The organism is Enterobacter sp. PL_is514 (assembly GCF_055816715.1).
This window is the reverse complement of record NZ_JBVPGN010000030.1, coordinates 1-115,110: the sequence shown is the minus strand read 5'-3', so window position 1 is coordinate 115,110 and position 115,110 is coordinate 1. Positions and strand designations below refer to the sequence as shown.

Sequence of the window (115,110 nt, the reverse complement as noted above, 5' to 3'; positions counted from 1 at the left end):
TTCTGAGCATGGTGTGCCGTGGTACGAAAAGGCCGGGCTGAGCCAGAATAACGCCCTGCTGGCCGCACTCTGGCCACGCTATCAGGACAGCGCGTTGCCGCTGTTGCGGGATGCGGCCGCAGACCATCTGCAGAAGCAGGTCAGTGCCTTTAACGCGCTGCCTCCGGATAGCCCGCTGCGCGAGCAGAGGGCAAAAGCAACCTATGACCAGCTGAAACTTTACCTGATGCTGGCGCGTCCTGAGCATATGGATGGTGACTGGTTTAGCACGGTGCTGCTTCAGGACTGGCCGAAGCGTGACGGTGTGAAGGACGGTATCTGGCTAGGCGTGGCCCCGTCTCTGCTGTCGTTTTATGGTGAACAACTGGTCACACATCCTGAGTGGAAACTGCGAGCTGATGAAAACATGGTCAGCCAGGCGCGTTCCCTGCTGGTTCGCCTGATGGGGGTGCGTAATAGCGAATCGACTCTGTACCAGAAAATGCTTTCACAGGTGGCACATCTGTATGTGGATATGCGTCTTGAAGATATGACAGGTGATACCGATGCTGCCCGCCTGTTCAGCACCACCGAAATTGTACCTGGCATGTTTACCCGTCAGGCCTGGGAGCAGGCCGTTCAGCCCGCCATCGAGAAGGTGGTGAAAGCGCGCCGGGACGAGCTCGACTGGGTGTTGACGGACAGCAAACGTCCGGTCAATAAGCAGGATGAAATCTCCCCGGAGGCACTTAAAAATCGCCTGACGGAGCGTTATTTTGCCGATTTTGGCGGCGCCTGGCTGGAATTCCTCAACAGCCTGCGCTGGAACCAGGCCACCACGCTGTCGGACTCCATTGACCAGTTGACCCTGATGGCCGATGTGCGTCAGTCGCCTCTGGTGGCGCTGATGAACACTCTGAATGTTCAGGGGCGTACCGGACAGACAGGCGAAGCGATATCAGATTCACTGGTGAAATCAGCCAAAAATCTGCTGGGCGGTGACAATAAGGATGCCATTGACCAGAGTACCGGCGTTCACGGTCCACTGGATGCAACCTTTGGTCCGGTACTGGCGCTGATGGACAAACATCGCACGGGAGCACAGGAGCAGAGTCTGCAGTCGTTTCTGACCCGCGTGACGCAGGTACGTCTGCGCCTGCAGCAGGTGACTAACGCCGCCGACCCGCAGGCTATGACCCAGACCATTGCCCAGACCGTATTTCAGGGTAACGCCGTGGACCTCACCGAAACCCGCGACTACGGCAGCCTGGTTGCCGCCGGCCTGGGGCAGGAGTGGAGCGGCTTTGGCCGAACGGTGTTTGTGAATCCAATGGAGCAGGCCTGGCAGCAGGTGCTGACCCCTGCGGCCGACAGCCTCAATGCCCAGTGGCAGCAGGCGGTAGTGGCTGAGTGGAACAGTGCCTTTGGTAGCCGCTATCCGTTTAACAACTCAAGTAGTGATGTCTCGTTGCCGCTACTGGCCAAATACCTCAACGCGGATTCCGGGCGTATCGCTCAGTTCCTGCAGACCCGTCTCAAAGGCGTGCTGCACAAAGAAGGAAACCACTGGGTGCCGGACAGCATCAACTCGCAGGGGCTGGCCTTTAACCCAGAGTTCCTCAATGCCATTAACACCCTGAGTCATATCTCGGATGTGGTCTTCACCGAAGGCAATGCCGGGATGAACTTCGAACTACGTCCAGGTACTGCCGATGGCGTGATGCAGACCACCATGATTATCGACAGCCAGAAGCTGATATACGTTAACCAGATGCCAGCCTGGAAGCGCTTCACCTGGCCTGCGGATACTGAGGCCCCTGGTGCGAACCTGAGCTGGATAAGCACCCAGGCAGGCACCCGTCAGTATGCGGATATTCCCGGCGCCTGGGGCTGGATCCGACTGCTCGACAAAGCTGCCGTCAGTGCTTATCCGGGCGTGGGTAGTAGCTACAGCCTGAGCTGGATGGCACAGGACGGTCGCAAACTCAATTACACCCTGCGTACCGAAGCGGGAGAGGGCCCGCTGGCGCTGCTGAAGCTGCGTAATTTCCGCCTGCCAGAGACCATCTTCAGCACGACAGGCGTGGCAGCATCAGACCAGGTCGCCAGCGCAAGCAATGATACAGAGGACGTATATTGATGAGCACGCTCAACTCTTTACTCCGCGCCTGCCAGACTGAGCAGGAACCACTCCTTGCGGCCACCCGTGAGCGGGTTAGGCTCTGGGATAGCTGGCTGCAGCAGCTGTCCGGTCCATCTCCTCAGGGTGACGACCCGGGTTATGACGATGACTTTCAGCAGATGCGCGAGGAGGTCAACAAACTCTCAGGTGCAGATACCGAACTTATCTGCCAGCTTGCAGAGAAGCTTCTGACCACGACCGCCAAAGATATCCGTGTGGCCACCTACTACTGCTGGGCAAAGCTGCACCGCGAAGGTGAGCAGGGGCTCGCTGAAGGTCTTGAACTGCTGTGCGGCCTGCTGGAGCGCTTTGGTACACAACTGCATCCACAGCGTGAGCGCAGCCGTAAGGCGGCACTGGAATGGCTGGCGGGATCGCGAATGACTGACTCTCTTTCCCTGTACCCCGAAGTGGTCAGGAACGATGCGATACGTACCACCGGGGCACTGCTGTTGATAGAGCAACTGACGGAAAATGAGCCGGATGAAATCCGACCGGAACTCAATACGCTGTATGGTGCACTTGAAAGCCGCTTGCAGAAAGCGGGTGGTGTGGATGCGGTTGTGCCGCAGAACGCCAGTGCCTGCGAAACCCCTGCGACTGCTAGCCACTACGATGCCCCGGTCATCGGACGTATCACCTCCGGTCAGGATTTGCTGACACAGGCCCGCACGCTCGCCGAATATCTGCGCGAACAGCCGGACGGCTGGCTGTCCGCACACCATCTGATGAAGAGCCTGCGTCACGATACTCTGCGGGCAATTCCGGCCCCGGATGCGCAGGGCCGTACCCGCATCGAACCGCCAAGAGCAGACCAGCGCGCGTTACTTAAGCGTCTCTATCTGCAGCAGAACTGGGTAGAGATGCTTGAAACGGCAGATAGCGCCTTTTCCCGCGGTGCTAATCATCTTTGGCTGGATTTGCAGTGGTACATCCACCAGGCCCTGACGAAATCAGGTCAGGACACTCTGGCTGGCATTATTGCCGCTGACCTGAAAGGGCTGCTGACCCGCCTGTCCGGTCTGGAAACGCTCGCGTTCAGTGACGGAACGCCATTTGCGGATGAAGTCACGCTGAACTGGATCCAGCAAAGCGTGATGGACACAACTGGCGGGTGGGGCAATGACACCCCATCCACACCGATGTCTGCTGGCAATGATGACATTCTGGCGCTGGAGCCAGAAGCCGTGGTGCTGGCGGACAGTGAAGGCCCGGATGCCGCGCTGGCCTGGCTACAGAAGCGCCCAAGTGTGACTAGCGATCGTCAAAAGTGGCTATTGCGTCTGCTAATGGGCCGCATTGCTGAGCAGTACGGTAAAAATGAGCTGGCGATGCATCTGTTTGCTGAACTGGGGGATCGCGCCAGAGACGTGACTCTCAGCAACTGGGAGCCTGAGCTGCTGTTCGAGGTACAGGCCCGTCATCTGAAACTTCTGCGCCTGAAAGCCGGTCGCAGTGAGGCGGATAAGGCCCGCCTGACACCGTTAATGGACCAGTTACTTGCCGGGCTAATTGCTATTGATCCTGCCCGCGCGGCAGTCCTGTGTGGTTAATGAAAAGAAATATGTGCCGGAAATGATGTCGGTGATATTAATGATTTTAGGAATATAAACTTTCATGAAAATAACTAAATCTGCAGCATGTACTCTCATGGTGCTATTACTCTCAGGGTGTACTGCAATTTTGTGGGGCGGAAATAAAATCTCAGGTAGTCATAAGGTGAATGTTATAAAGATGCAGGATAATGTCACCGCTATTTTTCAGTATGAAAATATTTCCGCTTCTGTTGTTCAGGATAAGACTAATATACCTTTGACCGTTCCTTCGAAAGGTATTGCATTTTTAGGTGAAAAAAATGTCTATATTCTGACGAGGGGGGCTGACGAGTTACTATCTTTAAACAAATTAACAGACAAAATCCCACTGATTACAGGTAACGAAGAAAATACGCTCAAACTTCAATTGGTTCGTCCAGTAAAAGGAGATGCTGTCGTTCGCTTTGAGGATTCGTTACGTATCTGGGTTAATAAAAGTGCAGATGAGCTTTCAGAAAATGATATAGGTGTCATTAAGCACTCAGGCTTCCAGCGTGGGAAAGAGGGATACTGTAAAGACGTCACTATTGAGGGCAAGGTTCTTCCAAGGAAAAGTCTCAATTATACATTTACCAATACAGAGTCACTGGGGCGAAAGTATAGCGTTGAATTTTACGCGACTGACAATGAAATCGATTTTTATCCGAAGAATCTTGCTACTAACATTGTGCTCACACCTGTGGTATTGGCTGCAGATATCGTATTTTTCCCTGTCTCCCTCACGTTTCTACGCTTAATCATCGGGCAGCAACACTAGAGCTAACTCCTGCTGGAACGCATATGAAAGATCAGACCTTGCGCTATTTCGATGCAGAAATGCGCTACCTCCGTGAAGCGGCTAAAGAATTTGCCCAGACCCATCCGGACCGGGCAGCCATGCTGGACCTGGATAAAGCCGGCACACCCGATCCGTATGTAGAGCGCCTGTTTGAAGGCTTTGCTTTCTCTATGGGGCGGCTTCGCGAAAAGATTGACGACGATCTGCCGGAGCTGACTGAAGGACTGGTCAGTATGCTCTGGCCACATTACCTGCGGACCATTCCGTCACTCTCGGTGGTCGCGTTCACGCCTGCGCTTCAGACCGTTAAGATGGCAGAGGTGATGCCCGCGGGGCTGGAAGTGTACTCCCGCCCGGTGGGGCCGAAAAACACGGTCTGCCGTTACCGCACAACCCGCGATGTGATGCTCAACCCGCTGAATCTCTCTCGGGTGACTATGACCACTGAGCCGGACGGGCGCTCGTTACTGCGAATGCGCTTTGCCTGCAGCACACAGGCGGACTGGTCCCATGCGGACCTCAGTGACCTGAGCCTCTATCTTGGGGCGGATGCACCGGTCAGCAGCCAGCTACACCTTATGCTGACCAAACGGCAGGCCGCACTCTATATGCGCCTGCCTGGTCAAACTGACCGTATCCGGCTTGACGGATATTTCTCACCGGGCGGCTTTCGTGACGAAGACTGCCTGTGGCCGAAAGGCGATACCGCGTTCAGCGGCTACCAGCTTCTGCTGGAGTATTTCACCTTCCGCGACAAGTTTATGTTTGTCCACCTTAACGGCCTTGAGGGCATCACGCCGCCAGCGGGGGCCGAGTATTTTGATGTTGAAGTGGTGTTCAGTACGCCATGGTCATCTGACCTACCGGTCACTGATGATGCGGTTCGCCTCCACTGCGTGCCGGTGATTAACCTGTTTACGCTGGAGGCTGACCCGCTCACCATCACCGGGCTTGAAAACGAATACCTGCTGCGTCCAAAACGTCTGCAGGACGGACATACCGAGATTTATTCGGTGGATTCAGTCACTGGCTCAAACCGCACCAATGACGCGGAGTATGTTCCGTTTAGCAGCTTCAGGCACAAGGGCGGGATGATGCGCCGTTATGCTCCCCCCCGTTATTACCACACCCGCGTTAAGCGCAGCGTGACCGGGCTCTATGACACCTGGCTTATCCTTGGCGGGCACCAGTGGGAAGATGACCGCCTGTTTGAGCGTGAGGCCGTGTCGCTGCAAATCACCGGCACTAACGGTCAGTTACCACGCCGGGCATTACAGAGCACACTGCTTGACCGCTGTGAGCAGGTGGTGAGTACGCAACTTTCAGTACGTAACCTCTGCAAACCAACGCTGCCAGTCTATCCGCCTTCTGAAGACCGCTTCCACTGGCGGGTTCTGAGCCACCTGGGATCCGGTTTCCTGAACATGATGAGTACCGCCGAAGTGCTGCGCGGCACGCTTGCCCTGTATAACTGGCAGGAAGATGAACTGAACACCCGGCGTCTGGAGGCGATTCAGCATGTAAAGCATCATCGCCTTCAACGCTTTGAACAGGGCTACCTGCTGCGGGGGCTGGATATCGAAGTAACCCTCGACAGCAACGGCTTCACCGGTGAGGGTGATATTCACCTGTTCGGTGAAATGCTCAACCGATTCTTTGCGCTGTATGCCGATATGAACCAGTTCAACCAGCTTACCCTCATTGTTCAGCCAGAAGGAAAATGTATCCGGTGGAAAGAGAATCACAGTCCGCGTCTGCCAGGCTGATAGCGCAACTGGGCGACCGGCTGCCGTACATGAATTTTTACCGTTTCTGTCAGCTACTGGAGCAGAGCCAGCCGGATAAACCGGTCACCGGCAGCACCTGGCAGGTGCGACATGAGCCGGTTCGCTTCCGCCCCCATTCGGGGATGGGGTTCCCAGCCTCTGAAATCAAAGGAGCAGAGCTACCGGAACATCCGCACCTTCCACCCACAATCCGTACCACCTTTATGGGGCTCTACGGCGTGGAGTCTCCGCTGCCGACGCACTATATCGATGACATCGCTCAGCGACGGGAAGGGTACGAAGCTAACGCGGACTTCCTCGATATCTTCAACCACCGGCTGATTGCTCAGTACTACCGTATCTGGCGTAAATATTCGTATCCGGCAACGTTTGAAGAAGGCGGTAAGGACAAAACTTCACAGTATCTGCTGGGTTTGGCTGGGCTTGGGATTGACGGCTGCACAGAAAGTATAGCGGCGCCTGCCTCACGCTTTCTGGCGCTGCTGCCGGTGATGTTGTTGCCAGGACGTACTGCGGAAGGCATGGCTTCACTGGTACGTCTTCTGGCGCCTAATACGCAGGCGAAAATCTGGCACCACGACAGGCGTCGGGTACCGCTGAAGAAACCTTTGAGAATGAGCATTAGCCAGCCTGTCACACTGACGCATCGCCCGGTGATGGGCAGTTATGCCACCGATGTGAACAGCCAGGTACTGATGCGTCTGACCACCACAGACCCTGTGGAAGTACCGGGTTGGTTGCCCGGCGGGGTACTTTACACGGATCTGATGGCGCTATTGCACGTCTATCTTGGTTCTCGCCTGGATGTCCGCCTGCAGCTGTGTGTCGACCGTAGCCTGCTGCCGGACGCGACAATGAGCACTCAACCCAAAGCGGGTGCAGTGCAACTGGGCCGCACTGCCGTGATGCGACCGCTGAATGCGGCTAAGACAACATCACACCCAAAAACAATAACCATCAATCTTGGCCGCTACGAGCGCGTACAGGAAAACATTCACCGCAGGGAGACTGATGAAGATGGCGATTACCGCTGGTAAATTTCCTCTGGTTACGCTGGCTGTAGGCATTACGCTGATGCTGGCTGGCTGTGGACTTACTCAGAGTGTTACGGACGGCACTGTCGCCGTGACTAAATCGATTTTTTATAAGCAGGTGAAGATCCTGCATCTCGATATTCGTGCCCGTGAAGCCGTGAACAGCAATGCTGGAGGTGTCGCTCTGTCGACGGTGGTGCGTATTTATCAGCTTAAAGACCGCAAAACCTTTGACAGCACGGACTACCCGTCATTGTTTAAAGACGACAGCCAGGCCGTCAAGGCAGACCTCGTGGCGGAGAAAGATATAAGGCTGCAGCCGGGGGGGGCGGTAACGGTTGATATGCCAATGGAAAAAGATGCGCAGTACGTGGCAGTGGCCGGGATGTTTATGTCACCTGACCAGGAGAACAACACCTGGCGTGTAGTATTGAGCCGCGATGAGCTTGATCCGGAGAAGGCCCGGGTGATTGACGCGGGCAGCAATCGACTGACTCTGCAGGCGCTGAAAGATGAGTGAGTCATTCCGTCCTTCACTGTATGAAACACTTTATGGCAATTTTACCGGCGGTCTCGACCTGCATCAGGTCAGCGAGCAGAACCAGGTCATTTTGTCCGTACTCGATAACATGCAGCGTATCCTCAACTGTCGTGCAGGCACGCTGGCGCATCTGCCTGACTACGGCCTGCCGGATATGACCAAAATCCTGCAGGGCATGCCGGGAACGGCTCATGAGCTGATGGGCACATTGTCTGCCGTCCTGCTCAAATACGAACCACGCCTGAAAAAAATAACCGTTGTCCTGCTGGAACAGAACGTCCCCGGTGAACTGCGCTATGCCATTGATGCTGAACTTAAAGGGATTGGCCTGGTGCGCTACGGGACTGAATTTATGCCCGAAGGACGGGTCCTGTTAAGGCATCTCAGGCAACAACAATATCTCGACACCACTCTCCGTATATAAGGTCCGATAACATCATGTCCGTAAAATCACAGTTCCTGGAGAAGTTGCAGGCACGCCAACCTGCACCTGTTCCTGCCATCAGCAAGAGTCAGGCTGATATTGCAGAGTTTCGCCAGCGAATGGCCCAGCTTCAGGATCAAATGGACGCGTGGCTGACGGATACGGGACTGAAAGTGGAGCCACTGACCGTATCCGTTCCGGATCTGCTGGTGGAGGGCGGGGTTTTTGAGATTTCCGGTATCGTTTTGCGCTATGACAGCCGGGCGGTCAAATTTATGCCGATCTTTCTGTATGGACAGGGCGTCGCCGGTTGTGTCGAGGTGACTTTCTATTCCGGGGACAAGGTGATTTCTCAAGGACGTCTGTTCATGAGGGTGGGGAAAGCAAATGGCTGGATCTTTACTCCCCCTGATACCTCATCCCGGTCCGGACAACTATTTGATGAAGGTGTATTTTTCGGTCTGATTTTAGCGCTGCTGCCATAGCGATATTTCTGAGTCATTGCACTTTTAAACGCAAAATAGCCCTTCACATCAACTGACGAAATTAACCACACGGATATGCAGGCCCTCCAGGATGACCACAAATATAACGTTAAAAACCGGCGGCGACCCGCGTACGCTGCCAGATTACGCCGCCCTCCGCGATGAGCTCAGCAAGCTGACGCATCCTGCTCGCCCGGATGTGAACTGGCAATATGTCGAAAAACGCTGTCTCTCTCTGTTTGAACAAAACGGTGTGGAGTTGCAGACTGCGGCCTGGTACACCCTTGCCCGGACTCACCTGTCTGGATTGGCTGGCCTGAACGAAGGGCTGGCGATTCTGGAGGCCCTGATTAGCCATCAGTGGGACGTTTTCTGGCCGAAGACGCTACATACTCGTCTGGAAATTCTTAGCGGCCTGAGCCAGCGCCTGCAGCAGCGCATGCGTATGCTTCCACTCAACAATAGCCATCTTAGTGAGCTTTATCGTGCTGAAGCGTTGCTTACCCGCCTGAGTTCGGTGCTCCAGCGCCTTGAACTGAAACACCTAAGCCAGTTCGATACGTTACGAACAATGTTACGTTCGAATGCCGAACGGCTGGAAAGCAGTAATGACGCATCCGATTTGAATGCGAGCATAATGCCCGGTCGCGAATTACCTCTGGAGAGGGCAGAACCGAGTGACGAAGTGAAATGGGTTTATGTTGTGCAGCCGGAAAATCAGCCGAATGCAGAGGATCTTGCGACAGCGCATGGGGCTGTCAGACCATGGAAACCCTTTGTCGCCGGGATGTGTTCTATGCTGGTGGTCTGCGTCGCCGTAGCGTGGGGAAGGGGCTTTCTGTCCAGACCCGATCCCTTAACGACGCAGGCTATTGCCTCGCTGGCATCGTTACCAGAAGTGCTTACCCCTGTTCAGCAAGAGGCGTTAGCACAGCGAGGCACTTTACCGCCCACGTTTATTACAGAAACGCAGCAGCAGCTTGCCCGACTGGAGAAGCTGCCTCCTGACTGGAATATTTCCTACAGCCTTCAGCTGTTAGCACAACTCCAGACATTGCAGCCGGAGGAAGCGAAGCCGCTCGCCGTGCAGTGGCAGCTAAAATTTAGCGCGGCAGCGTTGCCTGTTGATGCCATGAACAGCTGGTATCAGGGAATGATGAAGCTTCAGCAACTGAGCCATCGGCTGAGTAGTCTGGATGAGCAAAAGGGAAAATATATCACTGTGAGTGAGCTTAAATCGGTGGTTTTTTCGACTATACAGTCATTTAACCAAACAATACCGGCTGAAGAACAACTCAGACGCCTGTCACAGCATCCAACAGGAGGTGTGCTTCCTGAAGCCGAAAAGACCCAGCTGGAGTTGCGTCTTAAACAGCTGGCAACGCGTTACGCTCAAATAAAACGGGATTCTTCTTCGCAGTGAATTCTGGCGGTGGACAGGTGAATGTGCTTGAAAAAGCGTGGAGGTCAAAGTGTCCCCTGCAGGAATCGAACCTGCAACTAGCCCTTAGGAGGGGCTCGTTATATCCATTTAACTAAGGGGACGAGGCGGCACGAGTATAGCCTTATTTACACTGTGCGTTAAGCGCATCGCCGCCTGACTGCTCAAAGAGTCACCATTCAGGTCGGTTTTTTTGTCGATTTATCATCATTTTCCCGTGCCTTAAGCTCGGCTTTGCGTTTGTTCGACATGTCGTTACGGATTTGAGCATGGCTTAACAGCGCGAAGATAAACGTTCCGCCGCAGATGTTACCCGCCAGCGTCGGAAGGGCGAACGGCCAGAAAAAATCGCTCCAGTGAAGCGTACCGTTGAAGACCAGATACAGTATTTCAACGGTACCGACCACAATATGTGTGGTATCAGCCAGTGCAATCAGCCAGGTCATCAATATAATCACCACAATTTTGGCGCTTCCTGCTGAAGGAAACATCCAGACCATTGTGGCAATGATCCAGCCGGAGATGATGGCATTCGAGAACATCTCCACCGGCGTGTTTTTCATCACATCCATGCCGATTTTCACAAACGCGTCCCGGGTGGGTTCATCAAAGATCGGCATATATTCGAACGCCCAGGCCGCGATGCCCGTGCCGATGATATTACCCAGCAGGACGACGCTCCACAGACGCATCAATAAACCGAAGTTGCCGAGGGTGGGGTTTTGCATCACCGGCAGAACGGCGGTTACCGTGTTCTCGGTAAACAACTGCTGTCGGGCCATGATGACAATAATAAAGCCGAAGGTATAGCCGAGGTTCTCCAGTAAAAATCCGCCTGGTACACCCTCCAGCTGCACATGAAATATCCCTTTCGCAAGCAGAGATGCGCCCATTGAGAGTCCGGCAGCGATGGCTGACCAGAAGAGGGCCATCGCGTCGCGCTCCATCTCCTTTTCACCGTCCTGGCGGATATGTTCGTGGATGGCCATCGCGCGGGAGGGGAGGCGATCTTCATCAATTTCTATCTTCTCGCCCCGCGCTTTCTCCTCGCTTTCAATTTCAAGTTCCTCACTGTTCTCGCCAATTTTTTCTTCGCCCACGTCTTTCATATTTGCTCCCGGAGGTTGATCTTTTTGTTAAGCGTAGCGGCTTTTATCGGAATGCCTGTGGGGATGCTCTTAAATTAGCGGCAATGGCAACAAAGGTGATACATCTCTTTCAAAAGACATTATAAAATTGCCAGCGAAACGAATTCCAAAAGCCAGGCTATGCTGAGATCAGAGTCACGGTGGTTACTGCCCGTAATTGTGCTCATAGACATCGGTAAACGTGCTGTTACAATCGCTTGCACGTTTACAGACGGAGCGTCAACGGCTCCGTTACGGATGGCAATCAACGATAGCCATACTGAACAGGGAGATATTTATGAAACTTCGGCTGTCGGCGCTTGCGCTGGGCGCGACGATGCTTGTGGGCTGCGCCAGCTCCGGTGAGCAAACGGGACGCTCCGATCCTCTCGAAGGATTTAACCGCTCAATGTATAGCTTCAACTACAACGTGCTGGACCCGTATGTGGTTCGCCCGGTGGCAGTAGCATGGCGCGATTATGTTCCACAGCCCGCGCGTAACGGATTAAGTAACTTTACCAGCAACCTCGAAGAGCCTGCGGTAATGGTGAACTATTTCCTGCAGGGCGATCCGTATCAGGGGATGGTGCACTTTACTCGCTTCTTCCTGAACTCCATTCTGGGGATGGGCGGCTTTATTGATGTCGCAGGTATGGCGAACCCGAAACTGCAGCGTGAACAGCCGCACCGTTTTGGTAGTACGCTGGGGCATTATGGCGTCGGTTACGGCCCTTACGTTCATCTGCCGTTCTATGGCAGCTTCACCGTGCGTGATGACGGCGGCGATATGGTCGATACGCTATATCCGGTTCTGTCGTGGCTGACCTGGCCGCTTTCTGTGGGTAAATGGACGGTGGAAGGGATTGAAACCCGCGCGCAACTGCTCGACTCTGATGGTCTGCTGCGCCAGTCTTCTGACCCGTACATTATGGTGCGTGAAGCGTACTTCCAGAATCATGACTTTATCGCCAACGGCGGTAAGCTGAAGCCGGAAGAGAATCCAAACGCGAAGGCTATCGAAAACGAACTAAAAGATATCGATTCACAGTAAATAAAAAAGGTGAGCAATGCTCACCTTTTTTGATTCCAGTACGATTAGAACGCGTAGTTGAAGTTCGTACCGAACAGCCAGGCTTTACCTTCAGAGGTAAACTCGTAAGGGCCTTCCTGGAACGTCACTTTCTGACCGTGCATATAAGAAACGCCCGCATCGATGGATGCATTCTCGTTGAACGCATATGTCGCGCCTGCACTTAACCAGAAGCGGTCCTGATCCGGAATCGAAATGGAACGCTTGTCTGCCGGAACCGGGCTGTCGTCAAATGCGATACCGGAGCGGAAAGTCCAGTTTTTATCGTAGTAGTAGGTGGTACCCAGCGCAATACGATAGGCGTCGTGGAAGCTTTCGTCCTTATAGAACAGCGTTTGACCATTGGTTCCGGTCGCTTTCAGCTCCTGGAACTGGCTCCAGCTGGTATAGGCCAGGCTATAGTGAATAGCCCATTGTGGTGCAACGCGGTTGTAACCGGACACTTCCCACATTTCTGGCAAATGCAGCGACAGTGAACCTGGAACGGTCTGGTTTGACGTTCCCCAAGGAATGGTGGTACCTGCACCGGGAACCAGGTTGTTCACAGGCTTCAGGATGCCGCTCTTGTAATCGCCGTCGAAGTCAATTTTCACTTCGGAACGATAGGTCAGACCCCAGCGGTTGTTTTTATCCAGTTCGTACAGGATACCGGCGTTCCAGCCATAGCCCCACTCATCACCTTCAAGGCTGGCAATTTTATTGCTGTTTTTTGGCAGGCGAGCAGTCTGTTCCCCGGAATAACGTTCGATTTTGGCATCGGCGTAGACGGCATCAAAGCCCAGGCCAAAACTCCAGTTATCGTTCAGGCGATACGCACCGCTCAGGTTGAGGTTCATCGTGGTAAGGTCTGTTTTACCGCCGTATTCACCTGCCGGGTAGTTGTTATTGAACTCGGTAGCAAGGCCGTAATTAGACGTTACGGATGCACCCCAGCCAAACTGTTCATTGATAGGCGCAACGAAGTGCAGGTTAGGGATCCATGCCGTTGGGGCAATATTGTCCGCCTTAAGACTCGCACCCGTATAAGGCGACTTACCGGAAATGTTTACATCAGGATCGATATAAACCGCACCGGCTGAGAAGGTCGGACGATCAAACATCATGATCAATGCAGGGTTACGACTCGCGTTACCTGCATCATCAGCAATAGCGCCTTCCCCAGAATATGCGCGGCCAAGGCCAGAGGAAGAAAATTCGTTTAACTGAAAGCCCGCTGACCATGCGGAAGTGGAGACGAGTGCCACTGCGACTGCCAGCGCAGTCTTGTTGAACAGGGTTTTCTGGCTCATGACCATAACCTCATTGAGTTATTTTTATTCAATAATTGTTACATACCGTAACAGGAGCGCGAAGTGTAGGGTCTGAGGTATGACAGACAAATCAGACCAGTGGCCAGAGTATAGGTCTGACCAGCCGGAATGTTGCAAGTTTGTTTATTAATATTTTCAAACATGTTTCGTGAAACGAGATCTGGTTGGCAAAATTGTGACCATCGAGACTCACCCAAAAGGGTGGTTTTTGTTTTAGATCATTTTTTAGTGTGATATTGGTCACTTATCCGATTTTGCGCCATTAACGGCTGGAGAGAGCCCGCGCCGGGGCGTAAAATAGCAGCATCGTGTTTATCTCGCGCGCTGCGCGAATACAGAGGAAATTGAGCTATGAGTAAATGCAGTGCTGATGAAACCCCGGTTTGCTGCTGTATGGATGTTGGGACCATCATGGACAACACCGATTGCACCGCCTCTTACAGCCGCGTATTCACCAACCGTGCCGAAGCGGAAGAGACCCTGACTGCGCTGAGCAAGCGTGCGCGTGACGTTGAATCCGATCCTTGTGAAATCAAGTCTACCTTTACCGAAGTGGAAGGCGGCGTGAAGCTGGACATCGACTTTGTTTTCGCCTGTGAAGCTGAAACCCTGATTTTCCAGTTAGGCCTGCGTTAATTTCTGCGGACTGATGCCCTCACCCCGACCCTCTCCCACGGGAGAGGGCGCAAACATTAAAAACGGTAACCTACGGGTTACCGTTTTGCTTTTACCTTGCGCACCCGGCAACATACCGCACAAATGCCCCTGCCATGCAGGGGCATTTTCTTTTTCTTCTCTGTGTTTTAGCTCGCACTTTTTCGTTTCCCCGATTGGCTGAATGTAAAAAAATGGTTAAGACTATTATCAGGTCAGACCACTTTGAGTTTGCAAAAATTTTTTACAGGGGAGTGTTATGAGTCAGGCATTACCGCTTATTACCCGTCAGGGCGATCGCATTGCCATAGTCAGTGGATTGCGCACGCCATTTGCGCGTCAGGCAACGGCGTTTCATGGCATACCGGCCGTCGACCTGGGGAAAATGGTAGTGGGGGAGATGCTGGCTCGCAGCGAAATTCCGCCTGAGGTCATCGAACAGCTGGTTTTCGGCCAGGTTGTGCAGATGCCTGAAGCCCCCAACATTGCGCGGGAAATCGTCCTCGGTACCGGGATGAACGTGCATACCGATGCCTATAGCGTCAGCCGCGCCTGCGCAACCAGTTTCCAGGCCGTGGCGAACGTCGCCGAAAGCCTGATGGCGGGGACTATCCGCGCCGGGATTGCGGGCGGGGCGGACTCCTCTTCGGTACTGCCGATTGGGGTCAGTAAAAAGCTGGCGCGTATCCTGGTCGATGCTAACAAAGCCCGTACGACGGGTCAGAAACTCAAACTCTTCTCGCGTTTACGTCTGCGCGATCTGATGCCCGTGCCACCTGCCGTAGCGGAATATTCCACCGGTCTGCGCATGGGCGATACCGCCGAGCAGATGGCGAAAACCTACGGCATTACCCGTGAACAGCAGGATGCGCTGGCGCATCGCTCGCATCAGCTTGCGGCAAAAGCCTGGTCGGAAGGCAAGCTGACCGACGAGGTCATGACCGCCTACATTCCACCCTATCGCGAACCGCTTGCGGAAGATAACAATATTCGCGGCACCTCGACGCTGGCAGATTACGCCAAACTGCGCCCGGCGTTTGACCGCAAGCACGGCACGGTGACGGCGGCGAACAGTACGCCGCTGACGGACGGGGCTGCCGCCGTGATCCTGATGACCGAATCCCGTGCGAAGGAGCTGGGCATTACTCCCCTCGGCTATTTACGCAGCTATGCCTTCACCGCCATTGACGTCTGGCAGGACATGCTATTAGGTCCGGCATGGTCCACGCCGCTGGCGCTGGAGCGTGCGGGGCTAACGCTGGCTGATTTAACCCTGATTGATATGCACGAAGCATTTGCCGCGCAAACCCTGGCCAATGTCCAATTGCTGGCAAGCGAGCGTTTCGCCCGCGATGTGCTGGGCCGCGCCCATGCCACGGGTGAAGTGGATCAGAGCAAATTCAACGTGCTGGGCGGCTCTATCGCTTATGGTCATCCGTTTGCTGCCACCGGCGCGCGAATGATCACGCAAACATTACATGAACTTCGTCGCCGTGGCGGCGGGTTTGGCCTTGTTACCGCCTGTGCGGCGGGCGGCCTTGGTGCAGCAATGGTTCTGGAGGCTGAATAATGGATATGCCATCTGCATTTAATCTGACGGTTCGCCTCGATAACGTGGCCGTTATCACTATTGATGTGCCTGATGAAAAGATGAATACCCTGAAGGCCGAATTTGGTGTTCAGGTGCGCGCGATGCTAAAGCAGATCCGCGAGAACAAAGCCATTCGCGGCCTGGTGTTTATCTCTGCCAAACCCGACAACTTTATAGCCGGGGCGGATATCAACATGATCGCCCGGGCGCAAAGCGCGCTGGAAGCCGAAGAGCTGGCGCGTCAGGGCCAGCAGGTCATGGCGGAGATAAACGGCCTGCCGATCCCGGTTATCGCCGCGATCCACGGGGCGTGTCTGGGCGGCGGGCTGGAGCTTGCGCTGGCGTGCCACAGCCGTATATGTACCGACGATCCGAAAACCATTCTGGGTCTGCCTGAAGTGCAGCTGGGCTTGCTGCCAGGCTCCGGCGGAACGCAACGACTGCCGCGCCTGGTGGGCGTCAGCACGGCGCTGGAGATGATCTTAACCGGTAAACAGCTGCGCGCCCGTCAGGCGCTGAAGGCTGGTCTGGTCGATGACATCGTGCCTCACTCCATTTTGCTGGAGGCCGCGGTTGAGCTTGCGCTGAAAGGGCGTCAGGCAAGACGGCCTCTGCCGGTACGCGAGCGCGTGCTGGCAGGGCCACTGGGCAGAACGCTCCTGTTCAACATGGTGGGCAAAAAGACCGAACAAAAGACCAAAGGCAATTATCCGGCGGCAAAGCGGATCCTGGACGTGATCGAAACCGGGCTGTCGCAGGGCAGCAGTAGCGGCTATGCCGCGGAGGCCAAAGCCTTTGGCGAACTGGCGATGACGCCGCAGTCCCAGGCGCTGCGCAGCATCTTCTTCGCCAGCACGGACGTGAAAAAAGATCCCGGTAGCGAGGCGCAGCCCGCGCCGCTGCGTGCCATTGGCGTACTGGGTGGAGGACTCATGGGCGGCGGTATCGCTTTTGTTACCGCCAGCAAAGGCAAATTGCCTATACGCATTAAAGACATTAATCCTAAGGGGATCAACCACGCGCTGCAGTACAGCTGGCAGAACCTTGATCAAAAGGTCAAGCGCCGCCATATCAAGGCAAGCGAGCGCGATAAAACCCTTGCGATGATCTCCGGCACAACGGATTACAGCGGTTTTGCGCACCGCGATCTGGTGATTGAAGCCGTGTTTGAGGATCTGGCGCTTAAGCAGCAGATGGTGGCAGACGTTGAACAGCATTGCGCCGCGCATACCATTTTTGCCTCCAATACGTCGTCATTACCGATTGGCGATATCGCGGCGAAAGCCACGCGTCCGGAGCAGGTTATTGGGCTGCACTTCTTTAGTCCGGTGGAAAAAATGCCGCTGGTGGAAGTTATTCCACACGCAACCACCAGTCCGCAAACCATCGCCACGGTAGTCAAGCTTGCGAAGAAGCAGGGTAAAACGCCGATCGTGGTCGCAGACAAAGCCGGCTTCTACGTCAACCGCATTCTGGCGCCCTACATTAATGAAGCCATGCGGCTGCTGACGGAAGGCGAGAAGATCGAGCACGTTGACGAGGCGCTGGTAAAGTTTGGTTTCCCCGTTGGCCCAATCCAACTTTTGGATGAGGTGGGAATAGACACCGGCACTAAAATTATACCTGTACTGGAGGCGGCTTATGGCGATCGTTTTAGCCCGCCTGCAAACATTGTTTCTGCAATTTTGAAGGACGATCGCAAAGGCAGAAAAAATGAACGCGGTTTCTATCTTTACGGCGCGAAAGGGCGTAAAAGCAAGAAACAGGTCGACCCTTCGGTTTATGGGCTTATTTCGACCACCGGTCAGGGAAAACTGTCCGCCGTTCAGTGCGCTGAACGCTGCGTGATGATGATGCTCAATGAAGCGGCGCGCTGCTTTGGTGAACAGGTGATCAAGAGCGCGCGCGATGGCGACATCGGCGCGGTATTTGGCATTGGTTTCCCGCCGTTCCTTGGCGGCCCGTTCCGTTACATGGATACGCTCGGCGCGGGTGAAGTGGTTGCTATCCTGCAACGTCTGGCTTCGCAATATGGTCCACGGTTTACACCGTGTGACGAATTATTGCAGATGGCGGAACGGGGCCAGACATTTTGGCCTGCAAGGGAAACTGTCCTCGTAAGCTGAGGTCAAAGAAGGGTAAATCCTGAAGTGAATGAACCTGTTCTGGCGATTTTGTAAACAGAGATTGACTATACTTACGCCATTGAGGTAAAAAACAGCGTTTCATTCACCGAATGGATCAGGCACAATGCCCGACCATCGGGTTTTCTACCTCGCAGCATTTATCGCGGGTAGTTAACGCCGGTGATTCTGGTTAACAAAAGCGGTGCAATATGCAAGTTTTTATCATGCGTCACGGCGACGCGGCACTCGATGCCGCCAGTGACTCAGTACGTCCTTTGACCGTCTGTGGCTGCGACGAATCTCGTCTGATGGCGAACTGGCTTAACGGTCAAAAAGTGGACATCGAACGCGTTCTGGTGAGTCCGTTCCTGCGTGCAGAACAGACGCTGGACGTGGTAGGGGAGTGTATGAACCTGCCATCCAGTGTGGATGTTCTCCCTGAACTCACCCCGTGTGGTGATGTCGGCCTTGTCAGCGCCTATCTTCAGGCGCTGTGCAATGAAGGTGTCGCTTCCGCGCTGGTCATTTCCCACCTGCCACTGGTTGGCTATCTGGTATCTGAGCTGTGCCCTGGCGAGACCCCGCCGATGTTCACGACATCCGCCATTGCTAATGTTTCTCTCGACGAAACGGGCAAAGGTGTCTTCAACTGGCAAATGAGTCCGTGCAACCTGAAGATGGCAAAAGCCATCTGACGTGACGTGCGATATGGCGGGGGCAATATGTTTCCCGCCATTCTGTCAGGGTAATTCTGGCGGCTGCCACTCTTCCACTTCAATCAACACCAGCAATGCGGCATCTCCGCCGTACTCTTTGGGTGCCTGATGAAACGCCATCACGTGTGGATGCTGAGCCAGCCACAGCGGCGTCTGTTGCTTGAGGATATGTTTACCGTGGCCATGCATCACGCAGGCGCAGAAAACATGTTCACGACTACAGGCTGCAATCAATGCCCCCAACTCCTGTTTCGCCTGCATCTGCGTTAAACCATGCAGATCGAGAAACAGCTCCGGCGAATAATCTCCGCGACGTAACTTTTTCAGCTCAAAATGGCTGACGTCTTCGCGTACGTATTTCACCGCACCCTGAGTATTGAGCAGCGGCTGAAATTCATCTGAAAAATAGTGGCTGTTATCCGCCTGCTCCTGCAGCAGACGTTTGACCGGTACTTCGCTGATTTTTTTACGCTGCGGGCGATGGACAATGGTGTCCTGCGCGATTTTACGCGTCCCGGTCATTAGCTGCCGGAAGAGCGCCTGATCCTCCTCGCTGAGCGATGTTTTCTTTTTCATTCGTCATTCTCATCTCGTATTTCCGACAGTGTACCCGACTAAACGCATTTTTTAACCTCAAGCGAGACGCGTCATTGCTGATTTATCGCCGTCTTCATGGCAAACTAGCCGCCGAAAATTATGCGAGCATGCCCTGGAGGAAAGAGTGGATAAAATTTTTGTCGATGAAGCAGTAAACGAGCTGCATACCATACAGGACATGTTGCGCTGGTCGGTTAGCCGCTTCAGCGCCGCCAATATCTGGTACGGTCACGGTACCGATAACCCGTGGGATGAGGCCGTCCAGCTGGTGCTGCCGTCCCTCTACCTGCCGCTGGATATCCCGGAAGACATGCGCACCGCGCGCCTGACATCCAGCGAAAAACACCGCATCGTTGAGCGCGTGATCCGCCGCGTGAACGAACGTATTCCGGTCGCCTATCTGACCAACAAAGCCTGGTTCTGCGGCCACGAGTTCTATGTCGATGAACGCGTGCTGGTGCCGCGCTCGCCGATTGGTGAGCTGATCAACAACCACTTTGAAGGCCTGATCGGCCATCAGCCGCAGCACATTCTGGATATGTGTACCGGCAGCGGCTGCATCGCCATCGCCTGCGCGTACGCCTTCCCGGAGGCGGAAGTAGACGCCGTTGATATCTCCACCGACGCGCTGGCCGTGACCGAGCACAACATCGAAGAGCATGGGCTGATCCATCACGTTACGCCAATTCGCTCTGACCTGTTCCGCGATCTCCCAACGCTGCAATACGATCTGATCGTCACCAACCCGCCGTACGTTGATGCGGAAGACATGTCCGATCTGCCGAACGAATACCGTCACGAGCCGGAGCTGGGTCTGGCGTCAGGATCTGACGGCCTGAAGCTGACCCGCCGCATTCTGGCCTGCGCGCCGGATTATCTGACCGACGACGGCGTTCTGATTTGTGAAGTGGGCAACAGCATGGTACATCTGATAGAGCAGTACCCGGATGTGCCGTTCACCTGGCTTGAGTTCGACAACGGCGGTGACGGCGTCTTTATGCTGACGAAAGCGCAGCTGCTCGACGCGCGCGAACACTTCAGCATCTATAAAGATTAATCCAGCGGGCTTCGGCCCGTTTCACAACGCTCAAACACAAACAACAACATCGGAGCCGTGATGGCAGGAAACAGTATTGGACAGTTATTCCGCGTGACCACCTTTGGCGAGTCGCACGGGCTGGCGCTGGGCTGTATCGTTGATGGCGTACCGCCAGGCATCGAACTGACCGAAGCCGATTTGCAGCACGACCTCGACCGTCGTCGTCCGGGCACCTCTCGCTACACCACGCAGCGTCGCGAGCCGGACCAGGTCAAAATTCTCTCTGGCGTCTTTGAAGGACGCACTACAGGCACCAGCATTGGTCTGCTGATTGAAAACACCGATCAGCGCTCCCAGGACTACGGCGCCATCAAAGACGTGTTCCGTCCGGGCCACGCCGACTACACCTACGAACAAAAGTACGGCTTCCGCGACTATCGCGGCGGCGGGCGTTCTTCCGCGCGTGAAACCGCGATGCGCGTGGCGGCTGGCGCCATTGCCAAAAAATACCTGCAGCAGAAATTTGGTATCGTTATCCGCGGCTGTCTGACCCAGATGGGCGACATTCCGCTGGCGATCAAAGACTGGGATCTGGTCGAGCAAAACCCGTTCTTCTGTGCCGATGCCGACAAGCTGGACGCGCTGGACGAACTGATGCGCGGCCTGAAAAAAGAGGGCGACTCCATTGGGGCGAAAGTGACCGTCGTGGCCGACGGCGTCCCACCAGGCTGGGGCGAGCCGGTATTTGACCGTCTCGACGCCGACATCGCCCACGCGCTGATGAGTATCAACGCGGTGAAGGGCGTTGAGATTGGCGACGGTTTTGACGTGGTATCCCTGCGCGGCAGCCAGAACCGTGACGAGATCACGAAGGCGGGCTTCCAGAGCAACCACGCGGGCGGCATTCTGGGCGGTATCAGCAGCGGGCAGCAGATTATTGCCAACATCGCGCTGAAGCCAACCTCCAGCATTACCGTGCCGGGCCACACGATTAACCGCGATGGCGAAGAAGTTGAGATGATCACCAAAGGACGTCACGATCCGTGCGTGGGGATCCGCGCGGTGCCGATCGCAGAAGCGATGCTGGCGATCGTGCTGATGGATCACTTCCTGCGCCAGCGCGCGCAGAATGCGGACGTGACGACCACCATTCCACGCTGGTAAACATGAAAAAAACCGCAATTGCTCTGCTGGCGCTGCTGGCCAGTGGAGCCAGTCTGGCCGCAACGCCATGGCAAAAAATCACCCACCCGGTGGCGGGGAGCGCGCAGTCCATTGGCGCCTTTTCCAACGGCTGTATCGTCGGTGCCCAGGAGCTTCCTCTCCAGTCTGATACCTATCAGGTGATGCGCACCGATCAGCGGCGTTATTTCGGCCACCCGGATCTGGTGCTGTTCATCCAGCGTCTGGGAAATCAGGTGCATAACCTGGGGCTGGGCACGATGCTGATTGGCGATATGGGGATGCCTGCCGGGGGTCGCTTTAACGGTGGACACGCCAGTCACCAGACCGGACTGGATGTCGATATCTTCCTGCAGCTGCCGAAAACCCGTTGGACCTCCGCCCAACTGCTGAAACCGCAGGCGCTGGATCTGGTGGCGAGCGACGGCAAGCGCGTTGTGCCGTCCCTGTGGACGCGAGACGTATCCAGCATGATCAAGCTGGCCGCGGAAGATAACGACGTCACGCGGATTTTCGTCAATCCGGCCATCAAGCAGCAGCTCTGCCTGGATGCCGGAACCGATCGCGACTGGCTGCGCAAAGTGCGTCCGTGGTTCCAGCATCGTGCGCACATGCACGTTCGTCTGCGCTGCCCGGCGAATAGCCTGGAATGTGAAGATCAGCCGCTACCGCCGCCAGGCGATGGCTGCGGTGCGGAACTGCAAAGCTGGTTTGAACCGGCAAAACCTGGAACCTCAAAGCCTGAGAAGAAGACACCGCCTCCGTTGCCGCCTTCCTGCCAGGCGCTACTGGATGAGCATGTACTTTAATGGATAATTTCGTCGATCTGTTTATGGTGTCACCGCTGCTGCTGGTGGTGCTGTTCTTCGTGGCCATGCTGGCCGGTTTTATTGATGCCCTTGCGGGCGGTGGCGGGTTATTAACCGTACCCGCGCTGCTGGCGGCGGGCATGAGCCCGGCGCAGGCGCTTGCCACGAACAAGCTGCAGGCCTGCGGCGGCTCGCTCTCGGCGTCGATCTATTTTATCCGCCGCAAGGTGGTGAGCCTGGCCGACCAGAAGCTCAATATCCTGATGACCTTTATCGGCTCCACGTCGGGCGCGCTGCTGGTTCAGCACGTGCAGTCGGATATTTTGCGCCAGATCCTGCCGGTTCTGGTCATCTGCATCGGTCTCTACTTCCTGCTGATGCCAAAGCTCGGCGAGGAAGACCGCCAGCGTCGTCTGCACGGCCTGCCGTTTGCCCTGATTGCCGGGGGCTGCGTCGGCTTTTACGACGGATTCTTCGGCCCGGGGGCAGGCTCGTTTTACGCGCTGGCGTTCGTGACGCTGGCCGGGTTTAACCTCGCAAAATCGACCGCTCATGCCAAAGTGCTCAACGCGACCTCGAACCTCGGCGGCCTGCTGCTGTTTATCATCGGCGGCAAGGTCATCTGGGCAACCGGATTCGTCATGATGGCAGGGCAGTTCCTGGGCGCACGCGCGGGTTCGCGTCTGGTGTTAAGCAAAGGACAAAAACTTATTCGCCCGATGATTGTCATCGTCTCGGCCGTAATGAGCGCCAAACTTCTTTATGACAGCCATGGACAGGAGATCCTCACCTGGTTGGGGATGAATTAATGAACAGTACGCATCACTACGAACAGCTGATTGAGATTTTCGACGGCTGTTTTGCTGACGATTTTAATACCCGTCTGATTAAAGGCGACGACGAACCGATCTATCTTCCTGCTGATGCAGAGGTTCCGTATAACCGCATCGTGTTTGCGCACGGCTTTTACGCCAGCGGTCTTCACGAGATTTCACACTGGTGCATTGCGGGGAAAGCGCGGCGCGAGCAGGTGGACTTCGGCTACTGGTACTGCCCCGACGGACGTGATGCTGCCACCCAGGGGCAGTTTGAGGATGTGGAAGTGAAGCCGCAGGCGCTGGAATGGCTATTCTGCGTCGCGGCGGGTTTCCCGTTCAACGTGAGCTGTGACAACCTTGAAGGCGACTTCGAGCCAGACCGTATCGTCTTCCAGCGCCGCGTTCATGCGCAGGTGATGGAATATCTTGAGAAAGGCATCCCGGAACGTCCGGCGCGCCTAATCGAGGCCTTACAGAATTATTACCACACGCCGGCGATAGCGGCGGAATGCTTCCCTTGGCCGGAAGATCTTTAACAGAGGAAAGAAGATGATCGCAGAATTTGAATCACGCATTCTGGCGTTAATTGATGACATGGTGGAACACGCCAGTGATGATGAGCTGTTCGCCAGCGGTTATCTGCGTGGTCACCTGACGCTCGCGGTAGCCGAGCTGGAAGCGGGTGACGATCACTCTGCCGACGCCGTTCACGCTGAAGTCACCCGCAGCCTGGAAAAAGCCATTCTGGCCGGGGAGCTCTCTCCGCGCGACCAGTCACTGGTGCTGGGTATGTGGGACAATTTGTTCCAGCAGGCGAAAGCGAAGTAAGTGTTTCACCACCCTCTCCCTGTGGGAGAGGGACGGGTGAGGGCACCAGGCCGCCCCCTACTTAACCTTCTTCCCCTTCAGCAGTTTCCGTACCCACAAGCGATTCGGATTCAGCCCCGCAAGCGTAACACTGTCCAGCGGAACCGGCTCGTCGCTCATTTGCGCGGCCAACACTTCTGCCAGCAGTGGGGCAGAGCACAACCCGCGAGACCCTAATCCACCCAGCATATACAGCTCCGGATAAACCGGCGCGCTTACCGCGTTATCCCGGTTATCAGCAAGGTCCTGATAGGCCTCAAGCGTTGCCTCATAGTCCGGCACATTTCCCGCCATCGGCAGATGATCGCGGGTGGCACAGCGAACGCCGCAGCGCGCTTCCCCCTCGCTGACGTCAACCTCTTGCGCCCATGCCGCATCCGGGAAACAGTCAATCAGGCGCTGTCGGTTCTGCGCCTGATCCGCGTCGCTGTAGCGCATATCCGTTTCGCCACGATGATAGCTGGCCCCGATGCAGTGATGGCCGTTAGACGGATTTTGCGGCGTCAGATAGCCGTCATAGCAAAGCACCTGTCGCAGTTTGCCGAGCTCAGGCGCGGAAGGAATATGGCTCACCTGGCCGCCGACCGGATAAACCGGCAACGTTTCTGTCTGGATAAACTGATTGATGTTATGCCCGTTTGCCAGCACAACGCTGGCATGGCTTACCGCTTTGCCATCCGCAAAACGCAGATTCCAGCGCTCGCTTCGGCTCAGCGATTCAACGGTGTGAGCATAATGCGCCGTCAGCCCGCGCGACTGCGCCAGGGAAATGACCGCCGCGGTCAGTTCAGCCGGGCACAGCCAGCCGCCGAGCGGATACTGAATGCCCCCACAGCCGGTTTCCACGCCAGCGGTGGCTGCCACCTCCTGCGCGCTTACCGCGCGAGCAATCTCGTCAGGCAGGCCCAGCGACAGCATCTGCGTGATTTTTTGCTGGCTCTTTTCATCCCAGCCGAGCTGCGTCACGCCGCACCAGTCATGATCGAACGCCACAGGCAGGGCGTCGTAGAGGCGACGAGCAAAGGTAAACGCCGCCGGGAAAAACCGGAACAGGGCCGGGTCGTGCGCGCTTAAAAGCGGATAGAGCGCCCCCTGGCGGTTGCCGGACGCGCCGCTGGCGGGCACATCGTCAGCACAGTAGAGCGTGACCTGCCAGCCACGGTGGAGAAGCGCGAGAGACAGCAGGGCGCTGGCGATCCCCCCGCCTACTATCGCCACCTCACGTGATGCACTGGCGCGGCGTGCAAACCAGGGCGCCTGAGCGGGAACGTCCAGCGTCTGATCCATCCTGCCGACCAGCATGTCGCGCTTGCGGCCAAAGCCTTTGGTCTTCTGCATGATAAAGCCCGCCTCCTGCAGCCCGCGGCGGACAAAGCCCGCCGAGGTGAAGGTGGCAAGCGTTGCGCCAGGGCGCGCCAGCCGCGCCATCGCGCTAAACAGGTGCTGGCTCCACATGTCCGGGTTTTTGGCGGGGGCAAAGCCGTCCAGGAACCACGCGTCCACCGTCTGATTCATCGAATCATCGAGCGTATCGGTCAGGTCATTGATGTCGCCAAGCCATAAATCCAGCGTCACGCGTCCGCCGTCCAGAATCAGACGGTGGCAGCCGCCGATGTGAGGCGGCCACTGTGCCTGAAGCTGTTCCGCCCAGGTGGCAAGCTCTGGCCAGCGCTGATGAGCAAGCCGCAGATCGTGCGCGGTGAGCGGGAATTTTTCGAAACTGATGAAATGTAATCTTTGTAGCGTAGCCTCAGGGTGTGCAGCGTGAAACTGGTTAAACGCCTGCCAGAGGGTTAAAAAATTCAGCCCGGTACCGAACCCACTTTCCGCGACCACAAACAGGCTCCGCGGATGCGCCGGGAAGCGGGTGCTGAGCTGGTTTCCGTCGAGGAAAACATAGCGAGTTTCTTCGAGCCCGTTATCATTAGAAAAATAGACGTCATCAAAATCTCGGGAAACAGGTGTACCCTCAGCGTTGAATTCGAGGTTGGCGGGTTGTATAGCGTTTTGTTTCACGTAAGTTACTCGTCTGACAGGCAGTGGCACGATCTTAACGATGTGAGTCCATCGGTGCAAATTTCCGCAGAAAATGTCTGATCGGACTTGTTCGGCGTACAAGTGTACGCTATTGTGCGACTCGAAACTTACTATAGTGCGACTTACAGAGGTATTGAATGAAACGTGCAGTGATTACTGGCCTGGGCATTGTTTCCAGCATCGGTAATAACCAGCAGGAAGTCCTGGCATCTCTGCGTGAAGGACGCTCCGGGATCACTTTCTCTGAAGAGTTTAAAGATTCAGGTATGCGTAGCCACGTATGGGGTAACGTCAAACTGGACACCACCGGTTTGATTGACCGCAAAGTGGTTCGTTTCATGAACGATGCCTCTATTTATGCTTATCTCTCCATGCAGGAAGCGATCAAAGATTCTGGCCTGAGCGAAGAGGTTTATCAGAACAACCCGCGCGTGGGTCTGATCGCCGGTTCCGGCGGTTCATCTAAAGCGCAGGTATTCGGTGCTGACGCAATGCGTAGCCCGCGTGGTCTGAAAGCGGTAGGTCCGTACGTGGTCACCAAAGCTATGGGCTCTGCGGTTTCCGCGTGCCTGGCGACCCCATTCAAAATCCACGGTGTGAACTACTCCATCAGCTCCGCGTGTGCGACTTCCGCGCACTGCATCGGTAACGCTGTTGAGCAGATCCAGCTGGGTAAACAGGACATCGTATTTGCTGGCGGCGGCGAAGAGCTGGGCTGGGAAATGGCCTGTGAATTCGACGCGATGGGCGCATTGTCTACCAAGTACAATGAGACCCCGGACAAAGCCTCCCGTACCTATGATGCGCACCGTGACGGTTTCGTTATCGCGGGCGGCGGCGGTATGGTTGTGGTTGAAGAGCTGGAGCATGCCCTGGCGCGTGGCGCGCACATCTACGCTGAAATCGTGGGCTACGGTGCAACGTCTGACGGCGCCGACATGGTTGCGCCATCCGGCGAAGGCGCGGTGCGCTGCATGAAGATGGCGATGCACGGCGTTGACACCCCAATCGACTACCTGAACTCTCACGGTACCTCTACGCCGGTAGGCGACGTAAAAGAGCTGGGTGCGATCCGTGAAGTCTTCGGCGACAACAGCCCGGCGATCTCCGCGACCAAAGCCATGACCGGTCACTCTCTGGGTGCGGCTGGCGTGCAGGAAGCGATCTACTCGCTGCTGATGCTGGAAAACGGCTTTATCGCTCCAAGCATCAACATTGATGAGATGGACGAGCAGGCTGCTGGCCTGAACATCGTGACCAAACCAACAGAAGCGACGCTGACCACCGTCATGTCCAACAGCTTCGGCTTCGGCGGCACCAACGCCACGCTGGTCATGCGTAAGCTGAAAGCATAAGTTTTATATTTGATTCAGAAGGGGAGCCATAAGGCTCCCTTTTTTATGCATTGACAAGCAGCTGATCTCACAGGCAAACTTCACCCCTCAACATTATCCTCACGATAATGCGTAAGCGTTTAACGTCAACCAACGCACCTTAATCCTGATAATCAGGTAGAGGGGGCGTGGCATTTCCTCGCCTTACTCTTCATTTCGGAGTAAAGCATGACTGCAGTAACTCAAACAGAAACAACCCCTTCAGCGAACGTCTCGCTGTTCCGTATCGCCTTTGCGGTATTCCTGACCTATATGACCGTTGGCCTGCCGCTGCCGGTGATCCCGCTGTTCGTTCATCAGGAACTGGGCTATGGCAACACCATGGTCGGCATTGCCGTGGGCATTCAGTTTTTAGCCACGGTATTAACCCGCGGTTACGCCGGACGGCTGGCGGATCAGCACGGTGCTAAACGCTCGGCGCTGCAGGGGATGTTTGCCTGCGGGCTGGCGGGCGGCGCCTGGCTGCTGGCGGCTCTCCTGCCGGTAGACGCCGCGTATAAATTTGCGCTGCTGGTGCTGGGCCGTTTAATTCTTGGCTTCGGTGAAAGCCAGCTGCTGACCGGCACCCTGACCTGGGGAATGGGGCTGGTGGGGCCAGCACGTTCCGGCAAGGTGATGTCCTGGAACGGCATGGCCATCTACGGCGCGCTGGCCGCCGGTGCACCGCTTGGCCTGCTGATCAACAGCCAGTTCGGGTTTGCGGCGCTGGCTGCAACGACCATGGCGCTGCCGCTGGTGGCATGGGCGTTTAACGGCTCGGTGCGTAAGGTACCTGCGCACAAAGGCGAGCGTCCTTCCCTGTGGAGCGTGGTCGGCCAAATCTGGCAGCCGGGCCTGGGCCTGGCGCTGCAGGGCGTGGGTTTTGCGGTAATAGGGACGTTTGTATCGCTCTATTTTATGAGCCGCGGCTGGGCGATGGCCGGTTTTACGCTTACTGCCTTTGGCGGCGCGTTTGTGCTGATGCGAGTGCTTTTTGGCTGGATGCCGGATCGCTTTGGCGGCGTGAAGGTGGCGGTGGCATCGCTGGTCATTGAAGCTATCGGTCTTCTGCTGTTGTGGAATGCTCCCGTGGCATCCGTGGCCCTGCTGGGTGCTGCGCTGACCGGCTGCGGCTGTTCTCTGATCTTCCCGGCGCTGGGCGTTGAAGTGGTGAAGCGCGTGGCCCCGCAGGTGCGCGGGACGGCGCTCGGCGGCTATGCGGCGTTTCAGGATATCTCATACGGCGTTACCGGACCGCTGGCCGGGGTGTTAGCGACCTCGTTTGGCTATCCGTCCGTCTTTCTGGCCGGTGCGGTTTCTGCGGTGGTGGGGGTCGTGGTGACGCTGGTGGCGTTTCGCAGGCGTTGAGCCGTTGTTGCCGGGTGACGGCTGTGCCTTACCCGGCCTACGATTCGAGCCGTTGTAGGCCCGGTAAGCGCAGCGCCACCGGGAAAAACCTCAGGCAACTAGCCAGAAAATCGCCAGGGCAATCAGCAGTGCAATAAACATCAGCCCCGGACGCGCAGAGAGCGTTCTGAAGGTCTCGACGACAGGCGCAAACAGCGGGCTGTAGATCGGCTGAACGTTTCTCACCTCCGGCACGCCGCCTTCACGTTCGGCGCGACGAACGAAGATTTGATTGAGCAGATCCTGCACCTGCGCGGTGGTCAGCACCGTCTGCGGCGTGGCCTGCCAGTTTTGCTGGGCGTAATCCCGAATCACGTCGAACTCATGCGGCTCAAGCGGCTGCTTCAGCGCGGCCTGGACGGTATGCAGGGTAGGGGCATTCTGGGTGCTGAGCGTCTGGCGCGCCTGGAGCCATGTCACCAGATGGGTAAACTGTTTGGCCGGGATCAGTTCACCCGCCTTCACGCCAGACAGCTCCAGCATGGATTGCCAGATAAGCTTCGTCGGTTCGCCGGTGGCCGCAGCCAGCTTTGTCACCATCTGCTTGAGCGTGTTGTGCTCGGCGGGCAGCAGCGGACGCTCGGTCGACGGGCGCACCTGAGGCTGCGGAATTGACAGCTCGTTGTTCTGCAGCAGCGTCAGCACGGTTTTAAGCTGGTCGGGCGTCAGCTGGCCCAGCGCGGTCTGACCATACTGCTGGCGAATAAAATCACTCACCGCCTGGCGGTTATTTCCCTGACCCAGCAGCTCCGTCAGCTGAGAAACAATCTGGCGCGTGGTGTGGTTCTGCTGCGCGGTCGTAATACGCTGGTTCAGATTTTGCTCGGCAGCGGGGAAATGACGCGACTGCAGCGGTGCGTCGTTCCTCACGCCTAAATCATGCTTTACCCCGGCCCAGACTTCCGCGTTTTGCTGTGAAGTCAGCGCAATCAGGCGCGTGATCAGTCGCTCCAGCACGGTGCGCTGTTGCGTGGATAGCGGTTGTTCACCGGCAACGTTTGGCGTGACGGGGCCTTCACCCGGAGGGCGTGGCGGCGTACCTGAAATGGGCTGCATCGTCAAAAATCCTTAAAGTCAAAACTCAGCGTAAACCAGGTATACGTATATGCCTGGCGGCCAGATTATGGCACACTTGGCAGGTTTTCTTCCTCTCAAACAGGTACTCAGACGTGAAAATCCTCGTTGATGAAAATATGCCTTATGCCCGTGAGCTGTTTAGCCGCCTGGGTAACGTTAAGGCTGTCCCTGGTCGCCCGATCCCGGTCAACGAACTGGATGACGCAGACGCGCTGATGGTGCGCTCGGTGACCAAAGTAAATGAGGCGTTGCTCGCCGGTAAAGCGATTAAATTTGTCGGAACCGCAACGGCAGGGACCGATCATGTGGATGATAAGTGGCTGAAGCAGGCTGGAATCGGTTTTTCCGCCGCGCCGGGCTGTAACGCCATTGCCGTTGTGGAATACGTTTTCTCCTCGCTGCTGATGCTGGCCGAGCGCGACGGGTTTGCGCTGAAGGACCGCACCGTGGGGATTGTTGGCGTGGGTAACGTCGGCGGACGCCTGCAAAAGCGTCTTGAAGCGTTAGGGATCCGCACGCTGCTGTGCGATCCGCCGCGCAAAGACAACGGTGATGACGGGGATTTCCGCTCGCTGGACGAGCTGGTCGAACTATGCGACGTGCTGACTTTCCACACGCCGCTGTTTAAAGAGGGGCCGTATAAGTCGCTGCATCTTGCTGACGAGGCGCTGATCCGTCGTCTGAAGTCTGGCACTATTCTGATAAATGCCTGCCGTGGCCCTGTGGTCGATAACGCTGCGCTGCTGACATGTCTGAATGAAGGACAAGACCTCAGCGTGGTGCTGGACGTCTGGGAGCCGGAGCCGGATCTCAACGTTGAGTTGCTTAACAAGGTGGACGTGGGCACAGCGCATATCGCCGGTTATACCCTCGAGGGGAAAGCGCGCGGCACGACGCAGGTCTTCGAGGCCTACAGCGCTTTTATCGGCCATCCGCAGCAGGTGGCGCTGGATACCTTACTCCCCGCGCCTGAATTTGGCCGCATTACCCTGCATGGTCCGCTCGATCAGGCAACGCTGAAAAGGCTGGTGCATTTGGTGTATGATGTGCGCCGCGATGATGCGCTGCTGCGTAAAGTGGCGGGGATCCCGGGTGAGTTTGATAAGCTGCGCAAGAACTATGTTGAGCGCCGCGAGTGGTCTTCCCTGTATGTAATGTGCGACGACGCCTCGGCGGCGACGCTGCTGCATAAGCTGGGGTTTAACGCCGTTCATCATCCGGCACGTTAATGTCTTCTTAATGCTCCCTGTCGGATACTCCGACAGGGACGCTTTTTTATTTCTGGAGTAAACCACCATGTCTGAAGGCTGGAACATTGCCATTTTAGGTGCCACGGGTGCCGTGGGCGAAGCCCTGCTCGAAACCCTTGCTGAGCGTCAGTTCCCGGTGGGCGATATCTATGCGCTGGCGCGTACCGACAGTGCAGGTGAGCATCTGCGTTTTAACAGTAAATCCGTGATGGTCCAGGACGCGGCAGCATTCGACTGGACCCAGGCGCAGCTGGCGTTTTTCGCTGCGGGCGCTGAAGCCACTGCTGCGTACATTGAAGAGGCGACCAATGCAGGCTGTCTGGTGATCGACCTGAGCGGCCTGTTCTCGATGGAGCCGGATGTGCCGCTGGTGGTGCCGGACGTGAACCCGTTTGTGCTGGCTGACTACCGCAACCGTAACGTCATTGCGGTGCCGAACAGCCTGACCAGCCAGCTGCTGACTGCCCTGAAACCGCTGATCGACGACGGCGGCCTGTCGCGCATTACCGTCACCAGCCTGCTGTCCGCGTCCGCGAACGGTAAAAAGGCCGTTGACGCGCTGGCCGGGCAGAGCGCGAAGCTGCTGAACGGTATCCCGATTGATGAAGATGATTTCTTTGGCCGCCAGCTGGCGTTCAACATGCTGCCGCTGCTGCCGGACCGCGAGGGTTCCGTGCGCGAAGAGCGTCGTATCGTCGATGAAGTGCGTAAGATTTTGCAGGACGATGGCCTGATGATCTCTGCGAACGTCGTGCAGTCCCCGGTCTTTTACGGCCACGCGCAGATGGTCGGCTTTGAAGCGCTGCGTCCGCTGGCGGCAGAAGAGGCGCGCGATGCGTTTGGCCGCGGTGAAGACATCGTGCTTTCTGAAGAGAGCGAGTTCCCGACCCAGGTGGGCGATGCCACCGGCAGCGCGCATCTTTCCGTTGGCTGCGTGCGTAACGATTACGGCATGCCGGAACAGGTTCAGTTCTGGTCCGTTGCCGACAACGTTCGCTTTGGCGGCGCGCTGATGGCGGTCAAAATCGCTGAAAAACTGGTGCAGGAGTACCTGTACTGATGTCAGACGTGGAACAAAAGCCGGTCCATAGAATTGCCCTCGGCATTGAGTACGACGGCAGTAAGTATTATGGCTGGCAGCGTCAGAACGAGGTGCGCAGCGTCCAGGAGAAGCTGGAAAAAGCGCTCTCTCAGGTGGCAAACGAGCCGATTAACGTCCTGTGCGCAGGACGTACGGACGCGGGTGTTCACGGTACGGGGCAGGTCGTGCACTTTGAAACCACCGCCGTGCGTAAGGATGCCGCCTGGACCCTGGGTGTAAATGCGAATTTGCCTGGTGACATTGCGGTGCGTTGGGTAAAAGCTGTGCCGGATGATTTTCACGCGCGTTTCAGCGCCACGGCGCGTCGCTATCGTTATGTCATCTACAACCAGCGCCTGCGTCCGGCGGTGTTAAGCCAGGGCGTGACGCATTTTTATGAACCGCTTGATGCTGAACGTATGCATCGCGCGGCGCAGTGTCTGATTGGTGAAAATGACTTTACGTCGTTTCGTGCGGTGCAGTGTCAGTCCCGCACGCCGTGGCGAAACGTCATGCACATAAACGTCAGCCGTTTTGGCGCGTATGTGGTGGTGGATATCAAAGCCAATGCCTTTGTACATCATATGGTTCGGAATATTGTGGGCAGCCTGATGGAAGTGGGCGCCGGACACCAGCCGGAGAGCTGGATTGCAGACCTGCTGGCAGCGAAGGACAGAACGCTTGCGGCAGCTACGGCGAAAGCGGAAGGGTTGTATCTGGTCTCGGTAGACTATCCGGATCGGTTTGACCTGCCGAAACCGCCAATGGGCCCGCTTTTTTTAGCGGACTAAACAAAGGTGCAATTAGGGCTTAGACAATATGGACGTAATTCGTTTTTTGATTGATTTCATCCTGCATATTGATGTTCACCTGGCGGAGCTGGTCGCGCAGTATGGCGTCTGGGTTTACGCCATTCTGTTCCTCATTCTGTTTTGTGAAACCGGTCTGGTCGTTACCCCATTCCTGCCAGGGGATTCCCTGCTGTTCGTTGCCGGCGCGCTATCGGCGTTACCCACTAACGATTTGAACGTGCATCTTATGGTGGTGCTGATGGTGATTGCCGCCATCGTCGGTGATGCGGTCAACTACACGATTGGACGCGTATTCGGTGAGCGGCTGTTCAGCAATCCGGATTCGAAAATTTTCCGTCGCAGCTATTTAGACAAAACCCATGCGTTTTATGAACGCCATGGCGGAAAAACCATTATCCTTGCGCGCTTTGTGCCTATTGTGCGCACATTTGCACCGTTTGTGGCGGGAATGGGGCATATGTCCTATCGTCATTTTGCCATGTATAACGTCGTGGGGGCGCTGTTGTGGGTGCTGTTGTTTACCTATGCAGGCTACCTGTTTGGCGATCTCCCGGTGGTTCAGGAAAATCTTAAGTTACTGATTGTAGCGATTATTGTGCTTTCCGTACTGCCGGGCGTTATCGAAATTATTCGTCATAAACGTGCGGCGGCAAAACAAGCGAAGTAAATGCACGCTGGCGGTTCGACCACTTTTTTATCCAAAGTTTCGGGCTGTTATGTTTTAATGTGCAACATTCATGGTCTGTTGGAGGCAAAAATGGCATTATTCGCCTCTTATAGCAAAACTGGCAAACGACCAGGTTCAGGCAGAAAGGTTATCAATGAGCTGGATTGAACGAATTAAAAGCAACATTACCCCAACGCGTAAAGCGAGCATTCCTGAAGGGGTATGGACGAAGTGTGATAGCTGCGGTCAGGTTCTGTATCGCGCAGAGCTGGAGCGCAACCTTGAGGTGTGTCCGAAGTGTGACCACCATATGCGTATGTCGGCGCGCAACCGCCTGCATAGCCTGCTGGACGAAGGCTCTCTGGTAGAGCTGGGTAGCGAACTTGAGCCAAAAGACGTGCTGAAGTTCCGCGATTCCAAAAAATACAAAGATCGTCTGGCCTCTGCACAGAAAGAGACTGGCGAGAAAGACGCGCTGATCGTCATGAAAGGCACCCTGCATGAGATGCCGGTTGTTGCCGCTGCGTTTGAGTTCTCCTTTATGGGCGGCTCAATGGGCTCTGTGGTTGGTGCGCGCTTCGTGCGTGCCGTTGAGCAGGCGCTGGAAGACAACTGTCCGCTGATCTGCTTCTCTGCCTCCGGCGGTGCGCGTATGCAGGAAGCGCTGATGTCGCTGATGCAGATGGCGAAAACCTCTGCTGCGCTGGCGAAAATGCAGGAGCGCGGTCTGCCGTACATCTCCGTGCTGACCGACCCAACCATGGGCGGCGTCTCCGCGAGCTTCGCGATGCTGGGCGACCTGAACATCGCTGAGCCTAAGGCCCTGATCGGCTTTGCCGGTCCTCGCGTTATCGAGCAGACCGTTCGCGAGAAACTGCCGCCGGGCTTCCAGCGCAGTGAGTTCCTCATCGAGAAAGGCGCCATCGACATGATCGTCCGCCGTCCGGAAATGCGCCTGAAGCTGGCGAGCATCCTGGCGAAGCTGATGAATCTGCCAGCGCCGAACCCGGATGAGCCGCGCGAAGGCGTGGTGGTACCGGATCAGGAACCCGAGGCCTGATAACTGAAAAGGGCAGGGCCGGTTGGCGCTGCCCTTTTGCTTTCTAATCTGTTAATGACAACCGGGCATTATGGAAAATAAAAGCATTCCCCAAGCCACGTCGCCCCTGGCCGCGTGGCTTTCTTATCTGGAAAACCTGCACAGTAAAACCATCGATATGGGGCTTGAGCGCGTAAGCCAGGTCGCCGCGCGTCTTGATGTGCTCAAACCGGCACCTTTCGTGTTCACCGTCGCGGGGACCAACGGTAAAGGCACGACCTGCCGCACGCTGGAATCTGTCCTGATGGCCGCGGGTTACAAAGTTGGCGTGTACAGCTCGCCACACCTGGTCCGCTATACCGAGCGCGTTCGTGTGCAGAACCGCGAACTGCCGGAATCGGCGCATACGGCGTCGTTCGCGGAAATTGAAGCCGCACGCGGTGAGATCTCATTAACCTATTTTGAATACGGCACCCTGTCGGCGCTGTGGCTGTTCAAACAGGCGCAGTTGGATGTGGTGATTCTTGAGGTTGGCCTCGGCGGACGTCTTGATGCGACCAATATGGTGGATGCGGACGTGGCGGTAGTCACCAGCATCGCGCTGGACCATATCGACTGGCTGGGACCGGATCGTGAAAGCATTGGCCGCGAGAAGGCCGGTATTTTCCGCGCAAACAAACCCGCCGTTGTCGGCGAGCCGGATATGCCGCATACCATTGCTGACGTGGCGAACGAGAAGGGCGCGCGTCTGCTGCGCCGCGACGTTGACTGGCAGTACGAGGTCCAGGATAACGGCTGGCGCTTTAGCGACGCGCAGGGCGCGCTCGACAACCTGCCGCTGCCGCAGGTACCGCAGCCGAACGCAGCAACCGCGCTGGCGGCACTGCGCGCCAGTGGCCTCACGGTCAGCGAGCAGGCGATCCGCGACGGCATTAAGAATGCGCTGTTGCCCGGGCGTTTCCAGATAGTTAGCGAGTCACCGCGCCTGATTCTGGACGTAGCGCATAACCCCCATGCGGCGGCGTATCTCGCGGGACGTCTCAATTCGTTACCAAAAACCGGGCGCGTGCTGGCGGTTATCGGTATGCTTCATGATAAAGATATCGGCGGGACGCTGGCCTGCATGGAGAGTGTGGTCGATAGCTGGTATTGTGCTCCTCTGGAGGGGCCGCGCGGCGCGACGGCTGAGCAACTGATGGAACATCTCGGCAAAGGCGCAATCTACAGTAGCGTGGCTCAGGCCTGGCATGCCGCGATGGCGGATGCTAAACCAGAAGATACCGTGCTGGTGTGTGGGTCATTCCACACGGTGGCACATGTCATGGAAGTGATGGACGCGGGGAGAACCGGTGGCGAGTAAGTTTCAGAACCGTTTAACAGGAACCATTGTGCTGGTCGCGCTCGGGGTGATTATTCTCCCGGGTCTGCTCGACGGGCAGAAAAAGCATTATCAGGATGAGTTTGCCGCTATTCCGCTGGTGCCAAAACCGGGTGACCGCGATGAGCCGGATATGCTGCCCGCGGCGACGCAGGCGCTGCCTGCTCAGCCGCCGGAAGGGGCGGCGGAAGAGGTGCGTGCAGGCGATGCCGCCGCACCATCGCTCGATCCGTCTCGCCTGGCGGCAGCGAGCAACAGCGATATCGATCCGGTGCCGGTCGAGCAGCCTAAACCGGTTGAAAAACCGAAGCCAGTTGAGAAGCCGCAGCCGAAACCGCAGCGGGATAAAGCCGCAGAACAGCTAGCCGCGGCGTCAGAGACACCTCCGCCAGCAAAACCGGCGCAGCAGGATGCCGCTGCCCCAACGGGTAAAGCCTACGTGGTGCAGCTTGGTGCGCTGAAAAACGCCGATAAGGTCAACGAGGTCGTGAGCAAACTGCGCAGTGCGGGATATCGTGTTTACACTTCACCTTCCACGCCGGTGCAGGGTAAAATTACCCGTATCCTCGTGGGGCCAGAAGCGTCCAAAGATAAGCTTAAAGGTTCGCTCGGTGAGCTGAAGCAGATCTCCGGCCTGAGCGGTGTGGTGATGGGCTACAGCGCGAACTGATAAGATCTTACCCATTCCCGGAATGGTTTGCTCCCTCTCCCTTGAGGGAGAGGGTTGGGGTGAGGGGGGAGCAGACGTCCACAGAGACGTCAAATGGACCGTGGCGTTGAACATTTTTTCAGCGCCTTTTTTATTTACGCGCGGGAAGGAAATCCCTACGCAAACGTTTTCTTTTTCTGTTAGAATTCGCCCCGAACTGGATGACAGGGCGTTAAATCGTGGGACACATATGGTCTGGATTGATTACGCCATCATTGCGGTGATTGGTTTTTCCTGTCTGGTTAGCCTGATCCGTGGCTTTGTTCGTGAAGCGTTATCGCTGGTGACATGGGGTTGTGCTTTCTTTGTTGCCAGTCATTACTACACTTACCTGTCTGTCTGGTTCACGGGCTTTGAAGATGAACTGGTCCGAAATGGAATCGCTATCGCGGTGCTGTTTATCGCAACGCTGATTGTCGGCGCTATCGTGAATTACGTGATAGGTCAGCTGGTCGAGAAAACCGGTCTGTCAGGAACGGACAGGGTGCTCGGGATCTGTTTCGGGGCATTACGAGGCGTGCTGATTGTGGCCGCGATCCTGTTCTTCCTGGATACCTTCACCGGGTTCTCCAAAAGCGAAGACTGGCAAAAATCGCAGCTCATTCCAGAGTTCAGCTTCATCATCAGATGGTTCTTTGACTATCTGCAAAGCTCGTCAAGTTTTTTGCCCAGGGCATAAACCCTGAGATGTGGCTTAACGAGGAAAAGACGAATGTGCGGTATTGTCGGTATCGCCGGTTTCATGCCGGTAAACCAGTCGATTTATGACGCGTTAACGGTGCTTCAGCACCGTGGGCAGGATGCTGCGGGTATCATCACCATTGATGCAAACAACTGCTTCCGTTTACGTAAGGCGAATGGCCTGGTAAACGATGTGTTTGAAGCCCGCCATATGCAGCGTCTGCAAGGTAATATGGGGATCGGTCACGTTCGTTATCCTACTGCTGGCAGTTCCAGCGCCTCTGAGGCACAGCCTTTCTACGTCAACTCACCGTATGGCATTACCCTTGCTCATAACGGCAACCTGACCAACGCGCATGAGCTGCGTAAAAAGCTGTTCGAAGAGAAACGTCGCCACATTAACACCACCTCTGATTCTGAAATCCTGCTCAATGTGTTCGCCAGCGAGCTGGATAACTTCCGTCACTATCCGCTGGAAGCAGACAACATTTTTGCCGCGATTGCCGCGACAAACCGTCAGATCCGCGGCGCGTACGCCTGCGTTGCGATGATCATCGGTCACGGTATGGTCGCCTTCCGCGATCCTAACGGCATTCGTCCGCTGGTGCTCGGTAAGCGCGACCTCGGCGATGGCCGTACTGAATATATGGTTGCCTCTGAGAGCGTGGCGCTGGATACCCTGGGCTTCGAATTCCTGCGCGACGTTGCGCCGGGCGAAGCGGTCTACATCACCGAGAAGGGCCAGCTGTTTACCCGCCAGTGTGCCGACAACCCGGTCAGCAACCCGTGCCTGTTTGAATACGTTTACTTTGCCCGTCCGGATTCCTTCATCGACAAGATTTCCGTCTACAGCGCGCGCGTCAACATGGGCACCAAGCTGGGCGAGAAGATTGCTCGCGAGTGGGACGATCTCGACATCGACGTGGTGATTCCTATCCCGGAAACCTCCTGCGATATCGCGCTGGAGATCGCCCGCATTCTGGACAAGCCATACCGTCAGGGCTTCGTGAAGAACCGCTACGTTGGCCGCACCTTTATCATGCCGGGGCAGCACCTGCGTCGTAAGTCCGTGCGCCGCAAGCTGAACGCCAACCGCGCGGAATTCCGCGACAAGAACGTTCTGCTGGTGGATGACTCCATCGTTCGCGGCACCACCTCTGAGCAGATTATCGAGATGGCGCGCGAAGCGGGTGCGAAGAAAGTCTACCTGGCCTCTGCTGCGCCGGAGATTCGCTTCCCGAACGTGTACGGCATCGATATGCCAACCGCCAACGAGCTGATCGCTCACGGCCGTGAAGTAGATGAAATTCGCCAAATCATCGGTGCCGACGGCCTGATTTTCCAGGATCTGAACGATCTCATCGACGCGGTGCGTGCCGAGAACCCGGAAATTCAGCAGTTTGAATGCTCCGTGTTCAACGGTATTTACGTGACCAAAGACGTTGACCAGCAGTACCTCGACTATCTTGATTCGCTGCGTAACGACGATGCGAAAGCCGTCCAGATGCAGAACGATCTCGAAAGTTTAGAGATGCACAACGAAGGTTGATGCTCCGGCAGGTGAGGGCGAATGCCCTCACTTGCAACTCCCCGCAAAATCCTGCACAGTCTGCCCTGAAATCAGTAAGGGCGAAAATCATGAAACGACTCATTGTTGGGCTCAGCGGCGCCAGCGGCGCGATTTACGGCGTACGTCTGTTACAGGTTCTGCGTAACGTGGCGGAAGTCGAGACCCATCTGGTGATGAGCCAGGCGGCGCGTCAGACCCTCTCTCTGGAAACCGATCTCTCCCTGCGCGATGTTCAGGCAATGGCGGACGTGGTTCACGATGCCCGTGATATCGCCGCCAGCATCTCCTCAGGCTCGTTTAAAACGGCTGGCATGGTTATCCTGCCCTGTTCAATTAAAACGCTCTCCGGCATTGTGAACAGCTATACCGACACCCTGGTCACGCGCGCGGCGGATGTGGTGCTGAAGGAGCGTCGTCCTCTGGTGCTCTGCGTGCGGGAAACGCCGCTGCACCTTGGCCACCTGCGTTTGATGACCCAGGCCGCGGAGCTGGGAGCCATCATCATGCCGCCGGTACCGGCATTTTATCATCGCCCGACCTCGCTGGATGACGTGATTAATCAGACCGTTAACCGCGTGCTGGATCAGTTTGACATCGACCTGCCTGAAGATCTCTTCACCCGCTGGCAGGGTGCCTGAATCTGTGCACAAACCAGGTGCATGAAAAGACAAGTTGCCCTGTTTCAGGGCAATTATGCAACGGCGATCATATCCTCGACATTTAATTCGTTTTTTCCCTTTTTCTCTCTCCGGTTCGTTCGGCAGACCTGCTATCTTTCACCATTAAGGCAGTATCGCAACGTTTTATTAACATATTTAACGTCGAAGTTTTGACCAGACGGCAATGTGGCATAAGACCTGCAAGATGAAGCCTGCAACACAACACACAACACAATACATAATAAAATCACGGTACTTGAGGGTAAATGTATGAAGAAGACGGTTCTGGCTCTGTCTTTGCTCGTGGGGTTAAGTGCGGCAGCAGGTAGCTACGCAGCGCTTCCACAGACGGTTCGTATCGGTACAGACGCAACCTACGCGCCATTCTCTTCCAAGGATGCGAAAGGCGATTTCGTTGGGTTTGATATCGATCTGGGAAATGAAATGTGCAAACGCATTGCGGTGAAATGCACATGGGTGGGCAGCGACTTTGACGCGTTAATCCCGTCGCTGAAAGCCAAGAAAATCGACGCCATTATCTCTTCTCTCTCCATCACCGAAAAACGCCAGCAGGAGATTGCCTTCTCTGACAAGCTCTACGCCGCGGATTCTCGCCTGATTGCGCCAAAAGGCTCCCCGATTAAGCCCACCATCGACTCGCTGAAAGGCAAGCATGTTGGCGTGCTTCAGGGATCGACCCAGGAAGGTTATGCCAATGCCACCTGGCGTGAGAAGGGTGTCGACGTGGTGGCTTACCAGAACCAGGATCTGATCTACTCTGACCTGGCGGCAGGCCGTCTGGATGCGGCATTCCAGGATGAAGTCGCCGCGAGTGAAGGCTTCCTGAAACAGCCTGCGGGGAAAGACTACGCGTTTGCGGGCCCGTCGGTGAAAGACAAAAAATACTTTGGTGACGGCACCGGTATTGGCCTGCGTAAGGATGATACCGAGCTGAAAGCCGCCTTCGACAAAGCCTTTGCAGAGCTGCGTAAAGACGGTACTTACGACAAACTGGCGAAGAAATACTTCGACTTCAACGTATACGGTGAATAATACCTGGCGATAACGCACCGGAAAGGTGCGTTACGGGAACGGTTGACCCAATACGGTGCGCTCGTTGCACCGTATTGGATCGCTTTGTGCATACTTACGCATTTATAATGCAAAAATTCCCGCCTGAAGGGCATTAGTCTTTGCCTGTCAGAGGGAATTAATGGCACATTAGCACCACCCCGTCGTCGTAAAAATCCCGTATGAAGACAGTTTGTTGAGGACAAATATGAAAAAACTCGTGTTGTCACTATCTCTGGTGCTGGCCTTTTCCAGCGCTACCGCGGCATTCGCAGCCATTCCGCAGAAAATTCGGATCGGTACCGATCCCACCTATGCGCCGTTCGAATCGAAGAATTCAAAGGGTGAACTGGTTGGTTTTGACATCGATCTGGCCAATGAGCTGTGCAAACGCATCAAAGCACAGTGTACCTACGTTGAGAACCCGCTGGATGCGCTGATCCCGTCCCTGAAAGCGAAAAAAATCGACGTGATCATGTCCTCCCTCTCCATCACCGAAAAACGCCAGCAGGAGATTGCCTTCACAGACAAACTCTACGCGGCCGATTCTCGTCTGGTGGTGGCTAAATCGTCTGACGTTCAGCCAACGCTGGAGTCCCTGAAAGGTAAACGTGTCGGCGTGCTGCAGGGCACTACCCAGGAAACCTACGGTAACGAACACTGGGCGCCGAAGGGGATTGAAATCGTCTCCTATCAGGGCCAGGAAAATATCTACGCTGACCTGACGGCAGGCCGAATTGATGCGGCATTCCAGGATGAAGTCGCGGCAAGCGAAGGCTTCCTGAAAACGCCTGTCGGTAAAGATTACAAGTTTGGCGGCCCGTCCATTAAGGACGTGAAGCTGTTTGGTGTGGGTACCGGTATGGGCCTGCGCAAAGAAGACAACGAGCTGCGTGAGGCGCTGAACAAAGCGTTTGCTGAAATGCGCGCTGACGGCACCTACGACAAGCTGGCGAAAAAGTACTTTGATTTTAATGTTTACGGCGGCTAATCGCCCCGTCAAATAACGTGCGGCCCCTCCCTACGCGGGAGGGGGAAAGACACGGTTCCACCACTCACGATACGACAGGGCTCGCGGTATGCTGTACGGATTTTCTGGCGTTATTTTACATGGCGCGCTTGTCACCCTTGAGCTGGCTATCAGCTCCGTGGTGCTGGCGGTGCTGATAGGTCTGGCAGGCGCAGGGGCGAAGCTTTCGGCTAACAAACCGCTGGCGCTAATTTTTGAAGGCTACACCACGCTTATTCGCGGCGTTCCCGATCTTGTGCTGATGCTGCTTATCTTTTACGGTCTGCAGATTGCGCTGAACAGCGTGACGGACGCGATGGGCATGGGACAAATTGATATCGACCCGATGGTGGCCGGTATTATTACCCTCGGTTTTATCTACGGTGCCTACTTCACCGAAACCTTCCGCGGTGCTTACATGGCCGTGCCGAAGGGGCACATTGAGGCGGCAACCGCATTTGGTTTTACCTCTTCACAAACGTTTCGTCGGATTATGTTCCCGGCCATGATGCGTTACGCGCTGCCGGGCATCGGCAACAACTGGCAGGTTATCCTCAAAGCGACAGCGCTGGTCTCGCTGCTCGGTCTGGAAGACGTCGTGAAAGCGACTCAGCTGGCGGGCAAGAGCACCTGGGAGCCGTTTTACTTTGCGGTGGTCTGCGGCGTGATTTATCTGGTCTTTACGACCGTCTCCAATGGTGTGCTGCTTCTGCTCGAGCGTCGCTACTCCGTGGGTGTGAAGAGGGCTGACCTGTGATTGAGATTATTCAGGAATACTGGAAATCGCTGCTGTGGACAGATGGCTACCGCTTTACCGGCGTGGCGATTACGCTCTGGCTGCTGATCTCCTCCGTGGTGATGGGTGGCATTCTGGCGGTGTTTCTTGCCATTGGCCGCGTGTCGAACAATAAATTTATCCAGTTCCCGATCTGGCTGTTTACCTACGTGTTTCGCGGTACGCCGCTGTACGTACAGCTGCTGGTGTTCTATTCGGGGATGTATACGCTTGAGATCGTAAAAGGCACTGAGATGCTGAATGCGTTCTTCCGCAGCGGTCTGAACTGTACGGTGCTGGCGTTGACGCTCAACACCTGCGCCTATACCACCGAGATTTTCGCGGGAGCCATTCGTTCGGTTCCGTACGGTGAAATTGAGGCGGCGCGCGCGTACGGCTTTTCCTCAGTGAAACTTTATCGCTGCATTATTCTGCCGTCGGCATTGCGTATCGCGTTACCGGCGTACAGTAACGAAGTGATTTTGATGCTGCACTCCACCGCGCTTGCCTTTACCGCGACGGTGCCGGATCTGCTCAAAATCGCGCGCGATATTAACTCCGCGACCTATCAGCCGTTTACCGCGTTTGGCATTGCGGCGGTGCTCTATTTAATTATCTCTTATGTTTTGATTAGCCTGTTCCGTAAGGCTGAAAAACGCTGGTTGCAGCATATAAAACCTTCTTCGACGCACTGAGAAAGATGATGGCTGAGAACAAATTAAACGTTATTGATTTGCACAAACGCTACGGCGAACATGAAGTGCTGAAAGGGGTGTCGCTGCAGGCTAACGCAGGCGATGTAATCAGTATCATCGGTTCATCCGGCTCGGGTAAAAGTACTTTCCTGCGCTGCATTAACTTCCTCGAAAAGCCGAGCGAAGGCTCGATCGTGGTGAGCGGGCAGAACATCAACCTGGTGCGTGACAAAGACGGCCAGCTGAAGGTGGCGGATAAACACCAGCTGCGCCTGCTGCGTACGCGCCTGACGATGGTGTTCCAGCATTTTAACCTCTGGAGCCACATGACGGTGCTGGAGAACGTGATGGAAGCGCCGGTTCAGGTACTGGGGCTGAGCAAGCAGGAAGCCCGCGAGCGTGCGGTGAAATACCTTGCGAAAGTGGGTATCGACGAGCGCCAGCAGATGAAATACCCGGTGCATCTCTCCGGCGGTCAGCAGCAGCGTGTCTCCATCGCGCGCGCGCTGGCGATGGAACCCGAGGTGCTGCTGTTCGACGAACCGACCTCCGCGCTCGACCCGGAACTCGTTGGCGAAGTGCTGCGCATCATGCAGAAGCTGGCTGAAGAGGGCAAAACGATGGTGGTGGTGACGCACGAGATGGGCTTCGCCCGTAACGTCTCGAACCACGTGATTTTCCTGCACCAGGGGAAAATTGAAGAGCAGGGGCATCCGGACGAGGTGCTGGCGAACCCGCAAAGCCCACGTTTGCAGCAGTTCCTGAAGGGGTCGTTGAAGTAGGTTTGCCTTTCTCCCTCTCCCTGTGGGAGAGGGGCGGGGTGAGGGCATCAGGCCGCAGTACAGCCCAATCGCCCGGTGGCGCTTCGCTTACCGGGCCTACTAATTCTGTTGCTGGCCGGCATACTCCAGCCGATAGACCCAATCGTCATAGCGCACGCCGTCAATTTCATACGCCTTTTCCAGCTCCTGCGTACGCACAAACCCGGCTTTCTCCAGCACGCGCACCGATCCGCCGTTGTCCGCCAGCACGTACGCGTTAATCGCCTTCACGCTGGTCTGGTTGAACGCATAATCACACACCGCGCGCAGCGCCTCGCTGGCGATACCTTTCCCTTGCGCGGCAGGTACAACCGTATAGCCGATATCGGCCTCCTCACGATTCTCAGGGCTGATTTGCAGGCCAATATCGCCAAGCGGCGTATCATCATCCCGGGCGCGAATGACAAACACATGAGCAGCAGCGAGTCGCGCGGCAAACACGCGTCGGGTCTCTTTTTCTGGCGCGATGGCGGCCATGTAGCGCATGATACGGCGATCTTCACGCAGCGAGCGGAAGAAGGCCCAGTCAGTGGGTTCGAAAGGGGTGAGGTAAAGCCGGGGAGTGGTGATCGTTGCCATTGTGACGCCATATTTTCGGAACATGGCCTGTCACTGTAACATATTCACCGCACCACATCCCCCAGCGCCTCTTCTAATTCATACCAGCGGAACGCAAAGCCGGCCGCTTCCAGCCGTTTTGGCAGCGCCCGCTGCCCGCCTAATACCAGTACAGACGCTTCTCCCATCAGCAGACGAATGACCGTGGCAGGCACGCGCAGTATCGCCGGACGGTGCAGGGCATGCCCCAGCGCGTGGGCAAACTGTTCATTACGCACTGGATACGGCGCAACCATGTTAAACGGTCCGCGCAGATCGTTATCCAGCAGCCAGAGAATACCGTTGACCATATCGTCGATATGGATCCACGCCATATATTGACGGCCATTACCGATGGGACCGCCGAGTCCGAGCCTGAAAGGGGGAAGCATCTTCGCCAGGATGCCGCCTTTCGGCGCGAGGACGACCCCGGTCCGCAGCAGGCAGACGCGGGTACGATCGCTTTGCGCCGCACAGGCGATACGCTCCCACTGGGCGCAAAGTTTATGGGTAAACTCGTTATGGGGTGGTTCTTCCTCGGTCACCACCACCTCGCCGAGATCGCCGTAATAGCCCACCGCTGAACCCGAAATCAGCACTGAAGGTGGGGTGTGGCTATTACGGATCAGCTCGACGAGCTTTTCGGTAATGTTCCACCGGCTGCTGCATAACAGCTGTTTTTGCTCTTCCGTCCAGCGCTTATCGGCGATGGGTTCACCCGCGAGGTTAATGACGGCGTCGAAACCGTCCAGATTTTGCTGCTCAGCCAGATTTTTCCAGATATCGACACCCGCCCCCAGCACCTGACGCGCTTTCTCCGGGCTGCGCGTGACTACGGTGATGTCGTGATGCAAGGCCTGCAGACGCGCAATGAGGTGACGACCAATCAGGCCTGTCCCGCCGGTCAGCAAAATCTTCATACAACCTCCAGGTTTACGCCTGGCGCCGCCAGCTTAACGTCATGGAGACGGAATCGGCGTAGCGCAGGGCGTGAAGTTTATCGATCTCAACTTCAGCATAAGTGACCCAGTGATGTTCGCGTGCGATATCGAGCACATCCTGAGTTAATTTTTCCAGCAGGGAGAAGCGGTTATTCTCCACGTACTGAATGATGTTTTTGGTTATTGTGCGGTAGTTAAGCGCGTCGTTGATGTCTTCGCTGGCCCGCGCTTTATCTGCGGGGTAGTGAATCACCACGTTAATGACAATATCCTGACGGTTGGCGATCTCTTCCTCTTTGATACCGATGAAGGTACGCAAGCGTAAATTTTTTATACGAATAATGGCGTCTGGCTGTGACATTGCAGGTCTTCTCCGTGTCAGTATTTCCTGCTCATAATACATGAGAGGCTCGCAGGCACCCAGCCTCATAGAGGGTTAAATCTGCTGGATTTTTTGCATCGCCCGCTCGGTCGCCGGGCGGGTCCGGATGCGCTCAAACCAGTTGTTCACCGCCGGGTAAGAGGCCAGGTCAATTCGGTGTTTTTCATGCGTATTCACCCAAGGCCAGCAGGCGATATCGGCAATGCTGTAATGATCCCCCCCGAGCCACGGCGTTTTCTTCAGCCGACGGTTCAGAACGTCATAGAGCCGCTGCGTCTCGACCTGATAGCGTTCTATCGCATAGGGAATGGGCTGCGGGGCGTAAGCGGTAAAGTGATGGTTTTGACCCAGCATGGGCCCCAGCCCGCTCGCCTGCCAGAAGAGCCACTGCAGGGTATGGTGACGCTCACGCAGCTCGCCGCTCAGCAACTTGCCGGTTTTCTCTGCCAGATAGAGCAAAATTTCACCGGATTCAAACAGGCTCAACGGTCTGCCCCCGTCCGCCGGATGGTTATCAATAATGGCCGGGATTTTATTATTCGGCGAGATAGCCAGAAAGAGAGGGCTGAACTGTTCGCCCTTGCTGATATCCACGCGAATGATCCTGTAATCCAGCTCGGCTTCTTCAAGAAAGAGGGTGATCTTATGGCCGTTTGGGGTAGGGGCGTAATAAAGGTCGATCATTCTCAACTCCTGTCCATGCGAAGAGTGGTGCCATGACAAATGAGTATAGGTGGTTGTTGTAAATCGTGAGTTTTCATCAAGTGACAGCGAGGCAAAGAGATTATATGTTGAGTAAAAACCGATCAGCCTATGAGGATGTTATGAACCAGCCCGTCATCACGTTGTGGTCCGATGCGAATTTCTTTTCTCCCTATGTTATGAGCGTATACGTTGCGCTGGCCGAAAAAGGGCTCACGTTTACGCTGAAGACCGTTGATCTCGACGGCGGTGAACATCTTAAACCGCAGTGGCAGGGTTACGATCTGACCCGACGCGTGCCGGTGCTGGAGATTGACGGTTTTGCCCTGAGCGAATCCTCGGCGATTGATGAATATCTGGAAGATCGGTTCGCGCCGCCGGAGTGGGAGCGCATCTATCCTCACGATCTGCAAAAGCGCGCCCGGGCGCGACAGATCCAGGCGTGGTTGCGAAGCGATCTGGTACCGATTCGCGTCGAACGCTCGACGGACGTCGTGTTTGCCGGGGTGAAAAAACCAGCTCTCAGCGCAGAAGGTGCAGAAAGCGCGCAAAAACTCATTGAAACAGCCACCTCGCTCCTCGCACACGGCAACCCGAACCTGTTCGGCGAGTGGTGCATTGCTGATGCCGATCTGGCGTTGATGCTAAACCGCCTGATCCTCAATGGCGATGAGGTGCCGCAGCTGCTGGTGGATTATGCCGCGTTTCAGTGGCAGCGCGCCTCCGTGCAGCGCTATGTGGCACTCTCGGCTAAGCGTGCGGGCTGATAAGCCCTGACGCTTCAGGTATGATGGGGGCAGTCTGTTTTCCCGAGGAGTGACTGATGAAACTGATGTTTGCGTCGGATATCCATGGATCGCTGCCCGCTACCGAGCGTGTCCTCTCCCTGTTTGCACAAAGCGGCGCGCAGTGGCTGATTATTCTGGGTGACGTGCTCAATCACGGCCCGCGCAACGCGCTGCCGGAAGGCTACGCCCCTGCGCAGGTCGCGGAAAAGCTCAACCCGTATGCCTCGCGCATCATCGCCGTTCGCGGCAACTGCGACAGCGAAGTGGACCAGATGCTGCTGCATTTTCCCCTTACTGCGCCGTGGCAGCAGGTGCTGCTGGAACAAAGCCGACTGTTTCTGACTCATGGGCATCTTTTTAGCCCGGATAATCTTCCGGCGCTCGCGGCTGGCGATGTCCTGGTTTACGGTCATACTCATATTCCGGTTGCTGAAAAGCGCGGTGAGATTTATCACTTCAACCCGGGTTCGGTCAGTATCCCGAAAGGTGGGTATTCTGCGAGCTATGGCATGCTGGATGGAAATACCCTGAGTGTTATCGCACTTAATGATCAGCAAGTTATTGCGCAAGTAGCGATTAATCCGTAAGTTACACCTCAACTGCAAACGCGCCGAAAGAGCGCTTAGAAGAGAAGGTTTCCCGATGGTGGAGCAGAGTCATTTGGCAAGTAAAGAGTGGGTTGACATTGTCAGCGAAGAGAATGAAGTGATCGCGCAGGCCAGCCGCGAACAAATGCGTGCGGAGCGTCTGCGCCACCGCGCAACGTACATCGTTGTGCATGACGGGATGGGCAAAATTCTGGTCCAGCGCCGTACGGATACCAAAGATTTTCTCCCGGGTATGCTGGATGCCACTGCAGGCGGTGTTGTCCAGGCAGATGAAGTGCTGCTGGATTCCGCACGTCGTGAAGCAGAAGAAGAGTTAGGCATTGCCGGTGTGCCGTTTGCCGAGCACGGTCAGTTCTATTTTGAAGACGAAAACTGCCGCGTCTGGGGCGGGCTGTTTAGCTGCGTTTCTCACGGCCCGTTTGCCCTTCAGGAAGAAGAGGTGAGTGAGGTCAGCTGGATGACGCCGGAAGAGATCACCGCGCGCTGCGACGAGTTCACGCCGGATTCGTTAAAAGCGCTGGCGCTCTGGATGAGCCGCAACGCCAATAACGAATCGACAAAATCAGAGAAAGAGGAAGAGGCTGAGTAAGCTTCAGCAACTCTCTCTCAGACACAGACTGGACGCGATGGGCTTTTGATCGCGCCAGTCTCCGCCATTCAGGCGCTCCAGTAACGCTTTCCCGGCTTCAATTCCAATCTTACGATGCGGCACCGCCATGGTCGTCAGCGGCGGCTGACAGACGCGGCTCACGTCGCTATCGCCAAAGCCTACTACCGCCAGATCGTCCGGTACTTTGATTCGCCTGCGCTGGCACTCATACAGCGCGCCGCACGCCAGCTCGTCAGAGACGCACACCAGCGCATCCAGCTCCGGCCAGGCCAGCAGGAACTCGGGCAGCTGTGCTGCACCGGTCGAGAAGCTCGGCGGCATCGCAGCGTTAATGACCCGGTTCGGCGACATATGGTGGCGAAGCATGGCTTTGTACCAGCCCTGCAGATGCTGCTGGAAAATCCACTGTTCCTGGTTGGCGCACAGCAGGCCTATGTTTTGGTAGCCGCGCTTAATCACCATTTCCGTGAGTTCATACATGGCCGCCACGTTATCAATCCCGATATTCATATCAATCGGATCGGCGCGCATGGCACCCATCTCCATCACCGGGATAGAGGCATTTTTCAGCCAGTGGCGAACGGTGTCGGTATGTTCAACGCTGAGCAGGATAGCGGCGGCAATATTCGACGCCAGAAGCGTCTCCAGCAACTTCTCCTCCTGCTCAAGACGATGCTGGGATTCTGCCAGCATGATCTGATATCCGGCAGGCTGTAGCACCTGCTGTAGCCCGGCGAACATCTCCGAGCAGCCGGCTTCGGAGAGGTTGGGCACTACCATGGCTATCGTCCATGACGACGCCGAGGCCAGCGCGCTGGCGGCAAGATTAGGCATATAACCCAGCTCCTGCACGGCAGCTTCAATTTTTTCACGTAGTTTATCGGAAACCTGTTCGGGCGTGCGGAGTGCACGGGACACGGTCATCGTGCCCACACCGGCAAGCTGTGCGACATCGGCGAGTGTCACTTTACCAGTACTGCGCCGTTTTCGGGTTAGAGACATACACCTTCCTGCTGACCAGACGCGTTCTTCTTTTCCTTCGTTTCACGTGACAGGCAGTATACGCCTTAAATCCCTTTTTTTGCTGTGATTTAGCAACGTGATTGCAATTTGATAGCGCTATCACATTTCTGCATGATAACGATTGGTAGCGCTATCTTTGTGATAGCGATCACAGTCAATCACTGATGCGTTGAATAAAGTTTGCTCATCTTAAGCGTGTCGCGGGAGTGAAAAGTGCTCAAAAAATGGATATATGATACAACCATCACGCTGCAGGAGAGCGTGGAAGGCTGGCCGCAGGCGCTGGAGCTGTGCGCGAAGCCGCTGCTGGATTTGCAGGTGATTGAGCCTGAATACGTCACCGCCATCATCCAGCAGCACCACACGTTAGGACCCTATTATGTGCTGGCACCAGGGCTGGCGATGCCGCATGCGCGGCCGGAGGAAGGCGCCAAAGGACTGGGGTTGTCGTTATTAAAACTAAAACAGGGCGTCTCGTTTGGTGCCGGTGAGTTTGACCCTGTCGACGTCATTATTATGCTCGCGGCACCCGACAAAAATAGCCATATCGAGATGATCTCGTCGCTGGCAGAGTTATTTTCCAGCGATACCGATATGGACGAACTGCATCAGGTGAATACCCTGGAGGAAATTAAAACGATTATTAACCGCTTCTGATTTAATTCTTTAATCCGGTTTTTCACAACATTACGCGTCAGCGTGATGGGGCGTACTCTACTCAAAATAAGGGGACAACAATGAAAATCATGGCTATTTGTGGTTCTGGCCTGGGCAGTAGTTTTATGGTCGAAATGAATATTAAAAAGGTGCTCAAAAAGCTGGAGATTGAAGCTGAGGTTGAACACTCCGATCTCTCCTCGGCCACGCCGGGCGCGGCCGATCTGTTCGTGATGGCAAAAGACATTGCCGCCAGCGCCAGCGTGCCGGAAAGCCAGCTGGTGGTGATCAACAACATCATCGACATTAACGAACTTGAAGCGCAGCTGCGCGGCTGGTTCGAAAGACAATAACCCTGATAAGGCGAGGTGGATATGTTTATCCTTGAAACGCTGAATTTCGTTGTTGATATTTTAAAAGTCCCTTCGGTGCTGGTCGGTTTAATCGCGTTAATCGGTCTGGTTGCGCAGAAAAAAGCGTTTTCCGACGTGGTGAAAGGGACCATTAAAACCATCCTGGGCTTTATTGTGCTGGGCGGCGGCGCTACGGTGCTGGTCGGGTCATTAAATCCCTTAGGCGGTATGTTTGAACATGCCTTTACTATCCAGGGCATCATTCCAAACAATGAAGCGATAGTGTCCATTGCGCTGGAAAAATACGGTGCAGCGACCGCGCTGATTATGGCCTTCGGGATGGTGGCGAATATTATCGTCGCCCGCTTTACCCGCCTGAAGTATATCTTCCTGACCGGACACCACACGTTTTATATGGCGTGCATGATTGGCGTGATCCTGACGGTGGCGGGCTTTGAGGGCGTGGGGCTGGTCTTTACCGGCTCGCTGATCCTCGGCCTGATCATGGCCTTCTTCCCGGCGATTGCCCAGCGCTACATGAAGCGCATTACCGGCAATGATGAGATTGCCTTCGGCCACTTTGGCACGCTGGGCTACGTGCTGTCCGGCTGGATTGGCAGCAAGGTCGGTAAAGGCTCCCGCTCAACTGAGGAGATGAACCTGCCGAAGAACCTGAGCTTCCTGCGCGACAGCTCGATCTCCATCTCCCTGACCATGATGATCATCTACCTGATCATGGCGGTGAGCGCCGGGCGCGAGTACGTGGAGGCCACCTTCAGCGGCGGTCAGAACTACCTGGTCTACGCCATCATCATGGCGATTACCTTTGCGGCGGGCGTGTTCATCATCCTGCAGGGCGTACGCCTGATTCTGGCGGAAATCGTTCCGGCCTTTACCGGCTTCTCGGAAAAACTGGTGCCGAACGCGCGTCCTGCGCTGGACTGCCCGGTGGTCTATCCCTATGCGCCTAACGCGGTGCTGATTGGCTTCCTGTTCAGCTTCCTCGGCGGGATTGTGGGGTTGTTCATCTGCGGTCAGTTTAGCTGGGTGCTAATCCTCCCGGGCGTGGTGCCGCACTTCTTCACCGGCGCAACGGCGGGCGTGTTTGGTAACGCCACCGGCGGACGTCGCGGGGCGATGATTGGCGCTTTTGCTAACGGCCTGCTGATTACCTTCCTGCCGGTCCTGCTGCTGCCGGTACTCGGCGCCATTGGCTTTGCCAACACCACCTTCTCTGACGCCGACTTCGGCGCGGTCGGGATTGTGCTCGGCAACCTTGCACGCTTCCTGTCGCCGCTTGCTATCACCGGGCTGGTCGTGGCGCTGTTCGCGCTGCTGGTGGCGTACAACGTCTTCGCGAAAAACAAACCTGCGGGCGGTAACGCGCAGGAAAACACCGGAGCCAAATCATGAATGAGAAAGAGATAACCGAACTCGCGCGTCAGATTCGTCTTGAGACGCTGAAATCCCTGACGCAGCTGGGCTTTGGCCACTACGGGGGCAGCATGTCGGTGGTCGAAACCCTGGCCGTGCTGTACGGCGCGGTGATGAAAATCGACCCGGCGGATCCGGACTGGCCGGAGCGAGACTACTTTGTCCTGTCGAAAGGCCATGCGGGCCCGGCGCTCTACAGTACCCTGGCGATCAAGGGCTACTTCCCGACAGAAGAGCTGAGCACGCTAAACCAGAACGGCACGCGGCTGCCCAGCCACCCGGACCGCCTGAAAACGCGCGGCGTGGACGCCACCACCGGTTCGCTGGGGCAGGGGATTTCCATCGCGGGCGGCATGGCGCTGTCGCACAGGCTGGCCGGGCGACCGAATCGGGTCTTCTGCATCGTCGGCGACGGCGAGCTGAACGAAGGGCAGTGCTGGGAGGCGTTCCAGTTTATTGCCCACCATCGCCTGAATAACCTGACGGTATTTGTAGACTGGAACAAACAGCAGCTCGACGGCGAGCTGGACGAGATCATCAGCGCGTTTGACCTGGAGGGCAAATTCCGCGCCTTTGGCTTTGATGTGGTGACGGTGAAGGGGGACGACATTCCTGTGCTGCTGGAGGTGACGTCGCGGGTTCCGGCTGCTGATGCGCGTCCGTTAGTCGTCATCCTCGACAGTATCAAAGGGCAGGGTGTGCCGTATCTGGAGCAGCTCAGCAACTCGCACCACCTGCGATTGACCGCAGAGAGCAAAGCGGCCCTCAACGAGACGATTCGCCAACTGGAGGCTTCACATGATTAAGGTTGCACCGGCAGGACAGAAAGACGCCGTTGAGATGCGTAAAGTTTACGCTGGCTTCGTGGCAAAACAGATTGAGGCCGGAAGTGACATCATTGCGCTCGAAGCAGACCTGATGAGCTCGATGGCGATGGACGGCGTGGCGCGCGATTATCCGCAGCACGTGATTAACTGCGGCATTATGGAGGCCAACGTCATTGGCACCGCGGCGGGGCTGTCGCTAACCGGACGCAAGCCGTTCGTTCATACCTTTACCGCGTTTGCCAGCCGCCGCTGTTTTGATCAGCTGTTTATGTCCCTGGACTATCAGCGCAACAACGTGAAGGTGATTGCCTCGGATGCGGGCGTGACGGCCTGCCACAACGGCGGAACGCATATGTCGTTTGAGGATATGGGCATCGTACGCGGTCTGGCCCACTCGGTGGTGCTGGAGGTGACCGACGCGGTGATGTTTGAGGACGTGCTGCGCCAGCTTATCGACCTCGAAGGCTTCTACTGGGTGCGGACCATCCGTAAGCAGGCGCCGAGCGTGTATGCACCGGGTTCCACCTTCACCATCGGCAAAGGCAACGTGCTGCGTGAAGGAACTGATATTACCCTGATTGCCAACGGCATCATGGTGGCGGAAGCGCTGGAGGCGGCGCGCCAGCTGGAGCAGGAGGGCGTCAGCGCGGCGGTCATCGACATGTTTACCCTGAAGCCCATCGACCGGATGCTGGTGAAAAACTACGCCGAGAAAACCGGACGCATCGTCACCTGTGAAAACCACAGCATTCACAACGGCCTGGGGTCGGCGGTGGCGGAAGTGCTGGTGGAAACCTGCCCGGTGCCGATGCGGCGGGTGGGCGTCAAGGAGCGCTACGGTCAGGTAGGGACGCAGGATTTCCTGCAGAAGGAGTATGGCCTGACGGCACATGACATTGTGTCGGCGGCGCGCGAGCTGCTGTAAATAAAAAAGGCGACCGGTTAAGTGGTCGCCTTTCTTGCCGGATGGCGCTTCGCTTATCCGGCCTACAAAACCGTAGGCCCGGTAAGCGCTAGCGCCACCGGGCTTTTTAACATTACTGCTGCTGCGAAGACTGAATCGCGGTCAGAGCGATGGTATAGACGATATCGTCAACCAGCGCGCCACGGGACAGGTCGTTCACAGGTTTGCGCATCCCTTGCAGCATCGGCCCGATGGAGATCAGGTCTGCAGAACGCTGTACCGCTTTGTAGGTGGTGTTACCGGTGTTCAGATCCGGGAAGATGAACACGGTAGCGCGACCTGCAACCGGCGAGTTCGGCGCTTTGGATTTCGCAACGTCAGCCATAACCGCGGCGTCATACTGCAGCGGGCCGTCGATCATCAGATCAGGACGTTTTTCCTGAGCAATACGGGTCGCTTCACGCACTTTCTCTACGTCGCTACCTGCACCAGAAGTACCGGTGGAGTAGGAGAGCATCGCTACGCGCGGTTCGATACCGAAGGCAATCGCAGAGTCCGCGGACTGGATAGCGATTTCTGCCAGCTGTTCTGCGGTTGGATCCGGGTTGATCGCGCAGTCACCGTAAACGTAAACCTGTTCAGGCAGCAGCATGAAGAACACGGAAGAAACCAGAGAACTGCCCGGTGCGGTTTTGATCAGCTGCAGCGGTGGACGGATGGTGTTCGCCGTGGTGTGAACCGCACCGGAAACCAGACCGTCAACTTCGTCCTGCTCCAGCATCAGCGTGCCCAGCACCACGTTGTCTTCCAGCTGTTCGCGCGCAACGGCTTCGGTCATGCCCTTGCTCTTACGCAGCTCAACCAGACGGGCAACGTAGCTTTCACGAACCACTTCCGGGTCAACGATTTCGATGCCAGCGCCCAGCTCAACGCCCTGAGACGCCGCTACGCGGGTGATCTCATCCGGGTTACCCAGCAGAACACAGGTCGCGATGCCGCGCTCTGCACAGATAGCAGCCGCTTTAACGGTACGTGGTTCGTCGCCTTCTGGCAGAACAACGCGTTTGCCTGCTTTACGCGCCAGCTCGGTCAGCTGGTAACGGAATGCTGGAGGAGACAGACGACGGCTGCGCTCGGAGGTCGCCGTCAGGGATTCGACCCAATCTGCGTTGATGTAGCCTGCAACGTATTCCTGAACTTTCTCAATACGCTCGTGGTCATCAACCGGCACTTCCAGGTTGAAGCTCTGCAGGCTCAGGGAGGTCTGCCAGGTGTTGGTATTCACCATGAAGACCGGCAGGCCGGTGGCGAACGCGCGTTCGCACAGCTTGCTGACGCGTGGGTCCATCTCGTAGGCACCGGTCAGCAGGATCGCACCGATTTCCACGCCGTTCATCGCGGCCAGGCAGGCTGCAACCAGCACGTCAGGGCGGTCTGCGGAAGTCACCAGCAGGGAACCTGCGCGGAAGTGTTCCAGCATGTGCGGAATGCTGCGCGCACAGAAGGTCACGGACTTCACGCGGCGGGTGTTGATGTCGCCTTCGTTAACCACGGTGGCGTTCAGGTGACGCGCCATATCGATTGCACGGGTGGCAATCAGATCGAAGCTCCATGGCACCGCGCCCAGTACTGGCAGCGGGCTGGATTCCTGCAGCTTAGCCGGGTCAACTTTGATGACTTTCGCTTTGGACGAGTCGTCGAAGATCTCGGACAGGTCAGGGCGAGTACGACCCTGCTCATCCACCGGTGCGTTCAGTTTGTTCACGATCACGCCGGTGATGTTGGTGTTTTTCGCGCCGCCGAAGCTGCTGCGCGTCAGTTCGATACGCTCATTCAGCTGCTCTGGGGTGTCGGTGCCCTGAGACATCACGAAAACGATCTCTGCGTTCAGGGTTTTCGCGATTTCAAAGTTCAGAGACTGGGCAAACTGGTGTTTGCGGGTCGGGACCAGGCCTTCAACCAGCACCACTTCCGCGTCTTGCGCGTTAGCATGGTAGTTGGCGATGATCTCTTCCATCAGCACATCTTTCTGGTTGCTGGACAGCAGAGACTCAACGTGGCTCATCTTCAGCGGTTCAGCCGCTGGCAGATTGGAATTCCTGCGAACGATGGTGGTGGTCTGGTCTGGCGCATCGCCACCGGCACGTGGCTGGGCGATTGGCTTAAAGACGCTCAGACGAACGCCTTTGCGTTCCATAGCACGGATAACGCCAAGGCTGACGCTGGTCAGGCCGACGCTGGTTCCGGTAGGGATCAGCATAATAGTACGGGACACGGTTTATCCTCTTTCGTTACCGCCCAAATGTAGCGGGTTACAAAACAGCACCGCCAGCATTGCTGGCGGTGTGGAATCAGGCAGTCAGGCGATGCGCGTCTTGCGCAATGACCAGCTCTTCGTTAGTTGGGATAACGATAGCCGGGCGGGTGCCTTCTTTGTTGATGAAGCCAGACTTGCCGAAGCGGGCAGCCAGGTTACGCTCGTGATCAACTTCGAAGCCCAGAACGCCCAGTTTACCCAGGGACAGTTCACGTACCATCGCTGCGTTCTCACCGATACCACCGGTGAAGATAACCGCGTCCAGACGGCCTTCCATCAGCGCAGTGTAAGAACCGATGTACTTCGCCAGACGGTGGCAGTAAACGTCCATTGCACGTTTAGCGTCTTCTTTGTCTGCGTAGTTGTCTTCAACATAACGGCAGTCGCTGGTGACTTCGGTCAGACCCAGCAGGCCAGACTCTTTGGTCAGCATTTTGTTGATCTGGTCAATGCTCATGCCCAGGGTGTCGTGCAGGTGGAAGATGATCGCCGGGTCGATGTCACCGGAACGCGTACCCATCACCAGACCTTCCAGCGGGGTCAGACCCATGGAGGTATCAACACATTTACCGTTACGGATAGCAGAAACAGAACCACCGTTGCCCAGGTGGCAAGTGATGATGTTCACTTCTTCAACCGGCTTGTTCAGAACTTTTGCCGCTTCCTGAGTTACATAGAAGTGGCTGGTGCCGTGTGCGCCGTAACGACGTACGCCGTGTTCTTTGTACAGGCTGTACGGCAGGGCATAGAGGTAAGATTCTTCCGGCATGGTCTGATGGAACGCGGTGTCGAACACGGCCACGTTTTTGTCTTTCAGATTCGGGAAGGATTTCAGCGCTTCAGCGATACCGATCAGGTGAGCCGGGTTGTGCAGCGGTGCGAAGGATGCAGAGTCTTTGATACCCTGAATCACAGACTCGTCGATAACGACAGAGCTGGTGTATTTTTCGCCGCCGTGGACGATACGGTGACCAATCGCAGTCAGCTGAGCAGACAGTTCTGGTTTTTGTGCCAGAATAGTGTTAACGATAAAGTTCAGCGCTTCACTGTGAGCGGCGCCTGCACCTAAAGCCGCTTCTTGTTTGCTGCCGTCCATCTTCCACTTGATACGTGCTTCAGGCAGATGGAAACATTCGGCCAAACCAGAGAGGTATTCGTCACCGTTGAGCGCATCGATGATGGCGAATTTCAGTGAGGAGCTACCGCAGTTCAGAACCAGTACTAACTTACTCGACATGGAAGTACCTATTATTGATACGTGGCTAAAAAAACGTCAGTGAGTCTAACAGCGTAACGCATGATGACTCAGACATTTATGATTAACATCATGCCAAACGAACATTGTGGCATGATGGAAGAAATAACTATGATTTTATGCCATTTTGCACAATTTTCAGCCAATGGCATAATATGCAATAATTTGACGAGTTAATGATTCTCGTCTATGGCCCTATCAGGCTGGCACAGGATACCCGATACGGGGTAGAGATGACAAAATATTTTGAACGTTGTCATAGCTTGTTGTGGTTTTGCACGAAAATTTTAATTTTTATATGTGAAGTTGAGGTACAGCCATGTCGACACCAGAGAACCCGTCCGTAAATTTCTTTAGTCTGTTTCGTCGGGGACAGCATTACGCAAAGACGTGGCCGATGGAAAAGCGCCTTGCGCCTATGTTTATTGAGAATCGCACCATCCGCGCCACGCGCTATGCGATTCGCTTTATGCCGCCTGTCGCTATCTTTACGCTGTGCTGGCAGATTGCGTTGGGTGGGCAGCTTGGACCTGCGGTCGCCACGGCGCTCTTCGCATTAAGCCTGCCGATGCAGGGACTGTGGTGGTTAGGTAAACGGTCCATCACCCCACTTCCCCCTTCTATTTTACACTGGTTTTATGAAGTGCGCGGCAAGCTGGAAGAGGCCGGGCAGGCGCTCGCCCCGGTTGAAGGCAAGCCGGATTACCAGGCGCTGGCGGACACGTTAAAGCGTGCTTTTAAGCAACTCGATAAAACATTCCTCGATGACTTGTGATTGATCATCGAAACGACGACGAAAAGAAGGCACAGTAACAATCAGTTACCGTGTCTTTTTTTTAAGTGCAATGCGCTACAGGAGTCGAAAGATGGAAATGACCCATGCTCAACGTCTGATTTTGTCCAATCAGTACAAAATGATGACTATGCTTGATCCCGATAACGCTGCGCGCTACAGCCGCCTGCAGACCATCGTCGAACGCGGTTTTGGTTTGCAAATGCGCGAACTGGACCGCGAGTTTGGCGAGCTGAAAGAAGAAACCTGCCGCATCGTGATCGACATTATGGAGATGTATCACGCCCTGCACGTCTCCTGGACGAATCTCAAAGATCAGCAGTCCATTGACGAGCGCCGCGTGACCTTCTTAGGCTTTGATGCGGCAACGGAAGCGCGTTATCTGAGCTATGTTCGCTTTATGGTGAATACGGAAGGGCGCTATACCCACTTTGACGCGGGCACCCACGGCTTCAACGCGCAGACTCCGATGTGGGATAAATATCAGCGTATGCTGAGCGCGTGGCATGCCTGCCCGCGTCAGTACCATTTAAGCAGCAACGAAATTCAACAAATCATTAATGCCTGACGGAGGTGCGTGTGCAGTGTAGAGGTTTTCTGTTTGATCTGGACGGTACGCTGGTGGATTCGCTGCCGGTTGTGGAGCGTTCCTGGTGCCATTGGGCTGACAGACATGGCATCGACCATCAGGACGTGCTGAATTTTATCCATGGCAAACAGGCCATTACCTCGTTACGGCACTTCCTGGCCGGACGTTCTGAGGAAGAAATTCAGGCGGAGTTCAAATACCTGGAACACATTGAAGCCACGGATACGGACGGCATTACTGCGTTACCGGGCGCGCGCGAGCTGCTTGAGCATCTGAACGAGGCGCAGATCCCGTGGGCTATCGTCACCTCAGGCTCCATTCCGGTTGCCCACGCCCGTCATAAGGCAGCTGGTTTACCGAAACCGGAAGTGTTTATCACCGCGGAGCGCGTTAAGCGCGGCAAACCTGAACCCGATGCATTTTTACTGGGGGCTGAACTGCTGGGCCTCGACCCCGCAGAGTGTGTGGTGGTGGAAGACGCTGCCGCTGGCGTACTGGCCGGGCTGAACGCAGGAAGTCACGTCATCGCCGTTAACGTTCCGGCCGGATCCCCCCGGCTGGACGAGGCAGATTTGGTGCTGGATTCACTGACGGCCCTGTCTGTTTCAAAAGCCTCTGACGGAGTTGTAACCGTCTCGCTAAAAGTGTAATCCCATGATATGGCCCCACATTGCTGGGGCTTTTTTATGGCAAAATTCCTCATCTTCCACTGACAAGGATAAGTTGTGAACGGTGAACTGATTTGGGTCCTGAGCCTGCTTTTAATCGCCATCCTTCTTTTTGCAACGGGCAAGGTACGCATGGACGCCGTCGCCCTGTTTGTCATCGTCGCGTTTGTGCTGAGCGGTACGCTCACACTACCGGAAGCCTTCTCCGGATTTAGCGATCCCAACGTTATCCTGATTGCTGCCCTGTTTATCATCGGCGATGGGCTGGTGCGCACCGGTGTGGCGACCATCATGGGGTCGTGGCTGGTGAAGGTGGCGGGCAACAGCGAAACCAAAATGCTGATTTACCTGATGGTGACCGTCGCCGGGCTGGGGGCGTTTATGAGCTCCACGGGCGTGGTCGCCATCTTTATCCCGGTGGTGCTGAGCGTCTCCATGCGGATGCAGAGCTCGCCGTCACGCCTGATGATGCCTCTGAGTTTTGCCGGTTTGATCAGCGGCATGATGACGCTGGTGGCAACGCCGCCGAACCTGGTCGTCAACAGCGAACTGATCCGCGAAGGATTTGAGGGCTTCAGCTTTTTCAGCGTCACCCCGCTGGGGCTGGTCATTCTGGTATTGGGCGTGGTCTACATGCTGCTGACCCGGTTTGCCCTGAAAGGTGAAAAACAGGAAAAAAATAAGGAAGGGTGGAAGCGACGCACCTTCCGCGATTTGATTAAAGAGTACCGCCTTACCGGGCGCGCGCGCCGTCTGGCTATTCGTCCTGGCTCGCCGATGGTGGGGCAGCGGCTGGATGACCTGAAGCTGCGTGAGCGCTATGGCGCGAATGTGATCGGCGTAGAGCGCTGGCGGCGGTTTCGTCGGGTGATCGTCAACGTCAACGGGGTGTCGGAATTCCGCGCGCGGGACGTCCTGCTGATTGATATGTCCACCGCGGATGTGGATCTGCGCGAGTTTTGCAGCGAACAGCTGCTGGAACCAATGGTGCTGCGCGGGGAGTATTTCTCCGATCAGGCGCTGGATGTTGGCATGGCCGAAGTATCGCTCATCCCTGAATCGGAACTGTTGGGCAAAACCGTGCGGGAAATGGGGTTCCGAACCCGCTATGGCCTGAACGTCGTGGGGCTGAAGCGCGATGGCGTAGCGATGGAAGGGGCGGTGGTGGATGAACCGATCCTGCTGGGCGATATTTTTCTCGTCGTCGGTAACTGGAAGCTGATAAGCCAGCTCGGGCAAAAAGGGCGTGATTTTGTGGTGCTCAACATGCCTGTTGAGGAGAGCGATGCCTCCCCGGCGCACAGCCAGGCCCCGCACGCAATTTTCTGTCTGGTGCTGATGGTGGCGCTGATGCTGACCGATGAGATCCCCAATCCGGTCGCGGCAATTATTGCCTGCCTGTTGATGGGCAAATTCCGCTGTATTGACGCCGAAAGCGCCTATAAAGCCATTCACTGGCCGAGCATCATTCTCATTGTCGGGATGATGCCTTTCGCCCTAGCGCTGCAAAAAACCGGCGGGGTGGATCTTATCGTTAAAGGCTTAATGGACGTGGGCGGCGGGTATGGGCCGTACATGATGATGGTCTGTCTGTTTATCATGTGTGCCACTATCGGTCTGTTTATCTCCAATACCGCGACGGCGGTACTGATGGCGCCGATTGCGCTGGCGATGGCCAAATCCATGGGCGTGTCGCCGTATCCTTTTGCGATGATGGTCGCAATGGCGGCCTCAGCGGCATTTATGACGCCAGTTTCTTCACCGGTGAACACGCTGGTGCTGGGGCCGGGGAACTACACATTCAGTGATTTCGTGAAGCTGGGCGTGCCGTTCACCGTGCTGGTGATGGTGGTATGCGTGGTATTGATACCGGTTCTGTTCCCGTTCTGAGCATTTTGCCGGGTGGCGGCTACGCCTTACCCGGCCTACAATCCCGTAGGCCCTGCAAGCGCAGCGCCGCTGGGCGAAAATCAGAGTGGCGAATCCTGGCTAATCTCATCCAGCGACAGATGGAAGCTCGGCACAAACACCTGCATAAAGTAATCCATCTCTTCGCTGCGGCGGGATTCCAGCGTTTTTTCCAGACGCGTTTTTGCCAGTAAAAATTCGTTATTCCCCGCGGACAACTCTTCCAGACACTTGAGGTAGGCGCAGAGCGCGTCGGCCTGTTTGACCAGCGACTTTTCATCTTCCGTGTACTGATGCTCATCGATGAGCGGCTCAAAGATGTCGCGCAGTTCTTCAGGCACCATGTCAATCAGCTTCTGCTGGGCAATTTTCTCGATGGCCTTATATTCCTGCGCAATCTGCGAGTTGAAATACTTTACCGGCGTAGGCAGATCGCCGGTCAGCACTTCTGACGCATCGTGGTACATCGCCAGCAGGGCAATGCGCTCTGGATTGACCTGACCGTTGAATTTGCGGTTTTTAATGGCGGCCAGTGCGTGAGCAACCATCGCAACCTGCAGGCTGTGCTCTGACACATTTTCCGTGCGGACATTGCGCATCAGCGGCCAGCGGTTGATGAGTTTCAGGCGGGAGAGGTGGGCAAAGAAATGACTCTGACTCATAGGGTACCTTTTGTCTTCACTGCGACAGGCGTTCATTGTGCGGGGAGGGGAGGGAAGATGCAAATCAGGCTACCGAAGTAGCCTGATTTTAAGATTACTGATGGTATCCGGAGAGGAAGCGCCCGAAGCGGCTGATGGCCATTTCCAGGTCATCTTCGCGCGGCAGCGTCACGATACGCACGTGATCCGGCCACGGCCAGTTAAACGCCGTACCCTGAACCAGCAGCACTTTTTCCTGGAGCAGGAAATCGAGCACCATTTTCTGATCGTCATGAATATTAAAGCGCTTCGCGTCAATTTTCGGGAACATGTAGAGCGCGCCATTCGGCTTCACGCAGGAGACGCCAGGAATATCGTTGATCAGTTCCCACGCACGGTTGCGCTGTTCGTACAGGCGACCACCGGGAACGATGAACTCGCTAATGCTCTGATAGCCACCCAGCGCCGTCTGGATCGCGTGCTGCGCCGGAACGTTGGCACATAAACGCATGGAGGCCAGCATCTCCAGCCCTTCAATATAGCCTTTGGCGTGCTTTTTCGGACCGTTCAGTACCATCCAGCCCTGACGGAAACCGGCCACGCGGTAGGTTTTAGACAGGCCGTTAAAGGTGACGGTCAGCAGATCCGGGGCCAGCGCAGCGATTGAGTGGTGCTGTGCCGCGTCGTACAGGATCTTGTCGTAGATTTCGTCGGCGAAAATGATCAGGTTGTGCTGACGGGCCAGCTCGACGATCTCCATCAGCAGCTCTTTCGAGTATACCGCGCCCGTAGGGTTGTTCGGGTTAATGATCACGATGCCGCGCGTGCGGGGCGTAATTTTCGCGCGAATATCATCGAGGTCCGGGAACCAGTCAGAGGACTCGTCGCACAGGTAGTGCACCGCTTTACCGCTGGACAGTGACACGGCTGCCGTCCACAGCGGATAGTCCGGCGCGGGTACCAGCATTTCGTCACCGCTGTTCAGCAGTGCCTGCATCGCCTGCACGATCAGTTCGGAGACGCCGTTGCCGATATAGATATCTTCAACGGTAACATCACGCATACCGCGTGCCTGGTAGTGCTGCATGATGGCTTTACGTGCGGAGTAAAGTCCTTTTGAATCGCAATAGCCTTGTGCAGTAGGAAGGTTGCGGATCACATCAACCAGAATTTCATCCGGCGCTTCAAAACCAAATGGCGCTGGGTTACCAATGTTGAGTTTCAGAACCTTGTTGCCTTCTTCTTCAAGGCGTTTTGCCTCTTTCAGAACCGGGCCGCGGATGTCATAACAGACGTTATCTAGCTTGCTGGATTTTTCGATAGGGGACATGAACCTTTAACCTTTTCGCTATGATTGCCACTCCCTGCCGTGGAAGTCAGCACGGAATAATGTACTCCCCCCTCGCTTCGTTTTGAAGGGTGTGCAGTAGAAGATTTTGTGCCGGGAGCAAAATTTTGATAAATCTTTTTCTCTGGGTGTATGCTTTTATGCTGGCTTAAAGTTGTGCGCACGGTGCCATATTGGGTTAAATGTGCTATTAATTTGTCAAAATTGTGTATATTGTGCTGGTAAAAATAGGTGGGAAGCGGGACAAAGGTGGCAATCACCCTGAGTGACATTTCGTTAAACCTGAATGCTTGATACCTGTTTCTGTAATAGCATGCTGTGGCTAAAAGTTACTCATGTGAAATTAATGTTAAGTGCCATTAATGAATGGTCTTAATCTAAATTAAAATTTATTTATTATTAACCTAAAAAATGCAACTTTAGTTAATTCTAATAAAATTAGTTTAGAAGCTTAACATTCTTCTTTAATCCTCAATATTGCAATAAGACTTATAAATAAAGTGGATTTGGGTTAAGATGTCTTCCAGGAAAGCAGAGTGCAGATACACGTTTTTTGTATATCTGTGACTGGTTTTCCTCATTAATTGATTGTTATTGTTGGAGTTATCTCTGGCTGGAATGTGTCGAACATCTCCTGCTACGTTGACAGCGCTGCGATACAGATGGCAGAAAAGGTGTTATACCTTTAATGTAATTTACATAAACCTGCGAACATCTAAATATCCTGAACGTTTAAGAGAATAAAAATAACGTCATGAAACGTGCTTTCTGACTGTTGATATAAAGCAGCACAATAACTATCTGTCAGGCAGTCTGCCGGGCCGGGATGCGAGGGAAAATCTTCAGAGGGAATTGCTTAACTGTACACACACAGCTTCAACCCGGGCAGCTCCGCACGAGCAACCTGAAAGTGAATAGATATGATAAATGCAAATCGTCCGATAATGAATCTCGACCTCGATCTGCTGAGAACGTTTGTTGCGGTCGCCGATCTCAACACTTTTGCAGCCGCTGCTGCCGCCGTTTGCCGAACTCAGTCTGCCGTCAGCCAGCAAATGCAGCGGCTGGAGCAACTGGTTGGTAAAGAGCTTTTTGCGCGTCATGGGCGTAATAAGCTCTTAACGGAACACGGTATTCAGCTTCTGGGTTATGCCAGGAAAATTCTTCGCTTTAATGATGAAGCATGTATGTCATTAATGTTTAGCAACCTTCAAGGGGTGCTAACGTTAGGCGCATCTGATGAGTCAGCGGATACTATATTGCCGTTTCTACTCAATCGTATTAGTTCGGTTTATCCGAAGCTTGCGCTGGACGTTAGCGTAAAGCGTAATGCCTTTATGGTTGAGATGTTAAATGAGAATAAAGTCGACCTGGTGGTCACCACGCATCGTCCCGGGCAGTTTGACTGCCTGACGCTGCGTACATCGCCTACGCACTGGTATTGCGCGGCCGAATATGTGCTGCAAAAAGGGGAGCCGGTTCCACTGGTCTTACTGGATGACCCGAGCCCGTTCCGCGATATGGTGCTCACGGCGCTGAATGAGGCCAACATTCCGTGGCGTCTGGCGTATGTGGCTTCCACGCTGCCAGCGGTCCGTGCTGCCGTGAAGGCCGGTCTGGGTGTGACGGCCCGTCCGGTTGAGATGATGAGCCCCGATCTGCGCGTCCTGGGAAAATCCGATGGTCTTCCTGCGCTGCCGGATACGGAGTATCTGCTCTGCCACAATTCGTCCAGCCATAACGAGTTGGCCAAAGTGGTGTTCGAGGCGATGGAAAACTACCATAACCCGTGGCAGTTCGAACGCGTTACCTCCGAAGGGGGGGATGATTCCCTGATCGTTGAAGGGGATTTCGAGTGATCGATTGCTCAAAATTCTGGTAACAAAATGTAAGTGTAAAAAAAAGCCACTCGTGTGATTTTCACATGCAGTGGCTTTTTTTTAGCAAAAATATCCGCTTATGGCGTATGGGTTTTCAGGATACTTCATATTTATCAACATGCTAAATTCTTTTGCTTAAAACTTGTCCGTTTTCCGTTCTAACTTCAACCACCTACCTCCCATGTTAAAAAAACAGGAAATATGTTGCCGTTTTCCTGGTTGAATTAACAAAAGCGTGTCACAGATCAAGAAAATACTCCTATTTGGGGGGAGGAATCGTTGGCAAATCCTGTCAAAATAGGAGGGTTATTTTTTTTACTTCCGAAACGGACACGATTCAACAACATACATTTGACGGAAAGTCATGCACCCACCAGGGTTAAAGGGCACCAAATGTTAATGAGAATCGCTCGATGTAATTTAATGTGAAGAAACCTTTGTTAAAGTTGACAATAGGTTATAGAAAGGAGTAAAAAACCCCATCATTTTGCTGTCTACGTCTCATTTCTGACAGTTAGTGTAAGGTTATTTGTTCCTCCCCATGAATCGATGTGATGCCCATCTGCCAGCAAGAGCAGTGTCGTTGGTATCACTTTTGATGAGTAAGCAATGAGTATGTCAACATCCACAGAAGTCATCGCTCATCACTGGGCATTCGCAATCTTTCTTATTGTAGCCATTGGCCTGTGCTGCCTGATGTTAGTCGGCGGCTGGTTCCTGGGCGGTCGCGCCCGTGCAAGGCACAAAAACACACCTTTCGAATCAGGTATTGATTCAGTAGGTACCGCTCGCTTACGCCTGTCTGCCAAGTTTTATCTGGTAGCCATGTTCTTCGTCATCTTCGACGTGGAAGCGCTTTACCTTTTCGCATGGTCGACCTCCATTCGCGAAAGTGGTTGGGTGGGCTTTGTCGAGGCCGCAATTTTCATTTTAGTGCTACTGGCCGGTCTGGTTTATCTGGTGCGTATTGGCGCGCTTGACTGGACGCCTGCGCGTTCACGTCGTGAACACATCAACCCGGAAAACAGTATCTCTAATCGTCAGCAGTAACAGCGAGGCAATAAGATGGATTATACGCTCACCCGCATAGATCCTAACGGTGAGAATGACCGTTACCCCCTGCAAAAACAGGAGATCGTAACCGACCCCCTGGAGCAAGAAGTCAATAAAAGCGTGTACATGGGCAAACTCGAACATGCCATGCACGATATGGTCAACTGGGGTCGTAAGAACTCCATCTGGCCGTACAACTTTGGCCTTTCTTGCTGCTACGTTGAAATGGTGACGTCATTCACTGCGGTGCATGACGTTGCGCGTTTTGGGGCCGAGGTACTGCGTGCTTCACCACGTCAGGCTGACCTGATGGTGGTAGCCGGTACCTGCTTTACCAAGATGGCACCTGTTATTCAGCGTCTTTATGACCAGATGCTGGAGCCTAAATGGGTTATCTCCATGGGCGCATGTGCAAACTCTGGCGGTATGTACGACATCTATTCCGTCGTGCAGGGCGTAGATAAGTTTATCCCAGTGGATGTGTACATCCCGGGTTGTCCGCCTCGTCCGGAAGCCTACATGCAGGCGCTGATGCTGCTGCAGGAGTCTATCGGTAAAGAACGTCGCCCACTGTCGTGGGTTGTTGGCGATCAGGGTGTGTATCGCGCGAACATGCAGTCTGAGCGCGAGCGTAAACGTGGTGAACGTATTGCCGTCACCAATCTGCGTACGCCTGACGAAATTTAATTTGCGCCTGTAGGCCTGGAGAACACCTTCGCATATCACTACTCAAATAGCGCGAAGCCAGGCTCAACAGTCACCACGGACCATTTGCAATGGTGAACAATATGACCGACTTAACCGCGCAAGAAGCCGCCTGGCAGACCCGGGATCATCTGGATGACCCAGTCATTGGCGAACTGCGCAACCGTTTTGGGCCGGATGCCTTTACTGTTCAGGCTACCCGCACCGGGGTACCCGTTGTTTGGGTGAAGCGTGAGCAATTGCTGGAAGTTGTCGATTTCCTCAAGAAATTGCCAAAACCGTACGTCATGCTGTTTGACTTACACGGCATGGATGAACGTCTGCGTACCCACCGCCAGGGTCTCCCTGCTGCGGATTTTTCCGTTTTCTACCACCTGATCTCAATAGACCGTAATACGGATATCATGCTCAAGGTGGCATTGTCTGAAAACGACATGCATCTGCCGACGATCACCAAACTTTTCCCGAACGCCAACTGGTACGAGCGTGAAACCTGGGAAATGTTCGGCATGACCTTTGACGGCCACCCGCACCTGACGCGCATCATGATGCCGCAGACCTGGACAGGCCACCCGCTGCGTAAAGACTACCCGGCACGTGCCACCGAATTCGATCCGTTTGAGCTGACCAAAGCCAAGCAGGATCTGGAGATGGAAGCGCTGACCTTCAAACCGGAAGACTGGGGCATGAAGCGCGGTACCGACAACGAGGACTTCATGTTCCTTAACCTCGGTCCGAACCACCCATCTGCGCACGGTGCATTCCGTATTATTCTTCAGCTTGATGGCGAAGAGATTGTCGACTGCGTACCTGACATCGGTTACCACCACCGTGGTGCTGAGAAGATGGGCGAGCGTCAGTCCTGGCACAGCTACATTCCTTATACCGACCGTATTGAGTACCTCGGCGGCTGCGTCAACGAGATGCCATACGTGCTGGCCGTTGAGAAACTGGCGGGTATCGTTACGCCGGATCGCGTTAACGTGATTCGCGTCATGCTGTCAGAGCTGTTCCGTATCAACAGCCACCTGCTGTATATCTCCACCTTCATTCAGGACGTCGGCGCGATGACCCCGGTCTTCTTCGCCTTTACCGACCGTCAGAAAATCTACGATCTGGTGGAAGCGATTACCGGTTTCCGTATGCACCCGGCCTGGTTCCGTATCGGCGGTGTGGCGCACGATCTGCCGCGCGGCTGGGACCGTCTGCTGCGTGAATTCCTCGACTGGATGCCAAAACGTCTGGCCTCTTACGAGAAAGCCGCGCTGCGCAATACCATCCTGAAAGGCCGTTCCCAGGGCGTTGCTGCCTACGGCGCGAAAGAAGCGCTGGAGTGGGGGACGACTGGTGCAGGTCTGCGTGCGACCGGTATTGATTTCGACGTGCGTAAAGCCCGTCCTTACTCTGGCTATGAGAACTTCGACTTTGAAGTCCCGGTGGGCGGCGGTGTTTCCGACTGCTACACCCGCGTGATGCTGAAAGTAGAAGAGCTGCGCCAGAGTCTGCGCATCCTTGAGCAGTGCCTCAACAACATGCCGGAAGGCCCGTTCAAGGCTGATCACCCGCTGACGACGCCGCCACCGAAAGAGCGCACGCTGCAACATATCGAAACCCTGATCACCCACTTCCTGCAGGTTTCCTGGGGTCCGGTCATGCCGGCGCAAGAATCCTTCCAGATGATTGAAGCGACCAAGGGTATTAACAGTTACTACCTGACCAGTGACGGCAGCACCATGAGCTACCGTACCCGCGTGCGTACGCCGAGCTTTGCGCACCTGCAGCAGATCCCGTCCGCCATCCGCGGCAGTCTGGTCTCCGACCTGATTGTGTATCTGGGTAGTATCGATTTTGTTATGTCAGATGTGGACCGCTAATTATGCACGAGAATCAACAACCACAAACCGAGGCTTTTGAGCTGAGTGAAGCAGAACGTGCCGCTATTGAGCACGAGATGCACCACTACGAAGACCCGCGTGCGGCGTCCATTGAAGCGCTGAAAATCGTACAGAAACAGCGTGGTTGGGTGCCGGATGGGGCGATCTATGAGATCGCGAAAGTGCTGGGTATTCCGGCAAGTGACGTAGAAGGCGTAGCCACGTTCTACAGCCAGATCTTCCGTCAGCCGGTAGGCCGCCATGTGATCCGCTACTGTGACAGCGTAGTCTGCCACATCACCGGTTATCAGGGCATTCAGGCTGCGATTGAGAAGAAGCTCAATATCAAGCCGGGCCAGACCACGTTCGATGGACGCTTTACTCTGCTGCCAACCTGCTGCCTGGGTAACTGCGACAAGGGGCCGACCATGATGATTGATGAGGACACTCACAGCCATCTGACGCCGGAAGCGATTCCTGACCTGCTGGAGCAGTACAAATGAAAACTGTAATTCGTACTGCTGAGACGCATCCGCTGACCTGGCGTCTGCGCGATGACAAACAGCCGGTATGGCTCGACGAATACCAGAGCAAAAACGGCTATGCCGGCGCGCGTAAAGCCCTTGGCGGCATGGCGCCGGACGACATCGTTAACGCGGTTAAAGAGTCTGGCCTGAAAGGGCGCGGCGGTGCGGGCTTCTCCACCGGTCTGAAGTGGAGCCTGATGCCAAAAGACGAATCCATGAACATCCGTTACCTGCTGTGTAACGCCGATGAAATGGAGCCGGGCACCTATAAAGACCGCCTGCTGATGGAGCAGCTGCCGCACCTGCTGGTGGAAGGCATGCTGATCTCCGCGTTTGCGCTGAAAGCGTACCGTGGTTACATCTTCCTGCGCGGTGAGTACATCGAAGCAGCGGAAAACCTGCGCCGCGCGATTGCCGAAGCCACCGAAGCGGGCCTGCTGGGCAAAAACATCCTGGGCACCGGGTTTGACTTCGAACTGTTCGTGCACACCGGTGCCGGGCGTTATATCTGCGGTGAAGAGACCGCGCTGATTAACTCCCTGGAAGGCCGCCGCGCGAACCCGCGTTCCAAGCCACCGTTCCCGGCCAGCTCAGGCGTGTGGGGGAAACCGACCTGCGTAAACAACGTCGAAACCCTGTGTAACGTTCCGGCTATCCTCGCGAACGGCGTGGAGTGGTATCAGGGCATCTCCTCAAGCAAAGATGCCGGTACCAAGCTGATGGGCTTCTCCGGTCGCGTGAAAAATCCTGGCGTCTGGGAACTGCCGTTCGGTACCACCGCGCGCGAAATTCTTGAAGACTACGCCGGCGGCATGCGCGATGGCCTGAAATTCAAAGCCTGGCAGCCGGGTGGGGCAGGGACAGACTTCCTGACCGAAGCCCACCTTGACCTGCCGATGGAATTCGACAGCATTGGTAAAGCAGGCAGCCGTCTGGGTACGGCGCTGGCGATGGCCGTCGACCACGAGATCGGCATGGTGTCGCTGGTGCGTAACCTGGAAGAGTTCTTCGCCCGTGAGTCCTGCGGCTGGTGTACACCGTGCCGTGATGGTCTGCCGTGGAGCGTGAAGATCCTGCGTGCAATCGAACGTGGCGAAGGCCAGCCTGGCGATATCGAAACACTTGAGCAACTGTGTCGATTCTTAGGCCCGGGTAAAACCTTCTGTGCCCACGCACCGGGTGCCGTCGAACCTCTGCAGAGCGCGATCAAATATTTCCGCGACGAGTTCGAAGCAGGCATCAAGCAGCCGTTCAGCAATACCCATGCGATCAATGGGATTCAGCCGAACCTGCTTAAAGCGCGCTGGTAACGACAAGAATTTTGATTAACGCTCGGTTTCGACCGAGCCAACTGGAAGCATGCTAATGGCTACGATTCATGTAGACGGCAAAGAATACGAAGTCAACGGGGCGGACAACCTGCTGGAAGCTTGTCTGTCTCTTGGCCTCGATATTCCGTACTTTTGCTGGCATCCGGCGCTGGGCAGCGTCGGTGCTTGCCGCCAGTGTGCGGTGAAGCAATATCAAAACGCGGAAGACACGCGTGGTCGCCTGGTGATGTCCTGTATGACGCCAGCCACCGAAGGCACCTTTATTTCGATTGATGACGAAGAAGCCAAACAGTTCCGCGAAAGCGTGGTGGAGTGGTTGATGACCAACCACCCGCACGACTGTCCGGTTTGTGAAGAGGGCGGTAACTGCCACCTTCAGGATATGACCGTGATGACCGGTCACAGCTTCCGTCGCTATCGCTTTACCAAGCGTACCCACCGTAACCAGGACCTGGGGCCGTTCATCTCTCACGAAATGAACCGCTGCATCGCCTGCTACCGCTGCGTGCGTTACTACAAAGACTATGCAGACGGTCAGGATCTGGGCGTGTATGGCGCGCATGACAACGTCTACTTCGGTCGTCCGGAAGACGGCGTGCTGGAGAGCGAATTCTCCGGTAACCTGGTAGAAATCTGCCCGACCGGCGTCTTTACGGATAAAACTCACTCCGAGCGTTACAACCGTAAATGGGACATGCAGTTTGCGCCAAGCATCTGCCAGCAGTGTTCCCTCGGCTGTAACACCAGCCCGGGTGAGCGCTACGGCGAACTGCGCCGTATCGAAAACCGTTACAACGGTACCGTTAACCACTACTTCCTCTGCGACCGCGGTCGTTTCGGCTATGGCTATGTGAACCTGAAAGACCGTCCGCGTCAGCCGGTTCAGCGCCGTGGCGACGACTTCATTACCCTGAACGCTGAACAGGCGATGCAGGGCGCGGCAGATATTCTGCGCCAGTCGAAGAAAGTGATCGGTATCGGTTCCCCGCGCGCCAGCATCGAAAGCAACTTCGCGCTGCGCGAGCTGGTCGGGGCGGAAAACTTCTATACCGGTATCGCCCAGGGCGAGCAGGAACGTCTGCAGCTGGTACTGAAAGTGCTGCGTGAAGGCGGTATCCATACCCCTGCGCTGCGCGAAATCGAATCCTATGATGCGGTCCTGGTGCTGGGTGAAGACCTGACCCAGACCGGCGCCCGCGCGGCTCTGGCGGTTCGTCAGGCGGTGAAGGGTAAAGCACGTGAAATGGCAGCGGCGCAGAAAGTGGCTGACTGGCAGATTGCGGCGATCCTGAACATCGGTCAGCGCGCGAAGCATCCTCTGTTTGTGACCAACGTCGACAACACCCGTCTGGACGACATCGCGGCGTGGACCTACTGCGCACCGGTTGAAGATCAGGCGCGCCTTGGCTTTGCCATTGCCCACGCGTTGGACAGCAACTCTCCGGCGGTAGAACTGGATCGCGACCTGCAGAACAAGGTTGACGTGATTGTTCAGGCCCTGGCCGGTGCGAAGAAACCGCTGATTATTTCCGGGACCAACGCCGGCAGCGCTGAGATCATTCAGGCGGCAGCCAACGTGGCCAAAGCCCTGAAAGGCCGCGGTGCTGACGTCGGCGTGACCATGATTGCCCGTGCGGTGAACAGCATTGGTCTGGGCATGATCGGCGGCGGCTCGCTGGAAGCTGCGTTAAGCGAACTGGAATCCGGTGCCGCTGACGCCGTGGTGGTGCTGGAAAACGACCTGCATCGTCATGCTTCTGCCGCTCGCGTTGACGCCGCGCTCTCCAAAGCGCCGCTGGTGATGGTGATTGACCATCAGCGCACCGCGATCATGGACAAAGCGCACCTGGTGCTCTCTGCGGCAAGCTTCGCAGAAAGCGACGGTACCGTTATCAACAACGAAGGCCGCGCGCAGCGTTTCTTCCAGGTTTATGACCCGGCTTACTACGACAGCAACACCGTGATGCTGGAAAGCTGGCGCTGGCTGCACTCCCTGCACAGCACCGTGCAGAGCCGTGAAGTGGACTGGACGCAGCTCGACCACGTTATCGACGCGGTGGTGGAAAAACTGCCTCAGCTGGCAGGCATTAAAGATGCCGCGCCTGAAGCCAGCTTCCGCATTCGCGGCCAGAAACTGGCGCGTGAACCGCACCGTTACAGCGGCCGTACCGCAATGCGCGCCAATATCAGCGTGCACGAACCGCGCCAGCCGCAGGATAAAGACACCATGTTCGCCTTCTCCATGGAAGGGAACAACCAGCCGTCTGCACCGCGTTCGCAAATCCCGTTCGCATGGGCACCGGGCTGGAACTCCCCGCAGGCGTGGAACAAGTTCCAGGCTGAAGTGGGCGGCTCCCTGCGCCACGGCGATCCGGGCGTGCGTCTGATTGAAGCTTCCGAAACCGGTCTGGACTTCTTCACCACCGTACCGGCGAGCTTCCAGGCGCAGGACGGTAGCTGGCGTATTGCGCCGTACTACCACCTGTTCGGTAGCGACGAGCTGTCCCAGCGTTCACCGGTCTTCCAGACCCGTATGCCGCAGCCGTACATCAAGCTTAACCCGGCGGATGCCGCGAAGCTTGGCGTTAACGCGGGTGCGAACATCGCCTTTAGCTATGACGGCCAGACCATCAGCCTGCCGCTGATTATTTCTGAAAGTCTGACAGCAGGGCAGGTCGGTCTGCCGATGGGTATGCCTGGCATCGCGCCGGTTCTGGCGGGTGCGCGTCTTGATAATCTGCAGGAGGCAAAAGCATGAGTTGGTTAACGCCGGATCTTATCGACATCCTGCTGAGCATTCTGAAAGCGATTGTTATCCTGCTGGTGGTGGTCACCTGCGGCGCGTTCATGAGCTTTGGTGAACGTCGTCTGCTCGGTCTGTTCCAGAACCGTTACGGACCGAACCGCGTGGGCTGGGGTGGTTCACTCCAGTTGGTCGCGGACATGATCAAGATGTTCTTTAAAGAGGACTGGATCCCGCGCTTCTCGGATCGCGTGATCTTTACTCTGGCACCGATGATCGCCTTCACCTCGCTGCTGCTGGCGTTTGCTATTGTGCCGGTCAGCCCGACCTGGGTGGTCGCTGACCTGAACATCGGCATTCTGTTCTTCCTGATGATGGCAGGCCTCGCGGTTTACGCGGTCCTGTTCGCAGGCTGGTCCAGTAACAACAAATACTCGCTGCTGGGTGCGATGCGTGCTTCCGCGCAGACCCTGAGCTACGAAGTGTTCCTGGGTCTCTCCCTGATGGGCGTGGTGGCGCAGGCCGGTTCATTCAACATGACCGATATCGTCAACAACCAGGCCGACATCTGGAACGTTATTCCGCAGTTCTTTGGGTTTATTACCTTTGCCATCGCGGGCGTGGCCGTGTGTCACCGTCACCCGTTTGACCAGCCAGAAGCCGAACAGGAACTGGCCGACGGTTACCACATCGAATATTCCGGTATGAAATTCGGTCTGTTCTTCGTGGGCGAGTACATCGGTATCGTCACCATTTCCGCGTTGATGGTAACGCTGTTCTTCGGTGGCTGGCATGGCCCGTTCTTACCGCCGTTCATCTGGTTCGCGCTGAAAACCGCGTTCTTCATGATGATGTTCATTTTGATTCGCGCAGCGTTACCACGTCCGCGTTATGACCAGGTAATGTCCTTCGGCTGGAAAGTGTGCCTGCCGCTGACGCTCGTCAACTTGTTGGTAACGGCCGCTGTCATTCTCTGGCAGCAGCCATAAGGGGCAATAGACCATGACCTTAAAAGAATTACTGGTAGGCTTCGGTACCCAGGTACGCAGTATCTGGATGATCGGCCTGCACGCGTTTGCCAAACGCGAAACCCGGATGTACCCGGAAGAGCCGGTATATCTGCCGCCGCGCTACCGTGGCCGTATCGTGCTGACGCGCGACCCGGACGGTTCCGAGCGCTGCGTCGCCTGTAACCTGTGTGCGGTAGCGTGCCCGGTCGGCTGTATCTCTCTGCAGAAAGCCGAGACGGTAGACGGCCGCTGGTACCCTGAGTTCTTCCGCATCAACTTCTCACGCTGCATCTTCTGCGGTCTGTGTGAAGAAGCGTGCCCAACCACGGCGATTCAGCTGACTCCAGACTTCGAGCTGGGTGAGTACAAGCGTCAGGACCTGGTGTACGAGAAAGAGGATCTGCTGATTTCCGGTCCGGGCAAATACCCGGAATATAACTTCTACCGGATGGCGGGTATGGCAATCGACGGCAAAGATAAGGGCGAAGCAGAGAACGAAGCTAAGCCTATCGACGTCAAGAGCCTGTTACCGTAAGGAGAGGGCAATGGAATTCGCTTTTTATATCTGTGGCCTTATCGCCATCCTGGCTACGCTGCGAGTGATCACGCACACCAATCCGGTGCATGCGCTGCTGTACTTAATCATCTCGCTGCTGGCCATTTCCGGGGTGTTCTTTGCACTGGGCGCGCACTTCGCCGGTGCGCTGGAAATCATCGTCTACGCCGGGGCCATTATGGTGCTGTTCGTGTTCGTGGTGATGATGCTGAACCTGGGCGGCTCTGAAATTGAGCAGGAACGTCAGTGGTTAAAACCGCAGGTGTGGATTGGCCCGGCAATTCTGTCGGCCATCATGCTGGTGGTGATCGTTTACGCCATTCTGGGTGTTAACGATCAGGGCATCGACGGCACGCCGATTGGCGCGAAAGAGGTCGGTATCACGCTCTTTGGCCCATACGTTCTGGCAGTGGAACTGGCCTCAATGCTGCTGCTGGCAGGTCTGGTTGTGGCTTTCCACGTTGGCCGCGAAGAGCGTGCTGGCGAGGTGCTGAGCAACCGCACTGACGACCGCGCGAAAAGAAAAACGGAGGAGCGCGCATGATCCCCTTAACACATGGACTGATCCTCGCTGCGATTTTATTCGTTCTGGGTCTGACCGGTCTGGTTATCCGCCGCAATCTGCTGTTTATGCTGATCGGGCTGGAAATCATGATTAACGCCTCCGCGCTGGCCTTCGTGGTCGCAGGAAGCTACTGGGGCCAGACCGATGGTCAGGTGATGTACATTCTCGCCATCAGCCTCGCGGCTGCCGAAGCGAGTATTGGCCTGGCGCTGTTGCTGCAGCTCCATCGTCGCCGCCAGAATCTGAACATCGATTCAGTAAGTGAGTTGCGTGGATGAACATGCTTGCCTTAACCATTATTTTCCCGCTGATTGGCTTCGTGCTGCTGGCGTTTTCTCGCGGCCGCTGGTCTGAGAATCTGTCTGCAACCGTCGGCATGGGCTCTGTTGGCCTGGCCGCGCTGGTGACAGCGTATGCGGGTATCGACTTCTTTAACAACGGGCGTCAGCCTTTCAGCGTGCCGCTGTGGACGTGGATGTCGGTCGGTGATTTCAACATCGGTTTCAACCTGGTGCTGGACGGCCTCTCGCTGACCATGCTTTCCGTGGTTACCGGCGTTGGCTTCCTGATCCACATGTTCGCCTCCTGGTATATGCGCGGTGAAGAGGGGTACTCCCGCTTCTTCGCCTACACCAACCTGTTTATCGCCAGCATGGTGGTTCTGGTCCTGGCCGATAACCTGCTGCTGATGTATCTGGGCTGGGAAGGCGTGGGTCTGTGTTCTTACCTGCTGATCGGTTTCTACTATACCGATCCGAAGAATGGCGCAGCGGCCATGAAAGCGTTCATCGTGACCCGCGTGGGTGACGTCTTCCTCGCTTTCGCGCTGTTCATTCTTTACAACGAACTGGGCACGCTGAACTTCCGCGAAATGGTGGAACTGGCGCCAGCGCACTTCGCCGCAGGCAACAACATGCTGTGGTGGGCAACGCTGATGCTGCTGGGTGGTGCCGTGGGTAAATCCGCACAGCTGCCGCTGCAGACATGGCTGGCCGACGCGATGGCGGGTCCAACTCCTGTTTCCGCGCTGATCCACGCCGCGACCATGGTAACCGCCGGTGTCTATCTGATTGCGCGTACCCATGGCCTGTTCCTGATGACCCCGGAAATTCTGCATCTGGTAGGTATCGTCGGTGCGGTCACGCTGGTGCTGGCAGGCTTTGCCGCGCTGGTGCAGACCGACATCAAACGCGTTCTCGCGTACTCCACCATGAGCCAGATTGGTTACATGTTCCTGGCGCTGGGCGTTCAGGCGTGGGACGCAGCCATTTTCCACCTGATGACGCACGCGTTCTTTAAAGCGCTGCTGTTCCTCTCATCCGGTTCGGTGATCCTGGCCTGCCACCACGAGCAGAACATCTTCAAGATGGGCGGACTGCGTAAGTCCATCCCGCTGGTGTATGTCTGCTTCCTGGTGGGCGGCGCGGCGCTGGCGGCACTGCCGCTGATCACCGCGGGCTTCTTCAGTAAGGACGAAATCCTTGCGGGTGCCATGGCGAATGGTCATATCAATCTGATGGTTGCGGGTCTGGTCGGTGCGTTCATGACCTCCCTGTATACCTTCCGTATGATTTTCATCGTATTCCACGGTAAAGAACAAATTCACGCTCACGCAGGGAAGGGGATCACCCATCACCTGCCGCTGATTGTGCTGCTGGTACTGTCCACCTTCGTTGGCGCGATGATTGTGCCGCCGCTGCAGGGCGTACTGCCAGACACCACCGAGCTTGAGCACGGTCGCGTTCTGACGCTTGAAATCACCTCAGGTGTGGTCGCTATCGCGGGCATCCTGATCGCAGCATGGCTGTGGCTGGGCAAACGTACGCTGGTGACTGCCGTGGCCAACAGTGCGCCGGGCCGCCTGCTGGGCACCTGGTGGTACAACGCGTGGGGCTTCGACTGGCTGTACGACATGATCTTCGTTAAGCCGTTCCTGGGCATTGCGTGGCTGGTGAAGCGCGACCCACTGAACAGCCTGATGAATATCCCGGCGATCCTCTCCCGCTTTGCAGGTAAAGGCCTGCTGTACAGCGAGAACGGTTACCTGCGCTGGTATGTGGCGTCCATGAGCATCGGTGCGGTTGTCGTGCTGGCGCTGCTGATGGTGTTGCGTTGATCGTTAAGTGAATTTTATTCGAATTCGTTGAAAATCAGGCCCCTGCAGGGGGCCTTAAAAAGGAATGTAAATCGCCATGTTACTACCCTGGCTAATATTAATTCCCTTCATCGGCGGCTTCCTGTGCTGGCAGACTGAACGCTTTGGCGTGAAGATGCCGCGCTGGATCGCGCTGATCACCATGGGATTGACGCTCGCGCTTGGCCTGCAACTGTGGTTGCAGGGCGGTTACTCACTGACCCAGTCTGCGGGCATTCCGCAGTGGCAGTCTGAGTTCATCCTGCCGTGGATTCCGCGTTTCGGCATTACGATCCACCTGGCGATTGACGGTCTGTCGCTGCTGATGGTGGTGCTGACCGGTCTGCTCGGCGTTCTGGCGGTACTCTGCTCCTGGCGTGAAATCGAAAAATACCAGGGCTTCTTCCACCTGAACCTGATGTGGATCCTGGGCGGCGTGATCGGCGTGTTCCTTGCCATCGACATGTTCCTGTTCTTCTTCTTCTGGGAGATGATGCTGGTGCCGATGTACTTCCTGATCGCGCTGTGGGGCCACAAGGCGTCCGACGGTAAAACGCGTATCACGGCGGCAACCAAGTTCTTCATCTATACCCAGGCGAGTGGTCTGGTGATGTTGATTGCCATTCTGGCGCTGGTGTTTGTTCACCATAACGCGACCGGAACCTGGACCTTCAACTACGAAGAACTGCTGAAGACGCCAATGTCCCACGGCGTTGAATACCTGCTGATGCTGGGCTTCTTCATCGCGTTCGCGGTGAAAATGCCGGTGGTTCCGCTGCACGGCTGGCTGCCAGACGCGCACTCTCAGGCACCAACGGCGGGTTCCGTTGACCTGGCGGGCATCTTGCTGAAAACGGCGGCCTACGGTCTGCTGCGTTTCGCTCTGCCGCTGTTCCCGAACGCCTCCGCAGAATTCGCACCGATTGCCATGTGGCTGGGTGTGATCGGTATCTTCTACGGTGCCTGGATGGCCTTCACGCAGTACGACATCAAGCGTCTGATTGCCTACACCTCCGTTTCCCACATGGGCTTCGTGCTGATTGCTATCTACACAGGCAGCCAGCTGGCGTACCAGGGGGCGGTGATCCAGATGATTGCGCACGGTCTGTCCGCAGCCGGTCTCTTCATCCTGTGCGGCCAGCTGTATGAACGTCTGCACACCCGTGACATGCGTATGATGGGCGGTCTGTGGAGCAAAATTAAGTGGCTGCCAGCGCTCTCCATGTTCTTCGCGGTGGCGACTCTGGGGATGCCGGGTACCGGTAACTTCGTCGGCGAATTTATGATTCTGTTCGGCAGCTTCAAAGTGGTGCCGGTGATTACCGTGATCTCCACCTTTGGTCTGGTGTTTGCTTCCGTGTACTCGCTGGCGATGCTGCACCGCGCGTACTTCGGTAAAGCGAAGAGCGAAATTGCTGCACAAGAACTGCCGGGGATGTCGCTGCGTGAGCTGTTCATCATCCTGCTGCTGGTCGTACTGCTGGTGCTGCTGGGCTTCTTCCCGCAGCCGATTCTGGATACCTCGCACAGCGCGATGGGCAATATCCAGCAGTGGTTTGTTAATTCTGTTTCTACTACAAGGCCGTAATTCGCCATGACAATAACTCCACAACAACTGATCGCGCTGCTACCGCTGCTGATCGTCGGATTGACGGTGGTGGTTGTGATGCTCTCCATTGCGTGGCGACGCAATCACTTCCTGAATGCCACGCTGTCGGTCATCGGCCTGAACGCCGCGTTAGTCTCTCTCTGGTTTGTTGGCCAGGGTGGGGCGATGGACGTCACCCCGCTGATGCGCGTTGACGGTTACGCCATGCTGTATACCGGTCTGGTGCTGCTGGCGAGCCTGGCAACCTGTACCTTTGCGTACCCGTGGCTCGAAGGCTACAACGACAACAAAGAAGAGTTTTACCTGCTGGTTCTGATTGCCGCGCTGGGCGGCATTCTGCTGGCGAATGCGAACCACCTGGCCGCGCTGTTCCTCGGCATTGAGCTGATCTCTCTGCCGCTGTTCGGTCTGATTGGTTACGCCTTCCGCCAGAAGCGCTCCCTGGAAGCAAGCATCAAGTACACTATCCTGTCTGCGGCGGCGTCCTCGTTCCTGCTGTTTGGTATTGCGCTGGTGTACGCACAGTCCGGTAACCTCTCCTTCATGGCGCTCGGCAAGAGCCTCGGTGACGGCATGCTGCATGAGCCGCTGCTGCTGGCGGGTCTGGGCATGATGATCGTTGGCCTCGGCTTTAAACTCTCTCTGGTGCCGTTCCACCTGTGGACGCCAGACGTCTACCAGGGCGCTCCGGCTCCGGTGTCGACCTTCCTGGCGACGGCGAGCAAAATCGCTATCTTCGGTGTGGTCATGCGTCTGTTCCTGTACGCACCGGTAGGTGACAGCGAAGCGGTTCGCGTGGTGCTGGGCATTATCGCGTTCGTCTCCATCATCTTCGGTAACCTGATGGCGCTGAGCCAGACCAACATCAAGCGTCTGCTGGGCTACTCGTCTATCTCTCATCTGGGCTACCTGATGGTGGCGCTGATTGCGCTGCAGAGCGGTGAGATGTCGATGGAAGCCGTGGGCGTCTATCTGGCCGGCTACCTGTTCAGCAGCCTCGGCGCCTTCGGCGTGGTGAGCCTGATGTCCAGCCCGTATCGTGGTCCGGATGCCGATTCACTGTTCTCCTACCGTGGTCTGTTCTGGCACCGTCCGATCCTGTCCGCAGTGATGACGGTGATGATGCTCTCTCTGGCAGGTATTCCGATGACGCTCGGCTTTATCGGTAAGTTCTACGTGCTGGCCGTCGGTGTGCAGGCGCACCTGTGGTGGCTGACTGCGGGCGTGGTGATCGGCTCCGCGATTGGTCTCTACTACTACCTGCGCGTGGCCGTGAGCCTGTACCTGAGCGCGCCTCAGCAGCTCAACCGCGATGCCCCAACCAACTGGCAGTACAGCGCCGGTGGTATCGTAGTGCTTATCTCCGCGCTGCTGGTGCTGATCTTCGGTATCTATCCGCAGCCGCTGATTGATATCGTGCAGCGAGCGATGCCGCTGATGTAAAAACAAAAAACCCGCCTCGGCGGGTTTTTTTTGGTTTACTCCCTCTCCCTGTGGGAGAGGGCCGGGGTGAGGGCACCAGCCCGCACCATGCTTAAGCCAGCTGCTTCCGGCTAATCAACGGCCCGTCAATCTTCTTCATCGAGCGGTCCAGCACTTCCTCAATCACTGACGACAGCTCGTTCAGCTCAAACTTCGCCACATACCCGTCCGCCTTCACCTTGCGAATATGGTCTTCGTTGGCGTTGCCGGAAAGGGAAGAGTGGATCACCACCGGAATATCTTTCAGTACCGGGTCGGTTTTGATTTTGCGTGTCAGCGTAAAGCCGTCCATTTCTGGCATTTCGAGGTCGGTCAGCACCAGCGCGATCTTATCGGTGATGGGAACCCCTTCAGCCTGGGCCTGTGCCGCCAGCACGCCAATTTTCTCCCACGCTTCTTTGCCGGTGATATGCAGCTGGGCCGGGATCTCCATTGCCTGCAGACCTTTCTCCAGCATCGAGCGCGCCACTTTGGAGTCTTCCGCGACGATGGCGACAGCGCCTGGCTTGATATGGAATTTGGTGGTCTTCAGGTTCGTGGCGTGCAGATCGTGATTGGCCGGGGTGATGTCATACAGGATCTGCTCAACGTCCAGCACCATCGCCAGATCGTTGGTATCGGTCTTCTCGTCAAGACACGCGATACTGGTGATGTAGCGGCCGCTGACGGCGGTTTCCGCCGCGTGCACCTGCTTCCAGTCCAGACGCATGATGTTCTCAACCGACTCCACGGCAAACGCCTGCACGCTGCGCGCATATTCGGTGATCAGCAGAATGTTCATCCCGGTGGTGGGCTTACAGCCCGCCACGGCGGCCAGGTCAATCACCGGGATCACCTGATCGCGAATATTCACCATTCCCATCAGCGGTGACTTCATCCCGGCGGGTTTCGTGAACTCCGGCATCGGCACAATTTCACGCAGCTTAAAGACGTTAATGCCAAACAGCTCAGATTTATTTTCGTTCAGAGAGGTGCCAAGACGGAACAGCAACAGTTCAAAACGGTTCGACAGGGTCAGATTCGCCCTGTCATCAATATCTTTCTGGAAATTATCCATTCTACCCTCGAGAGAAATGCTGACCTTTTAATCGTTATCGGCATCCTGAGCGAAAAATGAAGGACTAAACGCTGACCTGAGCGAAATCTTCGGCCAGCTCACATTCCGGAAACAGCGTGCGGCACTCTGCCAGCAGGCTTGCGCATCCCCGCGCGTCGTAGCGGGAGCTGACGTGGGTGACGATGAGCCTCCCGACGCCCGCGTCACGGGCAAGCTGCGCCGCCTGACGCGTGGAGCTGTGTCCCCGGCTGTTGGCTTTCTCTTCCATCGCCGTTTCAAGCGTCGCTTCATGCACCATCACGTCCACGCCCTGGGCCAGCGTGAGCGCTGCCGGGCACGGGGCCGTATCGCCAAAAATCGCCAGCTTTTTGCCGGGCTGTGGGGCGGCGAGATAATCCTGGCCGTTGATGACGCGTCCGTCCTCCAGCGTGACGGTCTCACCGTGCTTCAGACGCTGGAACAGCGGTCCGGGTTTTACGCCGTCGGCCATCAGCGCGGCGGCATCCAGCGCGCCGGGTTTGTCATGCGCGTCAATACGGTAGCCATAGCATTCCACCGGATGATTAAGTGGTTGAGCAGTAACCTGATAATCCCCGTCATCGAATACCAGGCCTTCGGTAATCTCAACGACCTCCAGCGGATAATCGGTCCATGAGCCGCTCAGGCGCAGCGTGGTTTCAATAAATTCACGAATACCCGCAGGCCCGTAAATCGTCAGCGGGTTGGCGTTACCGGCCATCGAGCGGCTGCACAGCAGGCCCGGAAGGCCAAACAGATGGTCGCCATGCAGATGGGTGATAAAAATTTTATCCAGCTTGCCGGGGTGATAAGCGGTGTGTAATAGCTGATGCTGCGTCCCTTCACCACAGTCAAACAGCCACAGCCCACCGCGGGTGGGGTGCTTAAGATCCAGCAGGATCGCCGTCACGTTCCGTGAGCGGGTTGGCACGCCAGCGGACGTACCCAGAAAAATCAGTTCCATAACGCAATCAGCCCTTTGCCGAACGGGGAGGGGTTTAGTATAACGTGATGAACCCCAGGAAGGAGACTGACATGATCCAGTGGCAAGATTTACACCATAGTGACCTCACCGTTCATTCACTTTACGCTGTGCTGAAACTGCGCTGCGAAGTGTTCGTGGTTGAACAGACCTGCCCGTATCAGGACATCGACGGCGACGATCTCGTCGGCGAGAACCGCCATATCCTCGGCTGGCGGAATAACGAGCTGGTGGCGTATGCGAGGATTCTGAAAAGCGAAGACGATTTTGAGCCTGTCGTCATTGGCCGCGTCATCATCAGCGGCAAAGCGCGTGGTGAAAAACTCGGCTATCAGCTGATGGAAAAAACGCTGGAGGCGTGCCAGAAACAGTGGCCGAACAAGGCGTTATACCTGGGTGCGCAGGCGCACCTGCAGTCCTTCTACGGCCACTTTGGTTTCGTGCCCGTCACCGAGGTGTACGATGAAGATGGTATTCCCCACGTCGGCATGGCGCGAGAAGCGAAGCAGGCGTAATAGCGAGTCGTTGGCTATAGTTAGCGGACTGGTGTACTAACATGGAGAAAAATATGTCATTTCAATCCTGGGATACCCGTATCGACGACGACCTGGCCTTACTGAGCGAAACGCTGGAAGAGGTGTTACGTTCCTCGGGCGACCCTGCCGATCAGAAATATATTGAGCTAAAAGCCCGCGCCGAGCAGGCGCTGCATGAAGTGAAAAACCGCGTCAGCCATGCGTCTGATACCTACTACTACCGCGCTAAAAAAGCGGTGTACCGTGCCGATGATTACGTGCATGAAAAACCGTGGCAGGGCATTGGAGTAGGTGCTGCCGTAGGCCTGGTGCTGGGGCTGCTGTTGGCCCGTCGTTAAGCCGTTTAACCACTCCCTATACGTGGGTACTGATATTTCGTATGGTACCCCGTATAATACGAGGCTTTGACAGGGAGAGGTTCGCGTGAATTCGATTTTCCTCGCGCTGGAGCAACTGCGTACCCAGCTATCGCAAGCGTTACCCGCAGCACCCGGCATACGTCATTTCGACGTCTCTTTCCCGTTAAACGACGCCTTCGATCCCCTCGCCTGGCTGGGCGAGCAGCAGTGTTATCCGCAGTTTTACTGGCAGCAGCGTAACGGCGATGAAGAGCTGGCCGCGCTGGGGGCTGTCACCCAATTTCCTTCTCTGGCGTTAGCCTCGCAGTTTTTGCGCGAGCAAAACGCGGCAGGTGATACCCGCATCTGCGGCCTGAACGCCTTTAATCCGGAGCAGAGCAGCCTCTTTTTACCGCGACTGCTCTGGCGACGCACCGCCGGCAACGCCACGCTGCGCCTGCAGCTGTGGAGCGACCGCTCGTTTGAGGAGGATGCCCGCGCCGCGCGGGATTTTTTACAGCAGCTCCGTCCTGCGAGATCTATCCGTCCGCTGTCCGCTCAGGTTGAGCACGAAACCCATCAGCCGCAGCAGGCCGAATGGATGACGCTTATCCGCATGGCGACGGAGACCATCGCGCGCGGTGATTTTGAAAAAGTGGTTCTCGCCCGGGCAACCGATCTGCAGTTCACGCAGCGCGTTAACCCTGTCGCGCTGATGGCGGCCAGCCGCGCCCTGAATTTACACTGCTACCATTTCTGCATGGTATTCGACGCCAGCAACGCGTTTCTTGGCTCGACGCCCGAGCGTCTCTGGCGGCGGCGCGGCACGCTGCTGCGCACGGAAGCGCTGGCGGGCACCGTTGCCAGCCATACCGATGATAGCCAGGCGCAGCGTCTCGGCGAGTGGTTGCTTAACGACGATAAAAACCAGCGCGAAAATATGCTGGTCGTGGAAGATATCTGTCAGCGTCTTCAGCACTACACGCAGACGCTTGAGGTACTGCCCCCTCAGGTGGTGCGCCTGCGTAAAGTGCAGCATTTGCGCCGCTGTATCTGGACCGAGCTCAAACAGGCCGATGATGAGCAGTGTCTGCTCATGCTACAGCCGACCGCGGCCGTAGCCGGATTACCCCGACAGCCTGCGCGCGAGTTTATCCATAAGGTTGAGCCCTTTAACCGCGAGTGGTACGCCGGTTCTGCCGGGTATTTATCCCCCGATCAGAGTGAGTTCTGCGTGGCGTTGCGCTCCGCCCGCGTTCAGGATGACTCCCTGCGGCTCTATGCCGGTGCCGGCATTGTCAGCGGGTCTGACCCGGAACAGGAGTGGCAGGAGATCGAAAACAAAGCCGCCGGATTGCGCTCTCTGCTCCTAAGGGATTAATACTGAATCGCGCAATCCCGATTCATATCAAAATTCCAATTTTTTCTATTATTTATACTGTGTCGCATTCTTGATACCGGACAATCTCATGTCAGTAAGTTCTTTTAACCGACGCTGGGCGGCGGTGATCCTTGAAGCCCTGACGCGCCACGGCGTCAGGCACGTGTGTATTGCACCGGGTTCTCGCTCAACGCCGCTGACGCTGGCGGCCGCCGAAAACCGGGCGTTGATTCATCACACCCACTTTGATGAGCGTGGCCTCGGGCATCTCGCGCTGGGTCTGGCGAAGGTCAGCAAAGAGCCCGTGGCGGTGATCGTCACTTCCGGTACCGCCGTGGCGAACCTCTATCCGGCCCTGATTGAAGCTGGGTTAACCGGTGAAAAACTGATCTTACTGACGGCCGATCGTCCCCCTGAGCTTATCGACTGCGGCGCCAATCAGGCCATCCGTCAGCCGGGACTCTTTTCTTCGCATCCTTCGCAGACGATTTCGTTGCCCCGTCCCACCCAGGATATTCCGGCAAGCTGGCTGGTCTCCACCGTCGATCACGCTCTGGAGACGTTGCGCAGCGGGGCGTTGCACATCAACTGCCCGTTTGCCGAGCCGCTGTACGGCGAGCTGGACGATACGGGTCTTGACTGGCAGCAATCCCTTGGCGACTGGTGGCAGAGTGAAAAACCGTGGCTTCGCGAGCAGACGCACCTTGAGAGCGCGAAGCAGCGCGACTGGTTCTTCTGGCGGCAGAAGCGCGGCGTGGTGATTGCCGGGCGCATGAGCGCCGCCGAAGGCAAGCTGGTCGCCGAATGGGCGCAAACCCTGGGCTGGCCGCTGATAGGCGACGTGCTTTCCCAGACCGGTCAGCCGCTGCCGTGCGCCGACCTCTGGCTGGGTAATGCCAAAGCGGTCACCGAGCTGGCGCAGGCGCAGATTGTGGTTCAGCTTGGATCGAGTTTGACCGGCAAACGGTTACTGCAGTGGCAGGCCACCTGCACGCCGGAAGAGTACTGGCTGGTGGACGAGCTGGAAGGGCGGCTTGACCCGGCGCACCACCGCGGACGTCGTCTGGTCAGCCATATCGACGCCTGGCTCACGCTTCATCCGGCTGAAAAACGCAAGCCCTGGGCGGTGGCCATCCCGGACCTTTCGCGCCAGGCGTGGGAACTGACCAAAGCGCACTGTGAGGCGTTTAGCGAGGCCGGGCTGGGGCACCGTATTCGCCAGTGCCTGCCTGAACAGGGGCAATTGTTTGTCGGCAACAGCCTGGTGGTGCGGCTGATTGACGCTTTTTCGAAGCTGCCCGCGGGCTACCCGGTGTACAGCAACCGTGGCGCCAGCGGTATCGACGGGCTGATCTCCACGGCGGCGGGCGTGCAGCGCGCGAGCGCGAAATCAACGCTGGCGATAGTGGGCGATCTCTCCGCGCTCTACGATCTCAACGCGCTGGCGCTGCTGCGTCAGGCGTCAGCCCCGTTTGTGCTGATTGTGGTCAACAACAACGGTGGGCAGATTTTCTCCCTGCTGCCTACGCCGCAGAGCGAGCGCGAGCGCTTCTATCTGATGCCGCAGAACGTGCAGTTCGAACACGCTGCGGCGATGTTTAGCCTGAAATACCATCGCCCGGAAAGCTGGGAACAGCTGGACGCGGCGTTAAGCAGCGCCTGGAAGCAGCCGGGTGCGACGCTGATTGAGCTGGTGGTAAACGAGGCTGACGGTGCGCAGGCCCTGCAAAGCCTGCTGGCGCAGGTGAGCCAGCTGTGATCCTCTCGGGCGTGCAGCATGACGGAAAAGCAGGCTATCCCTGGCTGGTCTTTTTGCACGGTTTTTCCGGCGATTGCCGCGAGTGGCAGGTTGTTGGTGAGCGACTCCGTGACTACCCCCGGCTGTATCTGGATCTGCCGGGGCACGGCGGATCCCGGAATCTGGGCGTCGCGGGCTTTGACGAGATGAGCAGGCTACTCACCCAAACTCTTATTAGTTACAACATACTGAATTTCTGGCTAGTCGGGTACTCCCTCGGCGGCCGCATTGCGATGTTCCATGCCTGCCAGCAGCCAAAGGGGCTGTTGGGCCTGACGGTAGAAGGGGGACATCCGGGCCTGCAGGATGCCGATGCGCGACAGGCGCGGCTGGCATCCGACCGCCGCTGGGCAGCACGTTTTCGCAGCGAACCGCTGGATAACGTATTCACTGACTGGTACCAACAGCCTGTGTTTGCCTCCCTGACTGACGCCCAGCGCGAGGCGCTGATTACCCTGCGCAGCCAGAACGACGGCGCGATGCTGGCGATGATGCTCGAGTCGACCTCGCTGGCCGTGCAGCCCGACCTGCGTACTGCCCTGAGCGCGCGCGATTTCTCTTTTGATTATCTCTATGGTGAACGTGATGAGAAGTTCGCGGCCCTTGCCGCGGAAGTGAACGCCGTTCGCCATGCAATTCCCAACGCCGGACACAACGCCCACCGGGAAAATCCCGATGCGGTTGCGGCAAGTCTGGCTCAGATACTGCGTCTTCGAATAAAGGACACTCTATGATCTACCCTGATGAAAACATGCTTTACGCCCCGGTTGAATGGCAGGACTGCTCCGAAGGCTACACCGACATTCGTTACCACAAATCCACCGACGGCATTGCCAAAATCACCATCAACCGCCCGCAGGTGCGTAACGCCTTCCGCCCGCTGACCGTGAAAGAGATGATTCAGGCCCTGGCGGATGCGCGCTACGACGATAACATCGGCGTGATTGTCCTGACCGGCGAAGGCGAGAAAGCGTTCTGCTCCGGTGGCGATCAGAAAGTGCGCGGTGACTACGGCGGATACCAGGACGATGCGGGTACGCATCACCTGAACGTCCTCGATTTCCAGCGTCAGATCCGCACCTGTCCAAAACCGGTGGTGGCGATGGTGGCGGGCTACTCTATCGGCGGCGGCCACGTCCTGCACATGATGTGTGACCTGACCATTGCCGCCGAGAACGCCATCTTCGGCCAGACCGGCCCGAAAGTAGGATCCTTCGACGGCGGCTGGGGTGCCTCCTACATGGCGCGCATCGTCGGGCAGAAAAAAGCCCGCGAAATCTGGTTCCTGTGCCGTCAGTACAACGCGCAGGAAGCGCTGGATATGGGCCTGGTGAATACCGTGGTACCGATTGCCGATCTCGAAAAAGAGACCGTTCGCTGGTGCCGTGAAATGCTGCAAAACAGCCCGATGGCGCTGCGCTGCCTGAAGGCCGCGCTCAATGCCGACTGCGACGGTCAGGCGGGTCTGCAGGAGCTGGCGGGCAACGCTACCATGCTGTTCTACATGACCGAAGAGGGTCAGGAAGGGCGCAACGCGTTTAACGAAAAACGCCAGCCGGACTTCAGCAAATACAAACGGAATCCGTAATGCGTCGCGCGCAGGTTTACCGCTGGCAGATACCGATGGACGCGGGCGTGGTGCTGCGTGAACGGCGGTTAAAAACCCGTGACGGCTTCTTCGTGCATCTGCAGCAGGGCGAGCGGGAAGGCTGGGGCGAGATTTCGCCTCTGCCGGGCTTTAGCCTGGAGTCGCTGGATGACGCGCAGACGGCCTTGCTGGCTTGGGCGGACGCGTGGCGCGGGGGGGCGGATCCGGTGCTGCCGGAGGTGCCTTCCGCGGCCTTTGGTATCAGCTGCGCGCTGGCGGAGCTGGACGGCAGCCTGCCGGAAGCGGGGAATTACCGCGCGGCGCCGCTCTGTACGGGCGATCCTGACGAGCTGTTCGCGCTGCTCTCCGCCATGCCGGGCGAGAAGGTGGCGAAAATTAAAGTCGGTCTCTATGAAGCGGTGCGCGACGGCATGGTCGCCAACCTGCTGCTGGAGGCGATCCCCGATCTGCATCTGCGTCTGGACGCCAACCGCGCCTGGACGCCGCTCAAGGCGCAGCAGTTTGCGAAGTACGTCAACCCGGCCTACCGCAGCCGCATTGCCTTCCTCGAAGAACCGTGCAAAACCCGCGACGATTCGTGCGCGTTTGCCCGCGAAACCGGGATTGCCATCGCCTGGGATGAAAGCCTGCGCGAGGACGATTTTGAATTTGTCGCCGAGCCCGGCGTCAGCGCGGTGGTGATTAAACCGACGCTGACCGGCAGTCTGGCGAAGGTGCGCGAGCAGGTCGCAGCAGCGCACGCCTCAGGGCTGACGGCGGTCATCAGCTCGTCGATTGAGTCCAGCCTTGGGCTGACCCAGCTGGCGCGCATTGCCGCCTGGCTAACGCCGGATACGGTTCCTGGCCTTGACACGCTGAACCTGATGCAGGCTCAGCTTATCCGCCCGTGGCCGGACAGCGCGCTGCCGTGCCTCGACGTCGAGGCGCTGGAGCCGCTGCGATGAGTTTTACCGACTGGCCGTGGCGGCACTGGTGCGCGCTGTCTGCTGATAAACCGGCCCTCAGGCTGAACGATGAGGTGCTCAGCTGGCAGCAGCTGTGCACCCGCGTCGACCGGCTTGCGGCAGAGTTTCACCGGCAGGGCGTGGAGGAGGGCAACGGCGTGCTGCTGCTGGCCCATAATCATCCGCAAACCCTGCTGGCGTGGCTGGCGCTCCTCCAGTGCGGGGCGCGCATTCTTCCCGCTAATCCGCAGCTTCCGCGCCCGCTGCTGGACGTGCTGCTTCCGCAGATGACGCTGTGCTTTGCGCTGGTGCTGGACGGCAGCTACGACGCTCTTCCTGCCCTGCGCATGCACGAGGCAGCCGATGCGTATTGCGCTGCGTGGCAACCGGCGCGGCTGGCCTCCATGACGCTGACCTCCGGCTCCACCGGGCTACCGAAAGCGGCGGTGCATACGTGCGGGGCGCATCTCGCCAGCGCGCGCGGCGTTTTGTCGCTGATTCCCTACGGTGAAGACGACGACTGGCTGCTCTCGCTACCGCTGTTTCACGTTTCCGGCCAGGGAATTTTATGGCGCTGGCTGCAGGCCGGCGCGCGGTTAACCGTACGCGAGAAACAGCCTCTTGAGCAGGCGTTGCGCGGCTGCACCCACGCCTCGCTGGTGCCGACCCAGCTCTGGCGCTTGCTGAATGCGCACCAGCCTGTCGCACTGAAAGCGGTGCTGCTGGGCGGGGCGGCCATCCCTGTTGAATTGACCGAACAGGCGCGAGAGCAGGATATACGCACCTTCTGTGGCTACGGTCTGACCGAGTTTGCCTCTACCGTTTGTGCGAAAGAGGCGGACGGCGAGCCGGACGTGGGCTGTGCGCTGCCGGGCAGAGAGGTGCAGGTGGTTAACGGTGAAGTCTGGATCCGGGCGCAAAGCATGGCCTCAGGCTACTGGCGAGACGGCGAAATGATTCCGCTGACCAACGCGCAGGGTTGGTTCGCCACACGCGATCGCGGCGAATGGCATGACGGCCGTCTGACGATCCTCGGCCGCATGGACAACCTCTTTTTTAGCGGCGGAGAAGGGATCCAGCCGGAATCGCTGGAGCGCGTTATCGCCACGCACCCGCAGATTAACCAGGTGTTTATCGTCCCGCTGGACGACGCTGAATTCGGGCAACGTCCGGTGGCGGTGGTGGAGTGCGAACCGGGAACGGATATCACCTGCTTACCCGACTGGGTCAGGGATAAGGTCGCGCGTTTTGAGCAACCCGTCCGCTGGCTGCTGTTGCCGAGTGAACTCAAAAATGGCGGCATCAAAATCTCACGCCGCGCGCTGCAGCAGTGGGTGAACGCATCGCTGAAGGGATAATAGCCGTTTCAAATAGTTACAATCTACTGACCGGCCGCACGCAGAGTGCTTGATCCCCGGGAGACTCCGGTTAAAATCTCGCGGTTTTGGGACTTCTTTATAATAATTGTGCGGGATCACGACAATGAAAAAAGTGGCATTACTGGGCTTCGGCCTGATGGTTGTATCGGCGGCGGCGAACGCCATCAGCATTAACGGCTCGGCGGGTCAGGATTATACCCACCTGGGCTTTGGCATGGGTACCGAGACATCCGGTCTGGCGATGACCGGCGGCTGGACGCATAACGATGACGACGGCGACGCGGCCAGCCTCGGCCTGGGTCTCAACGTTCCTCTTGGCCCGTTCCTGGCCACCGTTGGCGGTAAAGGTATCTATACCAACCCAAATGACGGTGATGAAGGGTACGCGGCGGCAGTGGGCGGCGGCCTGCACTGGAAAATTGGCGACAGCTTCGGCCTGTTTGGTGAGTACTACTATTCGCCGGACTCCCTCTCCAGCGGTATCGAAAGCTATGAAGAGGCCAACGCCGGTGCGCGCTGGACCATCATGCGTCCGATTACCATCGAAGCTGGCTATCGCTATCTGAACCTGGCCGGTAAAGACGGCAACCGTGACAACGCGCTGGCCGACGGCCCGTACGTGGGCGTTAGCGCAGGCTTCTAATCACTCCGGCGCGGCGTTCTGTCGCGCCAGTTTCTCTCTTCTCCACCCCGCGTTTGCGCTATAGTGTTTTGACCATATAAGCGGGAGAACATAATGATTAACGTGGAGATGTTATCCACCGGCGACGAAGTGCTGCATGGACAAATTATTGATACCAATGCTGCCTGGCTTGCCGATCTTTTCTTTGAGCAAGGATTACCGTTAACGCGCCGCAATACCGTAGGCGACAATCTTGAGTCGCTGGTCGCTATTCTGCGTGAGCGCAGCGAGCACTGCGACGTGCTGATTGTGAACGGCGGACTCGGCCCCACCGGCGACGATCTCAGCGCGCTGGCCGCCGCGACCGCAAAAGGCGAAGGGCTGGTGCTGCACGAGGCGTGGCTTTCGCAGATGGAGCGCTTTTTCTCCGAACGTGGCCGCGTCATGGCCCCAAGCAACCGCAAACAGGCTGAAATTCCCGCCAGTGCTGAACTGGTCGATAACCCGGTGGGTACCGCGTGCGGGTTTGCTATGCAGCTGAACCGCTGCCTGATGTTCTTTACGCCGGGTGTGCCCTCAGAATTTAAAGTGATGGTCGAGCAGCAGATCCTGCCGCGCCTTCGCGATCGTTTTACCCTGCCTGAACCGCCGCTGTGCCTGCGTCTGACCACCTTTGGCCGCTCGGAAAGCGATCTGGCCCAGAGCCTCGATCATCTTCCGCTGCCGCCAGGCGTGTCCATGGGCTATCGCTCCTCCATGCCGATCATTGAACTTAAGCTGACAGGCCCGGCCGAACAGAAAGAAGCGATGCTGGCCCTGTGGCCCGAGGTGCAGCGCGTGGCGGGCGAAAGCCTGATCTTTGAAGGTACGGAAGGGTTGCCCGCGCAGATTGCGACGCATCTACAGGCGCGTCAGCTGAGCGTGACCTTAAGCGAGCAGTTCACCGGTGGCCTGCTGGCGCTGCAGCTGTCGCGCGTCAACGCGCCGCTGCTGGCCAGCGAAGTGGTGCCGTTCCAGCAGGAGACTCTCGCGCAAACCGCCCGCTGGGCGTCCGAGAGAAGGGTGAAGCATTTTGCCGGTCTGGCGTTGTTTGTCGGGGGGCTGGACGAGGAATACCTTAACTTCGCGCTGGCGACGCCGGAAGGCACCTGGGCGCTGCGGGTTAAAATGAGCATCACCCGCCATAGCCTGGCGGTGCGTCAGGAGGTTTGCGCGATGATGGCGTTGAACATGCTGCGCCGCTGGCTGAATGGCAAAGAGGTTGCCAGCGAGCACGGCTGGATCCATGTGGTCGAGTCGCTGTTCATCGAGTAAAACCTGTGCCGGGGCCTTTCGCCCCGGCACTGTTCAGCCCAGCGCCTTCGCCAGCAGGGTAATCGGATGTTCACAGCGCTTGCTGGTGGACATCTCAATCTGCCACTTGCAGGTTTCGCAGTCCGTTACCACGATATCCGCGCCGCTCTCTTCAATCTGACGGAACAGCGGGGCGCCAATCGCCTGTGACGTTTCGTAGTTTTCACGCTTAAAGCCGTAGGTCCCCGCAATCCCGCAGCAGCGCGAATCCAGCACCGTCAGCTCCAGGCCTGGAATAAGCCGCAGCAGCTCCAGCGTATAGAGCGACCAGCCCATCTTTTCCATATGACACGGCGTGTGATAGACCACTTTCAGCGGCAATTTTCCCAGCGGCAGCGTCTGCCCGCTATCCAGTTTGCGCCACAGGAAGCGCGTCGCCAGCTCGATGTGCTCGCGCAGGCCGGTGTTATCCACGTCCAGCAGATGCGGGTACTCATCGCGCAGTGTGAAGGTACAGGTGGACGAGGTCGCCAGCACCGGAATACCTTTATCGACAATGGCTTCGCGCAGGGAGGTGACATTGCTTTGAGCCTGCCTGCGCGCTTTATCGGTAAACCCGTTGGCAATTAGCGGTACGCCGCAGCACTTCTCTTTGTTCAGTAACTGAACGCCCGTGCCCATGGCGTTCAGCACCTTCAGTAGGTCTTTACCCAGCTGTGGGTGGTTGTAGTTCACATAGCAGCCGTGGAAAAAGGCCACCTGATCGGCGTACTGCGCCTGCTGTGCCGCGACGGATTTGTACCAGCGGCGGAAGGTGCCGTGAGAATATTTCGGCAGGCTGCGGTGATGGTCTATCTTCAGCGTGGCATCCAGCAACTGACGCACCGGTTTGAGCGAGGTCGCGGCATTCACGATGGGGGCAAAGGGCGTCGAGACGCTGCCCATCAGATCGGTGTGGCTCAGGATCGCATCGCGCAGTGTCGGTTTTTGCGTGCTGTAGCGCGCCCGGGCGCGCTGAATGATATCGCCGATTTTCACATCCGACGGGCAGGCGACTTCGCAGCGTTTGCAGTTAATGCAGTATTTCAGCGCTTCATCGTACAGCTTGCCGTCCTTCAGGCGCAGGCGCTCGCCGTCCGGCCCGGCCTGCTTTGGTCCGGGATAGCGTGGGTTAACGCCGCTGACCGGGCAGACGGTGGTACACACCGTGCATTTGATGCAGCTTTCAAAACGGGTGTCGTTCATTGTTCAGCCTCCGTGCGCTGGCTAATCTGCTCTGCCACATACAGCGCCGTGACGGCGCAGACCCCGCCACCGCATCCCTGGGCAATCGGATCGTACCCGCCCAGCAGCGAGCCGATGGCAAAGAGATTCCTGACGGGTTTACCGGAAAGCTGCGGATGCAGCTGGTTATCGACAATCACGCCGAACTGTTGCCAGGGCTGCGGCGAGAAGAAATCACTCTGATACCAGTCCGCGCGTGAGGCATGCTGGCGAACATCCAGCCCCATAATGGCTTCCCGGATGCCCTCCCGGCTGCTCAGCAGTCCGTTGCTGAAGAAGCTGCCGCTTGCCAGCACCGTATAGCGGGCGCGAAGCGGAATATCGTCGTGGTTGCGCGTCCAGATTTCGCTCACCGCGCCGTCGGTCAGGGTGATTTTTTTCACCTCATCACCCGCCATCCACACGCCGCCCTGCGCGACAAACTGACGCTGGAGCTGGGTATGCAGGCGAATGCCGGGTACGGAAGGGGGCAGCGTTGGCAGCAGGCCGAGCGAGCAGGGCAGACGATCCGAGAGCCAGCGCCAGAGCCGGTTGTCGCGTAAACCGAAGCAGGCGGGCATCAGTATGGCATCGCAGGTTTCGCCGAGCGGCCTGAGCGCGTCATACAGCAGCGGCCATTTGTCCTCGTTATCAAGAAAACGGGCGATATTCACCGCGCGAAACTCGCTCGGGTTATCGCGCAGGACATCAAGCTCGGGCAGTTCTATCTCTGCCGTTTCCGCGTTAACGCCCTGGCGACAGAGCGACGCCGCTGCGAGATGGGGCTGGAAATCCAGAAAGCCGCTAATCCCTACCACCCGCACACGTCCCGCGCGAATGGGGGCAATGGGCACCTCCTCCGGGCTGAGCCACGCGGAACGCAGGGTGCCGAGCGGCGTAACGCGCTGGTGATTGAGCCGGGCGCTGCCCTGCAGACGTGCGCCGCAGTCCGCCAGCAGCGCTTCGGTTTCCAGCGCAAAGCGGTCAATATGCTGCGCGCCAATCAGGTGATACGGGTGTTCCGGCGGCAGCTTATCGCGGTACGCTTCGTCCACCAGATCCAGCGAGCCCGACGAGAAGTGCAGGGCGCTCTGGCCCCGGGTGATAATGGCGCAGCGCAGCCCCTGCTTCGTGAGTTTGATGCCGCAGAGCAGGCCTGCCAGCCCGCCGCCGACGATGACGGTATCAAATTTCATCGCGTTGCTCCTTCTCAAGACCGCAAAGCCCCTGGTAGACCCAGCGGGTAAATTCGCTTTCCCGCAGGGCATCGCCCCAGGCGACAGGCTGAATGCCTTTCCAGCGCTCGTTTAAAAACGCGCTGAGCTGATCGAGCGACTGGGTGGCGGTGGTGGTGTGAAAACGCTGCAGCAGACCGGCGGCACGACAGGCGCACAGCTCGCCCTGACAGGTGCCCATTCCGACGCGGGTGCGGCGGCGAAGATCGAGCAGGCTGTTGACCGTCAGATTCTCCACTGCGTACTGCACCTCACCGGCGGTGACGGCTTCGCACTCGCACACCAGGCTGCGGCTCAGTCGTCCTTCACCGAGCCACTGTGGCGTTCTGTCGCCGTGGCGGTAAATAGCGGACCCGCGCAGCGGCGCGGGCAGGGAGATAATTTTTTGCAGCGTCTTCTCGGTGGACTGACGCGAGCCGGGCAGGGCTTGTTCTGCCGTCACGCACCGTTCGGTATTGCCCAGCTTGCGGCAGACGGCATCGGTCGCCCACTCGGCCATCAGGCGGTAGGTCATCAGCTTGCCGCCGGTGATGGTGATAAACCCGTCCATGCCGTCGCGTTCGGCGTGATCGAGCAGCACGATGCCCCGGCTGACGTTACGTCCGCTCGGGTCGTTGTCGCTGGCGACCAGCGGACGCACGCCCGCGTAGGCGCGAAGAATACGCGTCTGGGCCATCACCGGCGCCAGTTTTTCCCCTTCGCGCAGCAGGATGTCCACCTCTTCAGCAGTGACGCGGTTGTAGTCAATCTCACTGTAGTCCACGTGGGTTGAGGTCGTCCCGATTAACGAAATGGTATCTCCCGGCACGAGGATATCGGCGTCAGACGGTTTGCGGCAGCGGTTGATCACGTGGTTATTGATGCGGTGGTCTAGGATCAGCAGCGAGCCTTTCGCCGGGAACATGCGCACCGACAGGTCCGCGTATTCCGCAATCCGCTGCCCCCAGATCCCCGCCGCGTTGACCACAACGGCGGCATACAGCTCGCTGTGTTCGTTATATTGCGTATCAAGGATCCGCACGCCGCAGATACGATGGCCTTCGCGGATAAGCCCGGTCACTTCATGCCCGGTCAGGATGTGCGCGCCATGCTCGCGGGCGTCCAGCATATTGGCGGCGGTCAGGCGGAACGGATCGACGGTGCCGTCAGGGACCTTCACCGCGCCGATAAGCGCCGGGTTAACCGACGGTTCCAGCCACCGCGCCAGCGCCGGATCCAGGGCCTCAGCCTGAATGCCCGCGGCGCTGCAGGCGGTAATAAAGGTGTCCTGAAAGGCGAGATCATCTTCGGGAAGGGTAATAAAGAGGCCGTCGGTCGGCTCAATGCAGTGGCGGGCGATACGCTTGAGGATCTGGTTTTCAGCAATACATTCGCGCGCGGATTCAGCGTCGGTGACCGCATACCGCGCGCCGCTGTGCAGCAGGCCGTGGTTACGCCCGGTTGCGCCCGTAGCGATATCATGGCGTTCCAGAAGCGTGACGCTCAGGCCGCGAAGGGCGCAATCGCGTGCGATCCCGGCGCCGGTTGCGCCACCGCCAATGATTATCACATCGCTGTAGCGAGGATCGTGAATGGTCATTGTTTACCCTCTATGTTCGTTTTTTATCATTTAGCCATATTAATTTTGTGGTTTGTTTGATTTCGAACATAAACGCGCGGAATTCGAAAGTGAAACGTGATTTCATGCGCTTTTTTGCGCATTCTGTCATATTTCTGTAACAATCTGTGCGTTGATTCACAGTAACAATCACCGTGATTTCTTAACATCCCCGCCTCTGGAATTCAGGTGCGAGCCACCTGCTCATTCATTTCAAGGCCACGGAGGCTGTTATGCTCAGTATCTTCAAACCTGCGCCCCACAGGGCGCGTCTGCCAGAGGCAGAAATAGATCCGCTCTATCGCCGTCTGCGTTGGCAAATCTTCCTGGGGATCTTCTTCGGGTACGCGGCGTACTACCTTGTACGTAAAAACTTCGCGCTCGCCATGCCGTATCTGGTGGAGCAGGGCTTTTCCCGCGGCGATCTGGGGTTCGCGCTGTCGGGGATCTCCATCGCCTACGGTTTTTCCAAATTCATCATGGGCTCCGTGTCGGATCGCTCGAATCCGCGCGTGTTCCTGCCCGCCGGTCTGATCCTGGCGGCCGCGGTGATGCTGTTCATGGGCTTTGTGCCGTGGGCAACCTCCAGCATTGCCATCATGTTCGTGCTGCTGTTCCTCTGCGGCTGGTTCCAGGGGATGGGGTGGCCGCCGTGCGGACGCACCATGGTGCACTGGTGGTCGCAGAAGGAGCGCGGCGGCATCGTGTCGGTGTGGAACTGTGCCCATAACGTGGGTGGCGGTATTCCGCCGCTGCTGTTCCTGCTGGGGATGGCCTGGTTCAACGACTGGCACGCTGCGCTGTATATGCCTGCCTTTGGCGCCATCGTGGTGGCGATTTTCGCTTTCGCGCTGATGCGTGATACGCCTCAGTCCTGCGGCCTGCCGCCGATTGAAGAGTACAAAAACGACTATCCGGATGATTACAGCAAGGAGCACGAAGAGGAGCTGACCGCAAAACAGATCTTCATGAAGTACGTCCTGCCGAACAAGCTGCTGTGGTACATCGCGGTGGCGAACGTGTTCGTTTACCTGCTGCGCTACGGCATCCTCGACTGGTCGCCAACCTACCTGAAAGAGGTGAAGCACTTCGCGCTGGATAAATCCTCCTGGGCCTATTTCCTGTATGAATATGCCGGGATCCCAGGCACGCTGCTTTGCGGCTGGATGTCGGACAAGGTGTTTAAGGGTAACCGCGGTGCGACGGGCGTCTTCTTTATGACCCTGGTGACCATCGCGACGGTTGTTTACTGGCTTAACCCGCCGGGCAATCCATCAGTAGACATGGCCTGCATGATCGTCATCGGTTTCCTGATTTACGGTCCGGTGATGCTGATCGGCCTGCATGCCCTGGAGCTGGCGCCGAAAAAAGCGGCGGGCACGGCGGCAGGCTTTACCGGCCTGTTCGGTTACCTCGGCGGTTCGGTCGCGGCGAGCGCCATTGTGGGCTACACCGTTGACTTCTTCGGCTGGGACGGCGGCTTTATGGTGATGATCGGCGGTAGCGTGCTGGCGGTACTGCTGCTGATTGTTGTGATGATCGGTGAGAAACGTCACCACGCGGAAGTGCTGGCACGTCGTCAATAAGGAGCTTTACGATGAAATTAACTCAGTTAGCGACAGGCCTGCTGCTGGCGGGCCTGATGACAGGCTCCGCGCTGGCGGCGGATAAAATCGTTATTGCCCACCGTGGCGCGAGTGGCTATCTGCCGGAGCATACGCTGCCGGCGAAAGCGATGGCCTATGCGCAGGGTGCGGATTACCTCGAGCAGGATCTGGTGATGACGAAGGACGACCAGCTGGTGGTCCTGCATGACCACTATCTGGACCGCGTGACGGACGTGGCGGAGCGTTTCCCGGACCGCGCGCGAAAAGATGGCCGCTACTACGCCATTGATTTCACCCTGGCGGAGATCCGTTCCCTGAAGTTTACCGAAGGCTTCGAGATTGAAAACGGCAAGAAGGTGCAGGTCTATCCGGGACGTTTCCCGATGGGCAAATCTGACTTCCGCATTCATACCTTCCAGGAAGAGATTGAGTTTGTTCAGGGGCTGAACCACTCAACCGGTAAAAATATCGGTATCTACCCGGAGATCAAAGCGCCGTGGTTCCACCATCAGGAAGGAAAAGACATTGCCGCAAAGACGCTGGAGGTGCTGAAGCAGTACGGCTACACCAGCAAGAAGGACAAAGTCTACCTGCAGTGTTTTGATGCCGCCGAGCTGAAGCGCATCAAAACCGAGCTGGAGCCGAAGATGGGCATGAACCTCAACCTGGTGCAGCTGATTGCCTACACTGACTGGAATGAAACTCAGGAGAAACAGCCGGACGGGAAGTGGGTTAACTACAACTACGACTGGATGTTTAAGCCGGGCGCGATGAAGCAGATTGCGCAGTACGCCGACGGCATCGGGCCGGATTATCACATGCTGGTGGCGGAGGGCTCAGCGCCGGGCCACGTGAAGCTGACGGCGATGGTGAAAGAGGCGCACGACAGCAAGATGCAGGTGCATCCGTATACCGTGCGTGCAGACCAGCTGCCGCCGTATGCCACGAATGTGAATCAGCTTTATGAGGTGTTGTATAACCAGGCGGACGTGGACGGACTGTTTACGGATTTCCCGGATAAAGCGGTTGAATTCATTCACCGGAAGTAGGTTTTGTAGGTCGGGTAAGGCGAGGCCGACACCCGACAATCAGGCTCTGCGGCCTGATGCCCTTATTCCCTCTCCCACAGGGAGAGGGAATAAGGGCAATCACATCTCGATTTCGATATCGCCTTTTGCCCGGCAGCAGCAGGGCAAAATTTCCCCTTCGTTGATAAAGGCCAGCGGCTCGGTCAGCCAGTCTACCTGGCCTGCGACCAGACGGCAGCGGCAGGAGCCGCAGTAGCCGGAACGACACTGGTACTCTACTTCTACCTGATGCGCCTCAAGCGCCACCAGCAGAGAAGGGTGCTCCTCCCGACACAGTACCTCAGTGCCGGAAAGACTTAACGTGACGCGTGGCATCAGAGCTGGAAGTTGCTCAGGTCGTCAGTGTTGACTTCAGAATCAATCTGACCGACCAGATAAGAGCTCACTTCCACTTCCTGCGGCGCAACCTGCACGTTATCGGACACCAGCCAGGTGTTGATCCACGGGATTGGGTTAGAGCGCGTCTGGAACGGCAGGTCGAGACCGACAGCCTGCATGCGGATGTTGGTGATGTACTCAACGTACTGGCACAGGATGTCTTTGTTCAGGCCAATCATGGAGCCGTCGCGGAACAGGTAATCTGCCCACTCTTTCTCCTGCTGAGCCGCCAGTACGAACAGGTCGTAGCACTCCTGTTTGCACTCTTCGGCGATTTCCGCCATCTCCGGATCGTCCGTACCGCTGCGCAGCAGGTTCAGCATGTGCTGGGTACCGGTGAGGTGCAGGGCTTCATCGCGGGCAATCAGACGGATAATCTTGGCGTTGCCTTCCATCAGCTTGCGCTCGGCAAAGGCGAAGGAGCAGGCGAAGCTCACGTAGAAGCGGATCGCTTCCAGCGCGTTGACGCTCATCAGGCACAGGTACAGCTGCTTTTTCAGCGCACGCAGGTTTACGGTGATGGTTTTACCGTTCACGTTGTGGGTGCCTTCGCCCAGCAGATGCCAGTAGCTGGTCATCTCGATCAGTTCGTCGTAGTAATGGGCAATGCCTTCCGCGCGCTTCTGGATCTGCTCGTTGGTGACGATATCGTCAAACACCACCGCCGGATCGTTCACGATGTTGCGGATGATGTGGGTGTAAGAGCGGGAGTGGATCGTCTCGGAGAACGCCCAGGTTTCCACCCAGGTTTCCAGCTCTGGAATGGAGATCAGCGGCAGCAGCGCCACGTTCGGGCTACGGCCCTGAATAGAGTCCAGCAGCGTCTGGTACTTCAGGTTGCTGATGAAGATATGCTTTTCGTGATCCGGCAGCGACTGGTAGTCAATACGGTCGCGGGAGACATCCACTTCTTCCGGGCGCCAGAAGAAGGAGAGTTGCTTTTCAATCAGCTTTTCGAAGATGTCATATTTTTGCTGATCGTAGCGTGCCACGTTGACCGGCTGGCCGAAGAACATCGGCTCTTTGAGCTGGTCGTTTTTCGTCTGTGAAAAGGTGGTATATGCCATGAGTGTGTCCTAAAAACGTAGGCCGGGTAAGCGTAGCGCCACCCGGCATTTACATTAGATCTTACATGCGCCGCTTTCGCAGCCATCGTCCTGAATTGACGGAACCAGGTCGTCCTGCGCGTCTTCCGCACCGTCACGGGTGTTGTGATAGTACAGCGTTTTCACGCCAAACTTATAGGCGGTGAGCAGGTCTTTCAGCAATTGCTGCATCGGAACCTTGCCTGACGGGAAGCGCGTCGGGTCATAGTTGGTATTGGCAGAGATCGACTGGTCGATAAACTTCTGCATGATACCCACCAGCTGCAGGTAGCCGTCGTTGTTTGGCATTTCCCACAGCAGCTCGTAGTTGTTGCCCAGCGTTTCGTAGTCCGGTACGACCTGACGCAGCACGCCGTCTTTCGACGCTTTGATGCTGACGTGGCCGCGCGGCGGTTCGATACCGTTGGTAGCGTTAGAGATCTGCGAAGAGGTCTCGGACGGCATCAGAGCAGAGAGCGTGGAGTTACGCAGGCCGTGCGTTTTAATGGACTCGCGCAGGCCTTCCCAGTCGAGATGCAGCGGCTCGCTGACGATCGCATCCAGGTCTTTTTTGTAGGTGTCGATCGGCAGAATGCCTTTCGCGTAGGTGGTTTCGTTGAACCACGGGCACGCGCCTTGCTCTTTCGCCAGCTCGTTAGAGGCTTTCATCAGGTAGTACTGAATGGCTTCAAACGTCTGGTGCGTCAGGTTGTTAGCGCTGCCGTCGGAGTAACGCTTGCCGTTTTTCGCCAGCCAGTAGGCGAAGTTGATCACGCCGATACCCAGGGTACGGCGGCCCATCGCACCGCGTTTCGCTGCCGGGATTGGGTAATCCTGGTAGTCCAGCAGGGCGTCGAGGGCACGAACCGCCAGCACGGCCAGCTCTTCCAGCTCGTCCAGGCTCTTAATCGCGCCCAGGTTGAACGCGGACAGCGTACACAGCGCGATTTCGCCGTTTTCGTCGTTCACGTCTTCCAGCGGTTTGGTCGGCAGAGCGATCTCCAGGCACAGGTTAGACTGGCGCACTGGTGCAACAACCGGGTCAAACGGGCTGTGGGTGTTGCAGTGGTCAACGTTCTGGATGTAGATACGGCCGGTAGAGGCACGTTCCTGCATCATCAGGGAGAACAGGTCTACCGCCTTCACGCGCTGCTTGCGGATGCTGTCGTCTTTTTCATATTTGGTGTACAGACGCTCGAACTCGTCCTGATCGGCGAAGAACGCGTCATACAGGCCTGGAACGTCGGACGGGCTGAACAGGGTGATGTCTTCACCTTTCAGCAGACGGGTGTACATCAGCTTGTTGATCTGCACGCCGTAGTCCATGTGACGCACGCGGTTGCCTTCGACACCACGGTTGTTTTTCAGAACCAGCAGGCTCTCCACTTCCAGGTGCCACATCGGGTAGAACAGGGTCGCAGCACCGCCGCGCACGCCGCCCTGAGAGCAGGATTTTACTGCCGTCTGGAAGTGCTTATAGAACGGGATACAGCCGGTGTGGAACGCTTCACCGCCGCGAATCGGGCTGCCCAGCGCACGGATGCGGCCGGCGTTGATGCCGATACCTGCACGCTGGGAAACGTATTTCACAATGGCGCTGGAGGTGGCGTTGATGGAATCCAGGCTGTCACCACACTCGATCAGGACGCAGGAGCTGAACTGACGGGTAGGGGTGCGCACGCCAGACATGATTGGCGTAGGCAGAGAAATTTTGAACGTCGATACCGCATCGTAGAAACGCTTCACGTAATCCAGACGGGTATCACGCGGGTAGTTTGAGAACAGGCAGGCGGCCACCAGAATGTAGAGGAACTGGGCGCTTTCGTAGATCTCACCGGTTACACGGTTCTGAACCAGGTATTTGCCTTCGAGCTGCTTCACCGCCGCGTAGGAGAAGTTCATGTCGCGCCAGTGATCGATAAACCCGTTCATCTGCTCGAACTCTTCTTCCGTATAGTCTTCCAGCAGATGCGTGTCGTATTTGCCCAGCTCAACCATTTTCACCACGTGATCGTAAAGCTTCGGCGGCTCAAACTGGCCGTAGGCTTTTTTACGCAGGTGGAAAATCGCCAGACGTGCAGCCAGGTACTGATAATCCGGTGCTTCGCGGGAGATCAGGTCCGCCGCCGCTTTGATGATAGTTTCGTGGATATCAGACGTTTTGATGCCGTCGTAGAACTGAATATGAGAACGCAGTTCAACCTGGGAGATAGATACGTTGTTCAGTCCTTCTGCTGCCCAGTCGAGAACTCGATGGATTTTGTCCAGATTGATACGCTCGGTAGTACCGTCGCGCTTTGTCACCAGCAGACTCTGATTCATGTGGGTTTTACCTGTCCGTGAAATAAAAAATATCCCCCGCTTATCCACAGATCCGTCTTGTGACTAACTCTGTGGATAAATACTACATATAGGGGGTTTGCGATAAGAAAAACGCTATATGGTGAGTATTCTAGTATCGAATCTTTTCAGCACAAGGGTTGATTTTGACGTTAAATTGAGGTTGTGAAAGGGTAAAAAAGGCTAAGTCCTCGTACCGTAAGGCCTGGAAGACATGTCAATAATTAAGAAAAAAAATTCAAAATTTGATCGAGTGCTGATTTCTTCAACGAGAGGTCAGAATTGCGCAACATGATGTCGCGCAATCTTTATAAGAATAACGAATGACGTTAGTCGTTTTTGGCGGTTGTGTGCAACATATAGTTAACATCAACGCCCGGTGCGAGTTTGAATTTATTGGTCAGCGGATTGTAGTGCAGGCCGATGATGTGCTGCTCTTTGAGCCACGTCTGGTCAACCCAGCTTAACAGCTCTGCAGGCTTAATGAATTTCTTCACGTCGTGGGTCCCTTTCGGCACCATGCGCAGCACATACTCCGCGCCGACGACGGCCATCAGCCAGGCTTTAGCGTTGCGGTTGAGGGTTGAGAAGAAGACCTGGCCGCCCGGTTTTACCAGTTTTGCACAGGCGTGCACCACCGACTGCGGATCGGGAACGTGCTCCAGCATCTCCATGCAGGTCACCACATCGTACTGATGGGCGTGTTTTGCCGCGTGCTCTTCTACGGTTTCCTGCACGTATTCCACCTGTATACCGGACTCCAGCGCATGAAGGCGGGCCACCTGCAGCGGTTCAAAGCCCATATCCAGGCCCGTAACATTCGCCCCTTCGCGCGCCATGCTTTCCGCCAGGATACCGCCGCCGCAGCCGACGTCGAGCACTTTCTTACCGAACAGACCGCCGGAACGCTCCGCGATATAGCCCAGACGCAGCGGGTTAATACGGTGCAGCGGTTTGAACTCACCTTCGAGATCCCACCAGCGGGACGCCACCGCTTCAAATTTGGCAATCTCTTCGTGGTCAACGTTGTGAACCACCGGGGATTTTTCGGCATTCATGGGCGCTTTTACTCCTTATTTAGCAAGACGAATGAGTATATCAGGCAATCCCCGTGAATAAAGCGTATAGGTTTACCTCAATCACCTCGGCTGTGTTATAATTTGCGACCTTTGAATCCGGGATACAGTAGAGGGATAGCGGTTAGATGAGCGACCTTGCGAGAGAAATTACACCGGTTAACATCGAGGAAGAGCTGAAGAGCTCCTATCTGGACTATGCGATGTCGGTCATTGTTGGCCGTGCGCTGCCGGACGTCCGCGATGGCCTTAAGCCGGTACACCGTCGCGTACTATACGCCATGAACGTATTGGGCAATGACTGGAATAAAGCCTATAAAAAATCTGCCCGCGTCGTCGGTGACGTCATCGGTAAATATCACCCGCATGGTGATACCGCCGTTTATGACACCATCGTTCGTATGGCGCAGCCATTCTCCTTGCGCTACATGCTGGTAGATGGCCAGGGTAACTTTGGTTCAGTCGACGGCGACTCCGCTGCGGCGATGCGTTATACGGAAATCCGTATGTCGAAAATCGCTCATGAGCTGATGGCCGACCTGGAAAAAGAGACCGTTGATTTCGTCGATAACTACGACGGCACCGAGCGCATCCCAGATGTGATGCCCACCAAGATCCCGAACCTGTTGGTTAACGGTTCGTCCGGTATCGCGGTCGGTATGGCAACCAACATTCCGCCGCACAATATCACCGAGGTGATCAACGGCTGCCTGGCCTATATCGACGATGAAGACATCAGCATTGAAGGGCTGATGGAACACATCCCGGGCCCGGACTTCCCGACGGCGGCGATCATCAACGGTCGTCGTGGTATTGAAGAAGCGTACCGCACCGGTCGCGGCAAGATTTACATCCGTGCCCGCGCCGAAGTGGAAGCGGACGCTAAAACCGGCCGTGAAACCATCATTGTTCACGAGATCCCGTATCAGGTGAACAAAGCGCGTCTGATTGAAAAAATCGCCGAGCTGGTAAAAGAAAAACGCGTTGAAGGCATCAGCGCGCTGCGTGACGAGTCTGACAAAGACGGTATGCGCATCGTGATTGAGATTAAACGCGACGCGGTGGGTGAGGTTGTGCTGAACAACCTGTACTCCCAGACTCAGCTCCAGGTCTCCTTCGGTATCAACATGGTTGCACTGCACCATGGTCAGCCGAAGATCATGAACCTGAAAGAGATCCTGAGCGCGTTCGTGCGTCACCGCCGTGAAGTGGTGACCCGCCGTACCATCTTCGAACTGCGCAAAGCGCGCGACCGTGCGCACATCCTTGAAGCGCTGGCGGTTGCGCTGGCCAACATCGACCCGATCATCGAACTGATCCGTCGTGCGCCAACCCCGGCGGAAGCGAAAGCTGCCCTGATTTCCCGTCCGTGGGATCTGGGTAACGTCGCCGCGATGCTGGAACGTGCGGGCGATGACGCAGCGCGTCCTGAGTGGCTGGAACCTGAATTCGGCGTGCGTGACGGTCAGTACTACCTGACTGAACAGCAGGCCCAGGCGATTCTGGATCTGCGTCTGCAGAAACTGACCGGCCTTGAGCATGAAAAACTGCTCGACGAATACAAAGAGCTGCTGGAACAGATTGCTGAGCTGCTGCACATCCTGGGTAGCGCAGAGCGTCTGATGGAAGTGATCCGTGAAGAGCTGGAGCTGGTCCGCGATCAGTTCGGCGACGAGCGCCGCACCGAAATCACCGCGAACAGCTCTGATATCAACATTGAAGATCTGATCAACCGCGAAGACGTGGTGGTCACCCTGTCTCACCAGGGCTATGTGAAGTATCAGCCGCTGACCGACTACGAAGCACAGCGTCGTGGCGGTAAAGGCAAGTCTGCGGCACGTATTAAAGAAGAAGACTTTATTGACCGCCTGCTGGTGGCTAACACCCATGACACGATCCTCTGCTTCTCCAGCCGCGGTCGTCTGTACTGGATGAAAGTCTATCAGCTGCCGGAAGCGAGCCGTGGCGCACGTGGTCGTCCAATCGTTAACCTGCTGCCGCTGGAAGCGGACGAACGTATCACCGCCATCCTGCCGGTACGCGAGTACGAAGAGGGCGTGAACGTCTTTATGGCGACCGCCAGCGGTACCGTGAAGAAAACCGCGCTGACCGAGTTCAGCCGTCCGCGTTCTGCCGGTATTATCGCCGTGAACCTGAACGAAGGCGACGAGCTGATCGGTGTGGATCTGACCTCCGGTTCTGATGAAGTGATGCTGTTCTCTGCGGCCGGTAAAGTGGTGCGCTTTAAAGAGAACGCCGTCCGTGCGATGGGTCGTACCGCGACGGGCGTGCGTGGTATCAAGCTGGCTGGCGAAGACAGCGTGGTTTCTCTGATTATTCCGCGCGGTGAAGGGGCTATCCTGACCGTAACGCAGAATGGTTACGGTAAACGTACGGCGGAAGGGGAATACCCAACCAAGTCTCGCGGCACGCAGGGCGTTATCTCTATCAAAGTTACCGAGCGCAACGGTTCCGTTGTGGGCGCGGTGCAGGTGGACGATGCGGACCAGATCATGATGATCACCGATGCCGGTACGCTGGTGCGTACCCGCGTGTCTGAGATCAGCGTGGTAGGGCGTAATACCCAGGGCGTAATCCTCATCCGTACAGCGGAAGATGAGAACGTGGTGGGTCTGCAGCGCGTTGCTGAGCCGGTGGATGACGAAGAGCTCGACTCCATCGACGGTAGCGTTGCGGAAGGCGATGATGATATCGCGCCGGAAGTCGACACTGACGATGACGCAGCGGATGATGCTGACGAGTAATGTCTTCTGATGCAAAAAAGGGCCGGATTCCGGCCCTTTTCTTTTGCACAAGCAGATAAGTCAACGTTGCGACCTGGCGCGTTTACCGCTACCTTAACCACATTCTTTTGACCCCGACGGCGGAGCCTCGCCCCCTTGAAATACCTCGTCTCCTTTCGTACTACGCTGAAAGTCTCTCGCTATCTGTTTCGGGCGCTGGCGCTCTTGCTTTGGCTGCTGGTGGCCCTGTTCTCGGTGTTTTACATCGTTAACGCGCTGCACCAGAAAGAAGCGGAGATCCGCCAGGAGTTTAACTTAAGCTCCGACCAGGCCCAGCGCTACATTCAGCGAACGTCTGACGTGATGAAGGAGCTGAAGTATATTGCCGAAAATCGTCTGACGGCGGAAAACGGCATCCTTGCGCTTCGCGGGCGTGATGACAAAACTGAAGTCCCGGATTTCCAGCCGCTGTTCCCGGACTCCGATTGCTCCACCATGAGCAATTCCTGGCGCGGGTCGCTGGAATCCCTTGCCTGGTTTATGCGCTACTGGCGCGACAATTTCTCCGCCGCCTATGACCTGAACCGCGTCTTCCTGATTGGCAGCGAGAATCTCTGCATGGCTGACTTTGGCCTGCGCGACGTGCCCGTTGAGCGTGACGATGCGCTGAAAAGCCTGCATGAACGTATTGTGAAATACCGCAATGCGCCGCAGGACGAACGCGGCAATAACATCTTCTGGGTGAGCCAGGGCCCGCGTCCGGGCGTGGGCTATTTCTACGCTCTGACGCCGGTGTATCTCGGCAATCGCCTGCAGGCGCTGCTGGGGATTGAGCAGACCATTCGCATGGAAAACTTTTTCACCCCGGGCAGCCTGCCCATGGGGGTGACCATTCTGGATGAAAACGGTCATCAGCTGATCTCGCTTGCCGGACCGGATAACCGGCTTAACGTCGAACCCCACTGGATGCAGGAGCGGTCGTGGTTTGGCTATACCTCGGGTTTCCGCGAGCTGGTGCTGAAGAAGAGCCTGCCGCCTTCCTCGCTGAGTATCGTCTATTCGCTGCCGGTGGACATGGTGCTTGAGCGGATACGCATTCTCATCATGAATGCCATTCTGCTGAACCTGATCGCGGGTGGGGCTCTGTTCACCCTGGCGCGCATGTATGAACGAAAAATCTTTATTCCCGCCGAGAGCGACGCCCAGCGGCTGGAGGAACACGAGCAGTTTAACCGGAAGATTGTCGCTTCGGCGCCGGTGGGGATCTGTATTCTGCGTACCCAGGACGGTACCAACATCCTGAGTAACGAACTGGCACATAACTACCTGAATATGCTGACGCATGAGGACCGGCAAAGGCTGACGCAAATTATCTGCGGTCAGCAGGTTAACTTTGTCGACGTGCTCACCAGCACGCACACCAACCTGCAGATTAGCTTTGTCCATTCCCGCTATCGCAATGAAAACGTGGCGATTTGCGTGCTGGTGGATGTCTCCGCGCGCGTGAAAATGGAAGAGTCGTTGCAGGAGATGGCGCAGGCGGCAGAGCAGGCCAGCCAGTCGAAATCCATGTTCCTTGCGACCGTCAGCCACGAGCTGCGAACGCCGCTGTACGGGATCATCGGTAACCTCGACCTGCTGCAGACGAAAGAGCTGCCGAAAGGGGTCGACAGGCTGGTGACGGCGATGAACAACTCCTCCAGCCTGCTGCTGAAAATCATCAGCGATATTCTCGACTTCTCTAAAATTGAGTCTGAGCAGCTGAAAATCGAGCCGCGGGAGTTCTCGCCGCGCGAGGTCATGAACCATATCAGCGCCAACTATCTGCCACTGGTCGTGCGTAAACAGCTGGGGCTCTACTGCTTTATTGAGCCGGATGTGCCGCTGACGCTGCACGGCGATCCGATGCGCCTGCAGCAGGTCATCTCTAACCTGCTCAGCAACGCCATTAAATTCACCGATACCGGCTGTATTGTGCTGCACGTCTGTCGGGCGGGGGATTACCTGAGCATTCGCGTGCGCGACACGGGCGTCGGTATCCCGGCGAAGGAAGTGGTTCGTCTGTTCGATCCGTTCTTCCAGGTCGGTACCGGCGTGCAGCGTAACTTCCAGGGAACCGGACTGGGGCTGGCGATTTGTGAGAAGCTCGTCAGCATGATGGACGGTGATATCTCGGTGGATACCGAGCCCGGCATGGGCAGCCAGTTCACCATCCGCATTCCGCTCTATTCGGCGCAGTATCCGGCAAAATCCACGGTAGACGGGCTGAGCGATAAGCGCTGCTGGCTGGCGGTGCATAACGCCTCGCTGAATGACTACCTGACGGCGCTGCTTGCCCACAGCGGCGTGAGGGTGTGCCGCTATGAAGGTCAAACGCCGGACGTGGACGATGTGCTGATCGCCGACGAGATGCCGGATCAGCCGTGGCAGGGAAGAGGGTCGGTGCTCTTCTGTCGTCGCCACATCGGCATTCCTGTCGAGCGTGCGCCTGGGGAATGGGTACATAGTGTCGCAACCCCGCACGAGCTGTTGAGCCTGCTGGCGCGCATCTACAAAGTGGAGCTGGAAGAGCGCGACGGCGCGGGCGGATTGCCGTCACCCGAGTCTCTGGCGTCAGTGAATGACGATATGATGATTCTGGTGGTGGATGACCATCCGATTAACCGCCGCCTGCTGGCTGACCAGCTTGGATCGCTGGGCTACCAGTGCAAAACGGCCAATGACGGTGTGGATGCGCTGAACGTGCTGAGTAAAAATCATATTGATATCGTACTTAGCGACGTCAACATGCCAAACATGGACGGCTACCGTCTGACGCAGCGCATCCGACAGTTGGGCCTGACGCTGCCGGTGGTGGGCGTAACGGCGAACGCGCTGGCGGAAGAGAAGCAGCGCTGTCTGGAGTCAGGCATGGACAGCTGTCTGTCGAAACCGGTGACGCTGGACGTGCTGAAGCAGACATTGTCGATTTACGCGGAGCGCGTGAGAAAAACAAGAATATAAAAAAGGCCCGCAAGGGCCTTTTAAGCTTTTCACCCTCTCCCGGTGGGAGAGGGGCGGGGTGAGGGCATCAGGCCGCACACCCGTTGAGATCAATCCTTGTCCGTTGCGCTCAGCGTGACGGAGGAGAGATAGTTCAGCAGTGCAATATCGTTGTCCACGCCAAGCTTCATCATCGCTGATTTCTTCTGGCTGCTGATGGTTTTAATGCTGCGGTTCAGCTTCTTGGCAATCTCGGTCACCAGGAAACCTTCAGCGAACAGGCGCAGAACTTCACTCTCCTTCGGCGACAGGCGTTTGTCACCGTAGCCACCCGCGCTGATTTTTTCCAGCAGACGAGAGACGCTCTCAGGCGTGAACTTCTTGCCTTTCTGCAGCGCAGCAAGCGCTTTTGGCAGATCGGTCGGTGCGCCCTGTTTCAGCACAATCCCTTCGATGTCTAGATCCAGAACCGCGCTCAGGATCGCCGGGTTGTTGTTCATGGTCAGAACAATGATCGAGATATCCGGGAAGTGACGTTTAATATATTTGATGAGCGTGATCCCATCACCGTACTTGTCTCCAGGCATGGAGAGATCGGTAATGAGCACGTGTGCATCAAGCTTTGGGAGGTTATTGATCAGTGCTGTAGAGTCTTCAAATTCACCGACTACATTCACCCACTCGATCTGTTCAAGTGATTTGCGAATACCGAACAGTACAATCGGATGGTCATCGGCAATAATTACGTTCATATTGTTCATGTATAAGGCTACCTTGCTACAGCAAGCTTTTGACGTAGGCGTCAATGTCGCTGATGTATTTTTCAATGCCAGAGGCATCTTTCTCACGAATTAGATGTTCCAGCGTTTCACATAACTGCTTGCCGGGAACCAGATTAAGCATGGCAAACACCCCTTTAAGCCGGTGTGCTGTCTGTGCCAGCGCTGCAAAATCATTCGCAGCGGACTCAGTATACAACCGCTTAACATCATCTGGTACTGTATCAACAAAGAGTGAATAGTATCCGCTGGCGTGAAGCTCGGCATTTTCATTGCCGCCTAACGGGGATTCCGCTATCTCTTCCTGCGCCAGCTGCTCTTCTATTAGTTGTAGTACAGCTTCCTGCATCGCATTGCTTATATTAAAGTTGACGCGCAGCTGGCCAGGGCCGATTTTCCGCACGCCTGACTCATCATCGCTTAAAAGCAAGCCGGAGGCAGTAAGATTAGACGGATTATCAGTTAAAAACAGATCAAATTCTTGACTTGCAAGTCTTTCATCCGGCGTGATGCAGGCCGCACCCCAGTTTTCTAACTGGCGAACGACAATATTGCGGATCTCGTTCGAGGTCACATCGACCATCACCACGACATCATCCAGCAGACGTTCTTCATCTTCTTCCTGCGGATTGGCCGCCATTTTCACGTGCAGAGAATAACGGGTGCCGAGGGATTCACGGGCTTTGATATTCAGATGGCCGCCGAGCTTACGCGCCAGCTGATCGCACAGCCAGAAGGTCAGGGCATTGGCCTTGCCGTAGCGATCGCTTTGCGTGTCATTCAGGAACGGGAAGTGCAGATTATCAATTTCACTCGTGGTGACGCCTTCCCCGGTGTCCAGGATGCGGAACGTCAGGCGGTCTTCTGCTGACTCCTCAGTGCCAACTTCGAGGGTGATCTTGCCAATCTGCGTGGTGGTCACGGCGTACTGAATAATCATCAGCAGAATACGCCGCAGCGCTTCACGATCGCCGTGGCGTTCGTCATTCGCAGGGAGATTGTTATTGATCAGCAGCTGCAACCCTTTGCGCTTAATGACGGGCAGCACTTCCGGCACCACTTCATCGATCAGTTCCTGAATGGAGAAGAGGGTTGGCGTACCCTTCCAGAAATCATTCTCCAGCATGTTTGCCAGCTGGATCTCATCGACCATTCTGACCAGCGAATCGGCCTGGCAGGCAAGCTGGTGGCTTTCAGCGGTGTTTAACGCCGCCGCCTGGGTCGCCAGCGTTTTTAACGGCTGCTTGAAGGCATCGCCAATGTTCTGCATGAATGCGGCGCGCCCCTGCTGGTTTTTCTCATACAGTCTTTGTGCTTGCTTGAGCTTTTTATTGACCAGCACTTCGCGATCCTGGTCGCGAATAATGAAGATTTGCGTGCGGGGAGCCACCTGGCTGCGGAACTGACGGATTTCGTACAGTTCATTGTTGATGGTGGCCTGAATCACTCCCTGATGCTGATCCGCCATGGTGGTGATGTTCTGCAGGTTAAGATGCGGTAGCAGATGGTCGGCAATTTTGTTGCTCATCACCGTACGATTCGCCTCCTGGTCGTGAACTAAGACCCCAAGTGGCAGCACGGAAACAATCTCTTCATTCAATGCACGCAATACGCGCAGCTCATTGCTGGTGCCGGCCGGAACCGCAGAGGCGTCGCTCTGACGACCCGACTGGAAACGGAAGGTGCTGTAGCCAAACAGCGCCAGCGCCAGCAGACCGATATTTAACAGCAGAGGCAGCAGGATATTTTGCAGGGTATCGAGCAACAGCGTGCCAAACGGCACCTGCCACACCAGACGCATACCGGTCGAATTCAGCGATGAGGCAATTTCGATTTTCGAGCCGTTAAAGGAGATCGATACGCTCTCTGCGGCCTCTTTGTCAGACGCCGCCCGCATGTTCTGGGTGCTGCTGTCGGGCTCCAGACGGAAGCTGTCGAGCGGCATGTCCGGCGGGATTAAATCATTAATCGGTAAATCGAAGGCCACTACCGTCGCCAGGTGTCCCGGCTGGTTGAACGTAGTGCGCAGGGTAAAATAATGACCGTTTTGCCAGGCCAGACGACGCAGGGAAGAGAAGCTCTCACGTTCATCGAGGGCATTCGCCTGCTGCAGCATCTCTGCCCGGCGGGAATCGACGATGCTGCCCACGGTGGTCTCTTTAAACCCGGAAGAGAGATCTTTTAACGGCAACGTTGAGATCAGGATCATGCTGTTGTCCTGACCGTTCAGATAGTACATCGACCATGGCACCGTTTCGGCACCCCAGAGGGTATCCAGATAGGTTGAAATACGCTGCGTCATCTCAAGCGTCGCGCTGTCGTGAGAGCCAAAAATAAGCGCCTCGGTCTTACGCTGCGGTTTTTCGAGATAGTAGACATCCTGCTTAAGCCGTGTCTCCTGAAGTCCATCTCCGGACGAGGAGGCCGGGGCGGCCGCGATATTGTCGTAAATCTGCCAGGTGGCGTAGCGCCAGGTATCGATGCGCTTATGCACGGCATGGGTGATATCGACGACCTGATAGCTCTTATCCTTCAGCCAGGCGTTAACCGCGCTTTGTACCATCACCCCCATGGTCACTAACAGCACAACGATCAAAAGAAGAAAGAAACGGGTGATGCTCCCGGGAAGGAGGGAAAATTTGCTCGGGGCGGTAGTTTCAGTCTGACTCATTGATATCTTTAACCCGTCATGGTCATGCTCTGTGGCGATAGGGCAGTATAAAGGGTAATAACTGAATTTCCAGCGCCACTGCCCGGGAAAAGGCGACTTTTTCAACGGACAATATCGGCGGCAGGTGACGCACTAAACATGTACAAACACGCCGTGCGCGTACAAATAATAAGTGCGCTTAGCTAGCAAATAGCACGAATTAACAAGAAATTAAGTTTTACATCAATATTCCGCTAGCGAAGGATAGCGGTGAAGATTTAGTTAATAGTCGTTACAGTTTCGGTGCGGTAGCACAAAAAATGAGAAGTTACGTAAAGAAAGGTAAAAAAAAAACCGAATGCGAAGCATCCGGCTCAATTAGGGATAAACAGACATTCAAAACTGAATGACGGTAATAAATAAAGTTAATGATGATAGCGAGAGATATTTTAGAGATTAGGCGCGATCTTGTTTTGTCATTCAGTGCTGTAACGATTTTTATTATAACTTGTTGATTTTTATGTGTGTTATTTTTCTTTTGATTATAAGTGCTAAATTTCTAAGCTATTTGTGCTTTGTAAAAGTTCCTTGATATTTACATTTTGAAACATGTTCACAGATAAATGAAACATCTTCAAAGTTTTCGTATCATATTCGCATTGGATTATTCTGTGATTTTGCGGAGAATGAAATTGCCGACTGGTTAATGAGGGTTAACCAGTAAGCAGTGGCAATTATAAGGCATATAACAGAGGGTTAATAAAATGAAAGTTAAAGTACTGTCCCTCCTGGTACCAGCACTCCTGGTGGCAGGCGCAGCAAATGCGGCCGAAATTTATAACAAAGATGGCAACAAATTAGATCTGTACGGTAAAGTTGATGGTCTGCACTATTTCTCTGACGACAAGGGTAACGACGGCGACAAGACCTACATGCGTCTTGGCTTCAAAGGCGAAACTCAGGTTAACGATCAGCTGACCGGTTACGGCCAGTGGGAATACCAGATTCAGGGCAACACCACTGAAGGTGACAATCAGTCCTGGACGCGTGTGGCGTTCGCGGGTCTGAAATTCGCTGAGGCGGGTTCTTTCGATTACGGTCGTAACTACGGCGTAATCTACGACGTAACTTCCTGGACTGACGTTCTGCCAGAATTTGGCGGCGATACCTACGGCGCTGACAACTTCCTGCAGCAACGTGCTAACGGCGTCGCGACCTACCGTAACCAGGAC

General features: G+C 56.4%; 103 protein-coding genes and 1 tRNA gene (1 of these 104 only partly in view). 78 read left to right on the top strand and 26 right to left on the bottom strand.

Features of this window, described 5'->3' with window-relative positions; translation table 11 throughout:
• From AC0TNG_RS09805 to AC0TNG_RS09765, 9 genes are all read left to right on the top strand, one after another.
• A protein-coding gene (locus AC0TNG_RS09805; RefSeq protein ID WP_473713434.1) for an ImcF-related family protein crosses the window boundary here: on the top strand, window positions 1-2,119 show its 3' portion. The gene continues 1,301 nt to the left of window position 1, outside the view; 2,119 of the gene's 3,420 nt are visible here — the last part of the coding sequence; the start codon falls outside the window, past its left edge; it ends in the stop codon at window positions 2,117-2,119.
• The gene (tssA, locus tag AC0TNG_RS09800) at window positions 2,119-3,714 is read left to right on the top strand and encodes a type VI secretion system protein TssA (RefSeq protein WP_473713433.1); all 1,596 of its coding nucleotides are present in this window, start codon (window positions 2,119-2,121) and stop codon (window positions 3,712-3,714) included. The genes AC0TNG_RS09805 and tssA overlap by 1 nt, the downstream gene beginning before the upstream one ends.
• A gap of 64 nt (window positions 3,715-3,778) precedes the next feature.
• The gene (locus AC0TNG_RS09795; RefSeq protein WP_473713431.1) at window positions 3,779-4,513 is read left to right on the top strand and encodes a YidX family protein; all 735 of its coding nucleotides are present in this window, start codon (window positions 3,779-3,781) and stop codon (window positions 4,511-4,513) included.
• A gap of 23 nt (window positions 4,514-4,536) precedes the next feature.
• Window positions 4,537-6,300 carry a type VI secretion system baseplate subunit TssF gene (gene tssF, locus AC0TNG_RS09790; protein ID WP_473713430.1) on the top strand — a complete coding sequence of 588 codons (1,764 nt, stop codon included), beginning with the start codon at window positions 4,537-4,539 and terminating at the stop codon, window positions 6,298-6,300.
• The gene (tssG, locus tag AC0TNG_RS09785) at window positions 6,255-7,358 is read left to right on the top strand and encodes a type VI secretion system baseplate subunit TssG (protein ID WP_473713429.1); all 1,104 of its coding nucleotides are present in this window, start codon (window positions 6,255-6,257) and stop codon (window positions 7,356-7,358) included. The genes tssF and tssG overlap by 46 nt, the downstream gene beginning before the upstream one ends.
• Window positions 7,339-7,875, top strand: a complete 537-nt coding sequence (gene tssJ / locus AC0TNG_RS09780; protein WP_193388033.1) for a type VI secretion system lipoprotein TssJ — start codon at window positions 7,339-7,341, stop codon at window positions 7,873-7,875. The genes tssG and tssJ overlap by 20 nt, the downstream gene beginning before the upstream one ends.
• Entirely contained in the window at window positions 7,868-8,320 is a 453-nt protein-coding gene (gene tssE, locus AC0TNG_RS09775) for a type VI secretion system baseplate subunit TssE (protein WP_473713428.1), read from the top strand. The genes tssJ and tssE overlap by 8 nt, the downstream gene beginning before the upstream one ends.
• 14 nt (window positions 8,321-8,334) lie before the next feature.
• The gene (locus AC0TNG_RS09770; RefSeq protein WP_417927636.1) at window positions 8,335-8,805 is read left to right on the top strand and encodes a hypothetical protein; all 471 of its coding nucleotides are present in this window, start codon (window positions 8,335-8,337) and stop codon (window positions 8,803-8,805) included.
• A 91-nt stretch (window positions 8,806-8,896) separates the two neighbouring features.
• Complete coding sequence (locus AC0TNG_RS09765; protein WP_473713427.1) at window positions 8,897-10,228, top strand: VasL domain-containing protein; 1,332 nt, start codon at window positions 8,897-8,899, stop codon at window positions 10,226-10,228.
• A 50-nt stretch (window positions 10,229-10,278) separates the two neighbouring features.
• On the opposite strand, the gene AC0TNG_RS09760 is transcribed toward AC0TNG_RS09765, so the two are convergent.
• Window positions 10,279-10,350: transfer RNA gene (locus tag AC0TNG_RS09760), tRNA-Arg, on the bottom strand.
• A gap of 75 nt (window positions 10,351-10,425) precedes the next feature.
• Window positions 10,426-11,355 (bottom strand): formate/nitrite transporter family protein, encoded by a 930-nt coding sequence (locus AC0TNG_RS09755; protein ID WP_048992644.1) that lies wholly within the window; start codon window positions 11,353-11,355, stop codon window positions 10,426-10,428.
• Between the two features lie 316 nt (window positions 11,356-11,671).
• On the opposite strand from AC0TNG_RS09755, the gene mlaA reads away from it, so the two are divergent.
• The gene (gene mlaA, locus AC0TNG_RS09750) at window positions 11,672-12,424 is read left to right on the top strand and encodes a phospholipid-binding lipoprotein MlaA (protein WP_024907657.1); all 753 of its coding nucleotides are present in this window, start codon (window positions 11,672-11,674) and stop codon (window positions 12,422-12,424) included.
• A gap of 44 nt (window positions 12,425-12,468) precedes the next feature.
• On the opposite strand, the gene fadL is transcribed toward mlaA, so the two are convergent.
• Entirely contained in the window at window positions 12,469-13,752 is a 1,284-nt protein-coding gene (gene fadL / locus AC0TNG_RS09745; protein WP_473713426.1) for a long-chain fatty acid transporter FadL, read from the bottom strand.
• Window positions 13,753-14,124: 372 nt separating this feature from the next.
• On the opposite strand from fadL, the gene AC0TNG_RS09740 reads away from it, so the two are divergent.
• The 4 genes from AC0TNG_RS09740 (at window position 14,125) to sixA (ending at window position 18,839) form a co-directional block, all read left to right on the top strand.
• On the top strand, window positions 14,125-14,409 hold the full coding sequence (locus tag AC0TNG_RS09740; RefSeq protein WP_024907659.1) for a YfcZ/YiiS family protein: 285 nt from the start codon (window positions 14,125-14,127) through the stop codon (window positions 14,407-14,409).
• Window positions 14,410-14,686: 277 nt separating this feature from the next.
• On the top strand, window positions 14,687-15,997 hold the full coding sequence (fadI, locus tag AC0TNG_RS09735) for an acetyl-CoA C-acyltransferase FadI (RefSeq protein WP_032666638.1): 1,311 nt from the start codon (window positions 14,687-14,689) through the stop codon (window positions 15,995-15,997).
• Window positions 15,997-18,144, top strand: coding sequence for a fatty acid oxidation complex subunit alpha FadJ (fadJ, locus tag AC0TNG_RS09730; protein ID WP_473713425.1), 2,148 nt, complete (start codon window positions 15,997-15,999; stop codon window positions 18,142-18,144). The genes fadI and fadJ overlap by 1 nt, the downstream gene beginning before the upstream one ends.
• A gap of 209 nt (window positions 18,145-18,353) precedes the next feature.
• The gene (gene sixA / locus AC0TNG_RS09725; protein ID WP_024907662.1) at window positions 18,354-18,839 is read left to right on the top strand and encodes a phosphohistidine phosphatase SixA; all 486 of its coding nucleotides are present in this window, start codon (window positions 18,354-18,356) and stop codon (window positions 18,837-18,839) included.
• 45 nt (window positions 18,840-18,884) lie between these two features.
• Here sixA and smrB read toward each other — a convergent pair whose 3' ends face one another.
• Window positions 18,885-19,436 (bottom strand): endonuclease SmrB, encoded by a 552-nt coding sequence (gene smrB, locus AC0TNG_RS09720; protein WP_473713424.1) that lies wholly within the window; start codon window positions 19,434-19,436, stop codon window positions 18,885-18,887.
• Window positions 19,437-19,581: 145 nt separating this feature from the next.
• Here smrB and prmB point away from each other — a divergent pair, with 145 nt between their 5' ends.
• Genes prmB through AC0TNG_RS09690 form a run of 6 tightly spaced genes read left to right on the top strand, consistent with a single transcriptional unit; the run spans window position 19,582 to window position 24,133 of the window.
• The gene (gene prmB / locus AC0TNG_RS09715) at window positions 19,582-20,514 is read left to right on the top strand and encodes a 50S ribosomal protein L3 N(5)-glutamine methyltransferase (protein WP_008502612.1); all 933 of its coding nucleotides are present in this window, start codon (window positions 19,582-19,584) and stop codon (window positions 20,512-20,514) included.
• A 60-nt stretch (window positions 20,515-20,574) separates the two neighbouring features.
• Window positions 20,575-21,660 (top strand): chorismate synthase, encoded by a 1,086-nt coding sequence (aroC, locus tag AC0TNG_RS09710; protein ID WP_024908934.1) that lies wholly within the window; start codon window positions 20,575-20,577, stop codon window positions 21,658-21,660.
• 2 nt (window positions 21,661-21,662) lie between these two features.
• Window positions 21,663-22,487 (top strand): penicillin-insensitive murein endopeptidase, encoded by an 825-nt coding sequence (gene mepA / locus AC0TNG_RS09705; protein ID WP_024908935.1) that lies wholly within the window; start codon window positions 21,663-21,665, stop codon window positions 22,485-22,487.
• On the top strand, window positions 22,487-23,296 hold the full coding sequence (locus AC0TNG_RS09700; protein WP_267216866.1) for a sulfite exporter TauE/SafE family protein: 810 nt from the start codon (window positions 22,487-22,489) through the stop codon (window positions 23,294-23,296). Before mepA ends, AC0TNG_RS09700 begins: the two co-directional genes overlap by 1 nt.
• Window positions 23,296-23,841, top strand: coding sequence for an elongation factor P hydroxylase (locus AC0TNG_RS09695; RefSeq protein WP_473713422.1), 546 nt, complete (start codon window positions 23,296-23,298; stop codon window positions 23,839-23,841). The genes AC0TNG_RS09700 and AC0TNG_RS09695 overlap by 1 nt, the downstream gene beginning before the upstream one ends.
• Window positions 23,842-23,854: 13 nt before the next feature.
• On the top strand, window positions 23,855-24,133 hold the full coding sequence (locus AC0TNG_RS09690) for a YfcL family protein (RefSeq protein WP_024908938.1): 279 nt from the start codon (window positions 23,855-23,857) through the stop codon (window positions 24,131-24,133).
• A 57-nt stretch (window positions 24,134-24,190) separates the two neighbouring features.
• Here the strand turns inward: AC0TNG_RS09690 and mnmC are convergent, their stop codons facing one another.
• Window positions 24,191-26,188, bottom strand: a complete 1,998-nt coding sequence (gene mnmC, locus AC0TNG_RS09685) for a bifunctional tRNA (5-methylaminomethyl-2-thiouridine)(34)-methyltransferase MnmC2/FAD-dependent 5-carboxymethylaminomethyl-2-thiouridine(34) oxidoreductase MnmC1 (RefSeq protein ID WP_248165284.1) — start codon at window positions 26,186-26,188, stop codon at window positions 24,191-24,193.
• Window positions 26,189-26,346: 158 nt separating this feature from the next.
• Between mnmC and fabB the strand changes: the two genes are divergently transcribed.
• Together fabB and AC0TNG_RS09675 are read left to right on the top strand one after the other, a co-directional pair.
• Window positions 26,347-27,564, top strand: a complete 1,218-nt coding sequence (gene fabB, locus AC0TNG_RS09680) for a beta-ketoacyl-ACP synthase I (protein ID WP_023336433.1) — start codon at window positions 26,347-26,349, stop codon at window positions 27,562-27,564.
• 207 nt (window positions 27,565-27,771) lie between these two features.
• Complete coding sequence (locus AC0TNG_RS09675) at window positions 27,772-28,950, top strand: arabinose transporter (RefSeq protein WP_473713421.1); 1,179 nt, start codon at window positions 27,772-27,774, stop codon at window positions 28,948-28,950.
• Window positions 28,951-29,040: 90 nt separating this feature from the next.
• Here AC0TNG_RS09675 and flk read toward each other — a convergent pair whose 3' ends face one another.
• Entirely contained in the window at window positions 29,041-30,045 is a 1,005-nt protein-coding gene (gene flk, locus AC0TNG_RS09670; RefSeq protein ID WP_148770459.1) for a flagella biosynthesis regulator Flk, read from the bottom strand.
• 113 nt (window positions 30,046-30,158) lie between these two features.
• On the opposite strand from flk, the gene pdxB reads away from it, so the two are divergent.
• The 15 genes from pdxB (at window position 30,159) to hisP (ending at window position 44,244) form a co-directional block, all read left to right on the top strand.
• Window positions 30,159-31,295, top strand: a complete 1,137-nt coding sequence (gene pdxB / locus AC0TNG_RS09665; protein ID WP_473713420.1) for a 4-phosphoerythronate dehydrogenase PdxB — start codon at window positions 30,159-30,161, stop codon at window positions 31,293-31,295.
• A 67-nt stretch (window positions 31,296-31,362) separates the two neighbouring features.
• Window positions 31,363-32,376 (top strand): aspartate-semialdehyde dehydrogenase, encoded by a 1,014-nt coding sequence (locus AC0TNG_RS09660; RefSeq protein WP_148770463.1) that lies wholly within the window; start codon window positions 31,363-31,365, stop codon window positions 32,374-32,376.
• The gene (gene truA, locus AC0TNG_RS09655) at window positions 32,376-33,188 is read left to right on the top strand and encodes a tRNA pseudouridine(38-40) synthase TruA (RefSeq protein WP_023312566.1); all 813 of its coding nucleotides are present in this window, start codon (window positions 32,376-32,378) and stop codon (window positions 33,186-33,188) included. The genes AC0TNG_RS09660 and truA overlap by 1 nt, the downstream gene beginning before the upstream one ends.
• 28 nt (window positions 33,189-33,216) lie before the next feature.
• Window positions 33,217-33,876 (top strand): DedA family protein, encoded by a 660-nt coding sequence (locus AC0TNG_RS09650; protein ID WP_008502599.1) that lies wholly within the window; start codon window positions 33,217-33,219, stop codon window positions 33,874-33,876.
• Between the two features lie 154 nt (window positions 33,877-34,030).
• A complete protein-coding gene (gene accD, locus AC0TNG_RS09645; RefSeq protein WP_003861408.1) occupies window positions 34,031-34,936 on the top strand; it encodes an acetyl-CoA carboxylase, carboxyltransferase subunit beta in 906 nt (301 codons plus the stop codon).
• Between the two features lie 70 nt (window positions 34,937-35,006).
• Complete coding sequence (gene folC, locus AC0TNG_RS09640) at window positions 35,007-36,275, top strand: bifunctional tetrahydrofolate synthase/dihydrofolate synthase (RefSeq protein ID WP_032646627.1); 1,269 nt, start codon at window positions 35,007-35,009, stop codon at window positions 36,273-36,275.
• Window positions 36,265-36,963, top strand: a complete 699-nt coding sequence (dedD, locus tag AC0TNG_RS09635) for a cell division protein DedD (RefSeq protein ID WP_148770464.1) — start codon at window positions 36,265-36,267, stop codon at window positions 36,961-36,963. Before folC ends, dedD begins: the two co-directional genes overlap by 11 nt.
• Before the next feature lie 229 nt (window positions 36,964-37,192).
• Window positions 37,193-37,681 carry a colicin V production protein gene (cvpA, locus tag AC0TNG_RS09630; protein ID WP_000262116.1) on the top strand — a complete coding sequence of 163 codons (489 nt, stop codon included), beginning with the start codon at window positions 37,193-37,195 and terminating at the stop codon, window positions 37,679-37,681.
• Between the two features lie 33 nt (window positions 37,682-37,714).
• A complete protein-coding gene (gene purF, locus AC0TNG_RS09625; protein WP_024908947.1) occupies window positions 37,715-39,232 on the top strand; it encodes an amidophosphoribosyltransferase in 1,518 nt (505 codons plus the stop codon).
• A gap of 89 nt (window positions 39,233-39,321) precedes the next feature.
• Entirely contained in the window at window positions 39,322-39,891 is a 570-nt protein-coding gene (locus tag AC0TNG_RS09620; RefSeq protein WP_473702116.1) for a UbiX family flavin prenyltransferase, read from the top strand.
• Window positions 39,892-40,182: 291 nt separating this feature from the next.
• Window positions 40,183-40,965 carry a lysine/arginine/ornithine ABC transporter substrate-binding protein ArgT gene (gene argT / locus AC0TNG_RS09615; RefSeq protein ID WP_023312560.1) on the top strand — a complete coding sequence of 261 codons (783 nt, stop codon included), beginning with the start codon at window positions 40,183-40,185 and terminating at the stop codon, window positions 40,963-40,965.
• Between the two features lie 226 nt (window positions 40,966-41,191).
• On the top strand, window positions 41,192-41,974 hold the full coding sequence (hisJ, locus tag AC0TNG_RS09610) for a histidine ABC transporter substrate-binding protein HisJ (RefSeq protein WP_024908950.1): 783 nt from the start codon (window positions 41,192-41,194) through the stop codon (window positions 41,972-41,974).
• A gap of 88 nt (window positions 41,975-42,062) precedes the next feature.
• The gene (locus tag AC0TNG_RS09605; RefSeq protein ID WP_024908951.1) at window positions 42,063-42,749 is read left to right on the top strand and encodes a histidine ABC transporter permease HisQ; all 687 of its coding nucleotides are present in this window, start codon (window positions 42,063-42,065) and stop codon (window positions 42,747-42,749) included.
• On the top strand, window positions 42,746-43,462 hold the full coding sequence (locus AC0TNG_RS09600; protein WP_008502590.1) for an ABC transporter permease: 717 nt from the start codon (window positions 42,746-42,748) through the stop codon (window positions 43,460-43,462). The genes AC0TNG_RS09605 and AC0TNG_RS09600 overlap by 4 nt, the downstream gene beginning before the upstream one ends.
• A gap of 8 nt (window positions 43,463-43,470) precedes the next feature.
• Entirely contained in the window at window positions 43,471-44,244 is a 774-nt protein-coding gene (gene hisP, locus AC0TNG_RS09595; RefSeq protein ID WP_010433274.1) for a histidine ABC transporter ATP-binding protein HisP, read from the top strand.
• 99 nt (window positions 44,245-44,343) lie between these two features.
• Here hisP and AC0TNG_RS09590 read toward each other — a convergent pair whose 3' ends face one another.
• The 4 genes from AC0TNG_RS09590 to yfcG form a co-directional block, all read right to left on the bottom strand.
• Window positions 44,344-44,862, bottom strand: a complete 519-nt coding sequence (locus tag AC0TNG_RS09590; protein WP_248272514.1) for a GNAT family N-acetyltransferase — start codon at window positions 44,860-44,862, stop codon at window positions 44,344-44,346.
• A gap of 44 nt (window positions 44,863-44,906) precedes the next feature.
• The gene (locus AC0TNG_RS09585; protein ID WP_032646624.1) at window positions 44,907-45,800 is read right to left on the bottom strand and encodes a TIGR01777 family oxidoreductase; all 894 of its coding nucleotides are present in this window, start codon (window positions 45,798-45,800) and stop codon (window positions 44,907-44,909) included.
• 13 nt (window positions 45,801-45,813) lie between these two features.
• Window positions 45,814-46,182 (bottom strand): dihydroneopterin triphosphate 2'-epimerase, encoded by a 369-nt coding sequence (gene folX / locus AC0TNG_RS09580; protein WP_023312555.1) that lies wholly within the window; start codon window positions 46,180-46,182, stop codon window positions 45,814-45,816.
• A 75-nt stretch (window positions 46,183-46,257) separates the two neighbouring features.
• Window positions 46,258-46,887, bottom strand: coding sequence for a GSH-dependent disulfide bond oxidoreductase (gene yfcG / locus AC0TNG_RS09575; RefSeq protein WP_024908954.1), 630 nt, complete (start codon window positions 46,885-46,887; stop codon window positions 46,258-46,260).
• Window positions 46,888-47,027: 140 nt separating this feature from the next.
• Between yfcG and yfcF the strand changes: the two genes are divergently transcribed.
• From yfcF to yfcD, 3 genes are read left to right on the top strand one after another with little or no spacing between them, the layout of a single operon-like run.
• A complete protein-coding gene (gene yfcF / locus AC0TNG_RS09570; RefSeq protein ID WP_032646620.1) occupies window positions 47,028-47,672 on the top strand; it encodes a glutathione transferase in 645 nt (214 codons plus the stop codon).
• 56 nt (window positions 47,673-47,728) lie between these two features.
• Window positions 47,729-48,280, top strand: a complete 552-nt coding sequence (gene yfcE, locus AC0TNG_RS09565) for a phosphodiesterase (protein WP_024908956.1) — start codon at window positions 47,729-47,731, stop codon at window positions 48,278-48,280.
• Window positions 48,281-48,335: 55 nt separating this feature from the next.
• Window positions 48,336-48,890, top strand: a complete 555-nt coding sequence (yfcD, locus tag AC0TNG_RS09560) for an NUDIX hydrolase YfcD (RefSeq protein WP_024908957.1) — start codon at window positions 48,336-48,338, stop codon at window positions 48,888-48,890.
• 3 nt (window positions 48,891-48,893) lie between these two features.
• Here yfcD and AC0TNG_RS09555 read toward each other — a convergent pair whose 3' ends face one another.
• Window positions 48,894-49,913, bottom strand: a complete 1,020-nt coding sequence (locus tag AC0TNG_RS09555; RefSeq protein ID WP_024908958.1) for a LacI family DNA-binding transcriptional regulator — start codon at window positions 49,911-49,913, stop codon at window positions 48,894-48,896.
• A gap of 234 nt (window positions 49,914-50,147) precedes the next feature.
• Between AC0TNG_RS09555 and AC0TNG_RS09550 the strand changes: the two genes are divergently transcribed.
• The 5 genes from AC0TNG_RS09550 (at window position 50,148) to AC0TNG_RS09530 (ending at window position 54,130) form a co-directional block, all read left to right on the top strand.
• Window positions 50,148-50,591 (top strand): PTS sugar transporter subunit IIA, encoded by a 444-nt coding sequence (locus AC0TNG_RS09550; protein WP_024908959.1) that lies wholly within the window; start codon window positions 50,148-50,150, stop codon window positions 50,589-50,591.
• 80 nt (window positions 50,592-50,671) lie between these two features.
• On the top strand, window positions 50,672-50,944 hold the full coding sequence (locus tag AC0TNG_RS09545) for a PTS sugar transporter subunit IIB (protein WP_024908960.1): 273 nt from the start codon (window positions 50,672-50,674) through the stop codon (window positions 50,942-50,944).
• 21 nt (window positions 50,945-50,965) lie between these two features.
• A complete protein-coding gene (locus AC0TNG_RS09540) occupies window positions 50,966-52,357 on the top strand; it encodes a PTS ascorbate transporter subunit IIC (RefSeq protein ID WP_023312548.1) in 1,392 nt (463 codons plus the stop codon).
• Window positions 52,354-53,184 (top strand): transketolase, encoded by an 831-nt coding sequence (locus AC0TNG_RS09535; protein ID WP_024908961.1) that lies wholly within the window; start codon window positions 52,354-52,356, stop codon window positions 53,182-53,184. The genes AC0TNG_RS09540 and AC0TNG_RS09535 overlap by 4 nt, the downstream gene beginning before the upstream one ends.
• On the top strand, window positions 53,177-54,130 hold the full coding sequence (locus AC0TNG_RS09530; RefSeq protein WP_090419965.1) for a transketolase family protein: 954 nt from the start codon (window positions 53,177-53,179) through the stop codon (window positions 54,128-54,130). The genes AC0TNG_RS09535 and AC0TNG_RS09530 overlap by 8 nt, the downstream gene beginning before the upstream one ends.
• Window positions 54,131-54,242: 112 nt before the next feature.
• Here the strand turns inward: AC0TNG_RS09530 and pta are convergent, their stop codons facing one another.
• Complete coding sequence (pta, locus tag AC0TNG_RS09525; protein WP_473713419.1) at window positions 54,243-56,384, bottom strand: phosphate acetyltransferase; 2,142 nt, start codon at window positions 56,382-56,384, stop codon at window positions 54,243-54,245.
• 76 nt (window positions 56,385-56,460) lie between these two features.
• Complete coding sequence (ackA, locus tag AC0TNG_RS09520) at window positions 56,461-57,663, bottom strand: acetate kinase (protein ID WP_024908964.1); 1,203 nt, start codon at window positions 57,661-57,663, stop codon at window positions 56,461-56,463.
• A 337-nt stretch (window positions 57,664-58,000) separates the two neighbouring features.
• Here ackA and yfbV point away from each other — a divergent pair, with 337 nt between their 5' ends.
• From yfbV to AC0TNG_RS09500, 4 genes are all read left to right on the top strand, one after another.
• Complete coding sequence (gene yfbV, locus AC0TNG_RS09515) at window positions 58,001-58,456, top strand: terminus macrodomain insulation protein YfbV (protein WP_008502875.1); 456 nt, start codon at window positions 58,001-58,003, stop codon at window positions 58,454-58,456.
• A 91-nt stretch (window positions 58,457-58,547) separates the two neighbouring features.
• Window positions 58,548-59,042, top strand: coding sequence for a YfbU family protein (locus AC0TNG_RS09510; RefSeq protein WP_008502874.1), 495 nt, complete (start codon window positions 58,548-58,550; stop codon window positions 59,040-59,042).
• 11 nt (window positions 59,043-59,053) lie between these two features.
• Window positions 59,054-59,713, top strand: coding sequence for a sugar phosphatase (locus tag AC0TNG_RS09505; RefSeq protein WP_024908965.1), 660 nt, complete (start codon window positions 59,054-59,056; stop codon window positions 59,711-59,713).
• 75 nt (window positions 59,714-59,788) lie between these two features.
• Entirely contained in the window at window positions 59,789-61,621 is a 1,833-nt protein-coding gene (locus AC0TNG_RS09500) for an SLC13 family permease (protein ID WP_024908966.1), read from the top strand.
• An 80-nt stretch (window positions 61,622-61,701) separates the two neighbouring features.
• Here AC0TNG_RS09500 and yfbR read toward each other — a convergent pair whose 3' ends face one another.
• Complete coding sequence (yfbR, locus tag AC0TNG_RS09495; RefSeq protein ID WP_024908967.1) at window positions 61,702-62,301, bottom strand: 5'-deoxynucleotidase; 600 nt, start codon at window positions 62,299-62,301, stop codon at window positions 61,702-61,704.
• A 94-nt stretch (window positions 62,302-62,395) separates the two neighbouring features.
• Window positions 62,396-63,610 (bottom strand): alanine transaminase AlaA, encoded by a 1,215-nt coding sequence (gene alaA / locus AC0TNG_RS09490; RefSeq protein WP_008500204.1) that lies wholly within the window; start codon window positions 63,608-63,610, stop codon window positions 62,396-62,398.
• 938 nt (window positions 63,611-64,548) lie between these two features.
• Here alaA and lrhA point away from each other — a divergent pair.
• The 14 genes from lrhA to nuoN all read left to right on the top strand — a co-directional run bounded on the left by lrhA (window position 64,549) and on the right by nuoN (window position 81,058).
• Window positions 64,549-65,487: a transcriptional regulator LrhA gene (lrhA, locus tag AC0TNG_RS09485; RefSeq protein WP_021241557.1), complete on the top strand. Its 939-nt coding sequence runs from the start codon at window positions 64,549-64,551 to the stop codon at window positions 65,485-65,487.
• A 630-nt stretch (window positions 65,488-66,117) separates the two neighbouring features.
• A complete protein-coding gene (gene nuoA, locus AC0TNG_RS09480) occupies window positions 66,118-66,558 on the top strand; it encodes an NADH-quinone oxidoreductase subunit NuoA (protein ID WP_006176516.1) in 441 nt (146 codons plus the stop codon).
• 15 nt (window positions 66,559-66,573) lie between these two features.
• Window positions 66,574-67,248, top strand: a complete 675-nt coding sequence (gene nuoB, locus AC0TNG_RS09475) for an NADH-quinone oxidoreductase subunit NuoB (protein ID WP_003861482.1) — start codon at window positions 66,574-66,576, stop codon at window positions 67,246-67,248.
• An 89-nt stretch (window positions 67,249-67,337) separates the two neighbouring features.
• Window positions 67,338-69,140, top strand: a complete 1,803-nt coding sequence (nuoC, locus tag AC0TNG_RS09470) for an NADH-quinone oxidoreductase subunit C/D (protein WP_023312537.1) — start codon at window positions 67,338-67,340, stop codon at window positions 69,138-69,140.
• Between the two features lie 2 nt (window positions 69,141-69,142).
• Window positions 69,143-69,643, top strand: a complete 501-nt coding sequence (nuoE, locus tag AC0TNG_RS09465) for an NADH-quinone oxidoreductase subunit NuoE (RefSeq protein WP_006176513.1) — start codon at window positions 69,143-69,145, stop codon at window positions 69,641-69,643.
• Window positions 69,640-70,977 carry an NADH-quinone oxidoreductase subunit NuoF gene (gene nuoF, locus AC0TNG_RS09460; protein ID WP_248165275.1) on the top strand — a complete coding sequence of 446 codons (1,338 nt, stop codon included), beginning with the start codon at window positions 69,640-69,642 and terminating at the stop codon, window positions 70,975-70,977. Before nuoE ends, nuoF begins: the two co-directional genes overlap by 4 nt.
• 55 nt (window positions 70,978-71,032) lie before the next feature.
• Window positions 71,033-73,756, top strand: coding sequence for an NADH-quinone oxidoreductase subunit NuoG (gene nuoG, locus AC0TNG_RS09455; protein WP_248165273.1), 2,724 nt, complete (start codon window positions 71,033-71,035; stop codon window positions 73,754-73,756).
• Window positions 73,753-74,730, top strand: coding sequence for an NADH-quinone oxidoreductase subunit NuoH (gene nuoH, locus AC0TNG_RS09450; protein ID WP_008500211.1), 978 nt, complete (start codon window positions 73,753-73,755; stop codon window positions 74,728-74,730). Before nuoG ends, nuoH begins: the two co-directional genes overlap by 4 nt.
• Window positions 74,731-74,743: 13 nt before the next feature.
• On the top strand, window positions 74,744-75,286 hold the full coding sequence (nuoI, locus tag AC0TNG_RS09445; RefSeq protein WP_003861491.1) for an NADH-quinone oxidoreductase subunit NuoI: 543 nt from the start codon (window positions 74,744-74,746) through the stop codon (window positions 75,284-75,286).
• 10 nt (window positions 75,287-75,296) lie between these two features.
• Window positions 75,297-75,851 carry an NADH-quinone oxidoreductase subunit J gene (nuoJ, locus tag AC0TNG_RS09440; protein WP_008500212.1) on the top strand — a complete coding sequence of 185 codons (555 nt, stop codon included), beginning with the start codon at window positions 75,297-75,299 and terminating at the stop codon, window positions 75,849-75,851.
• Window positions 75,848-76,150 (top strand): NADH-quinone oxidoreductase subunit NuoK, encoded by a 303-nt coding sequence (gene nuoK, locus AC0TNG_RS09435; protein ID WP_003861496.1) that lies wholly within the window; start codon window positions 75,848-75,850, stop codon window positions 76,148-76,150. Before nuoJ ends, nuoK begins: the two co-directional genes overlap by 4 nt.
• Complete coding sequence (gene nuoL / locus AC0TNG_RS09430; protein ID WP_024908969.1) at window positions 76,147-77,988, top strand: NADH-quinone oxidoreductase subunit L; 1,842 nt, start codon at window positions 76,147-76,149, stop codon at window positions 77,986-77,988. Before nuoK ends, nuoL begins: the two co-directional genes overlap by 4 nt.
• A 76-nt stretch (window positions 77,989-78,064) precedes the next feature.
• The gene (gene nuoM / locus AC0TNG_RS09425) at window positions 78,065-79,594 is read left to right on the top strand and encodes an NADH-quinone oxidoreductase subunit M (protein ID WP_024908970.1); all 1,530 of its coding nucleotides are present in this window, start codon (window positions 78,065-78,067) and stop codon (window positions 79,592-79,594) included.
• 6 nt (window positions 79,595-79,600) lie between these two features.
• Entirely contained in the window at window positions 79,601-81,058 is a 1,458-nt protein-coding gene (gene nuoN / locus AC0TNG_RS09420; protein WP_024908971.1) for an NADH-quinone oxidoreductase subunit NuoN, read from the top strand.
• Between the two features lie 91 nt (window positions 81,059-81,149).
• On the opposite strand, the gene AC0TNG_RS09415 is transcribed toward nuoN, so the two are convergent.
• Window positions 81,150-82,154, bottom strand: a complete 1,005-nt coding sequence (locus tag AC0TNG_RS09415; protein ID WP_473713418.1) for a chemotaxis protein — start codon at window positions 82,152-82,154, stop codon at window positions 81,150-81,152.
• 64 nt (window positions 82,155-82,218) lie between these two features.
• On the bottom strand, window positions 82,219-83,136 hold the full coding sequence (gene rbn, locus AC0TNG_RS09410; protein ID WP_267216873.1) for a ribonuclease BN: 918 nt from the start codon (window positions 83,134-83,136) through the stop codon (window positions 82,219-82,221).
• Between the two features lie 71 nt (window positions 83,137-83,207).
• On the opposite strand from rbn, the gene AC0TNG_RS09405 reads away from it, so the two are divergent.
• The 10 genes from AC0TNG_RS09405 to AC0TNG_RS09360 all read left to right on the top strand — a co-directional run bounded on the left by AC0TNG_RS09405 (window position 83,208) and on the right by AC0TNG_RS09360 (window position 93,075).
• A complete protein-coding gene (locus AC0TNG_RS09405) occupies window positions 83,208-83,669 on the top strand; it encodes a GNAT family N-acetyltransferase (RefSeq protein WP_090419949.1) in 462 nt (153 codons plus the stop codon).
• Between the two features lie 53 nt (window positions 83,670-83,722).
• Window positions 83,723-84,028 (top strand): stress response protein ElaB, encoded by a 306-nt coding sequence (gene elaB, locus AC0TNG_RS09400; protein WP_008500219.1) that lies wholly within the window; start codon window positions 83,723-83,725, stop codon window positions 84,026-84,028.
• Between the two features lie 85 nt (window positions 84,029-84,113).
• Window positions 84,114-85,409 carry an isochorismate synthase MenF gene (gene menF / locus AC0TNG_RS09395; protein WP_473713417.1) on the top strand — a complete coding sequence of 432 codons (1,296 nt, stop codon included), beginning with the start codon at window positions 84,114-84,116 and terminating at the stop codon, window positions 85,407-85,409.
• An 88-nt stretch (window positions 85,410-85,497) separates the two neighbouring features.
• Window positions 85,498-87,168 (top strand): 2-succinyl-5-enolpyruvyl-6-hydroxy-3-cyclohexene-1-carboxylic-acid synthase, encoded by a 1,671-nt coding sequence (menD, locus tag AC0TNG_RS09390; protein WP_473713416.1) that lies wholly within the window; start codon window positions 85,498-85,500, stop codon window positions 87,166-87,168.
• Window positions 87,165-87,941: a 2-succinyl-6-hydroxy-2,4-cyclohexadiene-1-carboxylate synthase gene (gene menH, locus AC0TNG_RS09385; protein WP_473713414.1), complete on the top strand. Its 777-nt coding sequence runs from the start codon at window positions 87,165-87,167 to the stop codon at window positions 87,939-87,941. Before menD ends, menH begins: the two co-directional genes overlap by 4 nt.
• The gene (gene menB / locus AC0TNG_RS09380) at window positions 87,938-88,795 is read left to right on the top strand and encodes a 1,4-dihydroxy-2-naphthoyl-CoA synthase (protein ID WP_014832749.1); all 858 of its coding nucleotides are present in this window, start codon (window positions 87,938-87,940) and stop codon (window positions 88,793-88,795) included. The genes menH and menB overlap by 4 nt, the downstream gene beginning before the upstream one ends.
• Window positions 88,795-89,760, top strand: coding sequence for an o-succinylbenzoate synthase (gene menC, locus AC0TNG_RS09375; protein WP_473713413.1), 966 nt, complete (start codon window positions 88,795-88,797; stop codon window positions 89,758-89,760). Before menB ends, menC begins: the two co-directional genes overlap by 1 nt.
• Entirely contained in the window at window positions 89,757-91,118 is a 1,362-nt protein-coding gene (menE, locus tag AC0TNG_RS09370) for an o-succinylbenzoate--CoA ligase (protein ID WP_048992446.1), read from the top strand. Before menC ends, menE begins: the two co-directional genes overlap by 4 nt.
• Before the next feature lie 124 nt (window positions 91,119-91,242).
• Window positions 91,243-91,782: a YfaZ family outer membrane protein gene (locus AC0TNG_RS09365; protein ID WP_473713412.1), complete on the top strand. Its 540-nt coding sequence runs from the start codon at window positions 91,243-91,245 to the stop codon at window positions 91,780-91,782.
• A 93-nt stretch (window positions 91,783-91,875) separates the two neighbouring features.
• The gene (locus AC0TNG_RS09360; RefSeq protein WP_024908210.1) at window positions 91,876-93,075 is read left to right on the top strand and encodes a nicotinamide mononucleotide deamidase-related protein YfaY; all 1,200 of its coding nucleotides are present in this window, start codon (window positions 91,876-91,878) and stop codon (window positions 93,073-93,075) included.
• A 33-nt stretch (window positions 93,076-93,108) separates the two neighbouring features.
• On the opposite strand, the gene glpC is transcribed toward AC0TNG_RS09360, so the two are convergent.
• Genes glpC through glpA form a run of 3 tightly spaced genes read right to left on the bottom strand, consistent with a single transcriptional unit; the run spans window position 93,109 to window position 97,131 of the window.
• Complete coding sequence (glpC, locus tag AC0TNG_RS09355) at window positions 93,109-94,299, bottom strand: anaerobic glycerol-3-phosphate dehydrogenase subunit GlpC (protein WP_048992450.1); 1,191 nt, start codon at window positions 94,297-94,299, stop codon at window positions 93,109-93,111.
• On the bottom strand, window positions 94,296-95,513 hold the full coding sequence (glpB, locus tag AC0TNG_RS09350) for a glycerol-3-phosphate dehydrogenase subunit GlpB (protein WP_417927625.1): 1,218 nt from the start codon (window positions 95,511-95,513) through the stop codon (window positions 94,296-94,298). The genes glpC and glpB overlap by 4 nt, the downstream gene beginning before the upstream one ends.
• On the bottom strand, window positions 95,503-97,131 hold the full coding sequence (glpA, locus tag AC0TNG_RS09345; protein ID WP_048992454.1) for an anaerobic glycerol-3-phosphate dehydrogenase subunit A: 1,629 nt from the start codon (window positions 97,129-97,131) through the stop codon (window positions 95,503-95,505). Before glpA ends, glpB begins: the two co-directional genes overlap by 11 nt.
• 251 nt (window positions 97,132-97,382) lie before the next feature.
• Between glpA and glpT the strand changes: the two genes are divergently transcribed.
• Together glpT and glpQ are read left to right on the top strand one after the other, a co-directional pair.
• Complete coding sequence (gene glpT, locus AC0TNG_RS09340) at window positions 97,383-98,735, top strand: glycerol-3-phosphate transporter (protein WP_024908206.1); 1,353 nt, start codon at window positions 97,383-97,385, stop codon at window positions 98,733-98,735.
• 11 nt (window positions 98,736-98,746) lie between these two features.
• Window positions 98,747-99,805 (top strand): glycerophosphodiester phosphodiesterase, encoded by a 1,059-nt coding sequence (glpQ, locus tag AC0TNG_RS09335; RefSeq protein WP_090419931.1) that lies wholly within the window; start codon window positions 98,747-98,749, stop codon window positions 99,803-99,805.
• Between the two features lie 99 nt (window positions 99,806-99,904).
• Here the strand turns inward: glpQ and yfaE are convergent, their stop codons facing one another.
• The 4 genes from yfaE to ubiG form a co-directional block, all read right to left on the bottom strand.
• Window positions 99,905-100,159: a class I ribonucleotide reductase maintenance protein YfaE gene (gene yfaE / locus AC0TNG_RS09330; protein WP_023325749.1), complete on the bottom strand. Its 255-nt coding sequence runs from the start codon at window positions 100,157-100,159 to the stop codon at window positions 99,905-99,907.
• The gene (nrdB, locus tag AC0TNG_RS09325) at window positions 100,159-101,289 is read right to left on the bottom strand and encodes a class Ia ribonucleoside-diphosphate reductase subunit beta (RefSeq protein ID WP_023312514.1); all 1,131 of its coding nucleotides are present in this window, start codon (window positions 101,287-101,289) and stop codon (window positions 100,159-100,161) included. The genes yfaE and nrdB overlap by 1 nt, the downstream gene beginning before the upstream one ends.
• Before the next feature lie 54 nt (window positions 101,290-101,343).
• A complete protein-coding gene (gene nrdA / locus AC0TNG_RS09320) occupies window positions 101,344-103,629 on the bottom strand; it encodes a class 1a ribonucleoside-diphosphate reductase subunit alpha (protein WP_032646595.1) in 2,286 nt (761 codons plus the stop codon).
• A 347-nt stretch (window positions 103,630-103,976) separates the two neighbouring features.
• Window positions 103,977-104,705 (bottom strand): bifunctional 2-polyprenyl-6-hydroxyphenol methylase/3-demethylubiquinol 3-O-methyltransferase UbiG, encoded by a 729-nt coding sequence (gene ubiG, locus AC0TNG_RS09315; RefSeq protein WP_024908203.1) that lies wholly within the window; start codon window positions 104,703-104,705, stop codon window positions 103,977-103,979.
• Between the two features lie 146 nt (window positions 104,706-104,851).
• Between ubiG and gyrA the strand changes: the two genes are divergently transcribed.
• Both gyrA and rcsC read left to right on the top strand, forming a co-directional pair.
• On the top strand, window positions 104,852-107,488 hold the full coding sequence (gene gyrA / locus AC0TNG_RS09310; RefSeq protein WP_024908202.1) for a DNA topoisomerase (ATP-hydrolyzing) subunit A: 2,637 nt from the start codon (window positions 104,852-104,854) through the stop codon (window positions 107,486-107,488).
• A 135-nt stretch (window positions 107,489-107,623) separates the two neighbouring features.
• Window positions 107,624-110,470, top strand: coding sequence for a two-component system sensor histidine kinase RcsC (gene rcsC / locus AC0TNG_RS09305; RefSeq protein ID WP_061714731.1), 2,847 nt, complete (start codon window positions 107,624-107,626; stop codon window positions 110,468-110,470).
• 89 nt (window positions 110,471-110,559) lie between these two features.
• Here rcsC and rcsB read toward each other — a convergent pair whose 3' ends face one another.
• Together rcsB and rcsD are read right to left on the bottom strand one after the other, a co-directional pair.
• Complete coding sequence (gene rcsB / locus AC0TNG_RS09300; RefSeq protein ID WP_003859405.1) at window positions 110,560-111,210, bottom strand: response regulator transcription factor RcsB; 651 nt, start codon at window positions 111,208-111,210, stop codon at window positions 110,560-110,562.
• Between the two features lie 16 nt (window positions 111,211-111,226).
• Entirely contained in the window at window positions 111,227-113,899 is a 2,673-nt protein-coding gene (gene rcsD, locus AC0TNG_RS09295; RefSeq protein ID WP_090419925.1) for a phosphotransferase RcsD, read from the bottom strand.
• Between the two features lie 743 nt (window positions 113,900-114,642).
• Between rcsD and AC0TNG_RS09290 the strand changes: the two genes are divergently transcribed.
• The coding region (locus AC0TNG_RS09290; protein ID WP_473713410.1) for a porin at window positions 114,643-115,110 on the top strand (468 nt) is incomplete at its 3' end.

What these genes read in the sequence shown, in the direction of transcription:
- tssA (WP_473713433.1), top strand. Translation starts at nt 2,119, where the DNA reads ATGAGCACGCTCAACTCTTTACTCCGCGCCTGCCAGACTGAGCAGGAA.
- AC0TNG_RS09795 (WP_473713431.1), top strand. Translation starts at nt 3,779, where the DNA reads ATGAAAATAACTAAATCTGCAGCATGTACTCTCATGGTGCTATTACTC.
- tssF (WP_473713430.1), top strand. Translation starts at nt 4,537, where the DNA reads ATGAAAGATCAGACCTTGCGCTATTTCGATGCAGAAATGCGCTACCTC.
- tssG (WP_473713429.1), top strand. Translation starts at nt 6,255, where the DNA reads ATGTATCCGGTGGAAAGAGAATCACAGTCCGCGTCTGCCAGGCTGATA.
- tssJ (WP_193388033.1), top strand. Translation starts at nt 7,339, where the DNA reads ATGGCGATTACCGCTGGTAAATTTCCTCTGGTTACGCTGGCTGTAGGC.
- tssE (WP_473713428.1), top strand. Translation starts at nt 7,868, where the DNA reads ATGAGTGAGTCATTCCGTCCTTCACTGTATGAAACACTTTATGGCAAT.
- AC0TNG_RS09770 (WP_417927636.1), top strand. Translation starts at nt 8,335, where the DNA reads ATGTCCGTAAAATCACAGTTCCTGGAGAAGTTGCAGGCACGCCAACCT.
- AC0TNG_RS09765 (WP_473713427.1), top strand. Translation starts at nt 8,897, where the DNA reads ATGACCACAAATATAACGTTAAAAACCGGCGGCGACCCGCGTACGCTG.
- AC0TNG_RS09755 (WP_048992644.1), bottom strand. Translation starts at nt 11,355, where the DNA reads ATGAAAGACGTGGGCGAAGAAAAAATTGGCGAGAACAGTGAGGAACTT.
- mlaA (WP_024907657.1), top strand. Translation starts at nt 11,672, where the DNA reads ATGAAACTTCGGCTGTCGGCGCTTGCGCTGGGCGCGACGATGCTTGTG.
- fadL (WP_473713426.1), bottom strand. Translation starts at nt 13,752, where the DNA reads ATGAGCCAGAAAACCCTGTTCAACAAGACTGCGCTGGCAGTCGCAGTG.
- AC0TNG_RS09740 (WP_024907659.1), top strand. Translation starts at nt 14,125, where the DNA reads ATGAGTAAATGCAGTGCTGATGAAACCCCGGTTTGCTGCTGTATGGAT.
- fadI (WP_032666638.1), top strand. Translation starts at nt 14,687, where the DNA reads ATGAGTCAGGCATTACCGCTTATTACCCGTCAGGGCGATCGCATTGCC.
- fadJ (WP_473713425.1), top strand. Translation starts at nt 15,997, where the DNA reads ATGGATATGCCATCTGCATTTAATCTGACGGTTCGCCTCGATAACGTG.
- sixA (WP_024907662.1), top strand. Translation starts at nt 18,354, where the DNA reads ATGCAAGTTTTTATCATGCGTCACGGCGACGCGGCACTCGATGCCGCC.
- smrB (WP_473713424.1), bottom strand. Translation starts at nt 19,436, where the DNA reads ATGAAAAAGAAAACATCGCTCAGCGAGGAGGATCAGGCGCTCTTCCGG.
- aroC (WP_024908934.1), top strand. Translation starts at nt 20,575, where the DNA reads ATGGCAGGAAACAGTATTGGACAGTTATTCCGCGTGACCACCTTTGGC.
- mepA (WP_024908935.1), top strand. Translation starts at nt 21,663, where the DNA reads ATGAAAAAAACCGCAATTGCTCTGCTGGCGCTGCTGGCCAGTGGAGCC.
- AC0TNG_RS09700 (WP_267216866.1), top strand. Translation starts at nt 22,487, where the DNA reads ATGGATAATTTCGTCGATCTGTTTATGGTGTCACCGCTGCTGCTGGTG.
- AC0TNG_RS09695 (WP_473713422.1), top strand. Translation starts at nt 23,296, where the DNA reads ATGAACAGTACGCATCACTACGAACAGCTGATTGAGATTTTCGACGGC.
- AC0TNG_RS09690 (WP_024908938.1), top strand. Translation starts at nt 23,855, where the DNA reads ATGATCGCAGAATTTGAATCACGCATTCTGGCGTTAATTGATGACATG.
- fabB (WP_023336433.1), top strand. Translation starts at nt 26,347, where the DNA reads ATGAAACGTGCAGTGATTACTGGCCTGGGCATTGTTTCCAGCATCGGT.
- AC0TNG_RS09675 (WP_473713421.1), top strand. Translation starts at nt 27,772, where the DNA reads ATGACTGCAGTAACTCAAACAGAAACAACCCCTTCAGCGAACGTCTCG.
- flk (WP_148770459.1), bottom strand. Translation starts at nt 30,045, where the DNA reads ATGCAGCCCATTTCAGGTACGCCGCCACGCCCTCCGGGTGAAGGCCCC.
- AC0TNG_RS09660 (WP_148770463.1), top strand. Translation starts at nt 31,363, where the DNA reads ATGTCTGAAGGCTGGAACATTGCCATTTTAGGTGCCACGGGTGCCGTG.
- truA (WP_023312566.1), top strand. Translation starts at nt 32,376, where the DNA reads ATGTCAGACGTGGAACAAAAGCCGGTCCATAGAATTGCCCTCGGCATT.
- AC0TNG_RS09650 (WP_008502599.1), top strand. Translation starts at nt 33,217, where the DNA reads ATGGACGTAATTCGTTTTTTGATTGATTTCATCCTGCATATTGATGTT.
- accD (WP_003861408.1), top strand. Translation starts at nt 34,031, where the DNA reads ATGAGCTGGATTGAACGAATTAAAAGCAACATTACCCCAACGCGTAAA.
- folC (WP_032646627.1), top strand. Translation starts at nt 35,007, where the DNA reads ATGGAAAATAAAAGCATTCCCCAAGCCACGTCGCCCCTGGCCGCGTGG.
- cvpA (WP_000262116.1), top strand. Translation starts at nt 37,193, where the DNA reads ATGGTCTGGATTGATTACGCCATCATTGCGGTGATTGGTTTTTCCTGT.
- purF (WP_024908947.1), top strand. Translation starts at nt 37,715, where the DNA reads ATGTGCGGTATTGTCGGTATCGCCGGTTTCATGCCGGTAAACCAGTCG.
- AC0TNG_RS09620 (WP_473702116.1), top strand. Translation starts at nt 39,322, where the DNA reads ATGAAACGACTCATTGTTGGGCTCAGCGGCGCCAGCGGCGCGATTTAC.
- argT (WP_023312560.1), top strand. Translation starts at nt 40,183, where the DNA reads ATGAAGAAGACGGTTCTGGCTCTGTCTTTGCTCGTGGGGTTAAGTGCG.
- hisJ (WP_024908950.1), top strand. Translation starts at nt 41,192, where the DNA reads ATGAAAAAACTCGTGTTGTCACTATCTCTGGTGCTGGCCTTTTCCAGC.
- AC0TNG_RS09605 (WP_024908951.1), top strand. Translation starts at nt 42,063, where the DNA reads ATGCTGTACGGATTTTCTGGCGTTATTTTACATGGCGCGCTTGTCACC.
- hisP (WP_010433274.1), top strand. Translation starts at nt 43,471, where the DNA reads ATGGCTGAGAACAAATTAAACGTTATTGATTTGCACAAACGCTACGGC.
- AC0TNG_RS09590 (WP_248272514.1), bottom strand. Translation starts at nt 44,862, where the DNA reads ATGGCAACGATCACCACTCCCCGGCTTTACCTCACCCCTTTCGAACCC.
- AC0TNG_RS09585 (WP_032646624.1), bottom strand. Translation starts at nt 45,800, where the DNA reads ATGAAGATTTTGCTGACCGGCGGGACAGGCCTGATTGGTCGTCACCTC.
- folX (WP_023312555.1), bottom strand. Translation starts at nt 46,182, where the DNA reads ATGTCACAGCCAGACGCCATTATTCGTATAAAAAATTTACGCTTGCGT.
- yfcG (WP_024908954.1), bottom strand. Translation starts at nt 46,887, where the DNA reads ATGATCGACCTTTATTACGCCCCTACCCCAAACGGCCATAAGATCACC.
- yfcF (WP_032646620.1), top strand. Translation starts at nt 47,028, where the DNA reads ATGAACCAGCCCGTCATCACGTTGTGGTCCGATGCGAATTTCTTTTCT.
- yfcE (WP_024908956.1), top strand. Translation starts at nt 47,729, where the DNA reads ATGAAACTGATGTTTGCGTCGGATATCCATGGATCGCTGCCCGCTACC.
- yfcD (WP_024908957.1), top strand. Translation starts at nt 48,336, where the DNA reads ATGGTGGAGCAGAGTCATTTGGCAAGTAAAGAGTGGGTTGACATTGTC.
- AC0TNG_RS09555 (WP_024908958.1), bottom strand. Translation starts at nt 49,913, where the DNA reads ATGTCTCTAACCCGAAAACGGCGCAGTACTGGTAAAGTGACACTCGCC.
- AC0TNG_RS09545 (WP_024908960.1), top strand. Translation starts at nt 50,672, where the DNA reads ATGAAAATCATGGCTATTTGTGGTTCTGGCCTGGGCAGTAGTTTTATG.
- AC0TNG_RS09540 (WP_023312548.1), top strand. Translation starts at nt 50,966, where the DNA reads ATGTTTATCCTTGAAACGCTGAATTTCGTTGTTGATATTTTAAAAGTC.
- AC0TNG_RS09535 (WP_024908961.1), top strand. Translation starts at nt 52,354, where the DNA reads ATGAATGAGAAAGAGATAACCGAACTCGCGCGTCAGATTCGTCTTGAG.
- AC0TNG_RS09530 (WP_090419965.1), top strand. Translation starts at nt 53,177, where the DNA reads ATGATTAAGGTTGCACCGGCAGGACAGAAAGACGCCGTTGAGATGCGT.
- ackA (WP_024908964.1), bottom strand. Translation starts at nt 57,663, where the DNA reads ATGTCGAGTAAGTTAGTACTGGTTCTGAACTGCGGTAGCTCCTCACTG.
- yfbV (WP_008502875.1), top strand. Translation starts at nt 58,001, where the DNA reads ATGTCGACACCAGAGAACCCGTCCGTAAATTTCTTTAGTCTGTTTCGT.
- AC0TNG_RS09510 (WP_008502874.1), top strand. Translation starts at nt 58,548, where the DNA reads ATGGAAATGACCCATGCTCAACGTCTGATTTTGTCCAATCAGTACAAA.
- yfbR (WP_024908967.1), bottom strand. Translation starts at nt 62,301, where the DNA reads ATGAGTCAGAGTCATTTCTTTGCCCACCTCTCCCGCCTGAAACTCATC.
- alaA (WP_008500204.1), bottom strand. Translation starts at nt 63,610, where the DNA reads ATGTCCCCTATCGAAAAATCCAGCAAGCTAGATAACGTCTGTTATGAC.
- lrhA (WP_021241557.1), top strand. Translation starts at nt 64,549, where the DNA reads ATGATAAATGCAAATCGTCCGATAATGAATCTCGACCTCGATCTGCTG.
- nuoA (WP_006176516.1), top strand. Translation starts at nt 66,118, where the DNA reads ATGAGTATGTCAACATCCACAGAAGTCATCGCTCATCACTGGGCATTC.
- nuoB (WP_003861482.1), top strand. Translation starts at nt 66,574, where the DNA reads ATGGATTATACGCTCACCCGCATAGATCCTAACGGTGAGAATGACCGT.
- nuoC (WP_023312537.1), top strand. Translation starts at nt 67,338, where the DNA reads ATGGTGAACAATATGACCGACTTAACCGCGCAAGAAGCCGCCTGGCAG.
- nuoE (WP_006176513.1), top strand. Translation starts at nt 69,143, where the DNA reads ATGCACGAGAATCAACAACCACAAACCGAGGCTTTTGAGCTGAGTGAA.
- nuoF (WP_248165275.1), top strand. Translation starts at nt 69,640, where the DNA reads ATGAAAACTGTAATTCGTACTGCTGAGACGCATCCGCTGACCTGGCGT.
- nuoG (WP_248165273.1), top strand. Translation starts at nt 71,033, where the DNA reads ATGGCTACGATTCATGTAGACGGCAAAGAATACGAAGTCAACGGGGCG.
- nuoH (WP_008500211.1), top strand. Translation starts at nt 73,753, where the DNA reads ATGAGTTGGTTAACGCCGGATCTTATCGACATCCTGCTGAGCATTCTG.
- nuoI (WP_003861491.1), top strand. Translation starts at nt 74,744, where the DNA reads ATGACCTTAAAAGAATTACTGGTAGGCTTCGGTACCCAGGTACGCAGT.
- nuoJ (WP_008500212.1), top strand. Translation starts at nt 75,297, where the DNA reads ATGGAATTCGCTTTTTATATCTGTGGCCTTATCGCCATCCTGGCTACG.
- nuoK (WP_003861496.1), top strand. Translation starts at nt 75,848, where the DNA reads ATGATCCCCTTAACACATGGACTGATCCTCGCTGCGATTTTATTCGTT.
- nuoL (WP_024908969.1), top strand. Translation starts at nt 76,147, where the DNA reads ATGAACATGCTTGCCTTAACCATTATTTTCCCGCTGATTGGCTTCGTG.
- nuoM (WP_024908970.1), top strand. Translation starts at nt 78,065, where the DNA reads ATGTTACTACCCTGGCTAATATTAATTCCCTTCATCGGCGGCTTCCTG.
- nuoN (WP_024908971.1), top strand. Translation starts at nt 79,601, where the DNA reads ATGACAATAACTCCACAACAACTGATCGCGCTGCTACCGCTGCTGATC.
- AC0TNG_RS09415 (WP_473713418.1), bottom strand. Translation starts at nt 82,154, where the DNA reads ATGGATAATTTCCAGAAAGATATTGATGACAGGGCGAATCTGACCCTG.
- rbn (WP_267216873.1), bottom strand. Translation starts at nt 83,136, where the DNA reads ATGGAACTGATTTTTCTGGGTACGTCCGCTGGCGTGCCAACCCGCTCA.
- AC0TNG_RS09405 (WP_090419949.1), top strand. Translation starts at nt 83,208, where the DNA reads ATGATCCAGTGGCAAGATTTACACCATAGTGACCTCACCGTTCATTCA.
- elaB (WP_008500219.1), top strand. Translation starts at nt 83,723, where the DNA reads ATGTCATTTCAATCCTGGGATACCCGTATCGACGACGACCTGGCCTTA.
- menD (WP_473713416.1), top strand. Translation starts at nt 85,498, where the DNA reads ATGTCAGTAAGTTCTTTTAACCGACGCTGGGCGGCGGTGATCCTTGAA.
- menB (WP_014832749.1), top strand. Translation starts at nt 87,938, where the DNA reads ATGATCTACCCTGATGAAAACATGCTTTACGCCCCGGTTGAATGGCAG.
- menC (WP_473713413.1), top strand. Translation starts at nt 88,795, where the DNA reads ATGCGTCGCGCGCAGGTTTACCGCTGGCAGATACCGATGGACGCGGGC.
- menE (WP_048992446.1), top strand. Translation starts at nt 89,757, where the DNA reads ATGAGTTTTACCGACTGGCCGTGGCGGCACTGGTGCGCGCTGTCTGCT.
- AC0TNG_RS09365 (WP_473713412.1), top strand. Translation starts at nt 91,243, where the DNA reads ATGAAAAAAGTGGCATTACTGGGCTTCGGCCTGATGGTTGTATCGGCG.
- AC0TNG_RS09360 (WP_024908210.1), top strand. Translation starts at nt 91,876, where the DNA reads ATGATTAACGTGGAGATGTTATCCACCGGCGACGAAGTGCTGCATGGA.
- glpC (WP_048992450.1), bottom strand. Translation starts at nt 94,299, where the DNA reads ATGAACGACACCCGTTTTGAAAGCTGCATCAAATGCACGGTGTGTACC.
- glpB (WP_417927625.1), bottom strand. Translation starts at nt 95,513, where the DNA reads ATGAAATTTGATACCGTCATCGTCGGCGGCGGGCTGGCAGGCCTGCTC.
- glpA (WP_048992454.1), bottom strand. Translation starts at nt 97,131, where the DNA reads ATGACCATTCACGATCCTCGCTACAGCGATGTGATAATCATTGGCGGT.
- glpT (WP_024908206.1), top strand. Translation starts at nt 97,383, where the DNA reads ATGCTCAGTATCTTCAAACCTGCGCCCCACAGGGCGCGTCTGCCAGAG.
- glpQ (WP_090419931.1), top strand. Translation starts at nt 98,747, where the DNA reads ATGAAATTAACTCAGTTAGCGACAGGCCTGCTGCTGGCGGGCCTGATG.
- yfaE (WP_023325749.1), bottom strand. Translation starts at nt 100,159, where the DNA reads ATGCCACGCGTCACGTTAAGTCTTTCCGGCACTGAGGTACTGTGTCGG.
- nrdB (WP_023312514.1), bottom strand. Translation starts at nt 101,289, where the DNA reads ATGGCATATACCACCTTTTCACAGACGAAAAACGACCAGCTCAAAGAG.
- nrdA (WP_032646595.1), bottom strand. Translation starts at nt 103,629, where the DNA reads ATGAATCAGAGTCTGCTGGTGACAAAGCGCGACGGTACTACCGAGCGT.
- ubiG (WP_024908203.1), bottom strand. Translation starts at nt 104,705, where the DNA reads ATGAATGCCGAAAAATCCCCGGTGGTTCACAACGTTGACCACGAAGAG.
- gyrA (WP_024908202.1), top strand. Translation starts at nt 104,852, where the DNA reads ATGAGCGACCTTGCGAGAGAAATTACACCGGTTAACATCGAGGAAGAG.
- rcsB (WP_003859405.1), bottom strand. Translation starts at nt 111,210, where the DNA reads ATGAACAATATGAACGTAATTATTGCCGATGACCATCCGATTGTACTG.
- rcsD (WP_090419925.1), bottom strand. Translation starts at nt 113,899, where the DNA reads ATGAGTCAGACTGAAACTACCGCCCCGAGCAAATTTTCCCTCCTTCCC.